Below are 115343 nucleotides of genomic sequence, written 5' to 3' on the forward strand. Positions count from 1 at the left end.
ACCTTGAACGCCTTGAGGTCCAGTAGCACCGGTAGCCCCCGTGTTACCTTGAACGCCTTGAGGTCCCGTGGCACCGGTAGCCCCCGTGTTACCTTGAACGCCTTGAGGTCCAGTAGCACCGGTAGCGCCCGTGTTACCTTGAGGTCCAGTAGCACCGGTAGCCCCTGTGTTACCTCGAGGTCCAGTAGGTCCAGTAGCACCGGTAGCGCCCGTGTTACCTTGAGGTCCAGTAGCGCCAGTGGCACCGGTAGCCCCTGTGTTACCTTGAACGCCTTGAGGTCCAGTAGCACCGGTAGCCCCTGTGTTACCTCGAGGTCCAGTAGGTCCAGTAGCGCCGGTAGCGCCCGTGTTACCTCGAGGTCCAGTAGGTCCAGTAGCGCCGGTAGCGCCCGTGTTACCTCGAGGTCCAGTAGGTCCAGTAGCGCCGGTAGCACCCGTGTTACCTCGAGGTCCAGTAGGCCCAGTAGCACCGGTAGCGCCCGTGTTACCTCGAGGTCCAGTAGGTCCAGTAGGCCCTCTGCCGAACGAAGCTGAATTAACTAGAGTAGTTTGTAACTTTGCAATTAATTTAAGGAGTTCTTGGAGTGTACAATGATCGATTCGGAATAACTTTGTAATGTAAAGTAAATAATTAATTAAAATTTGGAGTTCAACAAATACAGCACTTGCTACGAAGTTTGGATTTCTTAATATAGTTATTAAGTTTTTTATAATAGCTAATCCTTGCGCTTTCAGGGAGGAAGTAGCGTCTAGCGAACAGATGAACTTACTTAGTAGGTTTAATGTATCAATTAAATCTTCGATGTTTTTAGGGGATGGATTAGCGAAAAGTTTTGGAATTATTTTAATTAAATCGTTAATAATCGCTCGAAATGTTCTAATTTGTGCTTTAGAAATTGGGATGGATGGTGTGTTTGAGATTCGTCCGGCACTACTTGGAAAGCATGGTTTGGAGAATTTGTTTTGACTGTCGTCATAACGAGACATTAAATCGCTCCTTTCTAATGAGAATGTGAATGAAACTCATCATAGTAGATGCAAAAATTAGTTAAATGGTCATAATAAAATCGTTTGTTTAAAGAAAAAATAGAAAAAACGCCTTACAATAAGGCGTTTTTTCTATTTTCTGCGTATTTATAATATCGTTTTAGTGAAACTTTTGATTTGAATCCAGCTAGTTTTATAATTTCTGATTCCGGCGTTTCTTTTTTTATTAAGTTTAAAATATAGGTGTTACGAAAGTGTTGCCCTGAGATTCCTTTGCGTAAATTAGCTCTAGCTACTTCAAGGCGAATCATTTTTTGGATAGCGATTTCTGTTAATCCCTTCGGTGAATCATTTTCGTATACCCATCTGTATGTTCCGCGGTTAAAATCGAATGCGACAAACAGTGGGTCATTACTATGGTATTTTGGACGAACGGGTTCAGGGATGCTTTTGTAGTATGTGTATAATTGCTTTTTGTCTTCTTTTGTTAATGTAATCGTTCTTTCTACTCCTGCGGTTGCTGGGATAGATAATGTATTAGTTTCAAAGTGAACATGATACATAGTTAATGCTGTAAGCTCTTGTAGGGATAAACCATAGTCAATTAATAGGTTTAAAATAGTGATATTACGATCCATCAATAAAGGTCGTACAGGACGTTGTTTTTCTGATAGTCCTTCCAATGAAGTGACGATACGCTTTAATTTTTTTTCTTCATTAGATGAAATAAAATCTTCATTTCGTAGTGCGCGATCTGGTTGAATGGAAATTTCCATATTCTTTAATGGATTAGGGATGTTTAGGAAATGATTCATTCTATTTAGTACAATAAATACACGATGCATCGTCTTTTCTGAGTAGTTTCGATTCGTTTTTAACTCAGAAAAGTAATCTTCGTAGTCTTTTGTACAAAGTGTAGCCCATATATTACTGGAAGGGAGCTTTTTGTTTTTTTCTAACCAATGTCCGAAATCTTCAATGTCATAAACATAACGTTTAATGGTTGAGGTTTTTCGGCCTTTATTCAATAAAAAAATAGAAAAGGCTTGTATTGTATCATGGAATTCCGTTGTCTCCATAGTCCCACCACCTTAATTATTTCTTATATTATAGCAAACTTTTCTGAAAATAGGCATTTGTAAGAAGGACGGGAATAATAATATGTGTTGAGTGGATAAAGTGAAACTTTAATCAGTGGGGGGGGTGTTCATCCTCCGCTGATTATCAGCCCACACCAATCGGGCATTTACGGGCAGTTATCCCCCGCCTAACTTCCTCGCATTCGCTGAATTTTGAGGTGGGAGTCTTACTGCCTGCAAATTGCGGGATAAAATGAGGTGATTGTATGGAACAATCGATGCGAAAGAAAAATAATAATCAAATTAATATTGTGTTAAACCATCGAAAGAAAATTTCTTTACCAGCATCAGAAAATAAAACGGAAATTTCAAATGAAACTACAATTAAACATGAGATGCTGCAAAGAATTGAAGAAGAGATGGGGAAACTCGTTGGGATGGATGATATAAAAAAGATAATAAAAGAAATATATGCTTGGATTTATGTAAATAAAAAAAGACAAGAAATGGGATTGAAATCTGAGAAGCAAGTACTCCATATGTTGTTTAAAGGGAATCCGGGTACAGGAAAGACAACTGTTGCTAGAATGATAGGGAAATTGTTGTTTGAGATGAATATTCTATCAAAAGGGCATTTAGTTGAAGCGGAACGTGCTGATCTTGTAGGAGAATACATTGGCCATACGGCTCAAAAAACAAGAGATTTAATAAAAAAAGCAATGGGAGGTATTTTGTTTATTGATGAGGCGTATTCTTTAGCTCGAGGTGGAGAGAAGGATTTTGGAAAGGAAGCAATTGATACGCTCGTAAAGCATATGGAGGATAAACAACATGGTTTTGTATTGATTTTGGCTGGGTATTCAAGAGAGATGAATCACTTCCTTTCATTAAATCCAGGACTGCAATCTCGTTTTCCGTTTATTATTGAGTTTGCGGATTATTCGGTAAATCAGTTGTTGGAAATTGGGAAGAGAATGTATGAAGAGCGTGAATACCAGTTATCAAAGGAAGCGGAATGGAAATTTAGAGATCATTTACATGCTGTAAAGTATTCGTCGCAAATTACATCGTTTAGTAATGGCCGATACGTACGGAATATTGTTGAAAAATCGATTCGTACACAGGCTATGCGGTTGTTGCAAGAAGATACGTATGATAAGTATGATTTAATTGGAATATCAAGTGTTGATTTAATGTTGGAAGAGGAGACGCACAGTACATAAACTGTGCGTCTGTTTTTTGTGCATATGTTCGTTTATTCTTTTTTTTCTTTTTCTTGGTGAGATTTATGGAAGCGTTCCATTTTAGCGCTCTTTTCGTGTGCTGAATTAGAATCGTGCCCAAATTGGTTTACTGAGCTTTTTTGAGCTCCTTTATTAACGTGGTTTGTCATTTGTATTCACCTCACTTTAAAAATTAGTATAAACATTAAGTAAAGAAAAAATCGTTAGAAAAGAAAAACCTCTTTACGATATGTAAAGAGGTTAGAGTTGCTATTTATGCATTGAACGTTCGTTTGTGTCGATACGTCGATGCGGTAAATGCCATTTGTAATGAATAGAAAGCATGCGGAAGCAAACAATTAAAATGAATAAGGTGTAAAGAGCCCAATCACTAACAATAATTTGAGCCCCAATTAAGAAGCCTGCTAGAATCGTCCAAAAAGCATATACTTCAGCTCGAAGGACGAGAGGTTTTCTACGGGCTAAAAGATCGCGAATAATCCCGCCGCCAATACCGGTTAAAACAGCTGCTACTATTGTAGCGCTAATGGGTAAATTTAGTTTTTGAGCATATAATGCCCCTTGTACGGCGAATGCTGATAAGCCGATAGCGTCAGTAATGTTTTCCCATTTTTTCCAATGTTTAATTAATTTATTTGGAAAAAGAAAAATAATTGTCATTGATAAAAGTGCGATTTGGAATAACATGTCTTGTTGCCAAAACGCGACAATCGGATAACCAATTAGTAAATTACGAAGGGCACCTCCCCCAAATGCGGTTGCCATTCCTAAAATATACACCCCGAAAATGTCATAATCCTCTTCCATTGCAACAATGGCTCCGCTTAGTGCGAATGCGATTGTGCCTATGATGCTAAAAATCTCCCATGCCATGAATTTTCTCCCCCGCTAACTAGATGAAATGTGCTTCCTCTGCTATTATATTAGAAGGTTTAAATTTCGAAAAGGATGAGTGAACATATTTGATGGAAGAAAAAGAAAAAGTCATATTAGTAGGCTGTCAATTACAGCAAGATGACGATGAACAGTTTATGCATTCCATGAAAGAACTTGCATCGTTAGCAAAGACTGCGCGAGCGAAAGTGTTAGTGTCAACAACGCAAAAACGACCGAAGTTTCATCCAGTGACTTATATAGGTAAAGGTAAATTAGAAGAGCTTACAATGTTAACAGAAGAATTAGAGCCGGATGTTATTATATTTAATAACGAGTTAACGCCGAGTCAAATTCGGAATTTATCCTCAGTATTAGATGCAAGAGTAATCGATCGAACGCAACTCATATTAGATATTTTTGCGCAACGTGCGAAGTCGAGAGAGGGTAAGCTTCAAGTGGAGTTAGCCCAGTTGCAATATACAATGCCGCGTCTAATGGGGCAAGGTTTGTCTTTATCACGTCTTGGTGGTGGTATTGGAACAAGAGGGCCGGGTGAGACGAAACTTGAGACGGATCGTCGTCATATTCGATCGCGTATTGATGAAATAAAGAAACAACTTGCGGTTGTTGTGGAACATCGAAAAAGATACCGTGAGAGAAGAAAAGACAATAAAGTATTTCAAGTTTCATTAATAGGATATACAAATGCAGGGAAATCAACGCTATTTAATAGATTAACGGAAGCGGATACGTTTGAAGAAAACTTATTGTTTGCAACGTTAGATCCGACAACAAGGAAGATGCCGTTACCTTCTGGTTATACAGTGTTGCTAACTGATACGGTTGGTTTTATACAAGATTTACCTACGTCGTTAATTGCAGCTTTTCGTTCAACACTAGAAGAAGCTGGTGAAGCAGATGTTATTTTACATGTTGTTGATTCTGCAGATCCAAACTATGTAGGGCATGAGAAAACGGTAAAGAAGTTATTGTCAGAACTTGAAATTAATCATATTCCGATTATTACGTTATACAATAAAAAAGATGCATTACATCAAAATTTTATTCCGTTTCCGAAAAGCGACTTCTTAATGACTAGTGCTTTTGAAGAAAGCGATTTATTACATATAAAAGAAGCGATAGAAACGAAAATGAAGGAAGAAATGGATCCATATCAAGTGGAGATTCCTCCGAGTGAAGGTAAGTTGTTAACGTTATTAAAGACGGAAACTCTATTAACAAAGATGGAGTTTCTGGAAGATAAATTTGTATATAATTGTACAGGATATATATTTGCCTATTCGCCATATAATGGGCAGTTAAAGAGATTTTTAGTGGAAGAAGGAGAAAATGATAATGTTTGATCGTTTAAAAAATGGAGAAAAAATGGCTCCTATTGTAAAAGAAGTAGAAAGTCAAATTACAGAAGTGCATAAACGTGCAGATGAAGTGATTGAAAGTAATCAATTTCGTGTATTAGAAAGTTTTCGTAAACATAAAATTAGTGACTCGCATTTTATTCCAACGACTGGCTATGGATATGACGATATTGGTCGTGACACATTAGAAAAAGTGTATGCTGATGTATTTGGAGCGGAAGCGGGTCTTGTTCGTCCGCAAATTATTTCGGGGACTCATGCGATTTCAACAGCTTTATTTGGTATTTTACGTCCGGGAGATGAGCTACTATACATAACGGGGAAACCGTATGATACGTTAGAGGAAATCGTTGGTGTACGCGGAAAAGGTGTAGGGTCATTTAAAGAATATAATATCGGTTATAACGCAGTTTCGTTAACGGAAGAGGGGCTTGTGGACTTTGAAGCTGTTGCGGCTGCGATTCATAGTAATACGAAGATGATTGGTATTCAGCGCTCAAAGGGATATGCTACTCGTCCGTCGTTTGCTATTTCTCAAATTAAAGAGATGATTTCGTTTGTTAAGGAAATTAAACCTGATGTAGTTGTATTTGTTGACAACTGTTATGGCGAGTTTATTGAAGAACAAGAGCCGTGCCATGTAGGTGCAGATTTAATGGCGGGCTCGCTTATTAAAAACCCAGGCGGTGGAATCGTTAAAACTGGTGGTTACATTGTTGGGAAAGAACAATATGTTGAAGCATGTGCATATCGTTTAACATCTCCAGGGATTGGTGCTGAAGCAGGGGCATCTTTATACAGTTTACAAGAAATGTACCAAGGGTTCTTCTTAGCGCCGCATGTAGCGGGACAAGCACTAAAAGGTGCAATCTTTACAGCGGCATTTTTAGAAAAGTTAGGAATGAACACGTCACCAGCGTGGAATGCGCCAAGAACGGACTTAATTCAATCTGTTCAATTCGATGATAAAGATCGTATGATTGCCTTTTGTCAAGCGATTCAATATGCATCTCCGATTAATTCTCATTTCACTCCGTACGCAAACTATATGCCGGGTTATGAAGATGATGTAATTATGGCTGCGGGAACGTTTATTCAAGGTGCAAGTATTGAATTGTCGGCTGATGGCCCAATTCGTCCACCTTACGTTGCTTATGTACAGGGTGGATTAACGTATTCTCATGTGAAGATTGCAATTTGTTCTGCGATTGATGCGTTAATTGAAAAAAAATTATTAACAATTTCTTAAAGGGAAGCTGTCGATTTCGGCAGCTTTTTTCGTGTAAAAGTAATGATTTGTGCCATTAGAAAAAAGAATGAAAAAAAACCTAAAAAAATCATGTAAGAAAAGCTAACATCTATTGACACTAAACATAACATAATATAAAATGAGAAGCAGTTAAGGCGAAGGAGGAACTGAAACAATGAAAGAAGATAGACGTTCTGCCCCGCTGTTTCCTATTGGTATTGTTATGGATTTAACACAATTGTCTGCACGTCAAATTCGCTACTATGAAGAGCATAATCTTGTTTCTCCAACCCGTACAAAGGGGAATCGTAGATTATTTTCATTTAACGATGTAGATAAGTTGTTAGAGATTAAAGATTTATTAGATCAAGGCTTAAATATGGCTGGTATTAAGCAAGTGTTACTAATGAAAGAAAATCAAACAGAAGCAGTGAAAGTAAAAGAAGAAACGAAAGAAATTTCCAAAACGGAGCTTCGCAAAATACTTCGAGATGAACTACAACATACAGGTAGATTTAATCGAACTTCATTGCGACAAGGTGACATTTCAAGGTTTTTTCACTAAAGATAACTGATTCTGAAGGTGTTTAGAGGGACTAAGGAGGAATTTATAATGGCTAGGTACACAAAAGAAGATATTTTCCGTTTGGCGAAAGAAGAGAATGTAAAGTATATCCGTCTGCAATTTACGGACCTTTTAGGAGTAATTAAAAACGTAGAAATTCCAGTGAGCCAATTAACAAAAGCTCTTGATAACAAAATGATGTTTGATGGATCTTCTATTGAAGGTTTCGTACGTATTGAAGAATCTGATATGTATTTATATCCGGATTTAGATACTTGGGTAATTTTCCCTTGGACAGCTGAAAAAGGTAAAGTAGCTCGTTTAATCTGTGATATTTATACTGCAGATGGTGCTCCATTTGACGGAGATCCACGTAACAATTTAAAACGTGTATTAAAAGAAATGGAAGCTTTAGGATTCTCAGATTTCAATCTTGGACCAGAGCCAGAATTCTTCCTATTCAAAGTTGATGAAAAAGGAAATCCAACATTAGAATTAAACGATAACGGTGGATACTTCGACCTTGCGCCGATGGATCTAGGGGAAAACTGTCGTCGTGATATCGTTCTTGAGCTTGAAGAAATGGGCTTTGAAATTGAAGCGTCTCACCATGAAGTTGCACCAGGTCAACACGAAATTGACTTTAAATATGCAAATGCAATTCGCTCATGTGATGACATTCAAACATTCAAACTTGTTGTAAAAACAATTGCTCGTAAACATGGTTTACATGCAACATTTATGCCAAAACCATTATACGGTGTGAACGGTTCAGGTATGCACTGTAACTTATCATTATTTAAAAATGGTGAGAACGTATTCTTCGATCAAAACGGTGATTTACAATTAAGTGATGATGCTCGTCACTTTATCGCAGGTATTTTAAAACATGCACCAGCATTTACAGCGGTAGCAAACCCAACTGTAAACTCTTACAAACGTTTAGTACCTGGATATGAAGCTCCTTGTTACGTAGCATGGTCTGCACAAAACCGTAGCCCATTAGTACGTATCCCTGCATCTCGTGGTATTAGTACACGCGTAGAAGTACGTAGTGTTGACCCAGCTGCAAACCCATATTTAGTAATGGCTACATTATTAGCTGCAGGTCTTGACGGAATTAAAAATAAATTAACTCCACCAGCTGCAGTAGACCGTAACATCTATGTAATGACAAAAGAAGAGCGCGAAGAAGCAGGTATCGTTGACTTACCAGCAACATTAGCGCAAGCGTTAGTTACATTGCAATCTAATGAAGTAGTATGCAGTGCACTAGGAGAACATTTACTTGAGCACTTCATCGAAGCAAAAGAGATTGAGTGGGATATATTCCGCACACAAGTTCACCAATGGGAACGCGATCAATATATGTCTCTATACTAAGAAAAAAGGCCCTGATACTACGGTATCAGGGTTTTTTCGTCATTTATCTACAATGAATTACAGTGAATATTGTCGTAATTTATGAGGTGTAATTAAGAAGTCATTTAACAAGAATAATTTATGTTGACTCGTTCTGTATAAAGAACTAAAATGGCATTAATTAGAAATGTTTGTATATTTAAAAAATAAAACATATTACTTTTATTTCTGTTTTTTTATGGGAATGTCAACTGGAATCTCATTGGTATTAAATGAGGGGGAGAAGTAATGAATAAGGAAATAAATTTAAAAAATCTATTTACTGTTATATGGAAAAGGGTATGGATACTACTGTTGTTTACGACTCTCACAACCGTAGGAGGAGCGATGTATAGTATGTATATGAAAACACCTTTGTATGCCTCCTCAGCAAGGGTTATTGTTCAAGCTAATGCTGAAACGATGAATACATTAAAAGCGATGGTAAATGAGCCTGTAATATTAGAAAAAGTAGCGGCTGAATTAAATATTAACAGATCTGCAGGTGCATTAAGTGGACAAATAAGTACAGAAAGTGTACAAGGCTCTCAGATTATGAGAATAAATGTAGTGGATATTGATCCTGTACTTGCACATAAAATTGCGAATACGACAGCGGCTGTTTATAAGAAAGAAGTAGCAAATATACTAAATTTTAATAATGTGAGTATATTACCAGAAGACCCAGTTCAAAAACATTCGATGCCTATAAATATAAATCACTTTAAGACGATACTAATTGCGTTCTCTGTAGGTATGGTGCTCAGTATCGGTTTTATTTTTTTATTGGATTCATTTGATGATAGAATCAAATCGGAACGACGAATTGAGCAATTGTTAGATGTCCCTGTTTTGGGCGGGATTTCTAAAATGAATAGGAAAAATACGGAAGACAAATTCAGTGAAAAAAATACAGTGGTACTGGGGGATGGAACGGAGTGGCCTACAAAAATAGACGAAAAACAAATAAAGTTAAAGGAGAAAGTATAATTGCTTATACAGCTCCAAGATCGAAAATTTCGGAGCAGTATCGTTCGCTTCGAACAAACCTTCAATTATCTTCGTCTATTCATAAAAGCAGAACTATAGTTATTACTTCTCCAAGGTATGGTGAAGGAAAATCAACGATTACAGTTAATTTAGCAGTCTCAATAGCACAAAAAGGTGAAAAAGTATTGATAATTGATGCAAATTTACGAACACCCACGATTCAGGAAATGTTTGGAGTAGAAAATACAGTTGGATTAACTGATATATTGAACGGAAAAACAAATTTAGAAGGCGCTGTAAAAAAAACAGAGATGGAACGTCTTGATGTATTAACTAGCGGTCCAGTACCATTCAATCCATCTGAAGTACTTGGTTCAGATGAGATGGATATGTTAATTCAAAAGGCAATGGAACGGTATGACATCATATTATTTGATTCTTCCCCTGTATTAGAAGTAACAGATACGAGTGTATTAGTTGATAAGTGTGAAGGAGTACTTTTGGTGATCCGATATAATCGTACTGTGAGCGAAGATGCGCTTGAAACGAAAAGAGCGCTAAGTTTTACGAAAAGCAGAATATTGGGTGCAATTTTGAATGGGAAAGTATAAAGGGGATTAGAATAATAGATTTAACCTTCTTACATAAAAATGTTCGTTATAAAGAAAGAATAATAGAACTGTGATGTGGTGATGTCTCCTGACCGCTATCAATGGAGGCACTCGATTATGCTGTGGGTTGTGAAAGCAACCTTAGATGCGAGTCATCAAAAGTGTAATGTGAGGGAGGGTTAGATGCCCATATTTTATTAAAGTTTCTAGCTATGTACTTTTAATAAAGAGTATATAGTTAGAAACTTTAACTTTGAAAGAGTTCAGTAAGGAATTGATTAAAGGAGGAAGTTATATGACGTATCGCCGGAGGATATCGTTATTGCTTTTAATGGATTCACTGATTGTATTAAGTGCAGTTTTTTTTAGCTATTTTTTTGTAAATGCTAGCTTTAGTGTTATCACTTTATCATCAGTTATTAGCTCTATCACTCTATTAGTTAGTCATCATTTATTTGCTTTTGTTTATAAATTGTATAAAAAAGCTTTGGAATATGCAAGTATAGGAGAGTTGCTAATTATATGCAAGGTCGTTACATTTTCAATACTTACTACAGCGGTTGTACAGCAAATCATTATGCAAAAAATGTACTTTCGATTGTTAGTTGTAACTTGGATGATTCATATTTTATTAATTGGTGGTTCCCGCTTTATTTGGAGAATGTACAGAGATATTTATTATGTAAAGAAGGGTGATAAAAAAAGAACGTTAATTGTTGGTGCTGGATCAGCTGGGACGATGGTTGCAAGGCAGTTGTTGAAGAATAATACTGCTGAATTAATGCCAGTCGCGTTTATTGATGATAATGTCAAAAAGCATAATCTTGATATTTGGGGGATTCCAGTAATAGGTGGTATGAATCAAATTGATTATGTTATTAAAAAACTGAATATTGAGATAATTATTTTAGCAATTCCTTCGTTAAACAAGAGAGAGAGAAATGTTATTTTAAAAGATTGTTTAAAAACAAAAGTAAAAACTCAAATCCTTCCCATGTTAGAAGACTTAGTAACAGGTAAGGTTTCAGTAAATGAATTTAGAGATGTTCAAGTAGAAGATTTATTAGGGCGAGATCCTGTAGAGTTAGATGTGGAAATTATTTCAGATTATATAACGGATAAAGTCATTTTAGTTACTGGTGCAGGTGGATCAATTGGTTCGGAAATTTGTAGACAAGTTGCGAAATTTAAACCGAAAAAATTGATTTTATTAGGGCATGGAGAAAACAGTATTTATTCCATAGAAATGGAATTAAATGAAAAATATAACGATATGAGAGGCGTGTTTATTCCAGAAATCGCGGATATACAAGATGAAAAGAAGATGCATTTAATAATGAATAAACATCTTCCAAATGTTGTATATCATGCAGCCGCACATAAACATGTACCATTAATGGAGAACAATCCTGAAGAGGCTGTTAAAAATAATTTGATTGGAACTATGAATATAGCAGAGGCAGCGAGAACACATGGAGTAGGAACGTTTGTTATGATTTCTTCCGATAAAGCGGTGAATCCGACGAGTGTTATGGGAGCAACAAAGAAATTAGCTGAGATGGTCATTCAGCACAAAGATAAAATAAGTCATACAAAGTTTGTTACAGTACGTTTTGGAAATGTATTAGGTAGCCGTGGGAGCGTCATACCTTTATTTAAGAAACAAATTCAAAATGGTGGACCAATTACAGTTACTCACCCTGATATGGTTCGTTATTTTATGACAATTCCGGAGGCATCAAGACTCGTAGTGCAAGCGGGGGCGTTAGCTAAAGGAGGAGAAATTTTTGTGCTGGATATGGGAGAACCAGTGAAAATAGTTGATCTTGCTAAAAATCTCATTCGATTATCAGGAAACTCTTTGGATGAAATAGGAATAGAATTTACCGGTATACGCCCAGGAGAGAAGCTTTTTGAAGAATTACTAAAAGAAGATGAAATGAATGAGAAGCAAGTTCACCCGAGAATTTATGTAGGGCAAGAAATGAATGTTCGTATAGAAGAAATAGAAAAGTTAATTTTGGAATATACAGAGTTAGATGAGATGGAATTAAGAAAGCGATTGTTAAATTTAGTGAATCAGCGTAAAACTTTAAAACTATTAATACCAGTATCAGGTTAATAGCAAAAAATTATTATAAGACGGGTGCGTGGGATGGTGTCTAAAAAAATTCTGTTTTGTGCAACTGTGGATTATCATTTTAAAGCTTTTCATTTACCGTATTTGAAATGGTTTGCAGACCAAGGATGGGAAGTGCATGTTGCAGCGAATGGGAATATACATCTTCCGTACGTAACTCAAAAATATAATATTCCTCTTCAAAGATCACCGATTAGCGTACAAAACTTTCATGCATATAAAAAACTTACATCAATTATTCATCAAAATAAATATAATATCATTCATTGTCATACGCCTATGGGAGGAGCAATTGCTCGTCTAGCTGCTAGAAAAGTGCGGAGAGAAGGCACAAAGGTTATATATACAGCGCATGGATTTCATTTTTGTAAAGGATCATCATTCATAAATTGGCTCTTATACTATCCAATCGAAAGAATTTTAGCTACTACTACGGATTGTCTTCTAACAATTAATCAAGAAGATTACAGTTTAGCAGTAAAGCATCGATTTCAGGCGGGAAGTATTAAACTCGTTCATGGTGTAGGAGTAGATATAGAACGATATATTCCTGTTAATGAAAGTGAAAAGGAGCAATTAAGACATAAAAATGGTTATAATTCTGAAGATTTTTTAATGTTTTATGCAGCTGAATTTAATAAGAACAAAAACCAAAGCTTCTTAATTCAATCATTGGCACAATTAAAAAATGAAATTCCGCATGCGAAGCTACTACTTGCTGGTGAAGGGCCTTTAATGAAGGAGTGCAAAAATATAGCGGCTCAACTAGGTGTGAGTAGTATGGTGCGTTTTCTTGGTTATAGAAATGATATAGCCCCTTTGCTGCAGATGTGTGACCTAGCTGTTGCATCGAGTTACCGGGAAGGTTTACCAGTTAATATTATGGAAGCTATGGCTTGTGGACTTCCAGTTATCGCCACTGACAATCGGGGACATAGGGAGTTAATTATTCATAATAAAAATGGTTGGATTATAGATCGTGATGATATAAAGACGATGTCTGAAAGAATAAATTCTATTTCTAAAAGTATTAAATTACAAGCTCAGTTTGGACGGTGTGGGCGTACTATTATTACAAGTAAATATTCAGTTAATGAAGTGTTAAAAGAGAAAAAAGAAATTTATACAACATATATGGATGAAATGGAGGATTTAAATTGGGCACTCCATTGAGAGTACTACATGTAGTCGTAAATATGAATAGAGGCGGAGCCGAAACTTTAATTATGAATTTGTATCGTAATATAGACCGCTCAAAAGTACAATTTGATTTTTTAACTTGTAAGGAAGGAGTGTTTGATGAAGAAGTAGTAAAGTTAGGCGGGGAAATTCATAGAATTCCATATGTTACAGATGTTGGTCATAGGGGCTATATAAAGGCGCTAGATAATTTCTTTAGTGCCCATACGCAATATAAAATCGTTCATTCACATATGGATAAAATGAGCGGATTTGTACTTCGTTCAGCTAAAAAAGCAAGGGTGCCAGTTAGGATTGCGCATAGTCATAATACTAGTAGTGAGGGGGGTATTGCTGCAAAAATCTATAAATGGTATGCGGGAAAATCAATAGCCATATGTGCAACACATTTGTTAGCATGTTCAAATGCTGCTGCCAGATGGCTATTTGCGGATAAAGCCAATGTAGCTAGAATCTTAAAAAATGGAATTGATTGTGATAGATTTTTGTTCTGTCCAGACATACGAGAACAAGTAAGAGAAGAATTACAAATTGAGAAAGATGCTCTTGTTATAGGTCATGTTGGAAGATTTGCACATCAAAAAAATCATGCTTATCTTATAGAATTATTCACGCAGTTAACTCGATTTAAGCCGGATTCAATTCTTTTATTAGTTGGCGAAGGGTCGCTTCGCGTGGGAATTGAAAATAAAGTAAGGGAATTGAATATGGAGAAGCATATACGGTTTCTCGGGATACGAGACGATATAGAAAGGATACTTCAAGCATTTGATGTATTTGTTTTTCCATCCATACATGAGGGATTGCCACTCACTCTCATAGAGGCGCAAGGAGTTGGTTTACCTTGTATTATATCGGATGCTATTACGAAAGAAGTGGACCTGGGAATGAATTTAGTTGAACATGTTCCTCTAACAGATAAATTTGCTTGGATAGAAAAAATGAAAAATATAGAAACTAGTAATTTTTCGAGGAAAACACTAGCTCAAGTAGTATTCGCAAAAGGATATGATATAAAACATACGGCTAAATTGACTCAAGACTATTATTCTGTACTTTCGAGGTGAGTAATTTGAAGAATTTAACGATTTTCACCCCTACTTATAATAGAGCGTATTGTCTTGCAAATTGTTATGAGAGTTTAAAACGTCAAACATGTAAGGATTTTGTATGGTTAATAATAGATGATGGATCTAGTGATAACACAAAAGAATTGGTCGATAGCTGGATTGCTGAAAAATATATCAAAATTAAGTATCATTGGCAACAAAATCAAGGGATGCATGGTGCTCATAATACAGCATATGAAATGATTGATACGGAGTTAAATGTTTGTATTGATTCTGATGATTATATGCCCGATGAAGCGGTAGAAAAAATCCTATCTTTTTGGAGTAGCTATGGAAATGAAGAAGTTAGCGGGATAATTGGATTGGATTTGTATACAAATGGACAAATAATTGGTTCAAAGTTACCAGAGAACCTTAAACACTCCACGCTTTTTGATCTTTACAATAAACATGGTGTCACAGGTGATAAAAAATTGGTCTATCGCACAGAATTGACTAAGAAATATCCATACCCAATTTTTAAAAATGAAAAATATGTAGGGTTAGCATACAAATATTACATGTTAGATCAACAGTATGAGATGTTACTAATGAACGAAGCGCTTTGTTATGTGGAATACATGGCTGATGGATCATCAATGAATATGCTAAACCAATATCGTAGAAACCCAAAAGGTTTTGCTTTTTATCGCAAGGAACTTATGAAATTACCATTTACTAATCGACTATTTAAGTATAGGCAAGCTATACATTATGTATCTAGTAGTTTCATATCGAGAAATAGAAAGTTTATACAAGAATCGCCATGTAAAGGACTGACACTTTGTGCACTACCATTTGGGGCTATCCTTTATAGTTATATTACAATGAAAACAAAAATGAAAGTAAACATGTAGAGACTTATTTAGTAATTAAATGAGAGGACAGAATAATGACCATACTTTGGATGAATCTTGCTATAGTATTCATGCTCGCATTTTTTGCAAGGTATTTTGCTATACCAGTGACTAATAGTCTTACATTGATAAAGCCCAATAGGCTGTTGATTATAATGGCGGCTTTATCTCTTGTGTTGGTGGCGGGGCTTCGAAATAATATTGGGGATACTTATTTTTATATGCATGCATATAAAATAACGGAGTTTAATTGGGAATATGTTCAAACTAATAAAGACATGGGCTTTAATATTTTTCAAATGGTTTTGAAAAAATATACGGATAATCCTCAAGTAATGGTTTTTACTACAGCATTGATAACAAATGTACTCATTGTAGCAACACTATATAAATATTCAAGACTAATTGAATTGAGTTTATATGTTTATATTACGTCGGGTATGTATTTAACATCAATGAATGGGATTAGGCAATATTTAGCCGCTGCAATTATTTTTGCTGCTACAAAATATATTTTTGAAGGAAAATGGAAAAAATATACATTAATTGTATTATGTGCATCAACATTTCATGCAAGTGCATTAGTTTTAATGCCAATATACTTTTTTGTAAGAAAAAAAGCCTGGTCAGGAACGACATATTTGCTCCTTTTTTTAGCGGTATGTGTAGTAATAGGTTTTAATCAGTTTTCGGAAATTTTATTTTCGGCTATTGGAAATACTCAATATGGTCAATATAAGGAATTTCATGAAGGTGGTGCCAATATACTTAGGGTTGCTGTGAATATAGTGCCAATTATACTGGCTTACCTTGGGAAAGATAAAATGAGGGCGTTATTCCCTGAAAGTGATTATATTGTAAATATGTCTATATTAGGTCTTGTTTTTATGATTATTTCAACACAGAATTGGATATTTGCTAGATTCTCCATATATTTTGGATTGTATCAGTTAATATTAATTTCTTGGGTTGTGAAGTCATTTACAGATAAAGATCAAAAGTTGATGTATTATGCAGTTCTAGTGTGCTATTTTATTTATTTTGTATATGAACATGTAATTACTTTGGGAATTATCTATAAGAGTAATCTACTTTGATAATAAAGTGCAAAATGCTAGGAGAGGATTGTTGAATGGGGATAGATTCTAAGCCTGAACCTATAAATAAAAAGAAGGTTTTACACATTGTCAGCGCTCTGAATCGCGGGGGAGCTGAAACATTATTAATGAATATATATAGGAAAATAGATAGGGAGCAGCTTCAGTTTGATTTTGTATCCCATCGAAATGAGAAAAATGATTACGAAGATGAAATAATGGCCTTAGGTGGGAGAATATATAAGGTACCTAGTTTAGGACAAATAGGACCTTTTGCCTATGTTAAAGAACTTGTGAAAATTATGTCGGATAATCAATATGAAGTTGTACATGCACATACGGATTATCAAGGTGGTTTCGTTGCTGTAGCGGCAAAAATAGCTGGTATAAAAAAGAGGATTTGTCATTCCCATAGTAATAATTGGCCACAAGACTCTGGAATAAAAGCAAGAGTTATCCTAAAGGTTTTGCAATCTATTATTAAATATGCTGGAACTAATTATTGTGCGTGTAGCGTTGAAGCAGCACGTTTTTTATTTGGTGAAAGGATGCTTCAAAGTCAGAGGATAGAACTGATTAAAAACGGTATAGATATTAATCAATTTACTGATATAGATGCTGGAAGTAGTGTCAGCGTAAGAAGGGAACTTAATATACCGAATACAGCAAAATTAATAGGACATATAGGAAGTTTTTCAGAGTCAAAGAATCATGTTTTTATCCTAAAAGTTTTAAAGCAAATTTTAAAAAGAGATTCAAATTTTGTTGCTATTCTAGTAGGAGATGGTCCGTTAAGGATTTCTATTGAATTAAAAGCAAAGCAATTAGGGATTTTTGAAAACATTAGATTTTTGGGCGTTAGGAAGGATATTCCACGACTCATGAAGAGCTTTGATGTTTTTATTTTTCCTTCTTTGTTTGAGGGGTTTGGTATTGTAACTTTAGAAGCGCAATCTGCAGGGGTACCATGTGTTGTAGCAGATACACTACCTAATAATACTGATATGGGGTTAGGGATAATGTCATTTGTTGACTTAGATGAAGAAATTGAAATATGGTGTAAAGAAATTTATAAAGCCTTGTTAAAAGAAAGACCAGACAGGGAATTCATAATTAACAATATATCGAAATTAGGCTTTGATATTAACGATAACATTTACGAGTGGCTATCGTTATATGGAATTGTGTGCAAGGAAGAAGTAGGGTAATCTAATTTGTTTTCATTTTATATGTCTGATGTATAAGGAAAATTGGTAAGCGTAACAGCAAAATACTAATATAAAATGAAGAAGAGAAATCAATAATAGATTTTGTGAGGTATCCTATTATGAAAAAGAAAAGAATATTAATTACATCTTTTGATATGGAAATTGGTGGAGTAGAAAGAAGTTTGATTGGTTTATTAAATACAATTGATTACAGTAAGTATGATATAGATTTAATGTTATTTAAACATGAAGGAGGATTTTTCTCTTTACTACCCAAAGAGCCGAATTTATTAGAAGAATTGCAACAATATACTACTTTTAGAAAATCAATTAAACAGATATTACAAGAAGGGCATTTCTCAATTGGAATTACTAGGATGATAGGAAAAGTTATGGGTGTTATGCATGGAAGGTTTGTAAATAGTAAAGAACCTGGATACTTTGTCATTCAATATGGATGGAGAATATCTCTTCCATTTCTTCCAAAATTGAGAGAAGAGTACGATGTTGCGATAAGTTTTTTATGGCCGCATTATTTTATAGGGGATAAAGTTCGAGCGAAAAGAAAAATTGGGTGGATTCATACTGATTATTCGAACATACAACTTAACAAAGAAATGGAATGTAAAATGTGGAGGGAAATGGATGATATCGTGGCGGTTTCTGAAAGTTGTAGAGATACATTCCTGAATAGTCTACCTTATATTAATAAAGAGGTGCAAGTGATAGAAAATATAATAGATTCTGAATTTGTTTGTGAACAATCCAATGAAGGAGATATTACTCAGGAAATATCAATAAATAGCGCGCGAATCAAGTTAATTACTGTTGCTAGACTTTCGCATGCTAAAGGAATTGATGACGCTATATATGCGCTTAGAGAGTTATTAGATCAAGGGTATGATATCGAGTGGTACATAGTTGGATATGGGCCGCAAGAAGCGGAACTTAAATTGTTGATAGATAAACTAGGACTTCAAGATAAATTTGTTTTACTAGGTAAGAAGATTAATCCGTACCCGTACATAAAAGCATGTGATATTTATGTACAACCTTCTAGATACGAAGGGAAGGCAGTAACAGTTCGGGAAGCGCAAATTCTTAAGAAACCAGTATTAATAACTAATTTTTCAACTGCCAAAAGTCAGTTGGAGAACGGCGTAGATGGATATATTTGTCCAATGGGTATAAAGGGAATTGTCGAAGGAATAAAACAAATGATTGATGATGTTGAATTCAGAAATGAAATTGTTAATAATGTAAGCCAAAAAAATTATGGTAATGAAATAGAAGTGGAAAAGATATATAGGTTAATTGAATTAGAATAGATTAAGCTATAAAACTAAAAAATCTTTTACTATTTATAAAAGATACTTGGGGGAATTATTTTTATGGATAATGTTTTAGTATTAGATACATCAGTAGGTTCTCTTAACAAGGGTGACGATATAATAATGAAGTGTGTAAAGCATCATCTTTCTGATATAACTAAAAATGCATATGTTTTAACATTACCTACTCATGTTTCACCTTTTCATTGGTACCAAGTAGCGAGAAAATCAAATAGGGTAAAGATTTATAGTGATGCGAAATATAAGTTTGTAGGTGGTTCGAATTTGCTAGCAATGGATATGTTTACTCATTTTCCACAGTGGAATATAAATATATTTAATTATGGTCCTTTAAAGGGGAGTATTCTGGTTGGAGTGGGTGCAGGCAAAGGGAATAAAATAAATCCCTATACAAAAATGTTATATAGAAAAGTTTTATCGCATGAATATATACATAGCGTTAGAGATGAAAGAACAAAAAAATTTTTAGAAGAAATGGGGTTTAAAGCTCTAAATACTGGTTGTGCAACTTTGTGGTCTTTTACGCCTGATTTTTGTAGGGGAATTCCGAGTGGAAAATCGGAATCGGTTGTTTTTACATTAACTCATCATTCTAAAGATCGTGAAAAAGATCAATTACTGATAGATATACTTAACAAAAGTTATGAAAATGTCTACTTTTGGATACAAGACGCTGATGATTTTGAATATTTAAAATCTTTAGAGGGTATACAAGGTATAAAAATTATATCTCCTACTATAGAGGCATATGAAAAAATCCTAAATACAGCCGTTGATTATATTGGAACACGTTTACATGGCGGTATATTTGCTATGCGTCATAAAAAACGTGCAATAATTATCTCTATAGATGAAAGAGCTAAGGGGATGGGGGAAACGTATAATTTAAATCTGATTGATAGAGAAGATTTAAATAATCTCGAAAAAATGATAAATGCAGAGTTTATCACGGATGTTCAAGTGAATTTTGATGTAGTAAATCAATGGTTAAAACAGTTCTCTAATTAACAAATGTATTGTGATAAAAATGGCGATTTATTAGGAGGCTCAAATGAATAGTATAATTCTCGATAAAATTGTCGTAAGAAATAATAGAGTTGATTATTATTTTAGTATTAAGGGGGATTTACAAAAGTATTTTAAGACAAGTAATCATATGTTTCTTGAATATAACTATGATGTATCTGACATCCCTTTAAGTATTTTGGCTATTCCGTTTGTTGCGAATGTAGTTTCTCTTGTATGGATTACTAATTCAACAATAGTAATAAATGAATTAGATAAATCTTTTTATATTTGTTTAAATAATATAAAAAATGCATATCAAAACATGTTTCCTGGTGTGAAATTTAAAGGATCCATGGTTGTAGGAGAAATTATTGATAATGTTTACATTCCGGAACTTGAAGCGGCATCTTTATTTAGTGGTGGATTGGATGCACTTACTACATTTATAAGAATAAAAGATAAACACCCTTTGTTAGTTACTGAATATGGATGGCATGAAAATGAAATAGAGGGTAGTAAAGTATGGGAGGCAGATAAAGAAAATGCCGTAAATTTTGTAAAGGATAATGGACTAGAAAATATTTTTATACAATCTAACTATGGGACCTTTATAATTGCAGGGAACATTGACCATGATTTTAGAGAAAAGTTAAACGATACATGGTGGCATGGATTGCATCATGGTCTAGCAATAATATCTGCAGCTATTCCAATAGCTTTTAAACTTAAGATAAAATGTATATACATTGCAAGTTCTAATTCCCCATTATATCAAGTTACTTGTGCATCTGATCCAACTGTGGATAATGAAATAAAATATGCATCTGGAACAGTCTTTCATGATGGATACGAACTTACTAGGCAAGAAAAGATTAAAGTTGTTGTGGACCATTATTCAGCTAGTAAAGAACCTGTTAATATCAGGGTATGTTTTAAAAATGAAGAAAATTGTTGTAAATGTGAAAAATGTTTAAGAACAATTATGGGAATTATTGCTGAAGGGAGAGACCCTCGTGAATATGGTTTTAATATTCCAAGTAATCTTTATCAGTACGTTAAAACTTCTTTAAATAATGAGGTGAAGTTTTTTACTAATACATTCATTGAAATGTATTGGAATTTAATCCAAGTGCGAATGAAACAAAATTGTGATTGTATTACAGATAAAAATTTACTAAATTGGTTTCTAGATTATGATTTCAAGGCGCAACGAAGAAAAGCGTTATTAAAATACAGGATAACAAAGTTTTTCCCGATTTTAAAGAGGAAGATTAGTGCTAAATTTAGTAGAGTGGGTACGCAAAACAACTAAAATATAGAAGGTATTACGATGAGAATACAAAACTCCTTAAAAAATATTTTATTCGGTTTGTCTGGACAAATAATTAGTATTGGTATGGGATTTGTTGTTCGAACTGTTTTTATTTTTACACTCGGTATAGAATATTTAGGTGTGGATGGGCTTTTTACAAGTATACTATTGATGTTTTCCCTAGCTAATTTAGGATTTGATACAGCTATAATATATAGTTTATATAGGCCATTAGCTGAGAAGGATATTTATAAAATACAGGCATTAATGAATTTATATCAAAAAGCATACAGATTAATAGGAGTAGTAGTTTTATTAATTGGGTTATCTCTATTGCCATTTCTTGATCATTTAGTGAATGCAGATACTACGATTAAAGACATTAACATTATCTATCTTTTATTTTTAATAAGTTCAGTGTCATCATATTATTTTGTATATAAGCAATCTATTATTATTGCTGATCAAAGTAGCTATATTATTTCTAAAATACACACTTTGTTCATAATTATATCTAATGCATTACAAATTGTTTTATTAATAATTATTAGTGATTACATTGTAGTACTGGTAGCTCAATTAACATTAAAAGTAATTGAGAATGTATATATTGCAAATAAGGCAAATAAATTATATCCATTTTTAAAAGAAAAAAATAATGCGAAATTATCTAAGACAGACAGACGTGAGTTTTTTGAGAATTTGTATTCCTTGTTGCTATATAAAATTAGTGGTGTAGTAATTAATGCAACAGATAATATAGTTATATCGAAATTTATTGGGGTTATTTGGGTTGGGGTTTATTCAAATTATTTGTTGATCTTAAATACATTAAATACCTTATTAGGCTATTTGTTTTATTCTATCACTGCTAGTGTTGGAAATTTGAATGTGAAAGAAAATGCAGACAAAAAATATTTTATTTTTCGTGTAATTAACTTTTTTAATTTTTGGATATATGGATTTTGTACAGTTTGCCTTTGGAATTTGATAAATCCTTTTATAACAATCTGGTTAGGTGAGGAATATGTGTTTAATAAGTATGTATTATTTTTCATATTACTTAATTTTTTCACTTCAGGAATGCAAAATACAACTACAATGTTTAGAGAAACCACAGGTTTATTTAAAAAAGGGAAGTACAGGCCTATTATAGCGGCAATTATAAATATTGTAGTTTCTATAATTCTTGCGAAACAAATAGGAATAGCAGGAGTGCTTTTAGGGACTGTTATTAGTAGATTATGTACTTACTTTTGGTATGACCCTTATATTATATTTAAAATGATTTTTAAAAAATCTGTAAAAGTATATTTTATTAGATATATTTTGTTTGTAGTGCTTGTATTATTTTCTATTATAGCAACGGATTTTATTGGTTATATTTTTCACATAAATATATTTATGGACATGGCAATACGTAGTATTTTGTGTCTGATTATTCCGAATCTGATCTTTTGGATGGTATTTAAAGAGGCGGAAGAGTATAGATATTTCCTTAATTTAACCCGGATATTAATAAAAAAAATAAAGCCGAAAATATTAACTCGGAAATTTCCGAATGATAATTATCCATAAATTATAATTTTATTTTTTCCATATCACAGTAAAAAATGCTTTATTTACGGAAGAGATTTTAGGTTGTTCTGAAAATAATAGTAGGTAATAATAGGGGCGTTAGGTATAAAGAGTATAGTGTCTTTTTAATAATATTGTAAGTTTAAATAGTTATAAATAAAAGAGTATTGAAATGAAAACAGCTAGTAAGAATAGACCTTTTTAGAAAGGAATTGTAAAAAGGCTTTCTAAATAATGGATCTCTAAAAACAATAAAAAGTGATATTACTTCTCTTATATCCAATCAATTTACCTTATGAAACATAAGATGTAGAAAAGCAAAAAAGAGGTGTGAATTGATGTGGAGAAGAAGGGATAATCTTGGGAATTTGAATGATTTAGATTTGGTGTCCAAGCCTCCTTTTCATAATGACATTTTAACTTATGATAGTACGCAATTAAAATGGATTCCAAAATCATTTGAAGCTACAAATTCTACAAGTATATATGTATTAGAATTAGATAGATGGGATGTTAAGAATGATGGGACTGATGCTATCAATACTTCCCAAGGTATTAATAATGCTCTAGTATGGGCGGCTCAACAAGGTTATACGGAAGTTGTGTTACCTAGAGGAATATATTTGATTGATAAACAAACACCCATCGAACCACCAAGTCATTTAACTTTGAATCTAAACGGTTCGACATTAAAAATGGAAACAAATAATTTGACTGGATATGCAATTATAAGTTTTCGTAGAAATCAAGTATATTCTAGGATAACAAATGGTATTATCCAAGGAGATAGATATACACATGATTACTCTAGTGGGGGAACACATGAGGCAGGGTACGGCATTGAATTGGGGAGTTTTACTCCACCTGCTGATGGGGGGAACAATACACGGTTTGTATCTTTAGATAATCTAGATATTTTAGATTGTACAGGAGATGCCATTACACTGAACAGTACTTTTGGGCAGATTTCACCTTTTCCTACAGCATTAGCAAGTTCATTTGAACAGGGAGCAATTAATACAACAGATGGTTCATTGGTAAGTAGTACAACAAAGATACGTTCCAATTTGCAAATTGATATGAACCAAGTGGCTATTGTAAAGTATGGTTACTTTGGATTATATGGAAATGGATTTGGAGCATTGGGTTCTGAAATAAAATGCGATTATTATGATGTCATTTTTTACACTTCAAACAATATATTTTTATCTTCAAAAACCAATGTACAATTCTTTGATGAAGTAGAAGTCCCTAATGGAGCAAGTTATGCTAAAGTTGTTTTGCATCAAGGGAATATTCCTGCTCCTGCAAATTGTTTAATAAATGTTCGGGTGCCTTCTTTTTCGCAATATACTTATATAGAAAAATGTAATTTACATGATTGCCGTAGACAAGGGATTAGTGTATGTGGGGCAAAGAATGTATATATTCGAGATAATGATATTCATCACATCGCAGGTACCAATCCACAAAGTGGACTAGATATTGAAGATGGATATGATTTAAATCAATATATATATATTGAAAGAAATAATTTTCATGATAATAAAAATTATAATATTATTGTTGTAAATGGGAAATTTATCTATATATCGAATAATTCTATTATGAATACCATTACAAATGCTTATGTTGGGTTGTCTATTAATGGTGGTGCAGATAGGGTAATCGTAACAGGGAATAGCATCCGATTAACCAAGGTATCTTTGTTAGGAGATGTTATTTTTTCCAATAATTATGTATACGGAGCGCAAGTAAATGTTCAAGGTGTATATGTAAATCGATCTATTAATATATTGGATAATGTTTTTTCTAATAGTAAAATGATTATTGATAATCCCTTTCCATATGCGGTTAAAGTTGATTCCTGTCGTTTTATAAACGATGCAGATAAACTTAATTCCTTGTCATCATTGTATCAGTGGACATTAGAGCTGAAAAATGAACCGCAAACTATCTCAAATTGTATATTTGAAGGACAAGACGTTTTGTATTTAAATTATGTACCAGTAGTAACAGTTAAATCAGGATGGATATTTGAAAATATTATATTTAATAATGTTAAAACCCCAACCTTAGTTGCAGGGACGTATACAAATTGCTTTTTTAAGGATGTAACCTTTTTGGGGATAGCAAGTACAGGAAGCACTTTAGAATTAAAAGGTTGCAAGTTCTTTAGTATAGATAGAAATAACACGTTATTTACAGTGAATAACCTCAAAGCATTCAAGATGATGGATTGTCATATAGAAAAACCAAATGGTACGGTCTTGAATATTCAAAATGTATCTGATGAAATAGTGTTAAGGGGAAATACTATAAAAATTACAAATGATACTCTTCAGAGAGCTATTATTGTTTTGGATGCAGCGTTTACTGGTAAGCAAGTGATAATTCAAAATAATATTATAAATTCCACAAATTTGATGCAAGTTGGGATAGATAATAGAACAACGAGTAGTACACCTCAAGTAGTAATTCAAAATAACGTTTTAAATAATGCGAAAATTACAATTACAGGGAGGGAATTTTTACAAGGAAATATTGTTAATGGTGTAATCGATTCAAATTAATGCATGGTGATAATTAAATTTGAATAGTTTCAAAAAATTATGAGAAATGAAGTAGAGTGGCTCTTAATAAATATGTCTATAAAGTATTATATAATGGTACATGGAAGGGTTTTGTCCAATGTAATCATTCGAAATAGTCTAATTCCTAATAGATAATATGCTTATTGACTTTTAGTTACTACTATATAAAAGAGAAAAGCTATTATGTTTTTTATAAACATAATAGCTTTTTGTTATTACGTTAACTGCATACTAAAAAATAGTGAGTAGGAGAATGTTTTAATAATAAATGTTTTTTAATACTGTTAAGCGTTGTTTATAAAATTGTTTTTGTGAATATATTTTTTGAGATTTTTACAGTGTGTAATAGTCTCTTGGATAAGCATTTGGAAAATATATTTTGCACCTATGTGTATTGCTTTCTTCTACTTATTAAGTTTTAAAGTTGTGTACTAAAGAAAATGTTTGCAGGTGATAAGTAAAGAAAAATTGAATACAATTCTTTAATTACAACTTGAAAATACTTGATTTCAACCCGTAATGAATACTTTATATATTATTTCACTTTGGAAAAGCATTTGTAATAATTTAAGATGGGGGAATGATTGGTAATGAAGAGACTGTTGGATATCTTTATTTCTTTATTATTATTAATTTGCTTTTTTTTCATTATTCTTTTAGTAGCAATTATAGTTAAAACCCAGATAGGATCACCTATTTTATTTAGACAACAACGTCCAGGGTTACATGGAAAACCCTTTTATCTTTATAAATTTCGTACGATGACCAATGAGCGAGATAATAGCGGGGAGCTCTTACCAGATTACGCTAGATTAACTAAAGTTGGAAAAATTCTGAGGAAATATAGTTTGGACGAATTACCACAATTAATAAATGTGCTAAAAGGTCAATTAAGTTTGGTGGGCCCTCGACCATTATTAATGGAATATATGCCTTTATATTCGCAAGAGCAAGCTAAAAGGCATAATGTTAAACCCGGAATCACTGGATGGGCTCAAATTAATGGAAGAAATAGTATCTCATGGGATGAGAAATTTAAATTAGATGTATGGTATGTTGAGAATCAAAGTTTTCTTTTAGATTTGAAAATTTTATATCTAACTTTTAGTAAGGTTTTAAAATCGGAAGGGATAACAAATAATAAGCATGTGACTATGCCAGTTTTTAAGGGGGGAATCGAGCATGGGGGGGAATAAAATGAATATTTTGTTTACTAGCTCTGGTAGGAGGGTCACTTTAATTAAAAAATTTAAGGAGGTATTTGAACAAGTAGGAATCAAAGGGAAAATCTTTACTGCAGACTTAAAAGAAACTGCTCCTACCATTTACTTTAGCGATAAGCATTTTATTGTTCCGCGTGTAAATGAAGAAGGGTATATAAATGAATTGTTAAAAATATGTAGATCTGAAATGATAAATCTAATAATTCCGTTAATTGATACGGAATTAATCCTTATGGCTAATAATGCGGAGGTTTTTGAAGGTATTGGTGTAAAAGTACTAGTTTCTAGTATGGAATTAAATAAAATTGCTAATAACAAAAAATACACATATAACTTTTTTGTATCTAATAATATACCAACGCCTAGAGTGTATAGTGATGAAGAGATTGGAAGAAAGGAATATCAATTTCCACTATTAATTAAACCTTATGATGGCAGTTCTAGTAAAGGTGTAACAAAAATAATGAATGAAAAGGAATTGGAATTTTTTAAGGAGTATATACCTAACGCTATGATACAAGAGTACGTTTCAGGAGAGGAATACACTATAGATGTCATGGTAGATTTCTATGGGAATATAAAAACGATCGTTCCTAGATTGCGTATAGAGACACGAGCAGGTGAGGTAAGTAAAGGTATAACCAAGAAAGATTTTGACATTATCCAAGCAGCAGAAACTGTAATAAAAGCTCTTCCTAATCCTATTGGATGTATTACTTTACAATGTTTTAAAAAGAAGGATGGACAAATTACATTTATTGAAATAAATCCTCGCTTTGGTGGAGGAATTCCATTATCCATAGAAGCTGGAGCGAATTTTCCACTTTGGACAATTAAAATGTGTCAGGGAGAAATTTTTACAGATAGAGACTTTAATTGGAGAGAAAATTTAACAATGCTTAGATATGATGAAGCGGTTTTTATGGAGAGTATTTAATATGGTGATTCAAGCAATTGTTTTTGATATGGATGATACTTTATATAAAGAGAAAGATTATGTCGTAAGTGGCTTTAAAGCAGTGGATGATTGGATTAAAGATAACTATGGAAAAATTGGTTTTTATAATATCGCAATTCGATTATTCAATTCAGGTGAAAGAAAGTTTGTGTTTAATAAAACACTTAAAAAGTTAGACATTGATTATGATGAAAAATTGATTAGTAATTTGATAGAACAGTATAGGTTCCATAAACCAGATATTCAATTGTTGGATGAAGCGGATTGGGTACTAAATAATTTGGTTAATACCGTTAAAATAGGACTTATTTCAGATGGATATTTAGTTGCTCAAGAAAGAAAAATAAATGCATTAAAGTTAAAAGAGAGGGTTCATTCAATAATTCTCACTGATAAGCTAGGAAAAGAATGTTGGAAACCAAGCAAAATTCCTTATGAAAAAATAAGTAAGGAATTACAGGTGCCTCATGAGCAATGTGTCTATATAGGAGATAATTTAAGTAAGGATTTTATAACGGCCAAGAAATTGAAATGGTTAACGATCCATATTAGTAGAGAAGATGGAATTTACAATAATCTTATAGTTGAGCAAGCTTATAAAGCGCATTATACAATTAATAATTTAAGGAGATTATCTGATATATTTGTATTAAAGCATATGTTTTTAGATACATAGTATTTAAATATGTATAAAGGATGTGTTTACATGCACACAGTTCAGCATAAAAAGCGAATTTACCTTTCCTCTCCGCACATGAGTGGGAATGAACAAAAATATATCCAAAATGCATTTGATACAAACTGGGTTGCTCCTCTTGGACCAAATGTTGATAGGTTTGAACGGGAACTTGCATCTTTTGTAGGAGTTAAGGGAGGTACTGCAGTTAGTTCAGGTACTGCTGCTATTCATTTAGCTTTGCGGTTATTAGGTATTCAAAAGGGAGATACAGTATTTTGTTCCAGTTTTACTTTTGTAGCGAGTGCAAATCCGATTGTTTATTTGGGAGCTGAACCGGTATTTATTGACTCAGAACCGGAAACTTGGAATATGTCACCGAGTGCATTGGCACATGCATTATATGAAGCTAATAAAGTGGGGAATTTGCCTAAGGCTATCGTTCTTGTTCATTTATATGGTCAGAGTGCTAAACTAGATGAAATTCTTTCACTCTGTCATCAATATAATGTTCCTATAGTTGAGGATGCAGCAGAATCTCTTGGATCTACATATAAAGGAAAAGCAAGCGGTACATTCGGAAAATTTGGTGTTTATTCATTTAATGGAAATAAAATTATTACAACTTCAGGTGGTGGAATGCTAGTTTCTAATGATGTAGAAGCATTGGAAAGGGCGAGGTTTTTAGCGACACAAGCAAAGGATCCAGCTCCACATTATGAGCATAGTGAGATAGGGTATAATTATCGACTAAGTAATATTTTAGCTGGTATTGGTAGAGGACAATTAGAAGTGTTAGAAGATAGGGTGAGAGCTAGAAGATTTATATATAAACGGTATTACGAAGCGCTATCTCACATGCCAGGGTTTTATTTTATGCCTGAATTAGAACATACTCGCCCAAATCGTTGGCTTACTACATTGACAATTGATGAAAAGGAATCTGGGATTTCTATTGGGAAATTGTTGAGAATTTTAGCAGAAGAGAATATTGAAGCGCGTCCTATGTGGAAGCCACTTCATATGCAGTCGCTCTTTAAAGAGAAGAAGTATTATCCGCATAGCAAAAATGAAGATGTGTCGCAGTACCTATTTCAAAGTGGAATTTGTTTGCCTTCAGGATCTAATATGTTAGCAGAAGATCAACAAAGGGTAATTCAAAGCATTTTAAAAGCTGTAGAATGGAAGAATTAAAAGAAAAGTAAGTGAAAGTGGAATTAGATTTGTATACATACCACTAATCGTTCTTTATAATGAATTTTTTTAGAGCGCTCATTTTTAATTCACATAAAAAGGGAAGGGTTATAGATTTTAAATATCTATGTATTAGTCTGAAAGTAGATTAAAGCATGTGATTGAGAAAGTAATAAAACTAATAATTTTGTTCTTTAAAAAGAATGATAAAGGGGTATGTTTAACGAATCTAATATGTAAATAGTATTTGTAGTAACTTTTCATATATTAGGAGGAAGAAATGAGCGCTATAACTGGCATTATTCACTTTAATAATGAACCTATATCAATTGAACAGGGCACACGATTAATGAGTGACTTACAAAAGTACCCTGCTGACGATGTTCAAATATGGCACAAAGAAAATGCTTTTCTAGGATGTCATGCACAATGGATTACACCAGAGTCAGTTGGTGAACAATTACCCTTTTATAATTATGAAAAGCAATTGGCAATTACAGCAGATGCTATTATTGATAATCGTGATGAGTTATTTGAAAAATTACAAGTGGATTATTCGGATAGAAAAAACATGACAGATAGTGAGTTGATTTTACTTTCTTATCAGAAATGGGGGGAAGCGGCTCCAAAATATTTGGTAGGCGATTTTGCCTTTATGATTTGGGATGAGAAAAAACAAATTCTTTTTGGTGCCAGAGATTTTTCAGGAAGTCGGACCCTTTATTTTTATCGTGGTGAGGAAAAATTTGCTTTTTGTACGATTATAAATCCGTTATTTTCTCTACCATATGTTGAGAAGAAATTAAATAAGCAGTGGATTGCTGAATTTTTAGCTATACCTGTAAATTTCGAATCGATAGATCCACAGTTAACAGTTTACAACTATATAGAACAAGTGCCTCCATCACACACTATTTTGGTAAAGGAAGGCGAAGTGAAGTTTTCAAGATACTATATACCAGCTGTTGGGGAAATGCTTAATTTAAAATCAAATGAAGAGTATGAAGAGGCGTTTCGAGAGGTGTATAAAAATGCAGTGAAGGCACGTTTGCGAACACATCACCAAGTCGGAGCCCATTTGAGTGGAGGATTAGACTCTGGTTCTGTCGTTAGTTTTGCTGCAAGGGATTTATGGACTGAAAATAAAAAATTACATACGTATAGTTATGTTCCAGTAGAAGGATTTGAAGATTGGACACACAAAGGTAGGATAGCTGACGAAAGACCATTTATTCAATCGACTGTAGAGCATGTAGGGAATATACAGGATTATTATTTAGAATTGCCAGAGAGAAGCCCACTATCGGAAATTGATGATTGGCTGGAAACAATGGAGATGCCATATAAATTTTTTGAGAATACTTTTTGGTTGAGTGGAGTTTATGAAAAAGCATCTCAGCATGGAATAGGAGTACTTCTTAGTGGTCAAAGAGGTAATTGGACAGTATCATGGGGACCTATTTTAGATTACCAGGCAATGTTATTGAAAAAGCTACATTGGATTCGTTTCTATCGTGAACTACATTTATATAGTAGAAATATTGGAGTGAAAAAATCACGTGTTTTTGAAGTGGTAAGACGAAAAGCATTTCCATTTTTGCATCAGTTACTTTTTTCAGGAAAACAAGATGTAAATTCCGCAATAATTAATCCGGAATTTGCAAGGGAAATGAATGTTTTTGACAGACTTAGAGAACAAGAAATCGATATAACAGGCACCTCTATTTCTAATGCATATGACATGAAAAGAGAACAGTTTGAAAAACCATATTATTGGAGCATAAATGGCACGTATGAAACGAAATTATCATTACGTTATGCTTTATGGGATCGTGATCCCACAAATGACTTACGATTGATTCAATTTTGTTTGTCAGTCCCAGAAGAACAGTATGTTCAAAATGGTTTAGATCGAGCACTGATTCGGAGAGCCACAAAGAATTTCCTTCCTGATAAAGTACGATTGAATCAACGGGTTCGAGGTATTCAAGGTGCAGATGGTGTTTACCGTATGGCTCCTTTTTGGAATGAATTTATTGAGGAAGTTGAAGAACTTAGTGTAGATCCAGTAATCTCACAATTTCTAAATGTAGAGGTAATTAAGAAAGCTATCTCAAAAATTTGTAAAGAACCTCGACCAGAATATGCATTTGATTTAGATTTTAGAGTTTTAATGCGCAGCTTAATCTTCTATCGATTTATAAAAAAAGCAATATGAAAGGAGGTGATACGTATGAAAAAGGAATGGAAACAACCTGTATTAGAAGTACTTAATATTAATATGACTATGGCTGGGCCTGGGCATAAATATCCAGATGCTGTTCAACCTGACCCAGATGATCCAGTGAAGTACAGTTAATTCATTGGAAAAATAAAGCTCTTATATAGCTTTATTATATAAGAGCTTTCAAAAAATTGACAATGTGGGGGATAGGATGTTTGATTCTATGGGGAATGTGTTATATCAAGCCTTCGGGTTAAAAATAGTAAGTGAAATTCCATTACCCGAATTGTCTCAGCTGAATGAAAAAAAAGAGATGGCAGATGTTCAAGTTGAAATAACGGATTTGTCAGAACAGTGGTGTAAATATAGCGCGGAAAAGCAAAAAACAATTGTAGTGGAGGATGATGTAGTTATGTTTCATGTTCCTCAAACTGCAATATTTTCTATACAAGCCGGCGAGAAAATCACCTTTTCACCTATGGCAGACGCAGAAGAAGATAAAATTCGCTTATATATTCTAGGAACTTGTATGGGGGCGCTTTTAATGCAACGTAAAACACTCCCATTGCATGGGAGTGTAATTGCCATAGATGGAAAAGCATATGCATTAATTGGTGATTCAGGAGCTGGAAAATCAACGTTAGCCTCGGCTTTTTTGAATAAAGGATATCAGCTTTTAAGTGATGATGTAGTTGCTGTGTCTCTTTTGAATAAAAATACTGCAATAGTTCATCCTTCTTACGCACAACAAAAATTATGGCAAGAGAGCATAAATGAGTTGGGGATGGAAGTAGCGCAATTTAGCCCTTTATTTGAAAGAGAAACGAAGTATGCTGTTCCTGTGAATTCTCAATTCTTTCCAGATCCATTACCTCTTGCTGGTGTTATTGAATTAGTAAAAACACAGGGAGAAGATATTGAGATGACCCGTATAGAAGGGCTCGCACGCTTGTATAAATTATACCGTCATACTTTTAGGAGTTCTTTGATTTCTAAATTAGGATTGATGGAATGGCATTTTGAAACTTCAACTCATATTGCAAGTGGAATGGAAATGTTTCAAGTAAGTCGCCCGACTTCAAGATTTACAGCTCATGAGCTTGTGGAAGTTATTTTAAATACTATACAGAAAGGGAGTATGGTTGATGGTTGTCCACTCGAGAAAAATATCATTAAAACATAACGTTGTCCAAAGTAAAGGTAATATAGTAAGTGATATGGATGGAGAAAAAGTTATGTTAAATGTCCAAAAAGGAAAGTACTATAACTTAGGTGAAATAGGCGGAGAAATATGGGAGCTTATTGAAAAGCCAATAATAATTAATCAGCTTGTTACTATGCTAGTATCCAACTATGATATTGAACAAAAAGATTGTGAAGAGCAAGTTCTTTCCTTTTTAGAGTGTTTATTTCAAGAAGGGTTAATTCAAATAAAAGATCAGCCTAATAGATAGATTTGTAATTTCAAAAAAACTGTTAGGAAGGGATTAATGAATATTGTGAAAAGGTTAAGGGTATTTTTATTGCTGAACATGGAAACAAAGCTTTTATTTTTAGAGGCTTTTATTTTTTTAGGATGGGCGCGTGTACTAAAAAGTATTACCTTTTCCAAAGTTGCACCTTCTTTAGGGGATTACATGAACGAAACATCAGTTGCCCAAATTCAGCAACACGAGGATACACTAAAGGAGGTGTCCGAAGCAATTTCTATTATGAGTCGTTATACTTTTTGGGAAAGTCAATGTCTCGTTAAAGCGATAGCTGGGATGAAAATGCTTCAAAAACGTGACATTGAGAGTACTCTTTATTTAGGAACTGCTAAGGATAATAGTGGGGAACTAATTGCACATGCATGGTTACGTAGCGGTTCTTTTTATGTTACTGGATCGGAAGGAATGGAGAAATTCACTGTCGTTGGATCATTTGCAAAGAGGCTAAGTGAGAACACTATTAAAGGAGAGTAAAATGGAGAAAGATTTTGGTCTTAATGTAGAGTTCATGTCTAAGGAATTGAAACTTCTTTTTGCAATTTTGAAGTTAAAAGATGATGAAACAATGCAAACTTACAGCAATGAATGGTTTTCGGATATTGATTGGGAATTATTTCTTGAACAGGCTGTGCATCATCGCGTTTATCCGGTGATATATCAAAAACTTAAACAGGTAGATGAGGAAATAATTCCTTCACATATTGTACAATCCTTGAATAGAAAATATAAAAAAAATACATTTCAAATGCTTTATTTAAGTGCTGAAATGGAACGAATAAATAAAATATGTAATGAAAATGAGATTCGTATGATTTTTCTAAAAGGGCCTGTACTATCTCAGGATTTATATGGAGATATTTCTTTACGAACATCCTGTGATTTGGACGTTCTTATTCCAATTCAAAATTTAGAAAAAGTAGAAATACTACTTTTAGAGCAGGGGTATGTAAAAGATGATTATATTCAAACGATATTAAATGATTGGAAATGGAGGCATCATCATATAACATTTTTTCATCCGACAAAGCAGATTAAGCTTGAGATTCATTGGCGGTTAAATCCCGGACCTGTTAAGGAACCTGGGTTTGAAGAGCTTTGGAAGCGAAAGAGAAAAAGTACCCTTACGAGTAATTCCGTATATATGCTAGGGAAGGAAGATTTATTTTTATTTCTTGTATCTCATGGTGCTAGACATGGTTGGTCCAGATTACGCTGGTTAGTAGATATAAAAAAAATTGTCAATCAAGATCTTAATTGGAGCGAGATTCATAAACTAATGAGAACATATCAAATGCTACATTTAGGAGGACAAGCATTAATTTTGTCATCTCAATTGCTAGGTGTACGGATGGATGAAAGAATGATGGAATTAGTAGCTAAAAAACATTCAAAACAGTTAGCGCAAGAAGCCTTGTTTTATTTCAAGCAAATGATAAACTTGCATACCGATCCGGTTCCTGAAGAAGTACTTGCTTATCATAGTCGACATTTATTTTCGCTAATGTCTAATCAGCAAAAAACTTTATTTATTATGAGCCAACTATATCCTTATCCAATTGATGCGAAAACATTGCCGTTACCTAAATTTCTTCATTTTTTATATTTTCCTTTACGTCCGTTTCTATGTATTTGGAGAAAAACGAAGAAGTTTGCTTTGTTATTGGGGGAACATCGATGAATTATATTATATATTTTATGAAGAAATTATATTCTTCAGCAGGAAAAATACTGTATGTGAATTTATTTGGTATGGTGTTAATCAGTTTACTTGAAGGGATAGGTATTATTTTATTACTTCCTATGATAAGTATGACTGGAATAATTAATACAGGTGAGGAGACTTCTTTTATTGCACCTGTCTATAGAATTTTGCAGAATTTCCCTAAAACAACAAGTTTAATTTCTATTTTAGGTATATATGTATTAATAGTGTTAAGTCAAAATATACTGCAAAGAAATATAACGTTAAGAGATGCGAGAACGCAACAAGTTTTTGTACGAAAGTTAAGAGTAGAAACATATAGTATGATTTTAAAAGCAAAGTGGAGATTTTTTTTAGAAAAAAGGAAAACAAATCTAATTAATATATTAACTACAGAATTAGCTCGTGTTAGTTATGGGATTAATTTAATTTTACAATTGCTAGCTACTATTCTATTTACATTCATACAGGTAGGGCTTGCGTTTTTATTATCTCCCCAAGTCACTGTATTTGTTTTGGGCTTTGGCTTATTGTTCTTGGTAGCTTCTCGTGTTTTTATAAAAAAAGCACGGATACTAGGCGGTAAGACCTCAGAATTGGCAAAAGACTATCTTTCTGGTATAACAGATCATTTCAATGGAATTAAAGATATAAAGAGCAATACTTTGGAAGGATCACGTTTGGATTGGTTTCAATCTATAACAAAAAAGATGAGTAGCGAACAAATGGAGTATATGAGAATAAGGTCAAACTCTCAATTGTTTTATAAAATTTCAATGGCTATATTAATTGCATTTTTTATATTTTTGTCAGTAAATATGTTTCAAGCGCAAACGGCCCAGTTACTATTAATCATTCTCATTTTTTCAAGATTATGGCCAAGGTTCATGACGATTCAGTCAAATTTAGAACAACTGGCTGCAAGCATTCCTGCCTTTAAGTCATTATGGGAATTGCAACAGGAGTGTAATGAAGCGGTTGAAATGCAGGATATATACATGCAAAAACATATAAAGCCGATTTGTATAAAACAAGGTATTGAGTGTAAGGATGTTTCTTTTCGTTATAATAAGCAAGAAGCTTTATATGCACTTCAAAACATTAATGTACAAATTCCAATAAATAGTATGACGGCAATTGTAGGACATTCTGGTGCTGGGAAAAGTACATTAATTGATGTGTTAATGGGGTTAATCCAACCAGAAAAAGGTCAAGTGTTAATAGATGGTACCCCTCTTACAACTGATAATTTATTATCATTAAGACAGGCTATTAGCTATGTACCACAAGATCCGTTCTTATTTAATGCTAGTATAAGAGAGAATTTAATGATGATTGACTCGAATGTAAATGAAGAACAAATTTGGGCTGCATTAGAATTTTCGGCAGCAACTGAATTTGTACGAATGCTTCCAAATGGACTTGATACACTGATTGGAGATCGTGGGGTGAGGCTTTCAGGTGGTGAACGTCAGCGACTTGTATTGGCTCGAGCTATTTTAAGAAAACCGTCGATTTTAGTATTAGATGAGGCTACGAGTGCGTTAGATACTGAAAATGAAGTGAAAATCCAATCAGCAATAGAAAGATTGAAAGGAACAATGACTATTGTTGTTATTGCACATCGCTTATCTACTATACGCAATGCAGATCAAGTTATTGTTTTAGGAAAAGGTGAAATTGTTCAAAAAGGTGAATTTAATCAACTAGCTAAAGAAAGAAAAGGTGTATTTCGAAATTTACTAGGGTCACAAATGGAAGTTGGTTCTTAGAGGAGAAAAATTGAATGAAGCTTTGTATGAATGCAGTTCGAATCGAATAAAATCTCGAATAATGGTGAACTACAACAGAATCTTATTCGGGATTTTATTTGCGCGTTTTTAAAGTCAGTGAATACATATAAACAAGTACCTTGCAATAAATAGTACCAAGTGGTATATTATGGATATATCTAGTACCATGTATTGAACAGTACTAAACTAAGAAAGGAGGATTACATTTGAACGTTCAGTTTAAAAAAGGTGTGTTAGAGCTATGTGTTTTGGCACTTGTGAAACGTAAAGATAGTTACGGTTATGAACTTGTACAGCAAATTTCAAATAAATTTTTAATATCGGAAGGTTCAGTATATCCATTATTACGTCGTTTAACGAAAGAGGGATATTTTCAAACGTATTTAAAAGAGTCCACGGAAGGACCGCCTCGTAAATATTATCAGCTAACAGAGCAAGGAGAGACGCAACTTCATTTGTTAGTAACAGAGTGGAGTGATTTTGCGAAAGGGGTACAAGAAATTATTGAAGGGGTGAATTGGGATGAATAAAGAACAATTCCTTAGAGAATTATCGAATCAGCTTAGAAAGTTACCGGAAGAAGAGAGGAAAGATATTTTATTTGATTATGAAGAGCACTTTCAGTTTGGGATAGAAGAAGGGAAAACTGAATTAGAAATAATAAAAGGACTTGGTTCTCCTAAAGTAATTGCAAAAGAATTACTTGCGATGTATCGTTTCGATGAAATGAAAAAAGATCCATCGACTTCAAATGTTACAAGAGCTGTCATGGCGGCGATTGGACTTAGTTTATTTAATTTTATTATCGTGTTAGGCCCTTTAGTTGCAATTATCGGTTTTATATTTTCTTTTTGGGTCGGTGGGATTGCTAGTGTAGTGACACCATTTTTCGTTATCGTAAAAGTATTTATGGGCACTTTTATATGGTTGGATCTTTTCGTTAGTATAACATTTGTTGGAGTAGGTTTGTTGTTATGTATGATAGCGTATTATAGTACGAAGTGGTTTAAAAGATTGTGCGTACGTTATGTGATATGGAACTTCAAAATGATAAAAGGGGAGTAGATGATGAAAAAAATATTGTTAGTAGCTATCGCTTGTATCATTATTGGAGTAATAGGGATTTCACAAACATATGAAAAAGCAGTGCAAACTGCAGAAAAAGGCGATAAAGAAGACGTAATTAAAAACGAAACGTTAAAAAATATAGAAGTTAAGTTAGGTGCTGGGGATATTGTCGTCCAAAAATCTCCGGATGCCTCTTTTTATGTAAAGCAAACAGGAGATGTAAGTAAACAAGAAATTCGTATTACTGAAGATGGTGACACATTAAAAGTTATTGGGGAAAGAAAAAAAGATGTTTCGTTTGATTTTTCCTTTTACAATTTCGGATTTCAAACGTCTACATTGACTATATTTGTACCAGAACGTTCTTACCAAGAGATCAAAGTAAATTCAGCAGCTGGACAAATAGAAATAAGTGATGTGAAAAGTGACCGCGTAAATGTTGGAACGCTGGCAGGAGAAGTGGATTTGAAGCATGTAACAGCTAAGAACGTAGAGGGATCTACAAAAGCTGGTGAGGTGAACTTTAAAAAGGTTATAGGGAAAGTAACAGCAAAAACGACTAGTGGGGATGTATATATTATGGATCATGATCCTAAGTATGATGTAGAGGCAACCTCAACTGCTGGAGATGTAGCTATTACTTTATCGGAAAAACCAAAAGATGCAGTAATAAATGGGCAAACTCCTGCTGGAGACGTGACAATTTTTAATGAGGAAAATAAAAACGTAACAATTGGTAATGGGGGTAAAAAGATTAGCGGCAAAACGGCTGCTGGAGATGTTACTATAGAAACACGTTAATAATAGATGAGAAGATAGATTCATTCGAGTTTTTGGAATGAATCAAAATCTACCAATATATACAAAAGAAGATAATTCCCTATATAAATAAGGGAATTATCTTCTTTTATTATTTTTAATGTAAATCACGATATACGCCAATTACTTTTCCAATAACTGACACTTGTTTTAAAATGATAGGTTCTAATGAAGAGTTTTCCGGTTGTAGACGGAAGTGATCTTTTTCTTTATAGAAACGTTTAACAGTTGCTTCGTTATCCTCTGTTAAGGCAACGACAATTTCACCGTTGTATGCAGATTGTTGTTGGCGAACAACAACTAAATCTCCATCAAAGATACCAGCTTCAATCATGCTATCTCCAGAAATACGTAACATAAATACTTGATCTGATCCAGAAACGATACTAGCTGGAAGTGGGAAGTGCTCTTCTACACTTTCGACTGCTGTAATCGGTAAACCGGCAGTAACTTTTCCGACGATTGGAACTTGAATAACAGATTGTGTTTCTGTATCCATTCGGTCATCGCCTAAAATTTCGATTGCTCGTGGTTTTGTTGGATCGCGTCGAATATAGCCCTTTTCTTCTAGTCGTGATAAATGTCCGTGCACTGTAGAACTAGAAGCGAGGCCGACTGCTTGACCGATTTCACGTACGGAAGGTGGATATCCTTTTTCTTGTACTTTTAGCTTAATAAAGTCGAGAATGTCTTGCTGGCGTTTCGTTAACTTTTCCATGTTTTCTAACACCTCGTTTTCTTTCGTTTTTCTTATTAATAAGTATAACATGCGAAAAAACATTCTACAAACATAAGTTCGAACAAAAGGGAGATTTATGATACACTAGAGAGAAAATATAGCGAGAAAGAAGGGTTAAAAATGAATGCAATTGTTTATGCACGTGTGAGTACAACAAAAGAAGCACAAGAAACATCGTTATTGCGTCAAAAGGATGAATTATTGCATTTAGCTGAGCGCTATGAAATGAATGTGACAAAAGTGATTGAGGAACAGGCTAGTGGCTATACAATTGAACGTGATGGCATATTAGAAGTATTAGATACAATTCGAGATGAACAAGTTGATGTACTTCTAATACAAGATGAAACACGTCTTGGTAGAGGGAATGCGAAGATTGCATTAATGCATTGTTTACATAAAGAGGGAATAAAAGTATATACACATACGCATAATGGTGAATTACAATTGTCGGATTCTGATTCGATGGTATTAGATATAATTAGTATTGTTGAAGAATATCAAAGAAAGATTCATAACTTGAAAATTAAACGTGGTATGCAACGCGCGGTAGAAAAAGGCTATCGGCCAGAAAATAATTTAAAAAATCGTCATTTAAGCGTAGGGCGAGAGAAAAAAGAAGTGCCAATTGAGGAAATTGTACGTTTGCGCAAGAGTGAACTCACTTTCGAAGAAATTGCGGCAACGCTTCGTGGATTTGGTCATAATGTTTCAAAAGCGACTGTACATCGTAGATACGTAGAGTATACAAAGCAATTGCTTGATAAAGAAGAGTAACTATTGTATGATAATAATCAGTTTTGATTAGAAGGGGGATTCGAGATGCTTAATCACGAACTCGTTGAACGCATTAACTTCTTAGCGAAAAAAGCAAAAGCTGAAGGTTTAACTGAAGAAGAAAAACGTGAGCGTCAATCGCTACGAGAACAATATTTAAAAGGATTTCGTCAAAATATGTTAAACGAACTTAAAGGAATTAAAGTCGTTAACGAAGAAGGTACAGATGTTACACCAGCGAAATTAAAAGCTTTAAAAAAGCAAGATAATGCAAAATTAAATTAAAAGATGGGCGAAGCCCATCTTTTTTTATTTGTTATTTAATAACTTTCCAGTTGTTATTTCTCGTTGCTTCTATTCTTTTATGCTTCAATATATAGTTAGCAATAAGTTCAGACATATCTGTTGGAATATCTTTTATTACTGGTTTATTTTGAAACATGAAGAAATTCCCTCCGCCGTTTGCTCGATAATTATTCATAACAACGTCATATTCTTCATTTATATCGAGTGTAGCGCCTTTATACTGTAAAGACTCTACTCTTTCACCAATTGGTTTTGAAATGTTTAATACATACGAAATCCCTTCCCACATATCGTAATTATAATGCGCAGGTTTTGGTTCTATGAATGCAGGATTAACAATTATATCTCCAACTTTATTTAATGTGAAATAAGAAGCAGAAAGTTCGAGAGCATCTTTTATATCGGCTCCAGTCACTCGAATAACTTTTAATGTGTTTGGGTAAATATAATTGGAAACGATATCCCGCATTGTGACATGTTTCGGGAATCCTGGAGATGTATTATGAAACAAACTTGTACAAGAAATAGAAACGTTAGCTATATCCATCTGGATTTTATTTATGAATTCAATAAAAGGATGGTCTTGCAAACGAGTTTGCATAGCATCTGAAATTCGCATGTCTCCATGAATGATGCCAATAGGCTGATCAAGCCATTTTTGTGTTTTCTCTTCATAATCGGCGACCAAGGAAAGAACATCTTTGTCGGCCTCGATTCCTTGCACAGGCAATAATTGTGCGTAACTATTTTTCTTTACCCATTTTTGTTCTGTTTTTTCGAATATTACTTTTACCTTTCCAACGGAGTGTCCATTGCATCCGGTCTGTAAAATTGTTACACCATTATCTAAAGTTTGAGCAATTTCTCGGTGTTGGTGACCTGTTAGTAAAATATCTATACCATCAATTTCATCATACATTGCGTATCCTTGGTTTTCACCTGTTAAAACTTCAGTTGGTACTCCAGTTTGAAAATCGCGTTCAAATCCCCCGTGATAGGCTACGACTAGTAAATCGGGCTTCTCATGTTCACGGATGTAAGGAACCCACTTTTTTATTGTTTTTAGTGCATCTTCAAATAGTAAATCTTTAATATGATGGGCCTGTTCCCAATTCGGGATGTAATGTGTTGTTGCCCCTAAAATAGCAATTTTTATATTTGATTCAATATGTTTTATTATATAAGGTTTCCCAAAATAAGGTTCTTTTATGTTTTTATCTAGAATGTTTGCTGATAAGTACGGGAAGTTTGCAGTTTCTACAGCATGATTTAATATATCCATTCCATAATTAAATTCATGATTGCCGATAATTGCAGCATCATAATTTAAATAGTTGGCCAATAAGGACATTGGATTTTTCTTATCATTTTCGTATGTAGCGTAATGATAAGTTAATGGTGTTCCTTGTATGAAATCACCGTTATCAACTAAAAGGACGTTTGTATTTTTGGAGCGTTCTTTTTTTATAAGAGTAGAAATTTTAGCTAAACCAATTTCTGCTTTGGAGTTATCTTGGTAGTGAATTGGATACACAGTACCATGTACATCGCTTGTTAATAAAATATTTAAAGTTACAATTTGATTTTGAATCAATACCATTCACCTTTTCTATTGTTATCTTTCAATTAATCATATCAAATATATGAAAGGAATTTTAATGAGAATGTATAGAATGTGTAAAGATTCTGTAAATAAGTAATTGTTTGTAAAAATATGTGATATATTTCTTCATGTTTACGGAAGGTTATTTTATAACAACGAAAAATGGAGGCATAAACATGTTGAAAAAAGTTTTTGCAATGAGCACAACAGTTGTACTAGCAGCGGGGTTATTAAGTGGCTGTGGAACGAAGGAATCAAGTGCAAGTAAAAATGAGGATACGAAAAAAGGTTATGTACCGAAGACGTTAAATGTTCAATTTGTTCCTTCTCAAAATGCAGATACGTTAGAGGCGAAAGCGAAACCATTGGAAAAACTATTAAGTGATAAATTAAACATTCCGGTAAAAGTTAGTATTTCAACGAATTACAATACGATTGTAGAAGCGATGGCATCAAAACAAGTAGATGTAGGATTTTTACCTCCAACAGCGTATGTGTTAGCGCATGAGAAGAAGGCTGCAAACGTAATATTACAGGCGCAACGTTTTGGGGTAGATGATGAAACTGGAGCTCCCACAAAGGACTTAGTAGATTTTTATAAATCAGAGTTTGTTGTTAAGAAAGATTCTAATATTAATAGTGTGAAAGATTTAAAAGGTAAAAAAATTGGTTATCAAGATGTAACATCATCAGCAGGGTATGTATGGCCTGCAGCTGTATTGTTAAAAGAGGGAGTCGATCCGCTAAAGGATGTGAAACCTGTTACATTAAAAGGTCATGATCAGTCACTTATTGCTCTTTTAAATGGTGATATTGATGCAGCTGTTGTATTCCAAGATGCTCGTAATATTGTAAAAAAAGATTATCCGAATATATTTGATCAAACGAAAATAGTAAAATTTACGGAGAAAATTCCAAACGATACGATTTCTGTACGTTCTGATTTAGATGCGGAGTGGAGCAAGAAATTACAAGATGCTTTCATTGAAATAGGAAAGAATGAAGAAGGGCACAAAATCATTAAAGAGGTATACTCACATGAAGGATATGTGAAATCTGATGATAGTAAATTTGATATCGTTCGTGACTATGGAAAGAAAGTGAAAACACAATAATACATATGGAAATGGCGACTAACTGGAAAGTGTGTGATTTCAGTTAGTTTGCCGTTTTTCAGTTATTGATAATACATAGAAGGTAGGTAAGATGTGTGATAGAGTTTCAAAATGTCTCCAAAGTGTATCCAAATGGTACGAAAGGATTGAAAAACATAAATTTAAAAATTCAAAAAGGTGAATTTGTTGTAATGGTCGGGCTATCTGGGGCTGGAAAATCTACACTCCTCAGATCAGTAAATCGCCTTCATGAGATTACAGAAGGAGAAATTATTATTGAAGGTGAGTCTATTACTGCTGCAAAAGGCAAAGAGTTACGACGCATGCGCCGAGATATTGGTATGATTTTTCAAAGCTTTAACCTTGTAAAGCGATCCACGGTACTGAAGAATGTATTAGCCGGGCGTGTTGGATATCATTCGACATTACGTACAACGTTAGGCTTGTTTCCGAAGGAAGATTTGGAACTTGCATTTCAGGCTTTGAACAGGGTAAATATTTTAGAAAAAGCATATGAACGAGCAGATGAATTATCAGGAGGACAACAGCAACGTGTATCGATTGCTAGAGCATTGGCACAAGAAGCGAAAATTATATTGGCAGATGAGCCTGTTGCTTCGTTAGACCCACTGACAACAAAGCAAGTAATGGATGATTTGAAAAAAATTAATGAAGATTTTGGAATTACGACAATTGTAAACTTACATTCTATTGATTTAGCGAGGCAATATGCTACACGCATTATTGGATTACATGCAGGTGAAATTGTTTTTGATGGTGTAGTAGATGAGGCAACGGATGAAAAATTTGCTGAAATTTATGGGGACGTAGCTCAGAAAAGCTCACTATTAGAGGTGGCAGCTAAATGAATGACGTGACGATATATTCGAAATCAATACCGAAGCCGCCGAGTAAATTGAAACATATGTTAACGGTTATTCTAGTTATTTTACTGTTGTGGTGTAGTAGTGTACAGGTCGACGCATCATTTTCAAAACTAGTAGTTGGTTTTCCAAATATGATGGATTTATTGAAGGAAATGGTGCCACCAGATTGGAGTTATTTTCAAGTTATTACAACAGCAATGTTAGATACAATACGCATGGCGATTATTGGAACGACTTTAGGAGCGATTTTAGCCATTCCACTTGCACTATTTGCAGCAAGTAATGTATTTACTAGTGTATTTTTGTACAGTCCAGCTCGATTGATTTTAAATTTTATACGAACGATACCAGATTTATTATTAGCGGCTATTTTTGTAGCGATTTTTGGAATAGGACCACTTCCAGGTATTTTGGCTCTTACTTGTTTCTCAGTTGGGCTCGTAGCGAAATTATTGTATGAGTCAATTGAATCAATTGATCCAGGTCCATTAGAAGCGATGACAGCTGTAGGAGCGAATAAGGTGCAATGGATTGTTTATGGGGTCATTCCGCAAGTGAAAGCGCACTTTGTTTCCTACGTACTTTATACATTTGAGGTGAATGTACGTGCCGCAGCTGTTCTAGGTTTAGTAGGAGCAGGTGGCATTGGTTTATATTATGATCGTACACTTGGATTTTTACAATATCAACAAACTGCTTCCATTATTATTTATACCCTTGTTGTTGTATTGTTAATTGATTATATAAGTACATTGTTGCGGGAGAAATTATAATGAGTAAAACGACGATAATCGTACCAAAACCGAAGAAACCGAGTGTAAATCGCTGGATTATTTTTATAGCACTAACAGTTATATATGTATGGGCCTTTTCAGGTGTCCCACTCGAGGGAATAAAAAATACAGCGGGAGAAATTACAAAAGCAATTATGGCAGGCGTGTTGAACCCAGATTGGTCGTATGTATCTTTGCCTGATGGTGAAGATTTATTACATGGTTTGATTGATACGTTGGCAATTGCAATATTAGGTACATTTATTTCTGCCTTTTTATCTGTTCCATTTGCTTTTTGGGCGGCAACGAATATGAGTAGTGGAAAATTAACTTCAGGTGCTGGGAAATTTGTACTTAGTTTTGTTCGTACATTTCCTGAATTAGTTATGGCTCTTTTATTTATAAAAGCTGTTGGGCCAGGCTCTTTTGCCGGAGTTCTAGCTTTAGGGTTACACTCTATCGGAATGTTAGGGAAACTATATTCGGAAGGAATTGAAAATATAGATAAGGGACCGACCGAGGCGTTAATATCAACAGGTGCAAATCGGTTTCAAATACTTTGGTATGCGGTATTACCACAAGTGTTACCAGATTTTCTATCGTATACGTTATACAGGTTCGAAATTAATGTGCGATCCGCTGCGATTTTAGGTGTAATTGGAGCAGGTGGTATTGGTACGCCATTAATTTTTGCATTAAGTTCACGGAATTGGTCTCGTGTGGGAATTATTTTATTGGGCATCATTCTAATGGTAATTATAATCGATTTTATTTCAAGTTCGATTCGAAAACGGATTGTTTAACGGATTTTAAAAGCATCGAAGTCAGATGCTTTTTTGTCTTTTTAAGTGTTTATTAAAAGAAGTCTGTACGTTTGTATAAATATACAGATAATTCCCTTTCTTTTTAAAATAAAAACAATAAAAAAGTATGTCATATTGAATACCCATACATTCCCGAAATCATTGGTTTTTTTATAAAAAATCAAAAAAACATCAACATATTTGTCGATACATGTTGTATAATCTTGCGTGGGAAGCTATCATATAAATGTATAAAACGTTTACTAATATAAGCGAAGGGAAGAATAGCATGTCACATTCAATCGAACAACTTTCTATCAACACGATTCGCACATTATCCATCGATGCGATTGAAAAAGCAAACTCTGGTCACCCAGGAATGCCAATGGGTGCAGCACCAATGGCTTATACATTATGGACTCAATTTATGAAACATAATCCAAATAACCCAACGTGGTTTAACCGCGATCGTTTCGTATTATCTGCAGGTCATGGTTCAATGTTATTATACAGCCTACTTCACCTATCTGGTTATGATGTAACAATGGATGACTTAAAGAACTTCCGTCAATGGGGAAGTAAAACTCCAGGACATCCTGAGTACGGTCATACTGCAGGTGTAGACGCAACTACTGGTCCACTTGGACAAGGTATTGCAACTGCTGTAGGTATGGCAATGGCTGAAAGACATTTAGCGGCTAAATATAACCGTGATGCGTATAATGTAGTAGATCATCATACATACGCTATTTGTGGTGATGGAGATTTAATGGAAGGCGTTTCTGCTGAAGCATCTTCATTAGCTGCTCATTTACAATTAGGTCGTCTTGTTGTGCTTTACGATTCAAACGATATTTCATTAGATGGCGATTTAAATCGTTCATTCTCTGAAAGTGTAGAAGATCGTTACAAAGCATACGGATGGCAAGTAATCCGTGTTGAGGATGGAAACGATATTGAAGCAATCGCGAAAGCAATTGAAGAAGCGAAAGCTGACGAAAAACGCCCAACGCTAATTGAAGTAAGAACGACAATTGGTTTCGGTTCTCCAAACAAATCAGGAAAATCAGCTTCACACGGTTCTCCACTTGGTGTAGACGAAACAAAATTAACGAAAGAAGCATACGCTTGGACTGCTGAACAAGACTTCCATGTAGCAGAAGAAGTATATGACAACTTCCGTAAAACAGTACAAGATGTTGGTGAAACAGCGCAAGCAGCTTGGAACACGATGTTAGGTGAATATGCACAAGCATATCCAGAATTAGCAAACGAACTGCAAGCAGCAATGAACGGTCTTCTTCCAGAAGGTTGGGAACAAAGCTTACCAACTTATGAATTAGGATCAAAAGCAGCAACACGTAATTCTTCAGGTGCTGTAATTAATGCAATTGCAGAGTCTGTACCATCATTCTTCGGTGGATCTGCTGACCTTGCTGGTTCTAACAAAACATACATGAATAACGAAAAAGACTTTACAAGAGAAGATTACAGCGGTAAAAACATTTGGTACGGTGTACGTGAATTCGCAATGGGTGCAGCAATGAACGGTATTGCACTACATGGTGGTTTAAAAACTTACGGTGGTACGTTCTTCGTATTCTCTGACTACTTACGTCCAGCAATTCGTCTTGCAGCATTAATGCAATTGCCAGTAACGTATGTATTCACACACGACAGTATCGCTGTTGGTGAAGACGGTCCAACACATGAGCCAGTTGAGCAATTAGCAGCGCTTCGTGCAATGCCAAATGTATCTGTTATTCGTCCAGCTGACGGTAACGAATCTGTTGCGGCTTGGAGATTAGCTTTAGAATCTACAAAAACACCAACTGCTTTAGTATTAACTCGTCAAGATCTTCCAACATTAGAAGGCGCAAAAGAAGATACGTATGAAAAAGTTGCAAAAGGTGCATATGTAGTTTCTGCAAGCAAGAAAGAAACAGCTGATGTAATTTTACTTGCATCTGGATCTGAAGTAAGTCTAGCTGTTGAAGCACAAAAAGCGTTAGCAGTAGACGGCGTTGACGCAGCTGTTGTCAGCATGCCATCTATGGATCGCTTTGAAGCTCAAACTGCTGAGTACAAAGAATCTGTATTACCAAAAGCAGTAACAAAACGTTTCGCAATCGAAATGGGTGCTACATTCGGATGGCACCGTTACGTAGGTCTTGAAGGAGATGTGTTAGGTATCGATACATTCGGTGCTTCTGCTCCTGGTGAGAAGATTATGAAAGAGTATGGATTTACTGTAGAGAACGTTGTTCGTAAAGTAAAAGAAATGCTTTAATGATTTTAGAAAAATCTCTCCGGCATGGAGAGGTTTTTCTATGTAAATGAGTTTTTTCGACAGAAAAAGTTTTTTATCTCTCCGCAGTCAGACAATCATTGCAAATTTTCTTCTATATAATGAAGAGAAAAGGTTGTCCAGATTGGGAGGCTGAAAATGAAAACGTATGAATTGTATTTAATTCAAGAGGATATTGCGAAAGCTTATTTTGGTCGTGAATATTTGTTTTTTGATTTATTTGCTCGATTTTCAGAATCTGGGTCCCTTTCGGAGAAAAAAGTGTTATATAAACAAATGATGTATATAACGATGCCATTACAAGTAATGAAAATTCATCATAAATTAGAGCAAGCTTTGTGTGTTCTTGGTAAATATGATAGAACACATCATACGCATACACTTTTTACGGGAGCGGAATATGGCGAAATAATAGTGAAACCACACTATATTCGCATGGATACCTCTGGAAATGTCTCTATGGAAACGACTTTCTTTGAGGTGTTAAGAAAGTGTGAACTAACATTTTTAGCTATGGATTATGAAAATAAAAAGTACGGATGGTTGAATCCTTTAAAACAAGTACGAACATATGTGTAAAAAATGTCGAATTCTATCTTGTCTTATTGAAAAGGTTTTAGTACACTGTAAGGTAGACAACATGAAGGAGGAAAATATATGCCAATTTGGTTAGGTATTCTAGTGGGCGTAGTAGCACTAGTAGCAGGCGTGGCGTTAGGATTTTTCATTGCCCGCAAATACATGATGAACTACTTAGAAAAAAATCCACCAATTAATGAACAAATGTTAAAAATGATGATGATGCAAATGGGACAAAAACCTTCCCAAAAGAAAATCAATCAAATGATGAGCGCGATGAGCAAGCAACAAACAAAATAAGCGCTAAAGGGCACTCGATAAGAGTGCCCTTTCCTATTGGATTTTGAAAGTATTTAAAACTTTTAAAAATTCTGTATTTTTGTTAAACTGAAAACATCGCTCATTTTAAGGGAGGAGGATAAATATGAAAGTATTTTTTAATTTAGCTTGGTTTTTTAAACAAGAAAAACGAGCGTACATAATTGGGATTATTATGTTATTTGGTGTCGCGCTTCTTGAACTTGTAGCCCCGAAAGTACTAGGTATTGTAGTAGATGAAATTAATAATGGAACATTAACATCTGAAAAATTGTTGAAGTGGGTTATTCTGTTAGTTGTTGTAGGAATTACTATGTACATATTGCGTTATTTGTGGCGTATTATGATTTTTGGATCTTCTTTAAAATTAGCCCGTCAATTACGAAAGAATTTATATGAACATTTTACAAAGATGAGTCCAACTTTCTATCAATCACGTCGTACAGGCGATTTGATGGCGCATGCGACCAATGATATTCAGGCAATTCAGCAAACTGCTGGATCGGGTGTTTTAACACTTGTTGACTCATTAGCAGTTGGAGGATGTGTACTTGTGGCGATGGGGTTTACAATTAGTTGGAAGTTGACATTATTAAGTTTAATTCCGATGCCAATTGTAGCGATTTCTACAAATTATTATGGAACTTTATTGCATAGAAGATTTCATAAAGCGCAGCAATCGTTTTCTGAAATCAATGATAAAGTACAAGAAAGTATGAGTGGGATGAAGGTGATTCGCTCGCTTGGACAAGAGAAAGAGGATTTGGAAGCATTTCGGAAGAAATCAGAAGATGTCGTACATAAAAATATGTTAGTCGCGCGTATTGACTCGTTATTCGATCCAACGATTGCACTTATTGTCGGGTTTTCGTTTTTAATCGCAGTTTGTTACGGATCTTTATTAGTAGTACGGGGCGAATTAACTGTAGGAGAGCTAGTAACGTTTACAACATACTTAGGGACTCTTGTATGGCCAATGTTAGCTTTTGGATGGTTGTTTAATATTATGGAACGTGGACGCGCTTCGTATGATCGTGTGGAGAAAATACTTTCACAAACTTCAGATGTAGTAAATAAGGAAGACGCTATAAATACTATAGCAAGTGGTGATGTTTCATTTGCTATTGATTCATTTTCTTATAAGAAAAATGAACTATTAAACTTAAAAGATATTTATGTTAATTTAAGAAAAGGTGAAACGCTAGGTATTGTGGGACGTACCGGTGCAGGGAAGACGACGTTGTTAAAATGTTTAATTCGAGAATATGATCATTTTAATGGTGAATTAAAAGTTGGTGAGCGGGATATTCGAGATGTAACACTTCATGGTGTACGTTCTGCAATTTCATACGTGCCGCAAGATCATTTTTTATTTTCAGCGAGTATTGGAGAGAACATTGCATTCGGAAAGGTCGATGCTACATATAAAGAAATTGCGCGTGCTGCTGAAATTGCTTGTATTCATAATGATATCGTTCAATTTTCAGAAGGGTATGATACGGTAGTAGGTGAAAGAGGTGTTTCACTATCGGGAGGTCAAAAACAGCGGATTTCAATTGCGCGTGCTTTATTAACGAATGCTGAAATTTTAATTTTAGATGATTGTTTATCAGCTGTCGATGCAAAAACAGAAGAAACTATATTATCCGCATTGAAACGGGAAAGAGCAGAAAAAACGACGATTATTACTGCACACCGTTTAAGTGCAATTCAGCATGCAAACATTATTCTTGTGATTGATGAAGGAGCGGTAGTGCAACGAGGAACACATGAACAGTTGATGGGAGAAAATGGTTGGTATAAAGAAATGTACGAAAGCCAGCAACTAGAGGCGTTAGTAGAGAAAGGAGGCGTATGATGGCTGAGAAAAAGCGGAGTGATTTAAGAAGATTACTTTCTTATATGAGACCATATAAAAGGTTATTAGCATTAGCATTTTTATTCCTAGTTGGTGCAACTGTAACTGAAATGATGGGTCCTTTTTTAATTAAACAATTTCTTGATGAACATTTAGTACCGCGTAACTTTGATCAATCAGCACTTGTTACTCTATTTGTAGTGTATATAATTGCACATTTATTAAAAGTATTATTTACGTATTTAGATTTATTGTACTTTCAAAATATAGCTTTTAAGATTGTTCAAGATATGCGAGTTGAAGTGTATGAACACGTTCAAAAATTGTCATTAAGTTTCTTTGATCGTACGCCGATAGGTACACTCGTATCTCGCATAACAAATGATACGGAAGCGATTAAGGATTTTTATGTAAGTGTACTATCAACATTCGTAAAAAATGTAGTGTTTTTAGTAGGGATTTTAGTGGCGATGTTTTTATTAGATGTAAAATTAGCACTATTTTCTCTTATATTAATTCCAATTATGTTTGCTATTATGGTGCTATATCGCCGGAAAAGTGCAGCTTTTTATTTAGAAGTACGTAATCAATTAAGCGTATTAAATGCGAAGTTAAATGAGTCCATTCAAGGAATGAATATTGTTCAAGTATTCAGACAAGAAAAACGTATGAGAAAAGAATTTGAAGAGGTGAATAATAAACATTATAGTGCAGGACGACGCACGTTAAAGTTAGACGCATTACTCTTACGTCCAGCAACGGATTTAGTTCATATTGTAGCAATTGCATTAGTACTTGGTTTATTCGGAATTGACGCTTTAAAGAGTCCCGTTGAAGTAGGAGTTTTATATGCGTTTGTTAACTATATTCATCGTTTCTTCCAACCTGTAAATGAGATGATGATGAAATTATCATTTTTCCAACAGGCACTTGTTTCATCATCACGTGTATTTCATTTAATAGATGAGAAAGATTTAGCGCCGGTTCAAAAAGGGGATGGGAATCCTCAAGTAGTTAATGGAGATATTGAATTTAAAAATGTTACTTTTTCGTATGATGGAAAGCGTGATGTTTTAAAAAATGTATCTTTTCATGTGAAACAAGGGCAAACGGTTGCTTTTGTTGGGCATACTGGTAGCGGAAAAAGTACCATTATGAATTTACTAATGCGATTTTATAATATTAAGTCGGGAAACATTGTAATAGACGGTGTAGATTTAGAGAAATTTGAAGAACGAGAAATTAGAAAGAGAATAGGACTCGTATTGCAAGATGCATTTTTATTTGCAGGAAATGTAAAGCAAAATATTCGTATGTACAATGAAGAAATTACAGATGAAGAAGTAAAAGAAGCTGCGCAATTTGTGCAAGCCAATACGTTTATTGAAAAATTACCAAAGCAGTATGAAACAGAAGTAGTAGAAAGAGGAGCTGCATTTTCTAGTGGTCAACGACAATTAATTGCTTTTGCTAGAACGATAGCAACTAATCCGAAAGTGTTAGTATTAGATGAGGCAACAGCTAATATCGATACAGAAACAGAAGAGGCTATTCAAACAGCGTTGCAGCAAATGAGAAAAGGTAGAACGACGATAGCGATTGCTCACAGGTTATCTACAATTCAAGATGCAGATCAAATATTCGTTATGCATGATGGAGAGATAGTAGAAAGGGGAACACATCAAGAGTTACTGAGTGAGCAAGGGTTGTATTATAATATGTATTTACTACAAAATAAAGGAAGCTTGCAAAAGGCCTTGTAATATACAAGGTCTTTTTTACTTTGTATATAAAATATATTTACTCTTTGTTTTTATAGCATACATGTCGTGTCCATTTAGTAAAGTTGTACATATTGTATGTATACGGAATGAAAAAATTTGATAGGAGATTTTATATGCAAAACAGATCGAGTTCAAATGTTACGTTTATCGATGTGTCTCATTGGGAAGGGAGTATTGATTGGAATGCAGTGAAGGCATCTGGCATTCCAGCAACATATGCAAAAGCGACAGAAGGTGTAAATTATCTTGATCCTACTTTTGTTCAAAATGTACAAGCGGCACGAAATGCGAATGTATTAATCGGTGCATACCATTTTGCACATCCAGAACAAAATGATGCAATTTCAGAAGCGAAATATTTTGTGAGTATATTACAAAGCAATCAAACAGACTTAATGCCAGTTCTAGATTTAGAGTCACCAACAGATCCGAGTAATAGTAATTTAACTGGTACCGCTATATCTAATTGGGCAAGAAGTTTCATAAATTATGTGAAACAGGCTACTGGAAAAAATGTAATGTTATATACAGGAGTTTGGTATATTAATGAGTTTGGAATTAACGGGTTAAGTGATATTCCACTTTGGATTGCTAGATATTCTAGTACACCGCCTGCTGATGCTGGTGGATGGACAGAGTGGACAGCGTGGCAATACACTGATTCTGGTCAAATTTCAGGTGTAGGAAATTGTGATGTATCAGCAGCAGTTTCATTAGAAGCTTTGCAAGGGAATGGATCGAGTGGTGGAGGGAATGTTTCTCCGCCTAATAATGCAACTCCAGTTTACGGTGTTGCTGTAATTAATGGCGATAATGTAAATTTACGGACTGGACCATCTTTACAATCTAGTGTAATTCGCCAGCTAAATCGAGGTGAATCATATGAAGTTTTGAGCGAACAAGATGGTTGGCTTGCTTTGGGTGGAAATGAATGGATATACTATGATTCGAGTTATATTCAGTATAAACATTATGTGGCGACTATTACTGGTGACAATGTGAATCTACGGGATGCTCCATCATTAAGTGGAAATGTTATAAGACAGCTACATCATGGTGAGGCATATCGAGTATGGTGTAAGCAAGATGGCTGGTTCGGATTAGGTGGAAATGAATGGATATATTATGATTCGAGTTATATTCAGTATGGTGTATAATAAAGTCAACGTAAAAGGTATCTCGCCTGAGATACCTTTTATCCCGCGATTTGCAGGCAGTAAGAATCTCGGCGAATGCGAGGAAGATAGGTGGGAGTTGCCCGTAAAAGGCCGATTGGTGAGGGCTAATAATGAGTGGGTGATAGAACAAAACACTGATTAAAGTGTCACTCTATGAAAAAAGTAATTTTCACAAGTTGTATATTAAAAGCATAGTATAATACAATGGGGATATTTATAAAAAATAATCAAAAATTGAAATAAAGGAGTAAAAATATGGATTATGTGCTAATAGGTGTAATTTTAATATTATTAGCTGCAGTATTCGTACTGTTTTATAAAAATAAACAGTTGGAATCAGAGAGCCAGCAGGTGGAATTTGAAAAAAAGCAAGCGATTGAAACGTATGAAAGTGAAATTGCAGCCACGGTTACAGAACATAAAGAGCAACAAAATACGTTAAAAAATATGGAACAGAAAAAGTATAATGATTTACAAGTTAGTACAGCTAGAGAACTTGAAAATATGCGTATGATGAAAAATCAATTAGCTATGCAACATAGTAAAGAACGTAGTGAAATGCAAGATAAACATAGTAATGAAATACATATGTTTCAAAAGTTAATTGCAGATTTACGAGAGTATACTAAAAATAGCGCTGAAGTAAATACGCATGAAACATTACATTATATGAAGCAAGGATTTTTAGAACAAGAAATCATACAAGAAGATGAATTTCATATTATGCCGAATGTTTTTATTAGAGATAAACTTGGAATAAACGATATTCGAATCCATCATCTTATCTTATATAAAACTGGTATGTATTTACTTGAGACGAGAGAGTGGACAGGAAAATTAATTCATGGTGTAACGAAAGAGAATGCTAGTATATATTCATTTATGCTTGATGAAATAGGTAAGTATCAACAAGAAATTAAAAAAGAAGAGACGCTTGAATGTATTACAGGTGAAGATTCGTTAACTATACAAGTGAAAAATGAAGGGAATCCAGTATATAAAGCGAAGAAACAATCTCAAATTTTATACAATTGTTTGAAAGAATTGCAAGTTGATATTGTAAAAGAAAACGTAAAGCCAATTGTATATTTTTATAATGAGAGTGGTAAAGAAGTACTAGATCTTTCTAATGAGGACACACCTAGATTAAAAGATAGGGAGCAAATCGTAGCGTTTTTCAAAAATGAAGTTTTAACAGGGGAAGTAATATATACAGCGCAAGAGTTACAAAAGATAAGAGAAATGCTTTGCCAGGTGAATTAAAAAGGGGGAGATTTTTCTGGGTGCTCTATTACATGGGATTTTGTATGTTTATTTTTGTTTGTATATAGTCATGTACATTGCGTTTATTTTCGTTATCGATATAGTTCATATGTCATTAAGTGTAAAGAGTATTTTTGTAGTAGTTATGCCATTTATTTTATTAGTCATGATTCAAAGAGTCATCTTACGTGCTTCTACAAGTCGTAATAAAGAAAAGAAACAAATGTTACGTGTAATGATAGTAGGGATCATTCCATTAATAGTGTGTGCTGTACAATTAAGTATGAATGAGTACACTTCCAATTTTAATCGAGATCGGTGGTTAAATGACGAAGAGAAACGGGTACATATGGTAGATGATTTCATGCAAAAATATAAATTAATAGGGAAATCAAATGAAGAAATTACACAATTGTTAGGAACGCCTACTGAAACGAGAAATGAGGAAGAAGGGGTCATCACTTTGTACTATCTTGGGACAGAACGTGGCTTCATTCCAATAGATAGTGAACAGCTTATTTTCCAATTTGATAGAGATGGTAGAGTTTTGACATATAAGGTACAGAGAGGGTAAAGAAACTTAGAGAGAAGCTATATGTTATAGCTTCTTTTTATTTTTCAATATGTTATAGAAAGGGAATATGAATTTTGGATGGAATAAGGAATGAAAGTGGAGGTGATGCATATATATGGATGTATTGGGTTGTTTTTATCTCGCAAAAGCCTGGTTGATGAGGGCTAATAATCAGTGGGGGTGGCCAAAACCCCCACTGATTAAAGTGTCGCTTTATCATATTGTATAAATGAAAAGGAGGTAAGACGGTGAAGACGATACCGACTGAAGTCCTGAGTAAAGAATTGATGGAAAGAGAAGGTGTTATATCTATTACAGTAAAGGAATTTGAAAAGATAGAAGTAGCTGGAGTAGTCGTTGCTGGTCCTGCTGTTATTTTAATTAATCAAGATTGATTACATATTTTCAATATAGAAAAGTAGTGAAAGCATCCGGATAGGATGCTTTTTATTTGTATGGAAGAGGGCGTATAGTAGATAATTGGGATACTGGAGGGAGAGTATGTGGCAATTATTATAACGATGTTATTAATGGGTATTTTATTAGGATTTGTTGGAGCAGGGGGAGCTGGATTTATTATCGCGATACTCACTTTAGTATTTCATATTCCTATTCACGTTGCACTTGCAACATCTTTAACTGCTATGGTATTTACGACGTTATCTGGAGTTATAAGTCATTATCGTGAAGGAAATGTTGTACTTATGATAGGCGGGATTGTTGGTGGATTTGGAGCGCTTGGTTCTTATATCGGTTCAAAGTTTGGTTCGCTTATACCAGCACATCTTCTCCATTGGTTTACAGCTGGGATGTTATTTTTATCAGCAATTTTTATGTTTATTAAATTGATTATGTCTCTAAATAAGCAACAGCCACCCTTATGTGGACAGAAAAAACTTTCAAAAAACAACTTGATGAAATGTATATGTTTAGGATTAGTTACTGGAATGTTGGCTGGTTCATTCGGGATTGGTTCAGCCCCTTTTATACAACTTGGACTAATGGTTCTTTTAGGATTAACGATACAGCAATCTGTAGGAACGACTATGCTTGTTATATTACCGATTGCAATTGGAGGCGGGATTGGATATAGTTCGGAAGGGTATTTAGATTATATATTGTTATTGCAAGTATTAATTGGGACGATGTTAGGAGCATATATCGGTGCGAAGTTTACAAATTATGCACCACGCATGCTGTTGAGATTTTCAATGATTATGACGCCAGTTTTAGCCGGATGTATGTTATTGATGGAATAAAACTACTATAGCAAGGTATTAATATATTTTACGAATGAATTATATAAGTAATTCATATTTCCCATATAAAAGAATTTGCATTAATATTATGAGTATAAAGTTCGAGTATTCGAAGTACTACTTGAATTATATCCCTATCCCTTTTCTAAAAATGCGAACAAGTTTTGCCCTATTCTATTCAATACTTAATTGCATAGAAATATATTGTTCGATGACCATTATGGAACGTACATAATGGGAAAATCCCGATCCTTAAAGAGGATGCCCCTAATCTTCATGTGAAAATATGATCGGAAAAGAAAGCTGGCCAATTGATGGTCAGCTTTCTTTTTGTTCCAAAACTATTTCTTCTTTAATCTCTGTTTGCAATAATAACGTTTTTCCAAAGCGACGTTTACATTCAGCCCGAACTTTTTGAATAGCTAGTAGTTGAGAAGTGGCGGGAACTGTGACGGTAGCTTGGCGAGGTTTTCGATTTTCTTCACAAAAGACACATTCCACAACATATTTAGAAATCATAATTTCATCCTTCCGTTTTTAATTTCTAAGAAGGGACTGCCTATGAAGTTGATGTATTCTTTCGTCACCGTTTTATTTTTTTCCTCTTTTTTCAAGGGGAAAATAAAAAAGAAGGCGAATTTTAGTAGGGGAGGGATGTTTATGGAGAGATGGATAGGTACGGCAGCTATATGTATGAATGACAGAAATGAAATTTTAATGGTGCTGCAAGGCAAAGAAGGGGAAGAAAAAAGGTGGTCTGTACCAAGTGGAGGACTTGAAAAGGGAGAAACACTAGAAGAATGTTGTATCAGGGAAGTTTGGGAGGAAACAGGCTACAATGTGGAAGTTGTAAATAAAATATACGAAAAAGAAGGTATTACATACGGAATTCCAGTGTATGTTCATTATTACTTTGTTAAAAAAATAGGCGGTAGTATGAAAATTCAAGATCCTGATGAGTTAATACATGAAATTGACTGGAAAGGGATACAGGAAGTCGAAAAATTATCGCTAGCTTTTCCGGAGGATTACGAGTTAATATGTCAATATATAAATGAAAAAGCAAGTATGTAAATACTTGCTTTTTAATGTATCCAAGATAAGAAAAGCGGAACGATAACTAAACTAGCACCCGCTGTTAAAAGCATGGATAAACTTGCGATTGTTCCTTCAACAGGGCCGATTTCGAATGCTTTTGATGTACCAGTTCCATTTGCGCTCGTTCCTAACATAATACCTTTTGCGAGCGCGGTTTTAATGCGGCAAATACGTATAAGGGAAGGGCCGAGTAATGCTCCTGTTAAGGCAGTTAAAACGACAAATACAGCTGTTAATTGTGACATGCCACCAATCATTTCTGAAATAGCCATTGCGATTGGTGTCGTTACAATATGCGGTGCTAAACTATGTTCTAGTGACGAATCAATTTGAAAATAATTTGCTAGTAGTGCCGAAGTAATAACTGATAAAAATGAACCAACGATGACGTTAAGTAAGATGGCAATTCCGTGTTTCTTTAATAAATCAAAGTATTTATAGATTGGCCATGCAAAAGCAACTGTTGCAGGTTTTAATAATTCTGTTAGCCATTGACCACCAGATTCATATGTTTCATAAGGTGTGTCTAGTCCAAGCAATAAAGCGATTAAAATAATGGGACAGACAAGGAGAGGAGAAAGTAAGCTCCAATTCCAACGTTGATATATTTTTTTAGATATCCAATATGTCAATAGTGTTAATTGTAAACAAAGAAAGCCGATCATTGCGTTGATCCTTTCCGCTTAAGTAGCAATTCTGTTAATAGTCCTGTTACGAGAGTAACACAAAGTGTACTAATCATAATAATTAAAATGAGATCGATTCCATATTGTGATAGTGTATCTTTGTAACGAATAACAGCGACTGCAGAAGGAATAAAAAATAAAATAAGTTCTTTTAATAAAAAGTCTGCTCCGTCCTGTATCCACTCTTTTTTAACTAGGTTAAATTTTAATGAAATTAATAATAAAAAAATACCGATTATACTTCCTGGAACTGGGAGGTGTGCCTGTTTTGCGATCCATTCACCTGTCCAAGCGAAACAAAATAATAATAAAATTTGTCCACTTAACTTCCACCATTTCATACAGTAACCACCTCTTTCTTTTTTTACATAAAAATTGTAAAAAAGAATTAACAATTTCTACTATACGTTCATTCAAAATATTTGTCTAATATATAAATTATATGTTATTAATATATTAGACGTATTAATTGAAATTGAAAAGGGTGTCCAAAATGGAATTACGGCATTTGCAATATTTTGTTGTTGTGGCAGAAGAGTTACACTTTGGACGAGCGGCTGCTCGTTTACAAATGACACAACCGCCACTTAGTCAACAAATTCAGCAATTAGAAAAAGAAATGGGAGTTCTGTTATTTTCAAGAACGAAGAGAAAGGTTGAATTAACAGAAGCAGGAGAAATGTTTTTAAAAGAAGTAAAAAAAGCGTTTGAGCAAATTGAAAAAGCAGTAGAAGTTGCACAAAGTGCGCAAAGGGGAGAAGTTGGATCACTCTCAATTGGTTTTGTAGGTGCGGCGATATATGATATTTTACCGTCTATCGTCAGGGAGTATAGAAAGAAATTTCCGAGAGTGTCTGTCGCATTACATGAATTATCTACACCAGATCAAGTGCATGCACTTCATGATAATCGTATTGATATTGGATTTTTACGGCCGCCAATTTCAACACAATTATTAGAGTTAGAACCAATTCAAAGGTTATCTTGTACTTTATGTTTGCCAAAGGCACATCCACTTGCAGAGAAAGATGAAATACATATAGAAGATTTACGCGATGAACCGTTTGTATTTATTACGAGACCAGTATGGCCGGCGTTGTATGATACAATTTTATCTCTTTGTCGAGAGGTTGGCTTTAGTCCTCAAATTGTACAAGAAGCAACAGAATATCAAACAGTTATGGGGCTTGTAGCAGCAGGGATTGGGATTACAGTAATCCCTGTATCGGCAAATAAATTATATAAAACAGAAGTTGTATATAAAGAGTTATATGATTCTAATTTTGTTGCAGAAATGTCGGTAGCTTATAAAAAAATGAATAGTAATCCAGAGCTGTTAGAGTTTTTAAAAATTGCAAGAGAGAAGAAACGAATAGAAGTAGAAGATGAGTAATATTAGTAACGGTAAATAGATTTAATTCGAATATATAAAAGTACACCTTATTAAACAATAAAGCGGAAATGCAGCTTAAGTGCATTTCTGTTTTATTTTTCTTTTTTTAGCTCGATACTGAAAAGATAAACGTGTTCATTTTCTTTTAAGAGTAGATCAATACCTGTTTCTTCATCAATTGTAGGGACGCTTACAGTTTCTTTACTTGTTTGGATTACAGCAGCTAAAATTGTTTTCTGATTATATCTTAAATTTTTTGCAGATTGAATTGTAGTAGTTGCAGAACTATTTACACCTAGAGGTGCTTCTTCAGGAGCAAGCGTTGAACCACCGTCAATATTAATATACCATTGACCTTTTTCTTTTACATCTTTATCAAATTGGAAATATGGTGGTATGAAAGAGAGTTTTATTTTCTTTTCTAGAAAATGTGATGAAGCGATGTTAGTAATCTCTTTTACTTTTTTACCATTTTGATAATAATCAATCGTAGCATTTATTTCATCTTTATCATTATTAAGTGTAACGTTATAAAACATACTATTTCCTTCTTGAATAGGCGTCATTTGTAAAATAGAAGACTGTTCTTTTGTTAACTTGTAAGCTTCTACAGAAGCAACTTCATTATTTTGTATTTGGTTACAACTAGTAAAGAAAAGTAAAGATAAGATAAATAATACGTTTATACGCATAGTATAAACCCTCCTCTTTTTACAATTATAATTTAAATATGAATAAATTCCCATTTTCCTTTCTAGGACTAAAGACTTAGAAAAGATTCAGATTGTAGTGCGATGTTTGTAATGTCATATTTTTATACACTAGTAGTATAGAATGCGTATGTTATAAGGTAGGGGAAGAAATTTATGTCTTTATGTCGGTTAGCGAGAAAAAATATAAGAACATTTGCTGTCAAAAGGATGAAGCAATTCATGTGGATTGCCATGTGTACTGCAATTTTGTTTTTTATGATGTCGCTACAATTTAATGAACTAGCGACTGGGAAAGTAGGGGCAACATTTTTGTTTCAAATGTGTTTTTACACGCTGTTTATTGTATTGATTTTTATATGTATTTTTATTACGTATAAAATGACGAATTCTCTTCTGCAAGTGAGGAGAGAGGAATTTAAATCTTATGTAGTAGGGAATATGAAAAAAAATGAAATACTATGTTTATTATGTCAGGAGCAATTATTCATTTATGGAGCAGCGTCTGTTTTCGGTCTAGTTCATGGGATGTTATTTTTGAAATTATTCACGATTATCTTTATGAAAATAGCAGGGATACAAGGGATAAATAGTGCACCAATTACAATATATGCAATAGCAGTTGTTAGTATAATTATGATGGCTGTCGTCGTATTATCGATGATGCAATGTTGTCGATTTGTTCGAAGTTTAAAAGACGGAAATTTGTTTCAGTTTGAGAAAAAGGCATGAGAAATCATGCCTTTTTCTATTTTACACATGAAAATAATCGTGTTAGAGTGAAAAGACCTGACAAAGAATGGGAAGGAAAGGTTGTATAGAATGACAAATGAACAATCAATTGTAAAAGTTGAGCGGTTAACGAAGCGAATCGGTTCAAAGACACTTGTAGAAAATATTAGTTTCGAAGTTAAAAAAGGTGAAGTTGTTGGCCTGCTAGGACCAAATGGTGCTGGAAAAACGACTTTAATGAGAATGATGGTCGGTATGATCCGTATGACAGAAGGTGAAGTATGGATTGATGGTCAATCTGTAAAACAGCAATTTGAAAAAACTGCTGCGAAAATTGGTGCAGTAATTGAGACACCGGAATTTTATCCTTTTTTGAGCGGCTACGAAAATTTAACATATTTCGGCCGAATGAATGGGAATGTGACAGAAGAACGTATCGATGAAGTAGTGAAATTGTTAGGAATGGGACAAGTAATTGACCGTAAAGTAAAAGCATATTCACTCGGTATGAGACAACGTTTAGGGATTGCTCAGGCGCTTATTCATAATCCAGATGTATTGGTACTAGATGAACCAACGAATGGACTAGACCCAAGTGGAATACATGAAATGAGAATGTACATAAAGAAAATTGCACATGAACAAGGAAAAGCAGTACTTGTATCTAGTCACTTACTTTCAGAAGTTGAATTAATGTGTGACAGAGTTATTATTATTCAACACGGAGAATATGTAGCGACGCAAAATATTCAGCATAGTCATAGTGAAGAGATGGAGACGATCCGTATACGTGTAGATGATGCAAATAAAGCAGCGGAAATGTTAGAATGTGATGTTGTAATAAAAGGTAGTGATCTACTTATCAATGTAAAAGATGAAGAAATCCCAAATGTTATTCGTACTTTGCTTGAGAAAAATATTCAAGTTTATCGTGTATATGAAGAAAGAAAAACGTTAGAAGAGCAATTTTTAGAATTAACAGGGGGAAAAGATATTGTTTAATTTAGTGTATAACGAGCTGTATAAAATATTTAAGCGTAAAAGAACGATTATTCCTTTTGCGGTTATTGCAGTATTAATAATTGGATTAGGATGGGTTACGGTAAAGTATTTAGAACCAGAAACAAAGGGTTGGAAAGCAGATTATACAGAACGTACGGTAGAAATTGAGAAAAAGCTTGGTATGAAAAAAGAAGCTATTTTAGCAGAAAGGTCGGGGGACGAGCTTGTAAAGGAATATCAGCTTAAAATGAAGCATTTAGATACGGATATAGCACCAGCAAGCAGTTCTCCACTTTCTTTCATGAGAGATACAGGTTTTATCGTATTTCCAATTTTGCTTCCATTTATCCTCGTGTATGCAAGTACAATTTTTGCGAATGAATATAGCTGGGGAACATATAAATTTTTAACAATCCGTCCGGCAAGTCGATTTAAAATTTTAACAGCAAAATTTTTAGCAATCGTTATATTTGCAGCTTTATTGTTTATATTTAATATGATTTTCTCCGCTTTAAGTGGACTTGTTATTTATAAATTCCAACAGCCTGCATGGAGTGAATTTATTTTTCAAGATGGAAATATTATAAAACAAAATATTTTTGTGGAAGTAAGTAAATATAACATTTTATCGTGGTTGCCAACTCTTGTGTACGCAGCGTTTGCATTTATGATTTCTGTGTTAACAAGATCTAGTGGGGGCGCAATCGGTATTTCACTGTTTCTTGCTTTATCAGGAAATATTGCGTTACTAGCAGCAACTAGATATAATTGGGTGAAATATTTATTGCCGGCAAACACAGATTTATACGGTATTGCCAAGAATGGAAGTTTTATTGAAGGAGTAACCTTCCCATTTGCTTCATGTATGTTATTGCTGTATTTATTTGTATTTTTAAGTATTTCCTATACAGTATTTTTAAAACGCGATTTAACTTAATAAGAAAAGCCGTTAAGTACCCCTTAACGGCTTTTTTCTATGAGAATTGTTTAAGAGCTTTTTCAGCTAGCAAAGCAAAGTATTTTGCACTTATAGGGAGTGCTCGTTCATCAATTGTAAAAGAAGGATGATGCCACTCATGTGTACCGCTCGTTCCCATAAAGACGAATGAACCTGGTATTTCTTGTTGGTAAAAGGAGAAGTCTTCTCCGGCCATTGATGGGTTAGGAGAAATAATATTTAAATTCATTTTTTCGGCAACTTGAGTAGATAAGTCGGTTAGAGATGTATCGTTATGAACAGCAGGAGGACCTGAATAAAAACGGAATTCTGTTTTTACGCCTAATGCATCAGAAACTCCTTTAATAATACGTTCCATTAAAGCTGGTATCTTTTCTCGTGTTTCATTTTGGAATGTACGAACTGTTCCTTCTAATGTTGCTTTTTCAGGAATAACGTTCCACGTATTTCCTGAATGAATGTTTGTAACACTTACAACGGCATTATGTGAAGAGCTAATATTTCGACTTACAATTGTTTGTAGTGCCATAACAATTTGAGAGGATGCGACGATAGGGTCAACACCAGCATCTGGTACAGCTGCGTGCGTCCCGACACCGTGAATTTCAATTTCAAATCGATCTACTCCAGCCATTAGTGGACCATCTTTAATGCCAATTGTACCTACTGGTAAATCAGGTTTATTATGCATACCGAAAATAGCTTGTACATCATGTAAATGTCCAGCTTCAATAACTTTGCAAGCACCGTTGCTACTTTCTTCAGCTGGTTGGAATATAAAGCGAACCGTTCCATTTAGGGAAGATTCCTTTTCTTTTAATAAGAAAGCTGTACCTAAAATAGCTGCTGTATGAAAATCATGTCCGCAAGCATGCATTTTACCTTGAATTTTTGAAGTGTATGGTAAGTTTGTTTCTTCTTGAATAGGAAGGGCATCAATATCAGCACGAATTGCTATAATTGGACCATTTTGATTACCAGAAATTTCTGCGATAATTCCTGTTTCTAAATTGGAATCAATAATAGTAATATTTGCTTCTTCTAAACAAGTTTTTATCGCTTTTGTTGTTTCAAACTCTTCATATGATAGTTCTGGATACTCATGTAAATGTCGGCGAATGGAAATAAGTTTTTCTGTTAGTTGATTTGGAATAGATGCCACGTATTATGCCCTCTTTCTTAAGCGAAGTATTTACTATAAGTATACAACAATAAAAGAGAGGATTCTCAAATGAAAATCCTCTCTCGTTAATGCCCGAGTGGTGTGAGCTAATAATCAGTGGGGATGAACAAAATCCCCACTGATTAAATTTTCACTTTATGCTGCCACTTTTTTATGTGTATGATGTTTTTGATAACGTCCACGCATTGCATATGCAATTTGCGGAATTGCAATACCGATTAAAATAAGTGATACACCTATCCACTGCGAAGATAGTACAGCTTCTTTTAAAACGAATACAGACATAATTGTTGTAACTGGTAGCTCTGCTGCACCAAGAATAGTCGCTAAGCCAGAACCGATTTTTGGAATACCAATTGTAAAGGCAATAGACGGAATAACGATACTAAATATTCCTAATCCTAAGCCATATTTCCAAAGTCCTTGAGAAATGGCACCGTTCATAATAAATGTTGGTGGGAATACGATCATAACTAAAGTTAAAGCGCCAGCCATTAACAGGACACCACGTGGTAATGAAGGTACTTCAACAGCAACTTTTCCGCTCACAAAAATGTATGTTGCAAATGTAATAGCAGATAATAGCCCTAAAATGATTCCTGTTGTATCGAAAGTACCTGCCGATTTTTCCAGTAAACCACTTGATAAAAATGTACCTACAAGTAAGAAAATAACCGAAATAACTTTTTCCCTTGAAGGTAATGTTTTTGTTACAATAGCTTCAATAATAATACCGACCCAAACGAATTGGAACAAAAGAATAATTGCGATAGAAGCTGGTACAGTTTTTAATGAAGCATAATAAAAAATTCCAGTAAAACTTGCAGATGTTCCTGCAACGAATAAAATTAATGCTTGTTTTAATGGAACGCGGTGTCTAGAAAATAGAAGTGTAATAGCGAGCAAAATAATCCAACCGAACAAATATTGGCTGCCAATTACCTCTCCAAGTGAAAATCCTTCTGCATATGCAAGTTTAACAAAAATAGCTAAAATTCCATAACTACACGCTCCTAATAAAACTAAAAGAGAATAACGAAGCATGAAAAATTCCTCCCATCTATGTGAAGTTGTTCCGTAACGAAAATATATCTAGAGGGAAGTATACAAAATTAAAAATGTAGGGTCAAATAAAAGAAAAGTGCGACATTTTATAGAATAATAATAAAAGTATGATATTTATGCATAATCTTGAAATTGTTAATTATAAAAGTATTGTAAAATCAGCTTTGTATTGTATAAAGACAGCATTTGAAAAAATATTTTTTAAATCAATATGTATATAAACGTACGTATACGTGCTAATCATTTGAGAAACTATGTTACCTTTGTTATGTTAATAACAATTAAAGGAGTTTCCTAATCCAATTGAGATTTTTCTATATAATAGAAGGAAATGAAAACGTTTTATTAGAAACTGTGAAAAAGAGTGGTTTTTCTTATTACCACGTTGTAAAAGTGAGTTCACGAATTGTTCATAGTATTTTTATGTGTTTTTGCTACAATATGTAAGGAGAGGAGTGGAATTATGCAAGATATTAGTATTTTTTTAGCGTTTGGCGCTGGGTTCTTATCATTTATTTCCCCATGTTGCTTACCGCTTTATCCGGCATTTTTATCGTACATAACAGGTATGTCGGTTTCTGAATTGAAAGAAGAAAATGCAATGCTTCGCAAAAGAAGTATGATACATACAGCGTTTTTCTTACTTGGATTTTCAATTATATTTATTGCAATTGGATTTGGTACAAGTTTTATTGGAGGAATCTTTACAGATTATAAAGATTTAATTAGACAGCTAGGTGGTATATTTATCATCGTGTTCGGTCTTATTATTGTTGGGGTATTTAAGCCGAAGTTTTTAATGCAAGATCGCAAATTTACATTTAAAAATCGTCCGAGTGGCTATTTTGGATCAGTTCTAATTGGATTGGCCTTTGCTGCAGGATGGACGCCATGTACTGGACCTATTTTAGTGTCCGTAATTGGATTAGCAGCAACAAACCCAGAATCAGCAATGATTTATATGATTGCTTACATACTTGGATTTGCTATCCCATTTTTCGTGCTTTCATTCTTTATTACGAAAATGTCTTGGATTAAAAGAAATAGTATGGCCTTTATGAAAGTCGGAGGATACATTATGATTGTCATGGGTATCTTCTTATACTTTAATTGGATGACGAAAATTATCGTATATTTCTCAAGTTTATTTGGTGGTTTTACCGGTTTTTAGTATTATTCTGTGAAAATGTTGGAAATACTAACGGAAAAGCATATAATGAAAGTATATTTTGCATATAGCCACAAAAAAGGATGAGAAAATATGAACATAGTTCTTTTATCAAGTATCGTTGCTGTTTGTATGGCTGTCGGTGCGATGTTTATTCGTTTAAAAGCAGCTAAGAAACCTGCAACATTGAAAAAAATTATACTTCCGCCATTTTTTATGAGTACGGGAGCATTGATGTATGTTTTTCCTGAATTTCGATTAACTCCAGCAGAAATGTTAGAAGCAATTGGTGTTGGTTTGATTTTCTCTATTTTTCTTATTAAAACATCTAAATTTGAAATTAGAGGACAAGAGATTTACTTGAAGCGTTCAAAAGCATTTGTTTTTATATTAATTGGATTACTTGTAGTACGGATTGTATTTAAAACATACTTAAGTCAATCTCTTGATTTAGGACAACTTAGCGGCATGTTCTTCTTACTTGCGTTTGCGATGATTGTATCATGGAGAATTGCGATGTACCGTTCCTTTACGAAATTACAGAAGGAAATGGAAAAAGAAGATGGTTTTTATAATGAAAAAGATATGAAGCTAACTTAAAACTGTATATGTATAAAATAAAAAAGACAGCGTCAAAGGCGCTGTCTTTTTTATCGAAAATAATGTGAAGTTATTTTGCGAGTAAAGACTTGTAGTTTGAATAATCAATCTCTTTTTCTTGTAGTTTTTTTACTAAAAATTTATGATCACGCTTTGGTGTGGCAATAATATATCCTTTAATAATTAAGTCTTGTGTAATTTGAGAGGCATTTTCTTGTAATGCAAGTTCTCCAATTTTACCAGCGATTTTGGATTTGGCAACGTCGCGAAATAGTTCTGGAACAGGACTTACAAGTTCTTCTAGCAATTGTTTTTGTTCGTCAGCCCATAAATGTCTCGTTTTATTTATGTAGTGTTCTTCCCAATCTAAAATGGACATACCATCTTCTTTTGGTAATCGTTTTAAAAATTTTCTGAACATAAAGTATCCACCGATAGACATAAGTCCTAATAAAATGACAGTCCATAATACAATGAACCAACTGAACCATCCTTCGAGCAAGTATATCCCCCCTTAAATGATTTCGATTTTCTTTTATTCATATTATAAACATTGAGATTCATAGAAAGCAAGAACGCTTGGTCATTTTGACCAAGCGTAATCATTTAAACAAAGTATAGTTGTTCAACACATAAATTATTATTATCGTCTTCAACATACTCAATAATAAGTGTGCCAACTTTACGATCTTTATCTTCAGTTGTGAAAATAGAGTAAGAAGTAAAACGTGCTGTTGATAGGCCGCTTATATGTGTAGGTAAAGAAATGTAGTCGTTATCGCGGAAGAATTCCATTAGTTCAATATCTTCAAATTCTTTTCGGTCAACTTGTTTGTTTGTATAGCGGCGTTGAAGTTGTTTTAAAGATTCATTCCAAGAAATTGCTTTTGTGTCGTATACCATTGTTCTATCTCCTTACTGTATGTAATCGTTAAGAACATACGTTCTAATCTAGTATACTCTTTTTATTAGAAAAGGGAAAGCAAAAAATAATGTAAGCTTGGATTTCCAAGCTTACATTATTTTTGCGTTCGTCATAATCTCTATCTTTTATTATAAGTTACATAAGAATAAGAAACAAGATGATATATATTTTGTTGATAGTTTTCAAAATTATGTATATTATCAATATATTATATGGAAAGGGAATGAGTGGGATGGCATATGTAATTTCACTACAAGGACCGATGGCAAGTGGGAAAACAACAGTAGCTAAAAGGCTAGAGCAACATGGGTTATCGGTTATATATGAAAATCCATATCGAATTGTAGAAAAGCGAAAAGAATTAAATTTAGATATGAATTCAAAAGATGGTTTTATAACAAATCAAAAAATGTTCATTGGAGCAAAAATAAAAGAGTTTCAAAATATCCAGGAATCAACGGTGATTTTTGATCGTGGGCCAGAAGATATTGAGTTCTATACACTTTTTTATCCGAAATTAATAGGAAAAGAGTGGGATATAGAAACAGAATTGCAAGATGATTTATGTGAACTAAGAAAATGCCGTTCGGATGCAATTTTTTATTTAGACGTTTCGAAAGAGAATGTATATGATAGAAAAAATAATGATAGGGTAAGAAACCGAAGTACATTTGAAGAACAACTCAAATTAGTAGAAACTGAAAAAGAATGGTATAAACAATTTCCTGTAACTTATGTGGACACGAATGCATTATCAGTGGACGAATTAGAAGCATATTTTATACGATGGCTAAAGGAGAGAGGGCTATGAAGAAAATATTATTATTCGTATACCCAACATTTGCGGAGTTTGAAATAACGGTAGCAACGGCATTGCTGAGAAATAAATATGAAATCATTACAGCAGGTTTAACTAAGGAATTGGTTATAAGTGAAACGGGGTTGCAAGTGCAGCCGCATATAGAATTAAGTGAAGTGCGTGTAGATGAGTATGAAGGGATACTTATTCCAGGTGGAGAAGAAGTACAGTTGAAAGATGCAAAACCTCTTTTTTCAATCATTCATCAATTTTATGAACAAGAAAAATTAGTGGCAGCAATTTGTGCTGGACCGTATGCTTTGGCAAAGGCAGGCTTATTGAAAGGGGGATCTTATACAGCGACCATAGATTATAAAAGATTCGATTGTTTTCCAGTAGAAAATTTCGTGTATAAAGAAGTTGTGCAGCACTCAAATATAATTACAGCACAAGGGCATGCATTTGTACCATTCGGAATAGCGATTGCTTCTTATTTTGGAGTAGCAGACGAACATAATACAAATTTTTATTGTGGTAAAGGCAATGTAGTGATGGAGAAACTTTTATGAGAAAACGTGTAAAAGCTAACATTTGCTAGCTTTTTTCTTTTTTACATCGATAAATCGCTACCGTTTTCGGATCATGCCATATACCGTTATGAAGTGATAATTCATTTTCTATTTCTTTTTGTAGCCATTCCTTCATTTCGGCGTGAAGATACATATTGTCTGGTATATTCAGTGATGGGAACATGCTAGAAATATAGTTTACGATCGGAGTAGCGTGATGAAAAACGAGTGCATTATGAATAACTGTTTCTGCAACAGTTGGAAAAACAGATTGTAATATCTCCTTACCATTTTCTAAACAAAATGGAGCAACCGCTGCTGATGTTTGCGGTAAATCAAATGCGGCTAACATCTTGTTACACATTTCAACTATACGAGGTAATGAAACGTTAGAATTTGTTGTAGCTAAAAGTGTACCGCCAGGACGAATGACTTTATAAAAGTCTTGAATGGTTCTTTTTACATCTTTCACGTGGTATAACATATGTCTTGCGATTATCCAGTCATAACAATTATCTTCGAATGGAAGTTTACTAGCATCACCCTGTTTCCATTCAATTCTATTACTTTTTTTAGCGGCTTCAGAAAGCATGGCTTTCGATTGATCAAATCCGGTTAATTGGCCTTTATGACCGTTAGTTTGTAAAAGGGAAAGGGATTTTCCGCTCGCGCACCCAACTTCTAATATGTTTTCTTTTCCTTGAAGTTGTAAATGTTCAAGGACGACTTCATCTAAATTCACTTGTTTCTCTTCGAAACGTTTATGCGTATGGATACGTGTTTGTAAATGGTTGCTGACGCTGTATTGGCGTTTTACATCATTCATTTTTTCGGATTCCACCTTCGTGCAAAATTGCTGAATCGCATGTGTTAATACATCTGTCTTCTTTAAGCCTTCGTAATGGAGTGCTGCTTCAAACCTTTCAAGTAAATTTTCTTCAATTCGAAAATGAATATCTTTTCGTTTCGCCACTGAAAACTCGCCTCTTTTCATCTGTTAGTGAAAATATAGCATGCCTGGAAATTTTGTGTAAATAATTTGTGTACATAAAATTAGGGGAGGTGAAAAAATGTTTGAATATGAGTTTAAACTATTGACGATTTAACCGTTTTCATTTATTCTTAAATTAAGAAATATTCAAATAATTAAAAGAAATGAGAGAGTCACATGCTTCTTCAAGGAACACATCGAATTGGTCGTATGGCCATGCTGTTGGCACTTGCGGATGAGAATGAAAGCCCTGTATTATCTATTCCAAAAGGTTGGAAATATTGTACAGGGAAAGTGGGTTCTATGAATTCGCAAAAGGTCGTAGCGGCAATGGAAACAGCGGCTAAAAGCAACCGAGTTATTGAAACGGATGTTTACAGAGAAACACATGCACTTTATCATGCAATAATGGAAGCTTTGTACGGAGTGACGAGAGGTCAAATTCAGTTAGCAGACGTTCTTCGTACAGTAGGACTTCGTTTTGCAATTGTGCGCGGTACACCATACGACGGAAAAAAAGAAGGCGAATGGGTTGCTGTTGCACTTTATGGAACGATTGGTGCACCTGTAAAAGGATCTGAGCATGAGGCGATTGGTTTAGGAATTAATCACATATGATTTGCCCATAGTCTATTAGTTAGAAGGGGGCCTTACTTTTTAGGACAGAAGTCTGTCTTAAAAAGATAAGGTCCCCTTTTGCCTTTTTAAGGAGGAAAAAAGAATGATTACGTTAACAGGACATACATTGACAGTTGAAGAAATGAAGAAGTTATTACTTGAAGGGGAAGGTGTAACAGCTTGCCCAACTAGTATGCAAAAGGTGGCGGAGTGTCGCGAAGTAGTTGAGAAAATCGTAGAAGACGGAAAAGTTGTTTACGGTATTACAACTGGATTTGGAAAGTTTAGTGATGTGCTTATTCAAAAAGAGGATGTAAAGGCACTTCAACATAATTTAATTCAGTCACATGCATGCGGGATAGGTGATCCATTCCCGGAAGAAGTATCTCGCGGTATGTTAATTTTACGAGCGAACACGATGCTTAAAGGAGTATCTGGCGTTAGACCGCTTGTTGTAAATATGCTTCTTGAGTTTGTAAATCGCAAAATTCACCCAGTCGTTCCGCAACAAGGTTCACTTGGTGCGAGTGGAGACTTAGCACCTTTATCTCATCTTGCGCTTGTATTATTAGGCGAAGGTGAAGTGTTCTATAAGGGGAAACGAGTTCATGCGATGGTTGCTCTTACAGAAGAAGGTCTTGAACCGATTGAACTTGAAGCGAAAGAAGGGCTTGCATTAATCAATGGTACGCAGGCGATGACAGCGCAAGGAGTTCTTTCTTATATAGAAGCAGAAGCAACTGCATATCAAGCGGAATTAATTGCTTCGATGACAATTGAAGGATTACAAGGCATTATTGATGCATTTGATGAAAATGTTCATAAAGCACGTGGTTATAAAGAGCAAGTGGAAGTCGCGAGCAGAATTCGTGACATCCTTCAAGATAGTAAGTTAACAACAAAACAAGGAGAACTACGTGTACAGGATGCATATTCACTTCGCTGTATCCCGCAAGTACACGGTGCTTCTTGGCAAGTTTTAAATTATGTGAAAGAAAAATTAGAAATTGAAATGAATGCAGCAACAGATAATCCACTTATCTTTGATGGCGGAGAAAAAGTAATTTCGGGTGGTAATTTCCATGGTCAACCGATTGCGTTTGCGATGGACTTCTTAAAAGTAGGAATGGCGGAACTTGCAAATATTTCAGAGCGTCGTATTGAGCGTTTAGTAAATCCGCAATTAAATGATTTACCTCCATTTTTAAGTCCAGAACCAGGACTGCAGTCTGGTGCAATGATTATGCAATACGCAGCTGCTTCACTTGTTTCTGAAAATAAAACGTTAGCACATCCGGCGAGTGTTGATTCAATACCGTCATCAGCTAACCAAGAAGATCACGTAAGTATGGGAACAATCGCTTCACGCCATGCACATCAAATTATTCAAAATGTAAGACGTGTTCTTTCAATTGAGATGATTTGTGCGATGCAAGCAGCGGAATATCGCGGAATTGAAAACATGAGTACAGTGACGAAGAGCTTCTACCATCAAGGCCGTCAGCAAGTACCTTCTATTACAAATGACCGTATATTCTCAACAGATATTGAAAATATTACGCATTGGTTAAAAACGAATGATTCGATAAAAGAAAGATTAGATGTAAACGCAGCACTATAAAATGAGAAAAGGGAGAGATTGAAATGGAAAAAGTAAAACAAACAATTCGCGCGCCAAGAGGTACGGAGTTACAAACGAAAGGGTGGGTTCAAGAAGCTGCACTTCGTATGTTAATGAACAATTTAGATCCTGAAGTTGCTGAAAAGCCAGAAGAATTAGTTGTATATGGCGGAATTGGCCGTGCGGCTCGTAACTGGGAAAGCTATCAGGCGATTGTAGATTCATTAAAAACGTTAGAAAGCGATGAAACGTTACTTGTTCAATCAGGGAAACCAGTAGCAATCTTCAAATCACATGAAGATGCACCTCGCGTTCTGTTAGCGAACTCAAACTTAGTACCAAAATGGGCGAACTGGGATCACTTCCGTGAACTAGAGAAAAAAGGTCTTATGATGTACGGACAAATGACAGCAGGTAGCTGGATTTACATTGGGACACAAGGTATTTTACAAGGAACATATGAAACGTTTGGTGAAGCGGCTCGTCAACATTTCGGTGGTTCATTAAAAGGTACATTAACACTTACTGCCGGCTTAGGTGGTATGGGTGGTGCACAACCTCTTGCTGTAACGATGAACGGCGGTGTTGTAATTGCTATTGATGTTGATAAGCGCAGCATCGATCGTCGTATTGAAAAGAGATATTGTGACATGTATACAGAATCATTAGAAGAAGCATTAACTGTTGCGAACGAGTATAAAGAGAAGAAAGAACCAATTTCAATTGGCTTATTAGGAAATGCAGCGGAGATTTTACCAGAACTAGTGAAGCGTAATATTACGCCAGATTTAGTTACGGATCAAACATCTGCTCATGATCCATTAAACGGTTATATTCCAGTAGGCTACACATTAGAAGAAGCAGCAAAACTTCGTGAAGAAGATCCAGAACGTTACGTACAATTATCAAAAGAAAGCATGACAAAACATGTGGAAGCAATGCTTGCGATGCAAGAAAAAGGCGCAATTACATTTGATTATGGAAATAACATTCGCCAAGTTGCTTTTGATGAAGGTTTGAAGAATGCTTTCGATTTCCCAGGATTCGTTCCAGCATTTATTCGTCCATTATTCTGTGAAGGAAAGGGACCATTCCGCTGGGTAGCACTTTCTGGTGATCCAGAAGATATTTATAAAACAGACGAAGTAATTTTACGTGAGTTCGCTGATAATGAACATTTATGTAACTGGATTCGTATGGCACGTCAACAAGTTGAGTTCCAAGGACTTCCATCGCGTATTTGTTGGTTAGGTTACGGTGAGCGTGCGAAGTTTGGCCGAATTATTAATGAAATGGTGGCGAATGGTGAATTATCAGCACCGATCGTTATCGGCCGTGACCATTTAGATTGCGGATCAGTAGCATCTCCAAACCGTGAAACGGAATCTATGAAAGACGGTAGTGATGCAGTAGCAGATTGGCCAATTTTAAATGCATTAATTAATAGTGTAAACGGTGCAAGCTGGGTATCTGTTCACCACGGTGGTGGCGTTGGCATGGGGTATTCACTTCACGCTGGAATGGTTATCGTTGCAGATGGAACAGAAGCGGCAGCAAAACGTATTGAGCGCGTATTAACTTCTGACCCTGGAATGGGTGTTGTTCGTCACGTAGATGCTGGATATGACTTAGCTGTTGAAACAGCGAAAGAAAAAGGCGTTAACATTCCAATGATGAAATAAGGAGGAGAAAACATGCTGGACACTTTACTAATAAATATCGGTCAATTACTAACAATGGATCAAGAAGATGGCTTGTTAAGACGGGAAGCGATGAACACGCTTCCTGTTATTGAAAACGGTGTGGTTGGAATTGAAAATGGCGTAATCACTTTCGTTGGAACAGCGGAAGAAGCAAAAGGAATACAAGCGAAAGAAGTTATTGATTGCGGCGGTAAAATGGTTTCTCCTGGTCTTGTTGACCCGCATACTCATCTTGTATTTGGTGGATCTCGTGAAAATGAAATCGCGCTAAAATTACAAGGAGTTCCGTACTTAGAAATTTTAGACCAAGGTGGAGGCATTCTTTCGACTGTAAACGCAACGAAACAAGCATCGAAAGAAGAACTTGTTCAAAAAGCGAAATTTCATTTAGACCGTATGCTATCTTTCGGTGTGACAACTGTAGAAGCGAAGAGTGGTTACGGATTAGATGATGAGACGGAATGGAAACAATTAGAGGCAACTGCACAATTACAAAAAGAGCACCCAATCGATTTAGTTTCAACATTTTTAGGTGCCCATGCAGTTCCGAAAGAGTATAAAGGAAGATCAAAAGAATTTTTAAAATGGATGCTAGACCTACTGCCAGAAATGAAAGAGAAGCAATTAGCGGAATTCGTTGATATTTTCTGCGAAACAGGTGTGTTCTCTGTAGAAGAATCAAAAGAGTTTTTATTAAAAGCGAAAGAACTTGGCTTTGACGTGAAAATTCATGCAGATGAAATCGACCCTCTTGGTGGTGCGGAAGCAGCAGCTGAAATTGGTGCAGCATCAGCGGACCATTTAGTTGGCGCTTCTGATAAAGGAATTGAAATGCTTGCAAACTCTAATACAGTAGCAACGCTATTACCAGGAACAACTTTCTATTTAAATAAAGAAAGCTTTGCTCGCGGTCGTAAAATGATTGATGAAGGTGTTGCAGTTGCGTTAGCTACAGACTTTAACCCAGGCAGCTGTCCAACTGAAAACATTCAGCTTATTATGAGCATCGCAATGCTCAAACTGAAAATGACACCAGAAGAAGTTTGGAACGCGGTAACAGTTAACTCTTCGTATGCTATTAATCGAGGTGATGTAGCTGGGAAAATTAGAGTTGGTCGCAAGGCAGATTTAGTTTTATGGGATGCTTACAATTTTGCTTACGTACCGTATCATTACGGCGTAAGTCATGTGAATACAGTATGGAAGAATGGTAATATCGCATATACAAGAGGTGAACGATCGTGGAGCACGGCCACTATTTAAAGAAAAATGCAAAGTTTATTGATCGTGAAGTGACGAAATGGAGTGAGATGATTAAAGATTGGGAGGAAGGCGTGGAAATATTCGGTGCTGCCTTAATTGGAGCACCTCTTTCTAAACCATCTATTAGTCATTCAGGAGCAAGTTTTGCTCCAAAAACAATTCGTGCGATGTTAGATGCATATAGCACGTATGCAATTACAGAAGAACACGATATGAAAGAAAGTGTTTTATATGATTGCGGTGATATTACGATGCATGTGACAAATATAAAAGAAAGTCATGACCGAATTGCGAAAACGGTTGGGCATCTAACGAAAGTAAATCCAAACATGATACCAATCGTTCTTGGCGGGGACCATTCGATTAGTTTTCCGAGTATAACAGGATTTGCAAATAGTAAAGGAAAGATCGGTATTATTCAATTTGATGCTCATCATGATTTGCGTAATTTAGATGATGGTGGTCCATCAAATGGTACACCGTTCCGTAGTTTACTAGAAAATGGTGTCATTACAGGAAAACAACTCGTTCAAATTGGAATTCGTAATTTTTCTAATGCACGTGCGTACCATGAATATGCAAAAGAGCACGGTGTGACAGTGTATACAATGAAAGATGTACGAGAGCGAGAAATAAAAGATATTATGACAGAAAGCATTGAAGTATTAAGAAAACAAGGTGTGACTTCTATTTACATTTCTCTTGATATGGATGTACTAGATCAAGCATTCGCGCCAGGTTGTCCAGCAATTGGCCCTGGAGGAATGGATAGCTCAACTTTACTTGATGCGATTGAATTTATTGGCAAAGAACCCCTCGTGCAAGGGATGGATATAGTAGAAATTGATCCAACTCTTGATTTCAGGGATATGACGAGCAGAGTAGCTGCGCAAGTAATTATGAGTTTTCTTTTAGCGCGAGAAACGATTCGTAAGCAAGTTAGTATATAGGTTGGAAATTAAAAGTGAATCTTTAGCTATGTCTTATAAAAACACATTACTACTTATATTGTAGTAATGTGTTTTTGTATTGTAAGAGGTTTGTAAAATTAAAATGGGTGCTTATGAAAAAGTTGGAGGAATTGCGGTTTTGTAGTGTTATTTTGTGGATTAATTAAATTGTTTTGAATGAATTGACACAGGAAATAATTTTATGATAAAATATAAATTTTGCTAAAAAAATGAATATATGTTAAGCTTGAGAAGGTTACCATATATGGAGGTGGATTATTTGTTTCAAATTGGCGATAACATTGTGTATCCAATGCAGGGAGCAGGTATAATTAAAGCCATAGAAGAGAAAGAAATCGCAGGAAAAAAACAACAATATTATGTTATAAAAATGTCGGCTAATAATATGGAAATAATGATTCCTGAAGGGAAAATATTGAATTCAAATATACGACCAGTTACGGATATCACGGCATTAATACACATAATAGATATTTTTCAGCATGGGGAATCAGATAGATTACTTACGTGGAAACAAAGGTATAAAGTGAACACTGATAAAATAAAAACGGGTAAAATGCAAGAAGGTGCTGAAGTTGTGCGTGATTTAATGCGTATACAAAAAGAAAAAGCACTTAATGCAAGCGAAAAGAAAATGTTAGATAACGCACATGAATTTTTGATTAGTGAACTTGGATTAATTGAAGGTATCACAGAAAATCAAATAAAAAGCTTTTGTTAAGGTTCATTACAAATAATGTATTGCATCCCAAAAAAGGTCTTGAATTTTTTGGGAACATAATTATAGGCAATTAATCATTTCAAAGACATTCAACTCTTTCAAACCACTTTTAAAGCATTAACCTCTTTTGTTATTACTACAATCAAATCCATTTTTATTTTAAATTTCTTTTACGAATGTTCGAAGTTTAATTCAATACTTCGATAAAATAGTTACTTGATTTTTGCAATCCTGATTCACACTGGCACGGACGAGGAGCCGTAAGGATGAAAGAGAGGTAGGGCTTTCATTGTTTTAGGTATATAAGTTATTATTTTTAGAAGAATACGGAACCATTTTCACTTCTATTGATAAGGGATTCTTTATGCTAAAGAGATAGACGAATTGACAGCCATATATGGTCAACTAAAAAGGTTTCCTACTAAGGAAACTTTTTTAATTTTATTTAGAGTATTCTATTTTTTTGATATTCGAATGTTTTATGGTAAAGTCGTATAAATTGACGCTACTATTTAAAAGTAAGTATGATGCAATTATAGTAAGAATTTTTTAGGGGGAAGAAAAATGACAAGTTCAAATAATAAAACGGCAAGTATTTATGAAGGAACGAATATAAACGCTGGTGGAACTTTTGAAAACGTTGAAGAAACGAAGTTATTTAATCCGATACAAATTGGGTCTTGGTCTCTTCGTAATCGCATAGCGATGGCACCGATGACGAGATGCTTTGCAGACAGTGAAACGGGTGTAGTTGGTGCTGACGTAGTTGAGTATTATCGCAAGCGTGCTGCTGATGGTATCGGGTTAATTATTACCGAAGGAATTGTCATTAGCCCAAGAGCAAAAGGGAACCCAGGGGTACCAGGTATGTATACACAAGCACAAATAGATTCTTGGAAACCTGTTACGGAAGCAGTACATAAAGAAGGCGGGACTATTATTGCTCAAATATGGCATGTTGGACGTATGAGTCATCACGAAATAATTGGTGGTCAATTACCACAAGCACCGTCAGCAATCGCTGCAGAGGGAAATGTTCCGCGTTTCCGTAAACCGTTTGATACACCAGAAGCAATGACAATAGAAGAAATAAAAGAGGTTATTGGTCAATACGCACAAGCAGCGAAAAATGCGATTGAAGCAGGATTCGATGGTGTAGAGATTCACGGTGCGCACGGATATTTAATAGATCAATTTACTTATGAATTTGCGAATAAGCGAACAGATAAATATGGCGGCGATTTAAAGCAAAGGTTAACATTTATGAAAGAAGTAACTGAGGCTATAATAGAAGCAGTTGGAGCTGATAGAACACTTCTGCGCTTCTCTGCTTTCAAAGGTGATAATCCTACTTATATGTGGGAAAATCCAGAACTTGCAATTGAAACGTTTGTAAATATGTTCAAAGAAGTTGGATTAACGATGATTCACCCTTCAACGATGAATTATACGCAAGTGATTGCTGGCGGCAAAAATTTCCATCAATTAGTAAGAAAATATTGGGATGGCACGATTGTTGGGGTTGGTAATTTAAATCCGAAAGAGGCTGAAGAAGCGTTGCAAGAAGGAACGATTGATGTAGCGGCATTCGGAAGACCATTAATCGCTAATCCAGATTTTGTTCATCGAATTAAACATGCTGAAAGTTTAGTTGAATATGACGCGAAAGAGCATCTTGCTACATTAGTGTGAATAAAGATAAAAGGAGAACATATAAAGTGTTCTCCTTTTATTATGGAATTTCATAGGGGGAAGCGGGATGAGTGAAACGCTACTCGTTATTATTAGTATATTGCTTTTTTTGATGTTGCTTTTAATCGTATTTTTTATTATTACATTTTTTATAAAAAAAAGAACGCATCACTCAATATTAAAACTTCATCCATACTTAGGGAGAATGCGCTATTTACTTGAAAAAATAGGGCCGGAATTTCGGCAATATTGGTTTGATCATGATACGGATGGAAAACCTTTTTCACGTTACGATTTTCAAAGTGTTATGTTTTTAGCGAAATATCGTTCTGAAATACTTGGTTTTGGATCGAAACGAGATTTTGGTGCATCGGGCTATTATATTGCGAATACATTGTTTCCAATTTTAACAGATGAATTAAGTGTGAATCTTAGGCAAGAACGTGAGGGGAAAAAATATGTGATTCATAAAGAAGGGTTATTTTCAAGAAGAGAGAAATTGACAGCGGATACAACAAATCTTTGGTTATATGAAGATGACGATGCAATTATAGTCGGTGAAAATCGCAAATACCAATGGGAATTACATGGAATGTTTGGAGCATCAGCGACATCTTACGGTGCGATTGGAGAGAATTATATTTTAGCGAGCGGTTTTGGTGCGAAAATGGCAGGCGGATCGTGGATTAATACTGGAGAAGGTGGCGTAATTCCAGAACATTTACATACAGGTGCGAATATCGTTGCACAAATTGGCCCTGGATTATTTGGATACCGTGATGAGAATGGCAATTTTTCAATGGAGAAATTTATGGAGAAAGCGAAAGAAAATAATATCAAGGCATTCGAATTAAAATTTGGGCAAGGTGCGAAAATACGTGGTGGTCATCTAGAGGGACAAAAAGTAAATGAGAAAATTGCCTCTGTTAGGAATGTACGAGAAGGAGAGACAATTAATTCGCCGAATCGATTTTCATTTTTAAATAATGCAGTGGATACACTTTCTTTTATTCAGCAGTTGCAAGAAAGTGGTGGTAAACCAGTCGGGATGAAAATTGTAATTGGTCAGCAGGAGCCTTTGGAAGATTTAATAAAAACAATGAAAGAATTAAACATTTACCCAGATTTTATTACAATAGACGGTTCAGAAGGCGGATCAGGGGCAACGTATAAATCGATGGCAGATAGTATGGGACTGCCGCTTATTCCAGCATTACTTACATTTATTGATACAGCGAATCATTATAGTGTCCGTGATAAATTCAAAGTGTTTGCTTCTGGGAAGTTAATAACACCGGATAAGGTGGCAATTGCATTAGCAATTGGAGCGGATGCTGTAAATTCAGCCCGCGGATTTATGATGGCGAGCGGCTGTATTATGGCGCTTCAATGTAATTCCGGACAGTGTCCATCTGGGGTTGCAACGACGAATCCGCACTACCAAAAAGCGTTAGATCCGTATGAGAAGAAATGGCGAGTGATGAATTACATTATTAGTATGAGATATAGTCTGTTTTCATTAGCGGCAGCAGCGGGGGTGAAAAGCCCGCGCCATTTAACGAGGGAGCATATTATATTTAAGGATGAAAGAGGAGGAATTGTACCGCTGTCAGAATTGTTCCCTATAGTAAATAGGAGATAAAATATATGTGTTAAAAGTCATACATTTGTATGACTTTTTTATTCGATAATAAAGTTAATCAAGAGAACAATAATTTAAATAAGGAACTGATTGACAATGAAAAATAAGTAACTTATAATAAATCTTGAGTTCGAGATAAATCGTATTCTAAATAAAGACTTATTATGATTATAAATCGAACAAATATTTTTTTGTGAATTATCTCGAATTCGAGATAATTCTGGTGGATCGAATGTTAATGTGTAATTTTAAAGTGTTTATCTCGAATTCGAGATAAAATTATAATAGCGGATTTTACTTTGCAGTATGGACAAAATGAATAATGAATTTGAATGTAAAATAAATTTTTATAATGAAATAAAAAAGGGGTGGCAGAAATGGAAAAGAAAACGATGGGGATTCATCATATTACAGCAATTGTAGGGCATCCACAAGAAAATGTAGACTTTTATGCTGGTGTATTAGGATTACGTTTAGTGAAACAAACAGTGAATTTTGATGATCCAGGTACGTACCATCTTTATTTTGGTAATGAAGGAGGAAAACCTGGAACAATTATTACGTTTTTCCCATGGGCAGGTGCTCGCCAAGGAATTATTGGAGACGGTCAAGTAGGCATTACTTCATATGTCGTACCAAAAGGTGCAATGGAGTTTTGGGAAAATAGACTAGAAAAGTTTGATGTTTCATATACAAAGATAACTCGATTTGGGGAGCAATATTTAGAATTTGATGATCCACATGGTTTGCATATAGAATTAGTCGAAAGAGAAGAAGGCGAATTAAATAATTGGACTTTTGGAGAAGTTACGCCAGAAGTAGCAATTAAAGGATTTGGCGGTGCTGTTCTTTTATCTGCACAACCTCAAAAAACAGCTGAATTGTTAGAACACGTTATGGGTCTTGAGAAAATTGGAGAAGAGGGTGAATTTGTCCGATTCCGTTCTTCTGCTGATATTGGAAATATTATTGATTTAAAATTATCAACAATTGGACGCGGTCAGATGGGCGTTGGTACAGTTCATCATATTGCTTGGAGAGCGAGCGACGATGCTGATCAACTAGATTGGAGAGAACATGTATCTCGCTTTGGGTACGGTGTAACTCCTGTACAAGATCGAAATTATTTTAATGCAATTTATTTTAGAGAACACGGGGAAATTTTATTTGAAATTGCAACAGATCCTCCTGGTTTTGCTCATGACGAATCGTTAGAGACGATGGGTGAGGAATTAAAGTTACCGGAGCGATATGAACCAAATAGAAAACAGATTGAACAAACACTTTTACCATTTGAAGTGAGAAATTTAGATTAAAGTGATTGAAAGGGGAAAAGGATTATGATGAAACATGTTTTTCAAAAAGGAAAAGATACTTCAAAACCAGTGTTGTTATTACTTCATGGTACGGGCGGTAATGAACTAGATTTATTACCACTTGCAGAAATAATTGATCCGGGGGCTTCGGTATTAAGTGTTCGTGGAAATGTATTAGAGAATGGGATGCCACGTTTCTTCCGTAGATTAGCAGAAGGTATTTTTGATAAAGAAGATTTAATTTTCCGTACGAAGGAGTTAAATGAATTTTTAAACGAAGCGGCGAAAACATATGAATTTGATAGAAATAACATTATAGCTATCGGTTATTCAAATGGAGCGAACATTGCAGCGAGCTTATTATTCCATTATGAAGATGCGTTAAAAGCTGCTGTTCTTCATCATCCAATGGTGCCTAGAAGAGGAATCCAATTGCCTAATTTAGCAGAAACAGCGGTATTTATCGCAGCTGGGACAAATGATCCAATTTGTGCGCCTTCTGAGTCAGAAGAATTGAAGACGTTATTAGAAAATGCAAACGCTAATGTAACAATGCATTGGGAAAATAGAGGGCATCAATTAACAATGGGTGAAGTAGAAAAAGCAAAAGAATGGTATGACAATACAGTATTATAGAAGGAAATAAAAAAGAAGCATTTGCTAATCGTTAGCAAATGCTTCTTTTTTATTTAAGACTGGATTGCAAGATGGGATGAAGAAAGTGGTAATTGAATATCAACGATGGTACCTTTGTTTAGTTCACTTGAAATGTGTAATTTACCATGGTGCTCTTCAATTATTTTGTAACACATCATGAGTCCTAGGCCGGTACCTTTTTCTTTTAAACTATAAAACGGTTCACCTAAACGTGATATACGATCTTCTGGAATGCCACAGCCTTCGTCAATTATACGAATTACGATGAAATTATTGTCTAACGATTTGATTTGAATGAAAATATTACCGCCATTTGGCATCGCTTCTATTGCGTTTTTTAATATGTTAATAAAAACTTGCTTTAATTGATTACCGTCGCATTGAATGTCATGTTTATGGTTAAAATGATCCATAATAATATGGACGCTATGCATGATGGCAGTCGGTAAAAGAAATGTGACTACCTCTTCAATTAAAGTTTGTATGTTGTAAGTTTGGACGGATAAAACTTGAGGTTTAGACATCGCCATAAATTGACTCGTAATGGATTCCATTTGTGATATTTCACTTAGCATAACATCTACATACCATTTATTCTCCTCATTTATTTCAGGAAGTAGCAATGTTAAAAAACCTTTTAGAGAAGTGAGTGGATTTCGAATTTCATGGGCAATTCCAGCTGTTAGTTGTCCAACTACGGCGAGCTTTTCTGATTTCCGTAATAATTTTTCAGTCTCTTTTAGCTCGGTAACATCCCTTCCCATCACGATAAGGCCTTTACGGGAACCGTCAGGATGATAAAGAGGGACTTTTGATATACTTAAGATGAGGTCGAAGTCATCTCTATGTATAATAAATTCCTCTCCGTGAAGAATTTGTCTTTGTTGCCATGCTAGTTCATCTACTTCTTCACAATGTAAAAAAGCTTCTCGGTACGCTGCATTATATTGAATGAGTTCACTGTCCTTTTTCCCGTGATAAGGTACATGATGGAAATTAAAGCAGGAAAGTGCATAGTCATTTGCTTCAAGCCAGCGACCTTCATGATCTTTAAATATAACAAACGCAGGCATTGCATTCATTAATGTACGTAATCTCTTCTCGCTTTCTTGTAACATTTTTTCGATTCTTTCTGATTTTTCAAGAGGTTTCATAATCGCATAGACACCTGTTAGACGATGTTGGACAAAAATAGGAACTAGTTTTGTTACGACGTCTAATAAATAGCCCTCTTTATGATAAATAGATAGGATATACTCTTGCTGATTGTCTGCTTCGGTATTCTTTATATACTGTAATACTTGCTCAGAAATATGAGCTTCTAAAATAGAGATAATGTTTTTCCGTTCTAATTCTAAAGAAGTGTAGCCTAGTATTCTTTCTGCAGAAGGATTGATATGTAGAATAATTCCCTCTAAATTCAATGAAATAATACTATCAGGATTATGTTCGAACAGAGATGCGTACATTTCTGCTAAAGAACGATCTTGTATATGGTTTCGCAAACGTCCAGAAATGTTCGGATGACGTTTTCTTAGAGTTGATGAATATTTTTTACGACTCATAATATTTCCTCCGTACAACTAGCATCTAAAAGATTTGTCTAATAATAACTATAATATAGATGTAATGTGTATTTCTATAAAAAATGGAAGTTATAGAAAAAAATTTGTTTTCTTTATTTTTTGCAAAAGGAATATAAGGTGGTAATAAGGGAAGCTTATATTGTTTTATAAAGTTTTTGTAAGTTACAGGGGTGTGTTTTCTTTATAATATTAGAATAGAAGAGGGGGAGAGAAAATGAAAAGTTATATTCAAGGAATCGATCATGTACAAGTAGCTGCACCTGTAGGGTGTGAAGAAGAGGCACGTGCATTCTATGGTAAAAAAATTGGTATGGAAGAAATTCCAAAGCCAGAAGAGTTAAAAAAACGAGGTGGATGTTGGTTTAAGTGTGGGAATCAAGAAATCCATATTGGTGTGGAACAGAATTTTACACCAGCTAAAAAGGCACATCCAGCTTTTTATGTGACTCAAATTAATGAATTTAAGCAAATGCTTATAGAACAAGGGATTGAAGTGATTGATGATCATGCCCGGCCAGATGTGATTAGATTTTATGTGTCTGATCCATTTGGAAATCGAATTGAATTTATGCAAAATAAAGACTAGGTGGCTTCCCACCTAGTCTTTAACCTCTTCTGAAAAGCCCTAATACTTCTACAGTTTCTGTAATATTAACGAACGCATGCGGATCAATTTCAGAAATTGTTAGTTTCATACTTGCTAATTCTTCACGAGAAACGACTGTCATAAGTACACGTTTTTTCTCGCTTGAATAAGCACCTTCTCCATCAAGTAATGTAATACCACGTACAACAGTTGAAAGAAGCTGTTTTTTCATTTTTTCCGCTTCATTTGTTACAATCATAAGTGTAACTTTACGATGTTTCGTATGAACAGCATCAATTACTTTACCAGTTACATAAATTGAAAGTAAACTTGTAAGTGCAACATCCCAAGTGAAGAAGAATCCTGCAATTACTACAACGACTGCATTTAAAACAATAAGGAATCCACCAAGTTTAATGTCACGCTTACGAGATAACAACATACCGATAATATCAAATCCACCAGTGGATCCATTACAATTAAAAACAAGACCAATACCAGCTCCGGCAATAACACCTCCGAAGATAGATGATAAAAGTGGATCTGTTGCTACGATTTTTACTGGAACGTAGTATAATGCAACAGATAATACAATTACAGAGATAACTGTGTTAAAAATTACTTTTTTTCCAAGACCTATGTATCCTAAAATAAGGATAGGTAAGTTTAATACGAAGTTAATAATACCTGTGTTTACAGGAGTTACAATCCCTAAAATAATAGCAATTCCGCCAATTCCACTACTTAAAATTTTGTGGGGGATAAGGAAAAGATTAAAGGCAATCGCAATAATAAAAGAACCAATAATAACACCGAGAAATCTGATCATCTTTTTCCCGTCCTTCACTAAAAAATTCATATTATTTCAAGATTATATATGATATTGAAAGTTTTGGGTAAAAACAGTTTATTTTGGAAAATTAGATTAATCGAAACAATTTGATTGTTTTGTAATTTGAAAGGGGATACAGAAATGAGGATAACGACTTATCAACAAAAAAGCCCGTTGAAGCAAGAGTGTGAGGATTCTTATTTTTGTAATGAAGACAAAAATATTTATGGTGTATGTGATGGTGCAACACCGCTCGTGCCGTTTCGTGACGAAAAGGAACATAATGGAGCATACATCGCTTCACATTTATTTGCAAGTCATTTTACTTCATTATGTGAAAATCTTAGTTTACAAGTCGCGGTTGCAAGAGCAAATGAGTTATTGCAGAACAAGATGCTAGAATATAAGGTTGATACGAGAAAAAAAGAGCATTTGTGGTGTACATGTATTGCAGTAGTTCAAATAAATGGTGAGAAAATTGAATATGCGCAGTTAGGGGACTGTATGATCGTTGCAATTCTTCAAAATGGAACGATGCAAGTAGTAACGAAAGACACAGTTAAAGGAATTAGTAAACGAGCTAAAAAGAAGAGAGAAGAAGATCGTAAAAAAGGTTTATTTGTGCCAGAAGAACATGTTTTTCAAGATGTTCGAGAACAGTTAAAATACAATCGTTATCTTGCAAATATGGAGGGCGGGTATTCCGTTGCAAACGGAATGAAAGAAGCCATCCATTATTTACAACACGGTGAATTACATATAGATGAAGTGAGTGGGATTTTTATTTGTTCAGATGGGTTATTTCATCCAGATTGGTCACTCGAACAAACTGTTGCATATATAAGAAAGAATAGTATAAACGAATACGTAGCAATCATTGAAGAGTTAGAAGGGGAAAAGAGAATAAGGCCAGATGATAAGACAAGTATTATGATCGATTTTTAAGAGGAGGAAGTTCATATGGAAATTAAATGTGTAAATTTAATATTTCAAGATGAGTTAGTTCCTTTAGGGAAAGTAAATAAACTTATTATTCACCATACGTCAGAAGATGGATGGGATGTGTATAAAACACATGAATTTCATCAAACTGTAAGAGGGTGGAGCGGGATTGGTTACAATTATTTTATTGAAGAGGACGGAACGGTAATTGAAGGAAGAGGGTTACATATTGGGGCACATGCGAAAGACAATAATCGAGATACAATTGGAATATGTATGACGGGTAATTTTGATAAGTATGATCCAACTACTACACAAATGAATGCATTATATTCTTTATGTAAAATGTTTATGAAACAGTTTGCTATAAAGAAGGAAAATATACTAGGTCATAGGGAGCTAGTAGGAGTAACAAAAAGTTGTCCTGGAAATCGTTTTTCTATGGTAGAGTTAAGAAAAATAGTATCTTAAATATAGAGGAGTAACAACGATGATGAATATAAAAATACCAAATGATAAAAAAGAAGAGCTTGTAGCACAAATTCAGCAATTTTTCATGGAAGAGGATTTAGATGAAATTGGACGTTTTCAAGCAGAGCGTTTAATAGAAGAAATGATTAAATTAGTTGGACCATTTGCATACAATCAAGCAATTGGAGATGCAAGAAAGCTTGTAAGTGAGAAATTAACGAATATTGAAGAAGATTTGTATGTGTTAGAGAAGAATGAAGGGAAATAAAAAAGAGCCGAATGGCTCTTTTTTTATTTGTCTTCTTTATATTCTTTATATTCGTTTGCTTTTTCTTTTACATTACCGACAGTGCTTTTTGCATTGCCTTTTATTTTATCCCATTTTCCTTCGACTTGTAATTTTTTGTTATCCGTTACTTTTCCGACAACTTCTTTTACTTCACCTTTTACCTTATCAATGGCACCTTCTACTTTTTCTTTTAAACCATGATCATGCTTTGTCATACATTTCTCCTCCTTGTAGTTTGATTAGAATTCTCTTTTCATATTGCAAGTTGAATGATGTATCTAGTAATAGCGTAACAAAATTAGTTTTAATATTCAAATGATTAATAGGATAGAAAAGGAATTGTCAAACAATGTATAAAATTGTAATGGAAAGAGAAAGAATGTTAATTACATGTCTTTTGCAGTCCATATTGATTTTGTATAAGCGATTTTCAAATGAGCGCGTTCCATATTATTTTGACTACTACTACCGAACCTTGCTTGTCCAACTATTAAATTACAATTGGATTTAATAGCTGCCTCAATTCGTTTTTGAATTAATGTAGTGTGACAGCCTATACGCTGAAATTCTGGCAAAGTAGCAGAAGCAGCTAATGATGCAATTCCCTTATTTATATATAGGACACCAATGCCCGCAGGAATATTTTGAACTTCTGCTATGAAAAAATACCAGCCTGGTTCATTGTGAAGAATTTCGTTATTTTGACGTACACCATCCTTTGTAAAGGGTGGCATATTAAATCCGCGTACATATATGTCTGCAAAAATATCAAATTCATTTTCTTTTAGTTGGCGCACTGAAATGTTAGAAGGAATAAGGGATGGATCTTCTTTCGGTATACTATATAAAGCGGTATGGAAGCTAGATTGATAAAAACCTTTTTTAGATAAGTATTGAAATAGTTTAGCTGTACCTTGCGCTGGTGTAATTTCAAAACGGCAAGGGATTTGTAGTGATTCATAATAAGCGATGATTTCATCTATCGCATCTGTATTTGTATATGTAATGCCTTTTACTGTATTAAAAGCAGGACCAGTAATTACTTTTGATGAAAAGGCAGTGGCACTCCCGAAATTTTTCATTTGTATTTGCATTGGATTTCCGCTTATTGCTTGTAGTAGCGCTAATCTAGAAGAGAGCATATCTATTTCTGCGTTTTCAATTTCTTGTGCTGCATTGAATGTCATAATCATACTCATAAGATTCCTCCGTCAATTAATATAGTTCATAGTACATATACGATTTTTATTCTGAGATTCCTGTTGAAATGTAAGAGTATAAGAGGTTTTTTGGAAGGGAAATGGAAGTGAACTGTCGAAGGAAAGTGGAAACAGATTAAAGGTGGTGCTCTCATGAAACAGAAAGACGTGCAGACATGCCCTAATTGCGGTTCTCAAAACATAGGAGAAGGTGAGTTTATCGGTTATGCACAAATACGGAAAAAGGAAACGATGTTCACATCTTCACCAGTAGATGCTTATATTTGTACAGATTGCGGGAATATCCTTGCATTGAAGGTACGGAATTATGAAAAGTTTAAGCAGAAGCCGTTATGATTGTTGAGAGGTGGTCATATCCAGCGTTGTATACGAAACATCTTATATTACGGGGAATTAATATGAGTGATATTTTACATATATATGAGTATGCCTCAGATAAAGAAATGTCAACGTATACTGTATGGGATGCTCATCAATCGTTACATGACACACAAAAATATATAGAAGAAATTGTGAGTCAATATGAAGAAGAAAAAGTAGCTCCCCTTGGAATTGTATTAAGAGAGGAACAAAAACTCATAGGGACTTGTGGATTTATAAAATATGATGTAATTGAACATAAAGCGGAAATTGCATACGCTTTATCACGAAAATATGGGGGTAGAGGATTAGCTACTGAGGCGGCGTCAGCTTTTTTTAGCTATGGTTTTAATGAGTTACGTCTTAATAGTATTGAAGCAGGATGTAATTCAGAAAATGAAGCATCTGAAAAATTAATGAAACGTTTGAATATGGAATACGAATGTACAATTCAAAAGGATTTGTTCATTAAAGGTAAGTATCGTGATACGAAAAGATATTGTATATCTAGGGAAAGATATATGAATCAATGAAATATTTTAAATTGAAAACTCCTTTAATTTAATAAGGGGGTTTTTATTTTTTTATACAATAATTACCTTTAATTGTTATGATTGGTTATTGAGAGGTATTGTGTTTCTTAATATCACAATTATAGAAGAAAACTAGCTAAATCGTATAGAAAACCTCTATATAACATGATCGCAACCGTAAGTTGACAAAGTGCAACCGCAGGAAGATAGAGATAAAGACAATGTTTACATACAATTTAGTTAAGAAAATAAAGGGGGACACACATATGGGATTTGGTGAAAAGCTTTTTAAATTAAGAAAGGAAAAGGGCCTTTCTCAAGAAGCGTTAGCTGAGAAACTAAACACGACAAGGCAAGCAGTTAGTAAATGGGAAAACGGTCAAGGTTTTCCTGAAACTGAAAAGTTAATAATGATTGGAAATGTATTTGAAGTCTCTCTTGATTACTTATTAAAAGAAACTGCTGAGCAAAGTAATGAAAAGGAAGATGGTTATTATGTAAGTAAGGAAATGGCGGAAGGGTATGTAGTGTATGGACAAAAAATTTCTAAATATATCGCATTAGGATTTAGCTTGCTTATTTTATCTACAATACCGTATTTATTATTTAAAGAAAATGCAACAATGTCTACTTTCCTTGTCATTATCATTGCGGTCCTTGGAATTGGAGCAATGATGGTACCTGTAACACTAGAAGAGAGTCGATACAATGTATTAAAAAAGGAAGAATTACTGTTTGATCAAAACTTTCTAAAAGAATTGACAAAAAGATATGCGACTATTAAGAAGAAGTATGCAGCAGTAGTGATCGTTGGATTTTGTTTTATTGCAGCAGGAGCGATACCATTTTTATTTGAGAAAAAACATATCACTTCAGGAGAATTAGTGCAGTATTATCCGTACTGTGTTGTACTTATTGCTATTGGAGTTTATCTTTTTGTTCGTGTGTTAGGCGTGTTAGAGACGTATCGAATTTTAGTAGAAAATAAAGAATATAGTAATCGTTTTATCTTTAAACTCAAAAAGAAAGTAAGAAAAAAGGTAGATAGTTTATAAGCAAGAGAAAAACATGTTTTGGATCATTGTATTCAAAACATGTTTTTTATTGTTCTGAATTATTTCCAAAGAAATAATTCAGAAAATACAGAAAAATATCGTAATTATTTGTAGAAGTCTGTTATAATATACGAAAATGAAAACGCTTTAAAGGGAGGCTGTAAACAATATGATGATGAATGTACCGCTAACAATTAGTTCTATGATGGAAAGAGCAGAGAAACTGTTTTCGAAGAAAGAAATTGTTTCACGGACACATGATACAGTTACAACGTTAACGTATAAGCAGTTAGGGGAAAGGACGAGAAGACTTTCAAGTGCGCTAAAAAAATTAGGAATAAAAGAAGGCGAGCGTATAGGAACGTTAGCGTGGAATCATCATCGACATGTGGAGGCGTATTTTGCTATTCCAGGTATTGCTTCCGTTTTACACACAATTAATATTCGTTTATCTCCTCAACATATTTCATACATTATTCAGCACGCAGAAGATCGCATTCTACTTATAGATGAAGATCTCGTACCACTCGTTGAAAATATTCAATCACAATTATCAACTGTACAAGCCTACATTATTATGACTGATAAAGATGAACTTCCAAATACTACGCTAGAACCTGTATATCATTATGAAAAGTTATTAGAAGAAGGCGATCCAAATTTCCAATTTGTAAAAGATATTGATGAAAATACACCTGCTGGTATGTGTTATACGTCAGCGACTACAGGAAACCCAAAAGGTGTTGTATATACGCATCGTAGTACTGTATTGCATTGTATGGCACTTGGTTTAGCGGATACAGCTGCTTTATCGGAAAGTGATGCGGCGATGGCAATTGTACCGATGTTCCATGTGAACGCTTGGGGACTTCCTTTCGCTGCTACTTGGTTTGGAACAAAACAAGTTCTTCCAGGACCGATGTTTACGCCAAAAATTTTATTAGAAATGATTCAAGCTGAAAAAGTAACGATAGCAGCAGGTGTGCCGACAATTTGGCTCGGTGTATTACAAGAGTTAGAAAATAATAGTTACGATTTATCTAGTATAACGAGAATATTATGCGGTGGTGCAGCTGCACCGAAAAGCGTTATTAAAGCATTTGAGCAAAAATATAATGTTCCTTTCGTACATGCATATGGTATGACTGAAACGAGTCCACTCGTAACGCTTGCACGTTTAAAAAGTTATGAAACAGAATTATCATATGAAGAGCAATTAGAAATCCGCTCCAAACAAGGATATCTTGTACCTGGTGTAGAGATGAAAGTAGTCGGTACAAATGGTGAAGTGAAGTGGGATGGTACGGAGATGGGAGAATTATGTTTACGAGCACCTTGGATCGCTGAAAGCTATTATAACGATGATCGTACTGTCGAAGGATTCCGTGACGGTTGGTTATATACTGGCGATGTCGTTACAGTTGATGAGGAAGGCTGCGTGAAAATTGTTGATCGTACGAAGGATGTTATTAAAAGCGGGGGCGAGTGGATTTCTTCAGTCGATCTTGAAAATGCTTTAATGGCACATGATGCTATATTTGAAGCGGCTGTCGTTGCAATTCCTCATCCGCAGTGGCAAGAACGCCCAGTTGCCTGCGTTGTTCAAAAGAAAAATAGTACGGTTACAAAAGAAGAAATATATGAGTTTTTAAAACCGCAGTTTGCGAAGTGGTGGTTACCAGATGATATTGTATTTATGGAAGAAATACCGAAAACATCTGTTGGAAAGTTTTTAAAACAGGCACTTCGAAAAGAACTTGAGCATTTGCATAAAGAGAAATAACAGAATTGTCATTTGTAAACTTATATTAATTTATGGTTGACAAAAGAAAAATAGGAAGATAATATAACTCCTATAATATGTTATCTAAAAACGATTTTAAGTTTACAAATAGGAGAAGCAAATATGAATACAAAAAATTTAGTTTTCGTCGCTTTATTTAGTTCTATTATGGGAGTGTTAGGGTTAATACCTCCAATTGCTCTTTCTATCACACCAGTTCCGATTACATTACAATCACTTGGTGTTATGCTTGCAGGTGGCCTGTTAGGATCACGTCTTGGGGCATTAAGTCAGCTCGTTTTCTTACTTATAGTTGGAGTTGGAGCACCATTACTTGCGGGTGGACGTGGGGGTCCAGGTGTATTTGTTGGACCAAGTGCAGGATATTTACTTGGTTATATCGTTGGAGCGTTTGTAATTGGATATTTAATTGAGCGTTTACGTGAAGTTTCTATTATAAAAGTATTATGTATTAATATAATTGGTGGTATTTTCGTAGTTTACGTATTTGGCATTACTGTACAAGCTTTCTTAATGGATGTTTCTGTATGGGAGACAATGAAAGTGAGTGCTGTGTTTTTACCAGGGGATTGCATAAAAGCAATTATTGCAGCAATTCTCGTGACAAAATTACATCGTTCATTGAAACACATTATTACGCCCGCTTTAAAGAATGGAAAATATACAAATGCGGGATGATAAAGAGAAGAAACACGTTCATTACGTGTTTCTTTTTGTTATTTTGTAAAGAAAGGACGTCTCAAATGGGGATTATAAAAGAATATAAAAAGCATGCCTCTTTACAACCGAATAAAATAGCGATAAAGGAAAATGATAGAGCTTTAACATATAAAGAGTGGTTTGAATCAGTTTGTAAAGTAGCAAACTGGTTGCGCGTAACAGAATCGAAGAATAAAACAATAGCAATTGTATTAGAAAATCGTATGGAGTTTTTACAACTATTTGCGGGTGCTGCTATGGCTGGGTGGGTTTGTGTACCATTAGATGTGAAATGGAAAAAGGATGAGCTAAAAGAAAGACTAGCAATTAGTAATCCGGATATGGTTGTGACGGAACGGTATAAGTTAAATGATATTTCAGATGAAGAAGGAAGAGTACTTGCAATTGATGAATGGAAACAAAGAATAGAGAACTACCTTCCTACAGATTATCCTGGAGAAAATGTACAAAATGCCCCTTTTTATATGGGATTTACATCAGGATCGACTGGAAAAGCAAAAGCATTTTTGCGTGCACAACAATCGTGGGTTCATAGTTTTGATTGTAATGTACATGACTTTCATATGAGAAAGGAGGATTCTATTTTAATAGCTGGAACGCTCGTTCACTCTCTTTTCTTATACGGTGCAATAAGTGCATTATATGAAGGACAAACGGTGCACGTTATGAGAAAGTTTATTCCAGATCAAGTGTTGGATAAGTTAGAGACTGAAAATATTTCGGTCATGTATACAGTACCAACAATGCTGGAGTCTTTATATAAAGAAAATAGAATAATAGAAAATAAGATGAAAATTATTTCGTCAGGAGCAAAATGGGAAGCTGAAGCGAAAGAAAAAATAAAGAGTATATTTCCTTATGCAAAAAAATACGAATTTTACGGTGCATCGGAACTAAGTTTTGTAACAGCATTAGTCGATGATGAGAGTGAAAAAAAGCCAAATTCAGTAGGGAAACCCTGTCATAATGTGCAAGTTCGAATATGTAATGAAGCAGGAGAAGAAGTACAGCTAGGTGAGATAGGAACAGTTTATGTGAAAAGTGATCAGTTTTTTATGGGATACATATTAGATGGTGTTTTAGTTCCAGAGCTAACTGAAGAGGGCTGGATGACAGTACATGATGTAGGCTATAAAGATGAGGAAGGGTTTATATATATAGTTGGTAGAGAGAAAAATATGATTCTATTTGGTGGAATTAATATTTATCCAGAAGAGATAGAAAGTGTGTTATATACGCATCAAGCTGTTGAAGAAATTGTTGTTGTTAGTGTAAAAGATAGTTATTGGGGTGAAAAGCCTGTCGCTATCGTAAAAGGAAGTGCTACGAAGCAACAATTAAAGAGCTTTTGCTTACAAAGATTATCCTCTTTTAAAATACCGAAAGAATGGTATTTTGTAGATGAAATACCTTATACAAATAGCGGGAAAGTAGCCCGCATTGCAGCCGAAAGTATAGTTAGAAATCAGGAGAAGATACATGAATAGAGCAGTTATTGTAGAGGCGAAAAGAACGCCCATTGGTAAGAAGAATGGGATATTGAAAGACTATGAAGTTCAGCAATTAGTAGCACCACTTCTTTCATTTCTAGGTAAAGGAATTGAGAGGGAAATAGACGATGTTATATTAGGGAATGTTGTTGGACCAGGGGGGAATATTGCAAGATTATCTGTTTTAGAAGCAGGACTTAGTTATCATATTCCTGGTGTAACGATTGATCGGCAATGTGGTGCTGGTTTAGAAGCGATTCGTACCGCGTGTCATCTCATTCAAGGTGGGGCAGGTAAGTGCTATATCGCCGGGGGAGTAGAGAGTACAAGTACGTCACCTTTTCAAAATAGAGCGCGATTTTCACCTGAAACAATTGGTGATCCTGATATGGGAGTAGCGGCTGAATTTGTTGCAGAGCGTTATAACATAACGAAAGAAATGCAAGATGAGTACGCTTGCTTAAGTTATAAGCGGACGCTACAAGCATTAGAAAATGGATATATACAAGATGAAGTATTGTTACTTAATGGATTACTAGATGAAGTAATAAAGCGAGAAATGCAGTATGAAAGAATGATTAAGAGAACAAAACCTGCATTTTTACAAAATGGAACGGTGACGGCAGGGAATTCGTGTGGTGTAAATGATGGGGCGTGTGCTGTACTTGTAATGGAAGAGGGGCAAGCTCGAAAATTAGGATATAAGCCAGTTCTTCGTTTCGTTCGCAGTGCTGTAGTTGGAGTGGATCCAAACCTTCCGGGAACTGGTCCGATATTTGCCGTGCAAAAACTACTTAGAGAAATGAATTTAGCAATAGAAGATATTGATTGTATTGAGATGAATGAAGCGTTCGCTTCGAAAATTGTTGCTTGTGCAAAAGAATTACAAATTCCATATGAGAAGCTCAATGTGAATGGTGGTGCAATTGCGCTCGGGCATCCGTACGGTGCATCTGGCGCTATGCTTGTGACACGTTTGTTTTATCAGGCAAAAAGAGATTCTATGAAATATGGAATGGCGACATTAGGAATTGGGGGCGGAATAGGACTTGCTCTATTATTTGAGAAAGTAGAAGACTAGCAAGATAACTAGTTTTCTACTTTTTGAGGAATATAAGCATTGCTACCAGGTTTTACTTTTATTTCGTTCCAAGCAGCGATAACGTCAGCTTTTGATTTTCCTTTGTTATTTGGATCTTCAAAAAAATCGCGAGTAAAACGATTGTATTCAAACTGTGTACCAATAGTTGTTTTATACGTAGGGTCTTTTTTACGTTCGTTTTCCTCATACCAAAACGTTATAGCGTCTTCATATGTTTTTCCGATATTTTCTTTAAAAAACTTTTGAAGAGCTACTGTAAAGCGGAAGTTTTCTCCAATTTTTTCTTTAAAAAAAGCACGTACATCTTCGCTACATCGATGATTTTCAGTGATAATCGTTTGCAGGGAAAGATCTTTATTGGATAGGGAAGCTTTACTCACCTTTTGATGAGAACTGTTTTTTAATACTTTACCTGTAGTTAAATAATGTGAGATACGACCGCTTATTTCGATTTTAGAGCCACTAGCTGGTAAATCATGCTCACGACAAAATGCTTGCAGTTCTGCTTTTAACCAATAATAGCTTTTGAAATCTTCAAGTGATATAGATTTTGTTAAAGGTGGACGCATGAATGTAACAACTTCTTTCTTCCATAATTTTCTTTAATTATAAAACGTACGTTCTTTTGATGGAAGGATTAATTTGTAAATGTAATAGGAAGAGGAGATTGTATATGGAAAATGTAATGCAAGTTCGTGTTACTGGAATTTTAATTGAAGATGAAAAGGTATTGCTAGTAAAGCAAAAAGTTGCTAATCGGGATTGGTCTTTACCTGGGGGAAGGGTAGAGAATGGTGAAACGTTAGAAGAAGCGATGATTCGAGAAATGAAAGAAGAAACGGGATTAGATGTTAAGGTTAAGAATTTATTGTATGTTTGTGATAAACCAGATGCCCTCCCGTCTTTATTACATATTACATTTTTGCTTGAAAGGATTGAAGGTGAAATCACTTTACCTTCTAACGAGTTTGATCATAATCCAATTCAGGATGTACAAATGGTGCGAATAGAAGAATTAAGTAGTTATGGTTTCTCTGAGAAATTTACTAAACTTGCATCTGAAAAATTTCTGAATGCAGGAAGTTACCAAGGTTTAAAACAAAATATTGGCTTGTAAATATAAACTACTTTGAATATTGCTTTTTTAGGTAAATCGATATTTCTTATCGAATCGTCGATATATGGTAAGTAATGATTGATAAAGTCAAAATGTCGTTCCTGAAATTTCATTTACCGTATTACTATGTATGAAGCAAAAAATAAGGAGATGTCCCTAGTTTGAAATTTCGCTAGACGACATCTCCTTAAGAAATGTTTTACACTGCAGATTGTAAAGAAGAAATAAGCTGATGTAAAAACTCATCTCCGCTCATAATCGCTTTCCCACCACCGCGAGCGCTCTTTTTATTTCCGCCACCTTTTCCTTCAATTGCAGGAAGTGCATCTTTTAAAAGAGCATTCATATCGAGCGTTACTGTTTTTCCACAAGCGAGGATGCATTGTAGTTTGTCATCATTTTCAATGATGAAATATGTAATTGCATGCTCTTGTTGTTCTGTAATGATAGCAGATAGTTTGGCAACTTCTTGCATAGAACGATTTGTAAATACTTTAGAAATAAGGAATCCAGCATGTATTTCTGCAGGCTGTTGTAATAGTTCATTTGCCTCTGCAAATAATAATTTTTCATTCATTGTCTGTATCGCTTTTTCGTTTTCTTTTTGAGAGATAAGAAGTTGTGCTACTTTTGCTGGGATATCAGTTTCGCTACTATTTAATTGTTTAGAAACATCTTTCATAATTTGTTGCTGTTGTCCCATTAATTTCAGTGTGCGCCAGCCAGCGATAAACGTTAATCGAATACCACCTTTATTGCGCTCCCAATTAAGTACTTGAATAAGACCTACTTCACCTGTACGTCTCGGATGAGTTCCACCACAGCCGTTATAATCAAAGTTTTCGATAATAACAACGCGTATATTTTCGGTTAAAGTCGGTTCTTTACGAAGAGGTAACGTTTTCGCTTCCTCTAAGTTCATCCACTGAATACGGATTGGGTGGTTTTCAAAAACAATATTGTTGGCAATTTGCACTGCTTTTTCAATCGTTTCTGCAGGAAGATTTTCTGTTTCTAAATCAATTGTCACCGTTTCTTTTCCAAGGTGGAATCCGATAGTGGGTATGTTAAAATGATCCCAAAAAGCAGCAGATAAAATGTGCTGAGCTGCATGTTGCTGCATATGATCAAAACGGCGCTCCCAATTAATTTTACCTTCTACTTCTGCTGTTTCTAATTGTTCTGCAATGAAGTGGCGGATTTCTCCATTTACTTCTTCAACATTAGTGACTAAGGTACCATTTAGTGTGCCAGTATCATATGGTTGTCCACCGCCTGTTGGGTAAAATGCCGTTTCATTTAAAACAACATATAAGTTATCTTCTTTATCATAATCTTGCTTTATAATTTTCGTAGTAAAGTCTTTCGTATAAGCGTCGATGTAATATAATTTTTGCTCCAATTTTCTTTCCCCTTTCGTATTCACTAGTTTCATTGTAAAACAATTGAAATAAGTTTCCTAATATTTCAGAAGAAAGAAACTATTTTTAGAATTTTCTTGCTATAATAAGAAAAAGAAAATGCGGGGGTGGAATGAAATGCTATATGAAAACGGCGTAGATAAACTGCTTAGTTTAAACAGAAATATTTCTGAATTATACCGAGAATTAAATGAAATGACCCGGATTTTAACGGAGTGTAATCGAGAAAGCGTGAAATTTGATCGGTTATATGTAAAAGAGTTACTGTGGAAAAAAGAAGATGTGATAGAGAAGTATGATCAATTACTTGTGCAGCTTTGTATGAATGAATGCTTTGATTTAAAAAGTGTAATTACTGGCGAATATAAGTATACATATGAAGAAGTAGAAAGTATTGTTTTACAATTTAATGAAAAGTATAACGTAGCAATTTTAATTAAAGATATTTGTAAAGAATTACAGTTTACATATGGCATTGATATGGACATATCGAGAGCGGCTCGGGTGCAAACATCTCAAGTATAAAAAGGAAAAAGAAAGCAGATCCTTTGCTTTCTTTTTTTATGTAAGAAAAGGGAGAGTAGGTTTAAAGATGAAGGGGAAGTTACAAAATATTCATCCACTTGGCATGACAATTATAATAGGGACATTATTTGCGAGGTTTGCAACTTCAATGAGTATTCCTTTTTTAGCAATTTATTTAACAACTGTTAAAGACGTTTCAGCTGGAATGACGGGTGCTATTATTGGAACGAGTGCGCTTGTTGGAGTGTTTGCTAGTTTTATTGGGGGCAATTTATCGGATCGATTTGGTCGGAAGATGATTATAATATGGTCCATGATTGTTTGGGTGTTTGTATTTATCGGATTTTCAGTTGCAGATCATGTTTTGAGTTTCTTTTTATTAAACGCTTTGAATGGATTATGTCGTTCTTTTTTTGAACCGACATCAAGAGCGTTATTATCAGATTTAACAAAGCCAGAGTATCGGTTACTCGTCTATAACTTACGATATGGTGCAATAAATGTTGGGGTTGCGATTGGACCAATTGTTGGATTACAGCTCGGAAGTGCAAAATCAACAATTCCTTTTTTAGTAGCCGCTGGAGTTTACATTCTATATACAGCTATATTAGCACTGCAATTTAAGAAATATCCACTTAATAAAAAGAAAATGAATACAGAAAATCCTGTTACAATGCTAAATGCAATTCGTATATTGCGAAAGGATGTAGTATTTTTAGTTGCGTTAGTCGGTATTATTTTGAGTAATAGTGGTTTTTCACATTTAACGACGACAGTATCTCAATATTTTGCTAATGCGCATATATTTCAGGATGGGGTAAAGTTATTCTCATATATGCTAGCTTTAAATGCAATTGTAGTAGTGGTTATTCAATACCCTGTCATTCAAATGTGTAAAAAGTATACACCGTTAGCATCAATTATGGTTGGAACGTTATTTGTGAGTGGGGGATTATTTGGATTTGGACTAGTAGAATCTATGTTAGGAGCAGCTATTTGTACCATTATTTTCACATTTGGAGAAGTTTTAATGTTTTCAATGACAGATGTATTTATTGATGAGATCGCTGATTCCAACCTGAAAGGAACATACTTCGGAGCGATGGGCTTTTCAGGAATTGGAGGAGTAATTGGTCCTTGGTTTGGGGGAGTACTACTCGATTATTACGGGTATCAAAATGGGTTTGTAGTATTTTTAGCGCTAGCCCTATTTTCAACTGTAGCATTTCCTGTACTTTTAGTTACAAAAGGCTTATTGAAAAAAAGGTACGATAGAAATTATAAGATAGAAATACAAGTGAAATAAAATAAGCCCCAGCAACTTGCTGGGGCTTATTTTTGTATTTACGTTAACTCTCAATTTGAAAAAAGAACCTTCTTTTCATGCTTATTGGCAACTTCATTTTTGGAAATATGAATGGCTAAAAATCCATTCTCTAAGCAGGCTAGCATCTTCTTATAAATGATAGTAGTAGGTAAAGAGATTGTTCGCTGTAAAGTAGTATTTTTATGAAGTATGCATATATTTAGGCCTGTCTCCATCTTTTTAATGCGTACATTTTGTTCAGTCACATTTGGTACATCTGTTTCCAAAATGTATTCTTCCTCTGTTTCACAAAGATCGATATGAATTTCATTTGGAAAACTAAAGTTGCTACAAGAATCAGAACAAAATTGATCCATCCATTCTTCGAAACCATCAACATGAAAAAGACAATCCTTCTTTTTCTTGCCCATGTAAGACACCCTCCGTAAAATATCAATTCATATCATGTTATGCATGAATGAAATAGAGGTGAAGAATAAATGGCAAAATATAAACATTTTATGTCGAATATACACAGTATGTGAATATTTTCTTATTACATATCATGATGCGCATGGTTTTTTTGGCGTGAATGGTTACGATTTTTTACTTTATGAGATCCGCTTAATGGTTCAGGTTGTCCTTTTTTTTCTTTCGATTCACGATTGTTTTTTCCCATTGTATGTGACACCTCCTCTTTCTATTTAGAATGAGAGAAGTTTGTAAATTTATACGAGAATGTTTTTAGAAAAAAGGGTAAAGATAAATGGGACTAACTATTATGGAAAGGGGATTGTATAATGCCATATCATAAAGATAAGCAACAAGCTTTTCAAGCAGCGCAGCAAGGGGTTACACAAGCAGAAAATTCATTTAACAATATCGTGAAAAATGATCCGAACTACGGTCATGATTTAAAAGAGTTACGTCAAGAGGTTCAGGAAGCGTATGAACAAATTCAAAATGCACTAGAAGTAGCTTCGGAAACACAACGTCCACAACTTGAGCAATACGAAAATAATCTTCAAAATATTATGCGAAATGTAGATCAACTAGAAAAGTAAAAGAGGTTGTTGCGTATTCGACAACCTTATTACTTTAACGAACGCTATGTTAAAACAGAAGGTTTTTCTATTAGTTTTTTCTTTACTATGTGCAGTACATATATTTCAAGTGGAAAAAGTGGAAGCGAAAATGTTGCTTAGAAAAGAGCTAGAACCAACTGGCTATGTAACGTGGGAAGTACCTAATAGTGAAAAAATTATCGCAATTACATTTGACGATGGACCTGATCCAACTTATACACCACAAATATTAAATTTATTACGTCAATATAAAGCAGAAGCGACTTTTTTTATGATTGGATTCCGTGTGCAGCGTAATCCATATTTAGTAAAGCAAGTGTTAAAAGAGGGGCATGAAATTGGAAATCATACGATGAATCATTTGTATGCGAGTAATTCATCTGATGAAAAATTAGAAAATGATATTTTAGATGGAAAAAAATACTTTAAAAAATGGGTGAAAGAACCTTTGTTGTTCCGTCCTCCAGGCGGATATATTAACGATGCTGTATTTAAAACAGCTAAAGAAGCTGGTTATCAAACTGTTCTATGGTCGTGGCATCAAGACCCTCGTGATTGGGCGAATCCAGGTACTGAGTCCATTGTAAATCATGTTGTGAAACATGCTAAAAGTGGAGATATTGTACTGTTGCACGATGGAGGAAGTGATCGTAGTCAAACAGTGGCAGCGTTATCGAAAATTTTACCTGAGCTTAAAAAGCAAGGATATCGATTTGTAACGGTTTCGGAGTTATTACGTTATAAACATTAGAAAAAAACCAAAAGGCAGACATACCTTTTGGTTTTTTTGTTACTGATTCTTTTTACGTTTCTTATTATTTTGTCGCTCTGCTGGAGTTAACGCCTCATTTGAAAACTCTTCGTTATAACCAGCACCTTGTCCTTGTGCGGATGCAACATTCATTCCTGAAATAGTATGATTTGCTTTTCGTTTACTCATTTTCTCACCTCTATAATGTCTTTTTATAGATAAAACATGAGCTGTTCATAACATATATGAACGTAAAGTAAAGCGCTGAAAGAGTACTTTACTTTATGGTAATAGTATTCATAAGGAGCATGAACACTATTCAAATTTAGAAATATAAAGAAAACTTATGATAATCCATAAGTTTCTTATTATTTACTTATTTAGAAAGTTGTAATAAGATATTATCGTAAGGTATTGAAAAGTTTGTCTACATTTTATATTCAGACAACTTAGTCACGTTTAACAGGGGGGAAACATAATGGTCAAACATAATCCATTTCAATCACGCGCAACTTTCGAAGTAGATGGAAAAACGTATCATTATTATCAATTGAAAGCGCTTGAAAACGCAGGGGTTGGCAACGTATCTCAATTACCATATTCCGTGAAAGTTTTACTTGAATCTGTACTGCGTCAAGTAGACGGACGCGTAATTACAGAAGAACATGTTACAAATTTAGCGAAATGGGGAACGAAAGATGTTCAAGATATCGATGTTCCATTTAAACCATCTCGTGTAATTTTACAAGACTTCACAGGTGTTCCAGCTGTTGTAGATTTGGCTTCGCTTCGTAAAGCAATGGCAGACATGGGCGGAGATCCTGATAAAATTAATCCAGAAATTACAGTAGACCTTGTAATTGATCACTCTGTACAGGTTGATAGAGCGGGTACGGCAGATGCGCTTGCATTCAACATGGACTTAGAGTTTAAACGTAATGAAGAACGTTATAAATTTTTAAGTTGGGCACAAAAATCATTTGATAACTATCGTGCAGTTCCACCAGCAACAGGTATCGTACACCAAGTAAACCTTGAATATTTAGCACCAGTTGTTCACGCGGTGAAAAATGCTGAAGGCGATTTAGTTGCATACCCAGATTCATTAGTTGGAACAGACTCACATACAACGATGATTAACGGTATCGGCGTTCTTGGATGGGGCGTTGGTGGTATTGAAGCAGAAGCAGGAATGCTTGGACAGCCTTCATACTTCCCAGTACCTGAAGTAATCGGTGTGAAATTAACTGGTACACTTCCAAGTGGTACTACAGCAACTGACGTTGCATTAAAAGTAACACAAGTATTACGTCAAAAAGGTGTAGTTGGTAAATTCGTTGAGTTCTTCGGTGATGGACTAAAGAGCATGCCTTTAGCTGACCGTGCAACAATTTCAAACATGGCACCAGAATACGGTGCAACTTGTGGATTCTTCCCAATTGACGATATTTCATTAGAATACTTACGTTTAACAGGTAGAGATGAAGAACAAATTCGCGTTGTTGAAGAATATTGTAAAGCGAACGGCTTATTCTATACAGCAGGCAGCAAAGATCCAATTTACACTGATCTTGTTGAAATTGATTTAAATACAATTGAATCTAACCTTTCTGGACCGAAACGCCCACAAGATTTAATTCCACTTTCAGATATGAAAGATGCGTTCCACAAAGCTGTTGTAGCACCAGTTGGAACACAAGGACTTGGATTTAATGCGCAAGAGTTCGATAAAGAAGTGAAGGTTACATTAGAAGATAAAGAAGTAACGATGAAAACAGGTGCAATTGCAATCGCTGCAATTACAAGCTGTACAAATACATCAAACCCATACGTATTAATTGGGGCAGGTCTAGTTGCGAAGAAAGCAATTGAAAAAGGGCTTGTAGTACCTGAGTACGTAAAAACATCATTAGCACCAGGATCTAAAGTTGTTACTGAGTACTTAGATAAATCAGGTTTAACAACATATTTAGATCAATTAGGTTTCCAAACAGTTGGTTACGGCTGTACGACTTGTATCGGTAACTCTGGTCCACTAGCAGAGGAATTAGAAGAAGCAATCGCAGCAAACGATTTATTAGTAACATCTGTTTTATCTGGTAACCGTAACTTTGAAGGTCGTATTCACCCGCTTGTAAAAGCAAACTATTTAGCATCACCACCACTTGTTGTGGCATATGCACTTGCAGGTACTGTTGATATTGACCTGAAAAATGATGAAATTGGTAAAGATGCAAATGGCAATGCTGTTTACTTCAAGGATATTTGGCCATCAGCTAAAGAAATTGAAGATGTAGTTCAAAGTGTTGTTACATCTGAATTGTTCAAAAAAGAATATGCACAAGTATTTAACAGCAATGAGCGTTGGAATGAAATCCAAACTTCAAATGAAGCTTTATATACTTGGGATAATGATTCAACATACATTCAAAACCCACCATTCTTTGAAGGATTATCTAAAGAACCAGGTGAAGTTGAAACATTATCAGGTTTACGCATTGTTGGTAAATTTGGAGATTCTGTAACGACAGACCATATTTCACCAGCAGGTTCAATTGGTAAGCACACACCAGCTGGACGCTACTTATTAGAAAACGGCGTACAACCAGTTGACTTTAACTCTTATGGTTCTCGTCGTGGTAACCATGAAGTTATGATGCGTGGTACATTCGCGAACATCCGTATTAAAAACCAAATCGCACCAGGAACAGAAGGCGGATATACAACATATTGGCCAACTGGGGAAGTAACATCTATCTATGATGCTGCTATGAAATATAAAGAAGATGGCACAGGCCTTCTAGTTGTTGCTGGTAAAGATTACGGTATGGGAAGTTCTCGTGACTGGGCTGCGAAAGGTACAAACTTATTAGGTATTAAAGCAGTAATCGCAGAAAGCTTCGAGCGTATTCACCGTAGTAACTTAGTATTAATGGGTGTGTTACCACTTCAATTTAAAGATGGCGAAAGCGCTGAAACGTTAGGTCTTGTTGGTAACGAGTCATTTGAAATTCAAATTGACAAAACAGTTAGACCACGCGATCTTGTAAAAGTAGTTGCAACTGATGTAGATGGCAACGAAAAACAATTTGAAGTAGTAGCTCGTTTCGATAGTGAAGTTGAAATTGACTACTACCGTCACGGTGGTATCTTACAAATGGTTCTTCGTGAGAAAATTGAAGAATCTAAAGTGTCGAACTAAATAATTGAAATGAACGAGAAGGAAGCTAACAACTGTTAGCTTCCTTATTTTATGGAAAGGGATGAAACCATTTGGTTTCATCCCTTTCTTTTTACTATAAAAAATGGAGGAAACGTCATGAAAGAATATAAAAGAATATTGTTACCGTTACAGAAAGAAAAATTATTAGTAATAGCAGCTGTATGTAGTGGATGCTTTGCTGCTATTTTAAACTTATCCCGTCCACTATTCATGGGGCTAATTGTAGATAACCTGATTCAGCGGGAGTTAAAAGCTACGTATGTATATATTGCATTGTTTGCGGGGAGCCGCTTGTTGATGTGGGTGAACAATCTTTCATTTGATTATGTAAGCTCAAAAGCGAGTCAACGAATATTGCGAAAGAAGCGTATAGATGTATTGCGTCATTTTTTCTTATTACCATTTGAAGAGAGTGAGAAGATTAAGCAAGGAGAGTTAGAGACGCTAGTTGTGTCTGATATTCCGAATTGGGTCAGATTATATGGTTCTATATTAATAGAATATATACACGCCATTGCGCAATTTATAGGTGCGTTCATAGCACTACAACATATAGATATGAAGTTTATATTGTGGGTAACTCCGTTTTTATTTTTTAGTGCAATGGTTCCAATGCTTTTGGGGAAAAAGGTAAGAAATATCGCAAGCATTGCTCAAAACAATCAATCAAGTGTTGTAGAGATGGTGTCGCAGTTTGTAAAAGGCGTACAAGATTTACGTAGTTTGCAAAAAGAAAAGTGGGCCATTCGCTTATTTAAAGGAGTAACAGCACAATCCTATAAAACAGAAGTAAAGAAGACGATGATGCAACACTGTATTGGAGTAGTTGGAACAGTGATTGAAACAGGGGCATATATCGTTGTTCTCATTATAGGCGCGCAGAAAATAATGAAGGGGGAAATGGAAGTTGGTGCACTTGTTGCCGTGTTAGCTACAATTGAAATGCTCTTTTTTCCAGTTCGTTACGTTGGCGATTTATTAATGATGACACAAGTTGCAGCTGCTTCGGCAAATAGAGTTTTTTCTTTTTTAGATAAACGAGGGGCAGATAGTAAGGTAGAAAGAGCGATGGGGATGACGATAACAAATGTTTCATTTCAGGAAAGTGATGGAGAGAAATGCAGAATTCATAATATTGATTTGCAAATTCACCCTGGTGAACTCGTTATTATTGTAGGAGAAAGTGGCGCAGGAAAAACAACGCTTTTAAAATTAATGACAGGGTTGTATAAACCATCTAATGGTAACATTGTTTATTATGGTGATGAGGCTCGTATGACTACAGTGTGGCAAGAACCTCGTTTTTTTCGGACGACAGTAAAAGAGAATATGTATTTCGGTGAAGAGTATATAGAACACCAGTTAGAAAAAAATATTGAACTTGTAAATGGAACATCAATTATTAGGGACTTACCTGAAGGGATTCAAAATGTACTACATAAAAGCGGTGTAGAATTTTCTGGAGGGGAAAGAAAACGTCTTGCATTATTACGTGCCATTGTTTCAACTCCTAATCTTATTATTTTAGATGAACCAACTGCGGGATTAGATCCGAGCAACCAAGAAACTGTTTGGAATATGATAGAAGGATTAGGAAGAGAGGTCACGAGAATTGTGGCAACACATGATGTAGAGAAAGCGATATTAGCAGATCGTGTTGTCATAATGAAAGAAGGACGTATTGTTGCATGTGGAAGTCCTGAAAAATTAATAAATAGTCATTCGTTTTTACAAAGATATGAATAAAGATAAGAGCAATGCCCTTATCTTTATTCAGCGTCATTTATTTGATACTCGATAGATTCGGAGTGATTTAGATCAACGTTAAAAGTAGCAGTCATAAGGAAAGTTGTAATTCCAAGGATTACGAAAAGGACGAATGAGACTAGAGAGATGTAGAGACAAATACGCCCTACTTTCTTTTTTTTAAGATCTTTACTAAAGAGTGAAATGATCCATGTAATAATGCCGATTGGGTATAAAAGAAAACTAAGAATATATAATGTTATTTTTTCGAATGAATTCATAAACAATCCCCCTTTTGTTGAAGGTTATATAACTACGAGAGTAAATAGGTAAGTGGGTCAATAAGAAGATAAAATACCTCATCTGTTTTTCTAATTATATGATAAAAAGGAAAAAAACTCACTTTAAATGAGAATATTCTAATTATTTTGACTGTGAATATTTCCAAGCTCGTCCGTATAAGCTAAAATAAGGTATATAGTATTTTGATGAATTTGTTAAAAGTACATAAACACGTTAGGGTGATATAAAATGTGGCGGAAGCTTACGATTATTGTAGTGTTACTTTGTTTAGCGGGATATGCAGCTTATGAACAGTTCGGTAATAAAGATCAGGCGGTACAAGGGAAGCAAGAAAAAAGTGAAGCTGCTATGAAAGAGATGATTGCAAGTAATGGTATTGAAGTAGGAAAGAGTGCACCAAACTTTGAATTAACTAAGTTAGATGGAACGAATGTAAAGCTAGCGGATTTAAAAGGAAAGAAAGTTATTTTAAATTTTTGGGCAACGTGGTGTGGACCTTGTCAGCAAGAAATGCCTGATATGGAGGCTTTCTATAAAGAGCATAAAGAAAACGTAGAAATTTTAGCAATAAATTATACGCCTTCAGAAAAAGGTGGGGGAGAAGAAAAAGTAAGCAATTTTGCTAAGGAAAAAGGGATTACTTTTCCTATTTTATTGGACAAGAACATTGATGTGACAACAGCTTATAAAGTAATTACGATCCCAACTTCGTATTTTATAGATACGAAAGGCGTCATTCAGGATAAGTTCATTGGACCGATGACGCAAAAAGAGATGGAAAAACGAATTGCTAAATTAAAATAACGGTGAAAAGGTAGAGGTGGAGAGTTCCCATTTCTGCCTTTTCTTTTTCAAGTAGTAATAACTTCATGATATGATGTAAGAAATATAAACGTTTAGAGATAAAGGAGTGTATGGAGTGGGGAATGTATCCTTACCGTTAGATTATGTTGTAATTGATTTTGAAACAACAGGATTTAACCCTTATAATGATAAAATTATTCAAGTTGCAGCTGTGAAATATCGTAATCATGAACTGGTAGATCAATTTGTTTCATACGTGAATCCAGAGCGTCCGATTCCGAGCCGAATTACGAGTTTAACAGGTATTACAAATTATCGTGTTTCAGATGCACCCACGATTGAAGAAGTTTTACCTTTATTTTTAGCATTTTTACATACAAATGTTATTGTGGCTCATAATGCTTCTTTTGACATGCGCTTTTTGAAAAGTAATGTAAATATGCTTGGGTTTCCTGAACCTAAAAATAAGGTAATTGACACTGTGTTTTTAGCAAAAAAATATATGAAGCACGCACCTAATCATAAACTTGAGACGTTAAAGCGAATGCTTGGAATTCGTCTAAGCTCTCATAATGCATTTGACGACTGTATTACGTGTGCAGCTGTTTATCAAAAATGTACATCTATTGAAGAAAAAGGGAAACGAAAAGTAAATAAGGCTGTGCTTGATGAAACTGCGGTATACGAAGCGGTGAAAGAAATACTTGTCCGCAATAAACGCAATGTAGAATGGCTGCGTTGTATGAACGTAGGAAGTTATTTAGATATAAAAGCTTTTTATCCAGTTATGAGATTAAAAGTAAAAGGACGAAAGAAATACGTATTAACAGAAATAGTAGAAGATGATATGAAAGAAATATGTACGAGCTTAATATGTGAACCAGCTCTAAAAAGTGAAGTTGGTAATACAAGAGTTATGCTTAATAGCTTAGCGGATGTCTTGAAATTAGAAAGTTATATTTTAGAACAGTATGATTTTGTATTACAAGCACTTGATACGTATAGAGAAAATGAAACGAATGCAGATGAGAAGCTCAAAGAGTATTTAAATGTTATGGTATAAAAAACGCTATGTACAAATTATTGTACATAGCGTTTTTTATAGGAGTACTAAAACATAAAATTTTCTTGCAAATCTGATTAAAGAGTTTTTTGTTTGCTCATACTATGTAGTAAGAATGAGAAAGAGAGAGGGTGAACAGCATGAGAAGAAGTCGCCGCAAATCGTTTGAAGAACTTGTAAATGAAAATAAACAACAATTATTAAGCGATCGTGATGCAATTGATCGCATTGAAGAGCGTATTGAGAAACGTTATGAAATGAAACTTTTTAAGCAAGCTGAATAATTCTTAACACTAGTACGATACTAGTGTTAAGGAGGCGATAGTAATGGGTAATCCGAAAAAGAATTCAAAAGATTTTGCACCGAATCATATTGGAACGCAATCGAAAAAAGCTGGTGGCAATAAAGGAAAACAAATGCAAGACCAAACTGGTAAACAACCGATTGTTGATAACGGTTAAAAGGAGAATGTTATCATTCTTCTTTTTTATGAGGGAATGAAAGACGTTTTGTAACAGTAATATGAAAAAAGGGCTGACAAAAGTCAGCCCTTTTTTGTAATCGTAAAGTTTTCAACGAGTAAACGCCAATTTTGCGGGAATGGTAAACCAATCTTCCAATAACTAATACCACCGATGCCCTGTTCTTTCATTAAATTAAATTTACTTTGTACGGACCGTGAATCTTCAAACCAAACTTCGTGTTGTACGCCGTTTTCGTCAAAGTAATTGAAATGAGGAGCTTGAGCCGTGAAATCATAGCGGATAGGAACATTATATTTACGAGCTAGTGCAACAGCTGCAACAGAGCTGATTGCTTTTGCGGGTGGATTTCCTTGTTTGAACGGAAGTTTCCAATCGAAACCGTATAAATTTTGCCCCATCATAATTTTTTGTGGTGGCATTTGAGATTTCGCATATTGAAGTACTTCTTTCACAGGACCAATAGGAGAAATCGCCATCGGTGGCCCGCCTTGCCAACCCCAGTCGTATGTCATAATGACGACGAAATCAACAATTTGTCCTTGTGCTTTATAATCGTGAGCCTCAAAAAATTTCCCTTTTTGATTGGAACTTGTTTTCGGTACAAGCGTTGTACTTAATGTGTACCCGCTAGGTAAGCGTGTTTTCACATTTCGTAAAAAGCGATTGTATGCCTCGCGGTCTTCGGGTGCCACACTCTCGAAATCGAAATGAATGTCTCGCATGCCATATTTTTCAGCTGTTTGCAAAATGTTAGTAATAAACTTGTTTTGGATTGTTGCATCGCGTAAAATAACCGATGTCAGATCGGCACTGAAATTTCCATTTTCAATATTTGTAATAACGAGCATAGGGATGGTTTTACCTTGCGTTGCAATATTAGCGATTTTCGCTGTTTCCGTTGGTTCTTTTAAAGTGCCGTCTCTTTTTGCTTCAAAGCTGAAGTAGGCTAAATATGTTAAAAATGGATTAATAGCACGTGTAGCATTTACTAAACTTTCTTTTATCGGTATTGTTGAAGGTTGTAAATAAGCGATGGATTCTACTGCTCGTTTTGTACCTTTTGGTATATATAATTGTTGTCCGACATGGAGAATAGATTTTAATGAAAGATTATTAACTTTAGCTAAGCTAGCGAGAGGAACGTTATACGTTTGAGAAATTCGATATAAGCTGTCACCAGGCTGTACATAATAATTATTTCCTTTTGTATTAACGATAAGTGCCTGACCAACAACGAGTGTTTCAGCAGGATTTAGTCCATTGTCTTTTACAATTTCTTCAGGTGTAGATCCGTACTTTGATGCTAAACCATAAACACTATCACCGCTACGAACAGTTACAATTTGGATCATGTGTTTGCCCCTTTCGGTAAAAGATTCACTGTTTTTATTTTATTTTTGATTCCACTGTATTATGATTAAATGTATGCAAGGTAGCAGAAGTGAAAGAAGGCGAATAGAAATGTTTGTAGCAGAATATGAAGTTGAAATCCGCTATGCGGAAACAGACCAGATGGGTGTTGTTTACCATTCAAACTATTTAGTGTGGCTGGAACTTGGGCGCACGAAACTTATACAAGAATTAGGATTTTCATATGTTGAAATGGAGAAAGAGGGAATTATTTCTCCTGTATTAGATTTGCAAATTTCATATCGTAAAGCGATGCGTTACGGAGAAAAAGCAATTGTGAAAACGTGGATTGATACTGTGAGCCCGCTTCGTGTTGTATATGGTTATGAAATATATAACGGTGATGGTGAGCTTTGCATTACTGCAAGTACGACGAATATTTGTGCGAAAAAAGAAGGGTTCCGCCCTGTATCATTTAAAAAATTATATCCTGAGTGGTATGCGAAATATGAGGAAATTAAAAAGAAATAAAAAAAGCGTGGCAGAAGCCACGCTTTTTTTATTTCTCATAATTAAATTGAGGGAAATCATCACCGTCGTTAAGTGTAACAGATAAATTATGTCCATCGAAGAACCACTCATCATCGCCTTCAATAAAGAAGTTAATACCTTCTTCTTGAGTTTGAACAGCAGGATGTGCAGGGTCATCTTTACGAATACCTAAAGAAAGTCCTTTTTGCACAGTACTGCAACCGCCGTATTGTACGAAAAGGCGTAGTGTTTCACCTGATTGTAAGTTTAATTCGTTTTTATACCATTGTGCTGCTTCTTTTGTTACGGAAAGATTCATGTATAGTTCCTCCAAATTATGTTGCTTTTTCTTTAGTATAAAAAATAACGCAAAAAGACGCTATTAATATGCTTCACGTTTTCTTTTTGCGTTATGTGGGTTACAACCTTATTTTTGCTTTTTTGAGAAGTTTGCTTTCGGTTCAGTTTTATTTATAATTCGTCCGATATTTGCACGGTGTTTATAAATAACCATACCTGCTAATAAACACATCGCAATAATGAAGATTTTATCCCCGCTAACAATGGATGCAATAACAGCAACGACAGCTGTTACCATAGAAGAAAGTGATACGTATCTTGTTGTAAATAAAAGGGTGAAAAATACAACAGCTAATATTGCAAAAACAACTGGTGAGTAGCATAATAGCACCCCGGCAGAAGTTGCAACTGCTTTACCACCACGGAATTTTGCAAAAATCGGATATACATGTCCAAGAACAGCTGCTAATCCGAACCATAGTGGGTGAATATCTAATCCGAAAATTATCGGTAGACCTGTTGCTAATGTCCCTTTTAAAATGTCAGCAATTGTAACGGTAAAACCTGCTTTTTTCCCTAATGTGCGGAATGTATTTGTTCCGCCTAAATTACCGCTTCCGTGCTCACGAATGTCGATTCCATAGCCGATTTTTCCAACGACTAATGCAAATGGAATCGAGCCAAGTAAGTAGGCAACGATAAATAAAAGATATGTAGTAACCATAAGTTCAGTCTCCTTTATTCAAATGTGTTGATAAAGGGTAAAAAGAGTTTTTCCCGTTTATTGTACCATACATTTGTAAAGAGCACATTTCTTTTTTGTAAATGAAAAATTCATTATTTCGTGAAAAAAAATTCACAGGAATGTTACATTTCTCACAGAAACAACAAGACTATATGTTGTAACATTTTAATCAAAAGATAACAACATATTGATGGAGGGTTATAAATGTTACAACGAAATACACGTGGAGAAGAATTAATGAAAGTGTTTGGGACAATTGTCCACGGCAATGAACAAGATTTAATGCAAGAGAATGCAAATGTAGATGGGCGCTCTCCGATGGGAGTAATGGGAACGTTCGCATCTGAGAGTGCAAAATATTATGCAGTTGAAAATTTATTGTCAGACCAAGTGAAAAAAGCGATAAATGAAAATATATTATATCCACATGATTTAGATTTTTATGCGACAGGAACGACGACTTGTTCGCAAATTCCGTTAGCACAAATGCTTGCTAACGGTTTTCATACTGGACATGGACATATGAGACAACCGCAAGACATTAAAAGTGCGTTGGCACTTTCGTCTATTATTTTTCAAGCGAATCAAAATATGCAGCACGGTGGTCAATCGTTTGCACTCTTTGATATTGATTTAGCTCCCTATGTGAGAAAAACCGTACTGAGACATAAAAAGCGACTACAATCATATCCGCTTACGAAAGAACAAATTGAGGAATTCGCATGGAAAGAAACAGAAAGCGATACGTATCAGGCGTGTGAAGCTTTCGTTCATAATTCAAATAGTATGCATAGTAGGGGCGGGGGACAAGTACCGTTTATTTCTATTAATTACGGAACAGACACATCGAGAGAGGGAAGGCTTTTAATTAAACAACTGTTAAAAGCAACGCAAGCTGGACTTGGAAAAGGAGAAACACCGATTTTCCCTATTCAAATTTTTAAAATGAAAAAAGGTGTAAACTTTGAAGAATGTGATCCGAACTATGATTTGTTTGAATTAGCACTAGAGACGACAGCAGAGCGATTATTCCCTAATTTTTCATTTTTAGATGCGTCGTTTAATGCAGTGCACTATGATGGACGACCTGAAAGTGAAGTATGTTACATGGGATGTCGCACTCGTGTTATGTCTAATATACATGGAGAAGAAACGGCAATAGGAAGAGGTAATTTGTCGTTTACTTCTATTAATTTAGTGAAATTAGGGCTAATTAGTGGATCGAAAGAAGCGTTTTTTGAAGCGCTAAATTATTACTTGGATTTAGGAATTAAGCAATTATTAGAGAGATTCGCGTATCAATGTACGAAGCGAGCGAGAGATTTTCGATTTTTATATTCACAAGGTGTATGGCGTGGCGGAGAAACATTACAGCCTGAAGATTCTGTAGCACCTATTTTAAAGCAAGGGACGTTAAGTATTGGTTTTATCGGTCTTGCGGAATGTTTAGTAGCTTTAACAGGAAAGCATCATGGGGAAGATGAAGAGTCATGGAAACTTGGATATGAAATTATTTCCTTTATGAGGGAGAGAATGGATAAGGCGACGGAAGAACATCAACTGAATTTCTCAATAATTGCAACTCCTGCAGAAGGTTTATCAGGGAAGTTTGTGAAAAAAGATAGAGAGGAATTTGGTGAGATTAGCGGTATAACGAACCATAATTACTATACGAATTCATTCCATATTCCAGTTTATTATAACATTCAAGCGATAAATAAAATCCGTTTAGAAGGACCTTTTCATGCTCTATGTAATGGGGGGCATATTACGTATATTGAATTAGACGGAGCAGCGATGCATAATCAAAAGGCGTTAAAACAAATTGTACAAGCGATGGCAGAGCATGGCGTTGGGTACGGTTCAATTAATCATCCTGTTGATCGTTGTACATGCTGCAGCTATCACGGAGTTATTGGAAATGAATGTCCAAGCTGCGGAAATGAAGACGAGACCAATATAGAAAGAATTCGCCGTATAACTGGCTATCTTGTGGGAGATATGTCGAAGTGGAATAGTGCGAAACGTAGCGAAGAGATGGATCGGGTGAAGCATAAATGAAAGTGATGAATATCATTCATGATAGTGTAGTAGATGGAGAAGGGTTGCGGACAGTCGTGTTTTTTGCGGGCTGTCCGCATCGTTGTTTCGGGTGTCATAACCCGAAATCTTGGAATATTTGCAATGGAACTGAAATGACGGTAGAAGAAGTTGTGAAAGAGATTGCAAGTAATCCATTAACTGATGTAACATTTTCAGGTGGAGATCCGTTTTTTCAAGCTGTTGAAGTGAAAAAAGTAGCAAAAGCCGTGAAAGATTTGAAAAAAAATCTATGGATGTATACAGGTTATACGTTAGAAGAGATACAGAGTTCTCAAAATAATGATATGATAGAGTTGTTACACTA

Annotated in this window: 121 protein-coding genes (1 of these 121 running past the window's edge); 93 read left to right on the top strand and 28 right to left on the bottom strand. The window is 34.8% G+C overall.

Translation table 11 applies throughout. From position 1 onward, the window contains the following. Positions 1 to 987: collagen-like repeat preface domain-containing protein (locus tag ACS2MN_RS25580; protein WP_438894796.1), on the bottom strand; the 987-nt coding region annotated here is incomplete at its 3' end. Positions 988 to 1100: 113 nt separating this feature from the next. After that, the gene (locus tag ACS2MN_RS25585; protein WP_000450336.1) at positions 1101 to 2066 is read right to left on the bottom strand and encodes a tyrosine-type recombinase/integrase; all 966 of its coding nucleotides are present in this window, start codon (positions 2064 to 2066) and stop codon (positions 1101 to 1103) included. A gap of 266 nt (positions 2067 to 2332) precedes the next feature. On the opposite strand from ACS2MN_RS25585, the gene spoVK reads away from it, so the two are divergent. Then, complete coding sequence (spoVK, locus tag ACS2MN_RS25590; RefSeq protein ID WP_000438193.1) at positions 2333 to 3289, top strand: stage V sporulation protein K; 957 nt, start codon at positions 2333 to 2335, stop codon at positions 3287 to 3289. Positions 3290 to 3321: 32 nt separating this feature from the next. On the opposite strand, the gene ACS2MN_RS25595 is transcribed toward spoVK, so the two are convergent. Continuing rightward, positions 3322 to 3459, bottom strand: a complete 138-nt coding sequence (locus ACS2MN_RS25595; RefSeq protein ID WP_000181509.1) for a hypothetical protein — start codon at positions 3457 to 3459, stop codon at positions 3322 to 3324. A 100-nt stretch (positions 3460 to 3559) separates the two neighbouring features. Next, on the bottom strand, positions 3560 to 4183 hold the full coding sequence (locus tag ACS2MN_RS25600; protein WP_000312263.1) for a trimeric intracellular cation channel family protein: 624 nt from the start codon (positions 4181 to 4183) through the stop codon (positions 3560 to 3562). A gap of 92 nt (positions 4184 to 4275) precedes the next feature. Between ACS2MN_RS25600 and hflX the strand changes: the two genes are divergently transcribed. From hflX to ACS2MN_RS25755, 31 genes are all read left to right on the top strand, one after another. Then, complete coding sequence (gene hflX / locus ACS2MN_RS25605; RefSeq protein WP_000391424.1) at positions 4276 to 5550, top strand: GTPase HflX; 1275 nt, start codon at positions 4276 to 4278, stop codon at positions 5548 to 5550. Then, the gene (locus ACS2MN_RS25610; protein WP_346994869.1) at positions 5543 to 6814 is read left to right on the top strand and encodes an aminotransferase class I/II-fold pyridoxal phosphate-dependent enzyme; all 1272 of its coding nucleotides are present in this window, start codon (positions 5543 to 5545) and stop codon (positions 6812 to 6814) included. Before hflX ends, ACS2MN_RS25610 begins: the two co-directional genes overlap by 8 nt. 175 nt (positions 6815 to 6989) lie before the next feature. Then, positions 6990 to 7379, top strand: coding sequence for a transcriptional repressor GlnR (gene glnR / locus ACS2MN_RS25615; RefSeq protein WP_000656783.1), 390 nt, complete (start codon positions 6990 to 6992; stop codon positions 7377 to 7379). Positions 7380 to 7427: 48 nt separating this feature from the next. Then, a complete protein-coding gene (glnA, locus tag ACS2MN_RS25620) occupies positions 7428 to 8762 on the top strand; it encodes a type I glutamate--ammonia ligase (RefSeq protein WP_000135333.1) in 1335 nt (444 codons plus the stop codon). 267 nt (positions 8763 to 9029) lie between these two features. Then, positions 9030 to 9770, top strand: coding sequence for a YveK family protein (locus tag ACS2MN_RS25625; protein ID WP_001031074.1), 741 nt, complete (start codon positions 9030 to 9032; stop codon positions 9768 to 9770). Further along, the gene (locus tag ACS2MN_RS25630; protein WP_000323601.1) at positions 9719 to 10381 is read left to right on the top strand and encodes a CpsD/CapB family tyrosine-protein kinase; all 663 of its coding nucleotides are present in this window, start codon (positions 9719 to 9721) and stop codon (positions 10379 to 10381) included. Before ACS2MN_RS25625 ends, ACS2MN_RS25630 begins: the two co-directional genes overlap by 52 nt. 295 nt (positions 10382 to 10676) lie before the next feature. Then, positions 10677 to 12503: a polysaccharide biosynthesis protein gene (locus tag ACS2MN_RS25635; protein ID WP_000222376.1), complete on the top strand. Its 1827-nt coding sequence runs from the start codon at positions 10677 to 10679 to the stop codon at positions 12501 to 12503. A 33-nt stretch (positions 12504 to 12536) separates the two neighbouring features. Next, positions 12537 to 13694, top strand: coding sequence for a glycosyltransferase family 4 protein (locus ACS2MN_RS25640; protein ID WP_346994870.1), 1158 nt, complete (start codon positions 12537 to 12539; stop codon positions 13692 to 13694). Next, positions 13679 to 14788: a glycosyltransferase family 1 protein gene (locus ACS2MN_RS25645; protein ID WP_346994871.1), complete on the top strand. Its 1110-nt coding sequence runs from the start codon at positions 13679 to 13681 to the stop codon at positions 14786 to 14788. The genes ACS2MN_RS25640 and ACS2MN_RS25645 overlap by 16 nt, the downstream gene beginning before the upstream one ends. Before the next feature lie 5 nt (positions 14789 to 14793). Beyond that, entirely contained in the window at positions 14794 to 15687 is an 894-nt protein-coding gene (locus ACS2MN_RS25650) for a glycosyltransferase family 2 protein (RefSeq protein ID WP_000793796.1), read from the top strand. A 35-nt stretch (positions 15688 to 15722) separates the two neighbouring features. Further along, entirely contained in the window at positions 15723 to 16784 is a 1062-nt protein-coding gene (locus ACS2MN_RS25655) for an EpsG family protein (RefSeq protein WP_000154273.1), read from the top strand. Between the two features lie 35 nt (positions 16785 to 16819). Further along, the gene (locus ACS2MN_RS25660) at positions 16820 to 17992 is read left to right on the top strand and encodes a glycosyltransferase family 1 protein (protein WP_000510527.1); all 1173 of its coding nucleotides are present in this window, start codon (positions 16820 to 16822) and stop codon (positions 17990 to 17992) included. A 119-nt stretch (positions 17993 to 18111) separates the two neighbouring features. Further along, a complete protein-coding gene (locus ACS2MN_RS25665; RefSeq protein ID WP_000730210.1) occupies positions 18112 to 19320 on the top strand; it encodes a glycosyltransferase in 1209 nt (402 codons plus the stop codon). A gap of 63 nt (positions 19321 to 19383) precedes the next feature. Then, on the top strand, positions 19384 to 20352 hold the full coding sequence (locus tag ACS2MN_RS25670; protein ID WP_000370972.1) for a polysaccharide pyruvyl transferase family protein: 969 nt from the start codon (positions 19384 to 19386) through the stop codon (positions 20350 to 20352). 43 nt (positions 20353 to 20395) lie between these two features. Continuing rightward, entirely contained in the window at positions 20396 to 21664 is a 1269-nt protein-coding gene (locus ACS2MN_RS25675) for a peptidase (RefSeq protein ID WP_346994872.1), read from the top strand. An 18-nt stretch (positions 21665 to 21682) separates the two neighbouring features. Further along, positions 21683 to 23242: a lipopolysaccharide biosynthesis protein gene (locus ACS2MN_RS25680; RefSeq protein WP_098805226.1), complete on the top strand. Its 1560-nt coding sequence runs from the start codon at positions 21683 to 21685 to the stop codon at positions 23240 to 23242. A gap of 338 nt (positions 23243 to 23580) precedes the next feature. Continuing rightward, a complete protein-coding gene (locus ACS2MN_RS25685; RefSeq protein ID WP_088055914.1) occupies positions 23581 to 25815 on the top strand; it encodes a right-handed parallel beta-helix repeat-containing protein in 2235 nt (744 codons plus the stop codon). Between the two features lie 611 nt (positions 25816 to 26426). Beyond that, entirely contained in the window at positions 26427 to 27032 is a 606-nt protein-coding gene (locus ACS2MN_RS25690) for a sugar transferase (protein WP_000825902.1), read from the top strand. Then, positions 27019 to 27996 carry an ATP-grasp domain-containing protein gene (locus tag ACS2MN_RS25695; RefSeq protein ID WP_000509380.1) on the top strand — a complete coding sequence of 326 codons (978 nt, stop codon included), beginning with the start codon at positions 27019 to 27021 and terminating at the stop codon, positions 27994 to 27996. The genes ACS2MN_RS25690 and ACS2MN_RS25695 overlap by 14 nt, the downstream gene beginning before the upstream one ends. 1 nt (position 27997) lies before the next feature. Next, on the top strand, positions 27998 to 28693 hold the full coding sequence (locus ACS2MN_RS25700) for an HAD family hydrolase (RefSeq protein ID WP_000236581.1): 696 nt from the start codon (positions 27998 to 28000) through the stop codon (positions 28691 to 28693). A 30-nt stretch (positions 28694 to 28723) separates the two neighbouring features. Beyond that, on the top strand, positions 28724 to 29887 hold the full coding sequence (locus ACS2MN_RS25705) for an aminotransferase class I/II-fold pyridoxal phosphate-dependent enzyme (RefSeq protein ID WP_098805224.1): 1164 nt from the start codon (positions 28724 to 28726) through the stop codon (positions 29885 to 29887). A 280-nt stretch (positions 29888 to 30167) separates the two neighbouring features. After that, the gene (locus ACS2MN_RS25710) at positions 30168 to 32105 is read left to right on the top strand and encodes a lasso peptide isopeptide bond-forming cyclase (RefSeq protein ID WP_088055910.1); all 1938 of its coding nucleotides are present in this window, start codon (positions 30168 to 30170) and stop codon (positions 32103 to 32105) included. 15 nt (positions 32106 to 32120) lie between these two features. Further along, complete coding sequence (locus ACS2MN_RS25715) at positions 32121 to 32246, top strand: paeninodin family lasso peptide (RefSeq protein ID WP_000712621.1); 126 nt, start codon at positions 32121 to 32123, stop codon at positions 32244 to 32246. Positions 32247 to 32322: 76 nt separating this feature from the next. Further along, positions 32323 to 33294, top strand: coding sequence for an aldolase (locus ACS2MN_RS25720; RefSeq protein ID WP_000460440.1), 972 nt, complete (start codon positions 32323 to 32325; stop codon positions 33292 to 33294). Further along, positions 33257 to 33565, top strand: a complete 309-nt coding sequence (locus ACS2MN_RS25725) for a lasso peptide biosynthesis PqqD family chaperone (RefSeq protein WP_000260274.1) — start codon at positions 33257 to 33259, stop codon at positions 33563 to 33565. Before ACS2MN_RS25720 ends, ACS2MN_RS25725 begins: the two co-directional genes overlap by 38 nt. A 36-nt stretch (positions 33566 to 33601) precedes the next feature. Beyond that, on the top strand, positions 33602 to 34075 hold the full coding sequence (locus ACS2MN_RS25730) for a lasso peptide biosynthesis B2 protein (protein ID WP_001028389.1): 474 nt from the start codon (positions 33602 to 33604) through the stop codon (positions 34073 to 34075). 1 nt (position 34076) lies between these two features. Continuing rightward, the gene (locus ACS2MN_RS25735) at positions 34077 to 35279 is read left to right on the top strand and encodes a nucleotidyltransferase domain-containing protein (RefSeq protein WP_346994873.1); all 1203 of its coding nucleotides are present in this window, start codon (positions 34077 to 34079) and stop codon (positions 35277 to 35279) included. Next, positions 35276 to 37075, top strand: a complete 1800-nt coding sequence (locus ACS2MN_RS25740) for an ABC transporter ATP-binding protein (protein WP_001106589.1) — start codon at positions 35276 to 35278, stop codon at positions 37073 to 37075. Before ACS2MN_RS25735 ends, ACS2MN_RS25740 begins: the two co-directional genes overlap by 4 nt. Before the next feature lie 227 nt (positions 37076 to 37302). Next, positions 37303 to 37626 carry a PadR family transcriptional regulator gene (locus ACS2MN_RS25745; RefSeq protein ID WP_001102631.1) on the top strand — a complete coding sequence of 108 codons (324 nt, stop codon included), beginning with the start codon at positions 37303 to 37305 and terminating at the stop codon, positions 37624 to 37626. Next, on the top strand, positions 37619 to 38161 hold the full coding sequence (locus ACS2MN_RS25750) for a DUF1700 domain-containing protein (protein ID WP_001031393.1): 543 nt from the start codon (positions 37619 to 37621) through the stop codon (positions 38159 to 38161). Before ACS2MN_RS25745 ends, ACS2MN_RS25750 begins: the two co-directional genes overlap by 8 nt. Continuing rightward, positions 38162 to 38965: a DUF4097 family beta strand repeat-containing protein gene (locus ACS2MN_RS25755; protein ID WP_088055909.1), complete on the top strand. Its 804-nt coding sequence runs from the start codon at positions 38162 to 38164 to the stop codon at positions 38963 to 38965. It abuts the gene before it with no gap. Positions 38966 to 39080: 115 nt separating this feature from the next. Here ACS2MN_RS25755 and lexA read toward each other — a convergent pair whose 3' ends face one another. Next, positions 39081 to 39701 (bottom strand): transcriptional repressor LexA, encoded by a 621-nt coding sequence (gene lexA / locus ACS2MN_RS25760; protein ID WP_000413736.1) that lies wholly within the window; start codon positions 39699 to 39701, stop codon positions 39081 to 39083. A gap of 141 nt (positions 39702 to 39842) precedes the next feature. Between lexA and ACS2MN_RS25765 the strand changes: the two genes are divergently transcribed. Both ACS2MN_RS25765 and ACS2MN_RS25770 read left to right on the top strand, forming a co-directional pair. Beyond that, positions 39843 to 40499, top strand: a complete 657-nt coding sequence (locus tag ACS2MN_RS25765) for a YneB family resolvase-like protein (protein ID WP_000991794.1) — start codon at positions 39843 to 39845, stop codon at positions 40497 to 40499. A 45-nt stretch (positions 40500 to 40544) separates the two neighbouring features. Next, positions 40545 to 40784, top strand: a complete 240-nt coding sequence (locus ACS2MN_RS25770) for a DUF896 domain-containing protein (RefSeq protein ID WP_098710011.1) — start codon at positions 40545 to 40547, stop codon at positions 40782 to 40784. Positions 40785 to 40815: 31 nt separating this feature from the next. Here the strand turns inward: ACS2MN_RS25770 and ACS2MN_RS25775 are convergent, their stop codons facing one another. Then, on the bottom strand, positions 40816 to 42399 hold the full coding sequence (locus ACS2MN_RS25775; protein ID WP_098805222.1) for a bifunctional metallophosphatase/5'-nucleotidase: 1584 nt from the start codon (positions 42397 to 42399) through the stop codon (positions 40816 to 40818). A 185-nt stretch (positions 42400 to 42584) separates the two neighbouring features. Here ACS2MN_RS25775 and ACS2MN_RS25780 point away from each other — a divergent pair, with 185 nt between their 5' ends. From ACS2MN_RS25780 to ACS2MN_RS25845, 14 genes are all read left to right on the top strand, one after another. Next, positions 42585 to 43523 (top strand): phosphate/phosphite/phosphonate ABC transporter substrate-binding protein, encoded by a 939-nt coding sequence (locus ACS2MN_RS25780; protein WP_087948879.1) that lies wholly within the window; start codon positions 42585 to 42587, stop codon positions 43521 to 43523. A gap of 95 nt (positions 43524 to 43618) precedes the next feature. Then, positions 43619 to 44392: a phosphonate ABC transporter ATP-binding protein gene (phnC, locus tag ACS2MN_RS25785; RefSeq protein WP_070173636.1), complete on the top strand. Its 774-nt coding sequence runs from the start codon at positions 43619 to 43621 to the stop codon at positions 44390 to 44392. Then, on the top strand, positions 44389 to 45183 hold the full coding sequence (gene phnE, locus ACS2MN_RS25790; RefSeq protein ID WP_001000769.1) for a phosphonate ABC transporter, permease protein PhnE: 795 nt from the start codon (positions 44389 to 44391) through the stop codon (positions 45181 to 45183). The genes phnC and phnE (ACS2MN_RS25790) overlap by 4 nt, the downstream gene beginning before the upstream one ends. Beyond that, positions 45183 to 45986, top strand: coding sequence for a phosphonate ABC transporter, permease protein PhnE (gene phnE, locus ACS2MN_RS25795; RefSeq protein ID WP_087948878.1), 804 nt, complete (start codon positions 45183 to 45185; stop codon positions 45984 to 45986). The genes phnE (ACS2MN_RS25790) and phnE (ACS2MN_RS25795) overlap by 1 nt, the downstream gene beginning before the upstream one ends. Positions 45987 to 46275: 289 nt before the next feature. Further along, positions 46276 to 48276, top strand: coding sequence for a transketolase (gene tkt, locus ACS2MN_RS25800; protein ID WP_098710008.1), 2001 nt, complete (start codon positions 46276 to 46278; stop codon positions 48274 to 48276). A 156-nt stretch (positions 48277 to 48432) separates the two neighbouring features. Continuing rightward, on the top strand, positions 48433 to 48873 hold the full coding sequence (sirA, locus tag ACS2MN_RS25805) for a sporulation inhibitor of replication protein SirA (protein WP_346994874.1): 441 nt from the start codon (positions 48433 to 48435) through the stop codon (positions 48871 to 48873). A gap of 78 nt (positions 48874 to 48951) precedes the next feature. Continuing rightward, positions 48952 to 49173 (top strand): YneF family protein, encoded by a 222-nt coding sequence (locus tag ACS2MN_RS25810; protein WP_001123316.1) that lies wholly within the window; start codon positions 48952 to 48954, stop codon positions 49171 to 49173. A 124-nt stretch (positions 49174 to 49297) separates the two neighbouring features. Then, positions 49298 to 51049, top strand: a complete 1752-nt coding sequence (locus ACS2MN_RS25815; RefSeq protein WP_000862304.1) for an ABC transporter transmembrane domain-containing protein — start codon at positions 49298 to 49300, stop codon at positions 51047 to 51049. Beyond that, positions 51049 to 52812, top strand: coding sequence for an ABC transporter ATP-binding protein (locus ACS2MN_RS25820; protein ID WP_000818434.1), 1764 nt, complete (start codon positions 51049 to 51051; stop codon positions 52810 to 52812). Before ACS2MN_RS25815 ends, ACS2MN_RS25820 begins: the two co-directional genes overlap by 1 nt. Before the next feature lie 134 nt (positions 52813 to 52946). Then, on the top strand, positions 52947 to 53990 hold the full coding sequence (locus ACS2MN_RS25825; RefSeq protein ID WP_098710007.1) for a GH25 family lysozyme: 1044 nt from the start codon (positions 52947 to 52949) through the stop codon (positions 53988 to 53990). A gap of 276 nt (positions 53991 to 54266) precedes the next feature. Further along, positions 54267 to 55274 carry a nuclease-related domain-containing protein gene (locus ACS2MN_RS25830; protein ID WP_000386795.1) on the top strand — a complete coding sequence of 336 codons (1008 nt, stop codon included), beginning with the start codon at positions 54267 to 54269 and terminating at the stop codon, positions 55272 to 55274. A 70-nt stretch (positions 55275 to 55344) separates the two neighbouring features. Beyond that, the gene (locus ACS2MN_RS25835; protein ID WP_002109353.1) at positions 55345 to 55848 is read left to right on the top strand and encodes a hypothetical protein; all 504 of its coding nucleotides are present in this window, start codon (positions 55345 to 55347) and stop codon (positions 55846 to 55848) included. A 248-nt stretch (positions 55849 to 56096) separates the two neighbouring features. Then, positions 56097 to 56243: a BC1881 family protein gene (locus ACS2MN_RS25840; RefSeq protein WP_000849372.1), complete on the top strand. Its 147-nt coding sequence runs from the start codon at positions 56097 to 56099 to the stop codon at positions 56241 to 56243. A 108-nt stretch (positions 56244 to 56351) separates the two neighbouring features. Beyond that, positions 56352 to 57107 carry a sulfite exporter TauE/SafE family protein gene (locus ACS2MN_RS25845; RefSeq protein ID WP_088055906.1) on the top strand — a complete coding sequence of 252 codons (756 nt, stop codon included), beginning with the start codon at positions 56352 to 56354 and terminating at the stop codon, positions 57105 to 57107. A 318-nt stretch (positions 57108 to 57425) separates the two neighbouring features. Here the strand turns inward: ACS2MN_RS25845 and ACS2MN_RS25850 are convergent, their stop codons facing one another. Next, positions 57426 to 57626, bottom strand: coding sequence for a DUF3903 domain-containing protein (locus ACS2MN_RS25850; protein WP_000624209.1), 201 nt, complete (start codon positions 57624 to 57626; stop codon positions 57426 to 57428). Positions 57627 to 57767: 141 nt separating this feature from the next. Here ACS2MN_RS25850 and ACS2MN_RS25855 point away from each other — a divergent pair, with 141 nt between their 5' ends. Further along, positions 57768 to 58181 (top strand): NUDIX hydrolase, encoded by a 414-nt coding sequence (locus ACS2MN_RS25855; protein WP_000442987.1) that lies wholly within the window; start codon positions 57768 to 57770, stop codon positions 58179 to 58181. A gap of 11 nt (positions 58182 to 58192) precedes the next feature. On the opposite strand, the gene ACS2MN_RS25860 is transcribed toward ACS2MN_RS25855, so the two are convergent. Both ACS2MN_RS25860 and ACS2MN_RS25865 read right to left on the bottom strand, forming a co-directional pair. Beyond that, complete coding sequence (locus tag ACS2MN_RS25860; protein WP_000578973.1) at positions 58193 to 58870, bottom strand: LrgB family protein; 678 nt, start codon at positions 58868 to 58870, stop codon at positions 58193 to 58195. Then, positions 58867 to 59232 carry a CidA/LrgA family holin-like protein gene (locus ACS2MN_RS25865; RefSeq protein WP_000872363.1) on the bottom strand — a complete coding sequence of 122 codons (366 nt, stop codon included), beginning with the start codon at positions 59230 to 59232 and terminating at the stop codon, positions 58867 to 58869. Before ACS2MN_RS25865 ends, ACS2MN_RS25860 begins: the two co-directional genes overlap by 4 nt. 152 nt (positions 59233 to 59384) lie before the next feature. On the opposite strand from ACS2MN_RS25865, the gene alsR reads away from it, so the two are divergent. Continuing rightward, on the top strand, positions 59385 to 60284 hold the full coding sequence (gene alsR, locus ACS2MN_RS25870; protein WP_000423218.1) for an acetoin biosynthesis transcriptional regulator AlsR: 900 nt from the start codon (positions 59385 to 59387) through the stop codon (positions 60282 to 60284). Positions 60285 to 60376: 92 nt separating this feature from the next. Here alsR and ACS2MN_RS25875 read toward each other — a convergent pair whose 3' ends face one another. Then, positions 60377 to 60976, bottom strand: a complete 600-nt coding sequence (locus tag ACS2MN_RS25875) for a histidine kinase (protein ID WP_098805217.1) — start codon at positions 60974 to 60976, stop codon at positions 60377 to 60379. Positions 60977 to 61150: 174 nt separating this feature from the next. On the opposite strand from ACS2MN_RS25875, the gene ACS2MN_RS25880 reads away from it, so the two are divergent. The 3 genes from ACS2MN_RS25880 (at position 61151) to ACS2MN_RS25890 (ending at position 63665) form a co-directional block, all read left to right on the top strand. Continuing rightward, entirely contained in the window at positions 61151 to 61726 is a 576-nt protein-coding gene (locus ACS2MN_RS25880; RefSeq protein WP_000050642.1) for an FtsX-like permease family protein, read from the top strand. 90 nt (positions 61727 to 61816) lie between these two features. Next, positions 61817 to 62728: an ABC transporter ATP-binding protein gene (locus ACS2MN_RS25885; RefSeq protein WP_000180634.1), complete on the top strand. Its 912-nt coding sequence runs from the start codon at positions 61817 to 61819 to the stop codon at positions 62726 to 62728. After that, positions 62721 to 63665 (top strand): ABC transporter permease, encoded by a 945-nt coding sequence (locus ACS2MN_RS25890; RefSeq protein ID WP_098805216.1) that lies wholly within the window; start codon positions 62721 to 62723, stop codon positions 63663 to 63665. The genes ACS2MN_RS25885 and ACS2MN_RS25890 overlap by 8 nt, the downstream gene beginning before the upstream one ends. 37 nt (positions 63666 to 63702) lie before the next feature. On the opposite strand, the gene ACS2MN_RS25895 is transcribed toward ACS2MN_RS25890, so the two are convergent. After that, positions 63703 to 64848, bottom strand: coding sequence for a M20 peptidase aminoacylase family protein (locus ACS2MN_RS25895; protein WP_000146708.1), 1146 nt, complete (start codon positions 64846 to 64848; stop codon positions 63703 to 63705). Positions 64849 to 65004: 156 nt separating this feature from the next. Then, complete coding sequence (locus ACS2MN_RS25900) at positions 65005 to 65913, bottom strand: EamA family transporter (protein ID WP_000947021.1); 909 nt, start codon at positions 65911 to 65913, stop codon at positions 65005 to 65007. A gap of 318 nt (positions 65914 to 66231) precedes the next feature. On the opposite strand from ACS2MN_RS25900, the gene ACS2MN_RS25905 reads away from it, so the two are divergent. From ACS2MN_RS25905 to ACS2MN_RS25915, 3 genes are all read left to right on the top strand, one after another. Then, positions 66232 to 66381: a peptidase T gene (locus ACS2MN_RS25905; RefSeq protein ID WP_088055905.1), complete on the top strand. Its 150-nt coding sequence runs from the start codon at positions 66232 to 66234 to the stop codon at positions 66379 to 66381. A gap of 16 nt (positions 66382 to 66397) precedes the next feature. After that, a complete protein-coding gene (ccdA, locus tag ACS2MN_RS25910) occupies positions 66398 to 67105 on the top strand; it encodes a cytochrome c-type biogenesis protein CcdA (protein WP_001152675.1) in 708 nt (235 codons plus the stop codon). 90 nt (positions 67106 to 67195) lie between these two features. Beyond that, complete coding sequence (locus tag ACS2MN_RS25915; protein WP_001028440.1) at positions 67196 to 67702, top strand: CcdC family protein; 507 nt, start codon at positions 67196 to 67198, stop codon at positions 67700 to 67702. 70 nt (positions 67703 to 67772) lie between these two features. Here the strand turns inward: ACS2MN_RS25915 and ACS2MN_RS25920 are convergent, their stop codons facing one another. After that, the gene (locus ACS2MN_RS25920; RefSeq protein WP_000889376.1) at positions 67773 to 68204 is read right to left on the bottom strand and encodes a DUF2621 domain-containing protein; all 432 of its coding nucleotides are present in this window, start codon (positions 68202 to 68204) and stop codon (positions 67773 to 67775) included. A gap of 104 nt (positions 68205 to 68308) precedes the next feature. After that, entirely contained in the window at positions 68309 to 68605 is a 297-nt protein-coding gene (locus ACS2MN_RS25925; RefSeq protein ID WP_000262403.1) for a hypothetical protein, read from the bottom strand. Positions 68606 to 68850: 245 nt separating this feature from the next. Here ACS2MN_RS25925 and ACS2MN_RS25930 point away from each other — a divergent pair, with 245 nt between their 5' ends. Together ACS2MN_RS25930 and ACS2MN_RS25935 are read left to right on the top strand one after the other, a co-directional pair. Then, positions 68851 to 69438: an AAA family ATPase gene (locus tag ACS2MN_RS25930; protein WP_070173654.1), complete on the top strand. Its 588-nt coding sequence runs from the start codon at positions 68851 to 68853 to the stop codon at positions 69436 to 69438. Continuing rightward, positions 69435 to 69995, top strand: coding sequence for a DJ-1/PfpI family protein (locus tag ACS2MN_RS25935; RefSeq protein WP_000722219.1), 561 nt, complete (start codon positions 69435 to 69437; stop codon positions 69993 to 69995). The genes ACS2MN_RS25930 and ACS2MN_RS25935 overlap by 4 nt, the downstream gene beginning before the upstream one ends. Before the next feature lie 25 nt (positions 69996 to 70020). Here ACS2MN_RS25935 and ACS2MN_RS25940 read toward each other — a convergent pair whose 3' ends face one another. Beyond that, the gene (locus tag ACS2MN_RS25940) at positions 70021 to 70968 is read right to left on the bottom strand and encodes a class I SAM-dependent methyltransferase (RefSeq protein WP_142336567.1); all 948 of its coding nucleotides are present in this window, start codon (positions 70966 to 70968) and stop codon (positions 70021 to 70023) included. A 195-nt stretch (positions 70969 to 71163) separates the two neighbouring features. Between ACS2MN_RS25940 and hutP the strand changes: the two genes are divergently transcribed. From hutP to ACS2MN_RS25990, 10 genes are all read left to right on the top strand, one after another. Continuing rightward, complete coding sequence (hutP, locus tag ACS2MN_RS25945; RefSeq protein ID WP_000926519.1) at positions 71164 to 71604, top strand: hut operon transcriptional regulator HutP; 441 nt, start codon at positions 71164 to 71166, stop codon at positions 71602 to 71604. Positions 71605 to 71707: 103 nt separating this feature from the next. Beyond that, positions 71708 to 73225: a histidine ammonia-lyase gene (hutH, locus tag ACS2MN_RS25950; RefSeq protein WP_000631858.1), complete on the top strand. Its 1518-nt coding sequence runs from the start codon at positions 71708 to 71710 to the stop codon at positions 73223 to 73225. Positions 73226 to 73248: 23 nt separating this feature from the next. Beyond that, positions 73249 to 74907 carry a urocanate hydratase gene (gene hutU / locus ACS2MN_RS25955; protein ID WP_000416716.1) on the top strand — a complete coding sequence of 553 codons (1659 nt, stop codon included), beginning with the start codon at positions 73249 to 73251 and terminating at the stop codon, positions 74905 to 74907. Between the two features lie 12 nt (positions 74908 to 74919). After that, positions 74920 to 76191, top strand: a complete 1272-nt coding sequence (gene hutI, locus ACS2MN_RS25960; protein ID WP_098805215.1) for an imidazolonepropionase — start codon at positions 74920 to 74922, stop codon at positions 76189 to 76191. Further along, entirely contained in the window at positions 76170 to 77141 is a 972-nt protein-coding gene (hutG, locus tag ACS2MN_RS25965; RefSeq protein ID WP_000399847.1) for a formimidoylglutamase, read from the top strand. Before hutI ends, hutG begins: the two co-directional genes overlap by 22 nt. A gap of 280 nt (positions 77142 to 77421) precedes the next feature. After that, positions 77422 to 77883, top strand: coding sequence for a CarD family transcriptional regulator (locus tag ACS2MN_RS25970; protein WP_000486323.1), 462 nt, complete (start codon positions 77422 to 77424; stop codon positions 77881 to 77883). Positions 77884 to 78447: 564 nt separating this feature from the next. After that, the gene (locus tag ACS2MN_RS25975; protein WP_000204423.1) at positions 78448 to 79575 is read left to right on the top strand and encodes an alkene reductase; all 1128 of its coding nucleotides are present in this window, start codon (positions 78448 to 78450) and stop codon (positions 79573 to 79575) included. 67 nt (positions 79576 to 79642) lie between these two features. Next, positions 79643 to 81217, top strand: coding sequence for an FMN-binding glutamate synthase family protein (locus ACS2MN_RS25980; RefSeq protein ID WP_000005175.1), 1575 nt, complete (start codon positions 79643 to 79645; stop codon positions 81215 to 81217). Between the two features lie 377 nt (positions 81218 to 81594). After that, the gene (locus ACS2MN_RS25985; RefSeq protein ID WP_098805214.1) at positions 81595 to 82533 is read left to right on the top strand and encodes a ring-cleaving dioxygenase; all 939 of its coding nucleotides are present in this window, start codon (positions 81595 to 81597) and stop codon (positions 82531 to 82533) included. A 24-nt stretch (positions 82534 to 82557) separates the two neighbouring features. After that, entirely contained in the window at positions 82558 to 83169 is a 612-nt protein-coding gene (locus ACS2MN_RS25990; protein ID WP_438894797.1) for an alpha/beta hydrolase, read from the top strand. Positions 83170 to 83222: 53 nt separating this feature from the next. On the opposite strand, the gene ACS2MN_RS25995 is transcribed toward ACS2MN_RS25990, so the two are convergent. Next, positions 83223 to 84755, bottom strand: coding sequence for a BA3702 family sensor histidine kinase (locus ACS2MN_RS25995; protein ID WP_000087664.1), 1533 nt, complete (start codon positions 84753 to 84755; stop codon positions 83223 to 83225). Positions 84756 to 84990: 235 nt separating this feature from the next. Between ACS2MN_RS25995 and ACS2MN_RS26000 the strand changes: the two genes are divergently transcribed. Further along, complete coding sequence (locus ACS2MN_RS26000; protein WP_000844356.1) at positions 84991 to 85362, top strand: VOC family protein; 372 nt, start codon at positions 84991 to 84993, stop codon at positions 85360 to 85362. Positions 85363 to 85381: 19 nt separating this feature from the next. On the opposite strand, the gene ACS2MN_RS26005 is transcribed toward ACS2MN_RS26000, so the two are convergent. Continuing rightward, entirely contained in the window at positions 85382 to 86191 is an 810-nt protein-coding gene (locus ACS2MN_RS26005) for a YitT family protein (RefSeq protein ID WP_000617799.1), read from the bottom strand. Between the two features lie 144 nt (positions 86192 to 86335). On the opposite strand from ACS2MN_RS26005, the gene ACS2MN_RS26010 reads away from it, so the two are divergent. From ACS2MN_RS26010 to ACS2MN_RS26020, 3 genes are read left to right on the top strand one after another with little or no spacing between them, the layout of a single operon-like run. After that, positions 86336 to 87139 carry a protein phosphatase 2C domain-containing protein gene (locus ACS2MN_RS26010; RefSeq protein ID WP_001223367.1) on the top strand — a complete coding sequence of 268 codons (804 nt, stop codon included), beginning with the start codon at positions 86336 to 86338 and terminating at the stop codon, positions 87137 to 87139. A gap of 15 nt (positions 87140 to 87154) precedes the next feature. Then, positions 87155 to 87607 (top strand): peptidoglycan recognition protein family protein, encoded by a 453-nt coding sequence (locus ACS2MN_RS26015; RefSeq protein ID WP_000402961.1) that lies wholly within the window; start codon positions 87155 to 87157, stop codon positions 87605 to 87607. Positions 87608 to 87626: 19 nt separating this feature from the next. Next, positions 87627 to 87875: a DUF2164 domain-containing protein gene (locus ACS2MN_RS26020; protein ID WP_000981064.1), complete on the top strand. Its 249-nt coding sequence runs from the start codon at positions 87627 to 87629 to the stop codon at positions 87873 to 87875. Positions 87876 to 87898: 23 nt separating this feature from the next. On the opposite strand, the gene ACS2MN_RS26025 is transcribed toward ACS2MN_RS26020, so the two are convergent. Both ACS2MN_RS26025 and ACS2MN_RS26030 read right to left on the bottom strand, forming a co-directional pair. Further along, positions 87899 to 88111 (bottom strand): CsbD family protein, encoded by a 213-nt coding sequence (locus tag ACS2MN_RS26025; RefSeq protein WP_000160418.1) that lies wholly within the window; start codon positions 88109 to 88111, stop codon positions 87899 to 87901. A gap of 171 nt (positions 88112 to 88282) precedes the next feature. Continuing rightward, entirely contained in the window at positions 88283 to 89095 is an 813-nt protein-coding gene (locus tag ACS2MN_RS26030) for a GNAT family N-acetyltransferase (RefSeq protein ID WP_098805212.1), read from the bottom strand. A gap of 153 nt (positions 89096 to 89248) precedes the next feature. Here ACS2MN_RS26030 and ACS2MN_RS26035 point away from each other — a divergent pair, with 153 nt between their 5' ends. The 7 genes from ACS2MN_RS26035 (at position 89249) to ACS2MN_RS26065 (ending at position 96159) form a co-directional block, all read left to right on the top strand. Continuing rightward, the gene (locus ACS2MN_RS26035; protein WP_088055902.1) at positions 89249 to 89452 is read left to right on the top strand and encodes a hypothetical protein; all 204 of its coding nucleotides are present in this window, start codon (positions 89249 to 89251) and stop codon (positions 89450 to 89452) included. Then, positions 89449 to 90009 (top strand): GNAT family N-acetyltransferase, encoded by a 561-nt coding sequence (locus ACS2MN_RS26040; protein ID WP_043322181.1) that lies wholly within the window; start codon positions 89449 to 89451, stop codon positions 90007 to 90009. Before ACS2MN_RS26035 ends, ACS2MN_RS26040 begins: the two co-directional genes overlap by 4 nt. 266 nt (positions 90010 to 90275) lie before the next feature. Further along, positions 90276 to 91064 carry a helix-turn-helix domain-containing protein gene (locus tag ACS2MN_RS26045; RefSeq protein WP_000505603.1) on the top strand — a complete coding sequence of 263 codons (789 nt, stop codon included), beginning with the start codon at positions 90276 to 90278 and terminating at the stop codon, positions 91062 to 91064. Positions 91065 to 91233: 169 nt separating this feature from the next. Then, positions 91234 to 92847: a long-chain fatty acid--CoA ligase gene (locus ACS2MN_RS26050; protein ID WP_000980193.1), complete on the top strand. Its 1614-nt coding sequence runs from the start codon at positions 91234 to 91236 to the stop codon at positions 92845 to 92847. A 123-nt stretch (positions 92848 to 92970) separates the two neighbouring features. After that, entirely contained in the window at positions 92971 to 93546 is a 576-nt protein-coding gene (locus ACS2MN_RS26055) for a biotin transporter BioY (protein ID WP_001093347.1), read from the top strand. A 65-nt stretch (positions 93547 to 93611) separates the two neighbouring features. Then, complete coding sequence (locus ACS2MN_RS26060) at positions 93612 to 95075, top strand: acyl-CoA synthetase (protein ID WP_087950607.1); 1464 nt, start codon at positions 93612 to 93614, stop codon at positions 95073 to 95075. After that, positions 95068 to 96159, top strand: coding sequence for an acetyl-CoA C-acyltransferase (locus tag ACS2MN_RS26065; protein WP_001077969.1), 1092 nt, complete (start codon positions 95068 to 95070; stop codon positions 96157 to 96159). The genes ACS2MN_RS26060 and ACS2MN_RS26065 overlap by 8 nt, the downstream gene beginning before the upstream one ends. Positions 96160 to 96167: 8 nt before the next feature. On the opposite strand, the gene ACS2MN_RS26070 is transcribed toward ACS2MN_RS26065, so the two are convergent. Further along, positions 96168 to 96749: a DUF6434 domain-containing protein gene (locus tag ACS2MN_RS26070; protein ID WP_001247731.1), complete on the bottom strand. Its 582-nt coding sequence runs from the start codon at positions 96747 to 96749 to the stop codon at positions 96168 to 96170. A 104-nt stretch (positions 96750 to 96853) separates the two neighbouring features. On the opposite strand from ACS2MN_RS26070, the gene ACS2MN_RS26075 reads away from it, so the two are divergent. Next, positions 96854 to 97297, top strand: coding sequence for an NUDIX domain-containing protein (locus ACS2MN_RS26075; RefSeq protein WP_087950604.1), 444 nt, complete (start codon positions 96854 to 96856; stop codon positions 97295 to 97297). Between the two features lie 199 nt (positions 97298 to 97496). Here ACS2MN_RS26075 and ACS2MN_RS26080 read toward each other — a convergent pair whose 3' ends face one another. Beyond that, positions 97497 to 98699 (bottom strand): alanyl-tRNA editing protein, encoded by a 1203-nt coding sequence (locus tag ACS2MN_RS26080; RefSeq protein WP_180232206.1) that lies wholly within the window; start codon positions 98697 to 98699, stop codon positions 97497 to 97499. A 136-nt stretch (positions 98700 to 98835) separates the two neighbouring features. Between ACS2MN_RS26080 and ACS2MN_RS26085 the strand changes: the two genes are divergently transcribed. Both ACS2MN_RS26085 and ACS2MN_RS26090 read left to right on the top strand, forming a co-directional pair. Then, entirely contained in the window at positions 98836 to 99243 is a 408-nt protein-coding gene (locus ACS2MN_RS26085) for a hypothetical protein (RefSeq protein ID WP_000965132.1), read from the top strand. A gap of 67 nt (positions 99244 to 99310) precedes the next feature. After that, positions 99311 to 100549 (top strand): MDR family MFS transporter, encoded by a 1239-nt coding sequence (locus tag ACS2MN_RS26090; protein ID WP_000676817.1) that lies wholly within the window; start codon positions 99311 to 99313, stop codon positions 100547 to 100549. Positions 100550 to 100599: 50 nt separating this feature from the next. Here the strand turns inward: ACS2MN_RS26090 and ACS2MN_RS26095 are convergent, their stop codons facing one another. Together ACS2MN_RS26095 and ACS2MN_RS26100 are read right to left on the bottom strand one after the other, a co-directional pair. After that, the gene (locus ACS2MN_RS26095; RefSeq protein WP_000516728.1) at positions 100600 to 100980 is read right to left on the bottom strand and encodes an Hsp20 family protein; all 381 of its coding nucleotides are present in this window, start codon (positions 100978 to 100980) and stop codon (positions 100600 to 100602) included. A 125-nt stretch (positions 100981 to 101105) separates the two neighbouring features. Beyond that, positions 101106 to 101228, bottom strand: coding sequence for a small acid-soluble spore protein P (locus tag ACS2MN_RS26100; protein WP_000517651.1), 123 nt, complete (start codon positions 101226 to 101228; stop codon positions 101106 to 101108). 121 nt (positions 101229 to 101349) lie between these two features. Here ACS2MN_RS26100 and ACS2MN_RS26105 point away from each other — a divergent pair, with 121 nt between their 5' ends. Together ACS2MN_RS26105 and pdaB are read left to right on the top strand one after the other, a co-directional pair. Beyond that, positions 101350 to 101613, top strand: coding sequence for a hypothetical protein (locus ACS2MN_RS26105; protein ID WP_001146300.1), 264 nt, complete (start codon positions 101350 to 101352; stop codon positions 101611 to 101613). A 46-nt stretch (positions 101614 to 101659) separates the two neighbouring features. Beyond that, a complete protein-coding gene (gene pdaB / locus ACS2MN_RS26110; protein WP_002039311.1) occupies positions 101660 to 102385 on the top strand; it encodes a polysaccharide deacetylase family sporulation protein PdaB in 726 nt (241 codons plus the stop codon). A 39-nt stretch (positions 102386 to 102424) separates the two neighbouring features. Here pdaB and sspO read toward each other — a convergent pair whose 3' ends face one another. Then, positions 102425 to 102574 (bottom strand): small acid-soluble spore protein O, encoded by a 150-nt coding sequence (gene sspO, locus ACS2MN_RS26115; protein WP_000044267.1) that lies wholly within the window; start codon positions 102572 to 102574, stop codon positions 102425 to 102427. A 289-nt stretch (positions 102575 to 102863) separates the two neighbouring features. Here sspO and acnA point away from each other — a divergent pair, with 289 nt between their 5' ends. Together acnA and ACS2MN_RS26125 are read left to right on the top strand one after the other, a co-directional pair. Further along, positions 102864 to 105587, top strand: a complete 2724-nt coding sequence (gene acnA, locus ACS2MN_RS26120) for an aconitate hydratase AcnA (protein ID WP_000238587.1) — start codon at positions 102864 to 102866, stop codon at positions 105585 to 105587. Positions 105588 to 105704: 117 nt separating this feature from the next. Beyond that, on the top strand, positions 105705 to 107354 hold the full coding sequence (locus ACS2MN_RS26125) for an ABC transporter ATP-binding protein (RefSeq protein WP_087950600.1): 1650 nt from the start codon (positions 105705 to 105707) through the stop codon (positions 107352 to 107354). Positions 107355 to 107377: 23 nt separating this feature from the next. On the opposite strand, the gene ACS2MN_RS26130 is transcribed toward ACS2MN_RS26125, so the two are convergent. Continuing rightward, on the bottom strand, positions 107378 to 107635 hold the full coding sequence (locus tag ACS2MN_RS26130) for a hypothetical protein (protein WP_001083873.1): 258 nt from the start codon (positions 107633 to 107635) through the stop codon (positions 107378 to 107380). A gap of 250 nt (positions 107636 to 107885) precedes the next feature. On the opposite strand from ACS2MN_RS26130, the gene ACS2MN_RS26135 reads away from it, so the two are divergent. From ACS2MN_RS26135 to sspN, 4 genes are all read left to right on the top strand, one after another. Beyond that, the gene (locus ACS2MN_RS26135) at positions 107886 to 108461 is read left to right on the top strand and encodes a TlpA family protein disulfide reductase (RefSeq protein ID WP_000269079.1); all 576 of its coding nucleotides are present in this window, start codon (positions 107886 to 107888) and stop codon (positions 108459 to 108461) included. Positions 108462 to 108576: 115 nt separating this feature from the next. Continuing rightward, positions 108577 to 109524, top strand: a complete 948-nt coding sequence (locus tag ACS2MN_RS26140; RefSeq protein WP_098805210.1) for a 3'-5' exonuclease — start codon at positions 108577 to 108579, stop codon at positions 109522 to 109524. 140 nt (positions 109525 to 109664) lie between these two features. Further along, positions 109665 to 109808 carry an FbpB family small basic protein gene (locus ACS2MN_RS26145; protein ID WP_001254699.1) on the top strand — a complete coding sequence of 48 codons (144 nt, stop codon included), beginning with the start codon at positions 109665 to 109667 and terminating at the stop codon, positions 109806 to 109808. 43 nt (positions 109809 to 109851) lie between these two features. Next, positions 109852 to 109986 (top strand): acid-soluble spore protein SspN, encoded by a 135-nt coding sequence (gene sspN / locus ACS2MN_RS26150; RefSeq protein WP_000527987.1) that lies wholly within the window; start codon positions 109852 to 109854, stop codon positions 109984 to 109986. An 83-nt stretch (positions 109987 to 110069) separates the two neighbouring features. On the opposite strand, the gene ACS2MN_RS26155 is transcribed toward sspN, so the two are convergent. Further along, positions 110070 to 111362 (bottom strand): glycosyl hydrolase family 18 protein, encoded by a 1293-nt coding sequence (locus ACS2MN_RS26155; RefSeq protein ID WP_000614830.1) that lies wholly within the window; start codon positions 111360 to 111362, stop codon positions 110070 to 110072. A gap of 109 nt (positions 111363 to 111471) precedes the next feature. Between ACS2MN_RS26155 and ACS2MN_RS26160 the strand changes: the two genes are divergently transcribed. Continuing rightward, the gene (locus tag ACS2MN_RS26160; RefSeq protein WP_000495823.1) at positions 111472 to 111891 is read left to right on the top strand and encodes an acyl-CoA thioesterase; all 420 of its coding nucleotides are present in this window, start codon (positions 111472 to 111474) and stop codon (positions 111889 to 111891) included. 28 nt (positions 111892 to 111919) lie between these two features. On the opposite strand, the gene ACS2MN_RS26165 is transcribed toward ACS2MN_RS26160, so the two are convergent. Both ACS2MN_RS26165 and plsY read right to left on the bottom strand, forming a co-directional pair. After that, the gene (locus ACS2MN_RS26165) at positions 111920 to 112210 is read right to left on the bottom strand and encodes a HesB/YadR/YfhF family protein (protein ID WP_001054451.1); all 291 of its coding nucleotides are present in this window, start codon (positions 112208 to 112210) and stop codon (positions 111920 to 111922) included. A 108-nt stretch (positions 112211 to 112318) separates the two neighbouring features. Then, positions 112319 to 112915 carry a glycerol-3-phosphate 1-O-acyltransferase PlsY gene (gene plsY / locus ACS2MN_RS26170; RefSeq protein WP_000258971.1) on the bottom strand — a complete coding sequence of 199 codons (597 nt, stop codon included), beginning with the start codon at positions 112913 to 112915 and terminating at the stop codon, positions 112319 to 112321. 225 nt (positions 112916 to 113140) lie between these two features. Here plsY and ACS2MN_RS26175 point away from each other — a divergent pair, with 225 nt between their 5' ends. Next, positions 113141 to 114997: an anaerobic ribonucleoside triphosphate reductase gene (locus tag ACS2MN_RS26175; RefSeq protein ID WP_000941745.1), complete on the top strand. Its 1857-nt coding sequence runs from the start codon at positions 113141 to 113143 to the stop codon at positions 114995 to 114997. After that, positions 114994 to 115343, top strand: the 5' portion of a protein-coding gene (gene nrdG, locus ACS2MN_RS26180) for an anaerobic ribonucleoside-triphosphate reductase activating protein (protein WP_000867069.1). 103 nt of this gene lie beyond the right edge of the window; only the first 350 of its 453 coding nucleotides appear in the window; its start codon is at positions 114994 to 114996; its stop codon lies beyond the right edge, outside the window. Before ACS2MN_RS26175 ends, nrdG begins: the two co-directional genes overlap by 4 nt.

Origin of the sequence: Bacillus cereus group sp. BceL062, assembly GCF_051780025.1 — a bacterium.
Lineage (GTDB): Bacteria > Bacillota > Bacilli > Bacillales > Bacillaceae_G > Bacillus_A > Bacillus_A toyonensis.

What these genes read in the sequence shown, in the direction of transcription:
- ACS2MN_RS25585 (WP_000450336.1), bottom strand. Translation starts at nt 2,066, where the DNA reads ATGGAGACAACGGAATTCCATGATACAATACAAGCCTTTTCTATTTTT.
- spoVK (WP_000438193.1), top strand. Translation starts at nt 2,333, where the DNA reads ATGGAACAATCGATGCGAAAGAAAAATAATAATCAAATTAATATTGTG.
- ACS2MN_RS25595 (WP_000181509.1), bottom strand. Translation starts at nt 3,459, where the DNA reads ATGACAAACCACGTTAATAAAGGAGCTCAAAAAAGCTCAGTAAACCAA.
- ACS2MN_RS25600 (WP_000312263.1), bottom strand. Translation starts at nt 4,183, where the DNA reads ATGGCATGGGAGATTTTTAGCATCATAGGCACAATCGCATTCGCACTA.
- hflX (WP_000391424.1), top strand. Translation starts at nt 4,276, where the DNA reads ATGGAAGAAAAAGAAAAAGTCATATTAGTAGGCTGTCAATTACAGCAA.
- ACS2MN_RS25610 (WP_346994869.1), top strand. Translation starts at nt 5,543, where the DNA reads ATGTTTGATCGTTTAAAAAATGGAGAAAAAATGGCTCCTATTGTAAAA.
- glnR (WP_000656783.1), top strand. Translation starts at nt 6,990, where the DNA reads ATGAAAGAAGATAGACGTTCTGCCCCGCTGTTTCCTATTGGTATTGTT.
- glnA (WP_000135333.1), top strand. Translation starts at nt 7,428, where the DNA reads ATGGCTAGGTACACAAAAGAAGATATTTTCCGTTTGGCGAAAGAAGAG.
- ACS2MN_RS25625 (WP_001031074.1), top strand. Translation starts at nt 9,030, where the DNA reads ATGAATAAGGAAATAAATTTAAAAAATCTATTTACTGTTATATGGAAA.
- ACS2MN_RS25635 (WP_000222376.1), top strand. Translation starts at nt 10,677, where the DNA reads ATGACGTATCGCCGGAGGATATCGTTATTGCTTTTAATGGATTCACTG.
- ACS2MN_RS25640 (WP_346994870.1), top strand. Translation starts at nt 12,537, where the DNA reads ATGGTGTCTAAAAAAATTCTGTTTTGTGCAACTGTGGATTATCATTTT.
- ACS2MN_RS25655 (WP_000154273.1), top strand. Translation starts at nt 15,723, where the DNA reads ATGACCATACTTTGGATGAATCTTGCTATAGTATTCATGCTCGCATTT.
- ACS2MN_RS25660 (WP_000510527.1), top strand. Translation starts at nt 16,820, where the DNA reads ATGGGGATAGATTCTAAGCCTGAACCTATAAATAAAAAGAAGGTTTTA.
- ACS2MN_RS25665 (WP_000730210.1), top strand. Translation starts at nt 18,112, where the DNA reads ATGAAAAAGAAAAGAATATTAATTACATCTTTTGATATGGAAATTGGT.
- ACS2MN_RS25670 (WP_000370972.1), top strand. Translation starts at nt 19,384, where the DNA reads ATGGATAATGTTTTAGTATTAGATACATCAGTAGGTTCTCTTAACAAG.
- ACS2MN_RS25675 (WP_346994872.1), top strand. Translation starts at nt 20,396, where the DNA reads ATGAATAGTATAATTCTCGATAAAATTGTCGTAAGAAATAATAGAGTT.
- ACS2MN_RS25680 (WP_098805226.1), top strand. Translation starts at nt 21,683, where the DNA reads ATGAGAATACAAAACTCCTTAAAAAATATTTTATTCGGTTTGTCTGGA.
- ACS2MN_RS25685 (WP_088055914.1), top strand. Translation starts at nt 23,581, where the DNA reads ATGTGGAGAAGAAGGGATAATCTTGGGAATTTGAATGATTTAGATTTG.
- ACS2MN_RS25690 (WP_000825902.1), top strand. Translation starts at nt 26,427, where the DNA reads ATGAAGAGACTGTTGGATATCTTTATTTCTTTATTATTATTAATTTGC.
- ACS2MN_RS25695 (WP_000509380.1), top strand. Translation starts at nt 27,019, where the DNA reads ATGGGGGGGAATAAAATGAATATTTTGTTTACTAGCTCTGGTAGGAGG.
- ACS2MN_RS25700 (WP_000236581.1), top strand. Translation starts at nt 27,998, where the DNA reads ATGGTGATTCAAGCAATTGTTTTTGATATGGATGATACTTTATATAAA.
- ACS2MN_RS25705 (WP_098805224.1), top strand. Translation starts at nt 28,724, where the DNA reads ATGCACACAGTTCAGCATAAAAAGCGAATTTACCTTTCCTCTCCGCAC.
- ACS2MN_RS25710 (WP_088055910.1), top strand. Translation starts at nt 30,168, where the DNA reads ATGAGCGCTATAACTGGCATTATTCACTTTAATAATGAACCTATATCA.
- ACS2MN_RS25715 (WP_000712621.1), top strand. Translation starts at nt 32,121, where the DNA reads ATGAAAAAGGAATGGAAACAACCTGTATTAGAAGTACTTAATATTAAT.
- ACS2MN_RS25720 (WP_000460440.1), top strand. Translation starts at nt 32,323, where the DNA reads ATGTTTGATTCTATGGGGAATGTGTTATATCAAGCCTTCGGGTTAAAA.
- ACS2MN_RS25725 (WP_000260274.1), top strand. Translation starts at nt 33,257, where the DNA reads ATGGTTGTCCACTCGAGAAAAATATCATTAAAACATAACGTTGTCCAA.
- ACS2MN_RS25730 (WP_001028389.1), top strand. Translation starts at nt 33,602, where the DNA reads ATGAATATTGTGAAAAGGTTAAGGGTATTTTTATTGCTGAACATGGAA.
- ACS2MN_RS25735 (WP_346994873.1), top strand. Translation starts at nt 34,077, where the DNA reads ATGGAGAAAGATTTTGGTCTTAATGTAGAGTTCATGTCTAAGGAATTG.
- ACS2MN_RS25740 (WP_001106589.1), top strand. Translation starts at nt 35,276, where the DNA reads ATGAATTATATTATATATTTTATGAAGAAATTATATTCTTCAGCAGGA.
- ACS2MN_RS25750 (WP_001031393.1), top strand. Translation starts at nt 37,619, where the DNA reads ATGAATAAAGAACAATTCCTTAGAGAATTATCGAATCAGCTTAGAAAG.
- ACS2MN_RS25755 (WP_088055909.1), top strand. Translation starts at nt 38,162, where the DNA reads ATGATGAAAAAAATATTGTTAGTAGCTATCGCTTGTATCATTATTGGA.
- lexA (WP_000413736.1), bottom strand. Translation starts at nt 39,701, where the DNA reads ATGGAAAAGTTAACGAAACGCCAGCAAGACATTCTCGACTTTATTAAG.
- ACS2MN_RS25765 (WP_000991794.1), top strand. Translation starts at nt 39,843, where the DNA reads ATGAATGCAATTGTTTATGCACGTGTGAGTACAACAAAAGAAGCACAA.
- ACS2MN_RS25770 (WP_098710011.1), top strand. Translation starts at nt 40,545, where the DNA reads ATGCTTAATCACGAACTCGTTGAACGCATTAACTTCTTAGCGAAAAAA.
- ACS2MN_RS25780 (WP_087948879.1), top strand. Translation starts at nt 42,585, where the DNA reads ATGTTGAAAAAAGTTTTTGCAATGAGCACAACAGTTGTACTAGCAGCG.
- phnE (WP_001000769.1), top strand. Translation starts at nt 44,389, where the DNA reads ATGAATGACGTGACGATATATTCGAAATCAATACCGAAGCCGCCGAGT.
- phnE (WP_087948878.1), top strand. Translation starts at nt 45,183, where the DNA reads ATGAGTAAAACGACGATAATCGTACCAAAACCGAAGAAACCGAGTGTA.
- tkt (WP_098710008.1), top strand. Translation starts at nt 46,276, where the DNA reads ATGTCACATTCAATCGAACAACTTTCTATCAACACGATTCGCACATTA.
- sirA (WP_346994874.1), top strand. Translation starts at nt 48,433, where the DNA reads ATGAAAACGTATGAATTGTATTTAATTCAAGAGGATATTGCGAAAGCT.
- ACS2MN_RS25810 (WP_001123316.1), top strand. Translation starts at nt 48,952, where the DNA reads ATGCCAATTTGGTTAGGTATTCTAGTGGGCGTAGTAGCACTAGTAGCA.
- ACS2MN_RS25815 (WP_000862304.1), top strand. Translation starts at nt 49,298, where the DNA reads ATGAAAGTATTTTTTAATTTAGCTTGGTTTTTTAAACAAGAAAAACGA.
- ACS2MN_RS25820 (WP_000818434.1), top strand. Translation starts at nt 51,049, where the DNA reads ATGGCTGAGAAAAAGCGGAGTGATTTAAGAAGATTACTTTCTTATATG.
- ACS2MN_RS25825 (WP_098710007.1), top strand. Translation starts at nt 52,947, where the DNA reads ATGCAAAACAGATCGAGTTCAAATGTTACGTTTATCGATGTGTCTCAT.
- ACS2MN_RS25830 (WP_000386795.1), top strand. Translation starts at nt 54,267, where the DNA reads ATGGATTATGTGCTAATAGGTGTAATTTTAATATTATTAGCTGCAGTA.
- ACS2MN_RS25835 (WP_002109353.1), top strand. Translation starts at nt 55,345, where the DNA reads ATGTACATTGCGTTTATTTTCGTTATCGATATAGTTCATATGTCATTA.
- ACS2MN_RS25850 (WP_000624209.1), bottom strand. Translation starts at nt 57,626, where the DNA reads ATGATTTCTAAATATGTTGTGGAATGTGTCTTTTGTGAAGAAAATCGA.
- ACS2MN_RS25855 (WP_000442987.1), top strand. Translation starts at nt 57,768, where the DNA reads ATGGAGAGATGGATAGGTACGGCAGCTATATGTATGAATGACAGAAAT.
- ACS2MN_RS25860 (WP_000578973.1), bottom strand. Translation starts at nt 58,870, where the DNA reads ATGATCGGCTTTCTTTGTTTACAATTAACACTATTGACATATTGGATA.
- ACS2MN_RS25865 (WP_000872363.1), bottom strand. Translation starts at nt 59,232, where the DNA reads ATGAAATGGTGGAAGTTAAGTGGACAAATTTTATTATTATTTTGTTTC.
- alsR (WP_000423218.1), top strand. Translation starts at nt 59,385, where the DNA reads ATGGAATTACGGCATTTGCAATATTTTGTTGTTGTGGCAGAAGAGTTA.
- ACS2MN_RS25875 (WP_098805217.1), bottom strand. Translation starts at nt 60,976, where the DNA reads ATGCGTATAAACGTATTATTTATCTTATCTTTACTTTTCTTTACTAGT.
- ACS2MN_RS25880 (WP_000050642.1), top strand. Translation starts at nt 61,151, where the DNA reads ATGTCTTTATGTCGGTTAGCGAGAAAAAATATAAGAACATTTGCTGTC.
- ACS2MN_RS25885 (WP_000180634.1), top strand. Translation starts at nt 61,817, where the DNA reads ATGACAAATGAACAATCAATTGTAAAAGTTGAGCGGTTAACGAAGCGA.
- ACS2MN_RS25900 (WP_000947021.1), bottom strand. Translation starts at nt 65,913, where the DNA reads ATGCTTCGTTATTCTCTTTTAGTTTTATTAGGAGCGTGTAGTTATGGA.
- ccdA (WP_001152675.1), top strand. Translation starts at nt 66,398, where the DNA reads ATGCAAGATATTAGTATTTTTTTAGCGTTTGGCGCTGGGTTCTTATCA.
- ACS2MN_RS25915 (WP_001028440.1), top strand. Translation starts at nt 67,196, where the DNA reads ATGAACATAGTTCTTTTATCAAGTATCGTTGCTGTTTGTATGGCTGTC.
- ACS2MN_RS25925 (WP_000262403.1), bottom strand. Translation starts at nt 68,605, where the DNA reads ATGGTATACGACACAAAAGCAATTTCTTGGAATGAATCTTTAAAACAA.
- ACS2MN_RS25930 (WP_070173654.1), top strand. Translation starts at nt 68,851, where the DNA reads ATGAGTGGGATGGCATATGTAATTTCACTACAAGGACCGATGGCAAGT.
- ACS2MN_RS25935 (WP_000722219.1), top strand. Translation starts at nt 69,435, where the DNA reads ATGAAGAAAATATTATTATTCGTATACCCAACATTTGCGGAGTTTGAA.
- hutP (WP_000926519.1), top strand. Translation starts at nt 71,164, where the DNA reads ATGCTTCTTCAAGGAACACATCGAATTGGTCGTATGGCCATGCTGTTG.
- hutH (WP_000631858.1), top strand. Translation starts at nt 71,708, where the DNA reads ATGATTACGTTAACAGGACATACATTGACAGTTGAAGAAATGAAGAAG.
- hutU (WP_000416716.1), top strand. Translation starts at nt 73,249, where the DNA reads ATGGAAAAAGTAAAACAAACAATTCGCGCGCCAAGAGGTACGGAGTTA.
- hutI (WP_098805215.1), top strand. Translation starts at nt 74,920, where the DNA reads ATGCTGGACACTTTACTAATAAATATCGGTCAATTACTAACAATGGAT.
- ACS2MN_RS25975 (WP_000204423.1), top strand. Translation starts at nt 78,448, where the DNA reads ATGACAAGTTCAAATAATAAAACGGCAAGTATTTATGAAGGAACGAAT.
- ACS2MN_RS25980 (WP_000005175.1), top strand. Translation starts at nt 79,643, where the DNA reads ATGAGTGAAACGCTACTCGTTATTATTAGTATATTGCTTTTTTTGATG.
- ACS2MN_RS25985 (WP_098805214.1), top strand. Translation starts at nt 81,595, where the DNA reads ATGGAAAAGAAAACGATGGGGATTCATCATATTACAGCAATTGTAGGG.
- ACS2MN_RS25990 (WP_438894797.1), top strand. Translation starts at nt 82,558, where the DNA reads ATGATGAAACATGTTTTTCAAAAAGGAAAAGATACTTCAAAACCAGTG.
- ACS2MN_RS25995 (WP_000087664.1), bottom strand. Translation starts at nt 84,755, where the DNA reads ATGAGTCGTAAAAAATATTCATCAACTCTAAGAAAACGTCATCCGAAC.
- ACS2MN_RS26000 (WP_000844356.1), top strand. Translation starts at nt 84,991, where the DNA reads ATGAAAAGTTATATTCAAGGAATCGATCATGTACAAGTAGCTGCACCT.
- ACS2MN_RS26005 (WP_000617799.1), bottom strand. Translation starts at nt 86,191, where the DNA reads ATGATCAGATTTCTCGGTGTTATTATTGGTTCTTTTATTATTGCGATT.
- ACS2MN_RS26010 (WP_001223367.1), top strand. Translation starts at nt 86,336, where the DNA reads ATGAGGATAACGACTTATCAACAAAAAAGCCCGTTGAAGCAAGAGTGT.
- ACS2MN_RS26015 (WP_000402961.1), top strand. Translation starts at nt 87,155, where the DNA reads ATGGAAATTAAATGTGTAAATTTAATATTTCAAGATGAGTTAGTTCCT.
- ACS2MN_RS26020 (WP_000981064.1), top strand. Translation starts at nt 87,627, where the DNA reads ATGATGAATATAAAAATACCAAATGATAAAAAAGAAGAGCTTGTAGCA.
- ACS2MN_RS26025 (WP_000160418.1), bottom strand. Translation starts at nt 88,111, where the DNA reads ATGACAAAGCATGATCATGGTTTAAAAGAAAAAGTAGAAGGTGCCATT.
- ACS2MN_RS26030 (WP_098805212.1), bottom strand. Translation starts at nt 89,095, where the DNA reads ATGAGTATGATTATGACATTCAATGCAGCACAAGAAATTGAAAACGCA.
- ACS2MN_RS26035 (WP_088055902.1), top strand. Translation starts at nt 89,249, where the DNA reads ATGAAACAGAAAGACGTGCAGACATGCCCTAATTGCGGTTCTCAAAAC.
- ACS2MN_RS26040 (WP_043322181.1), top strand. Translation starts at nt 89,449, where the DNA reads ATGATTGTTGAGAGGTGGTCATATCCAGCGTTGTATACGAAACATCTT.
- ACS2MN_RS26045 (WP_000505603.1), top strand. Translation starts at nt 90,276, where the DNA reads ATGGGATTTGGTGAAAAGCTTTTTAAATTAAGAAAGGAAAAGGGCCTT.
- ACS2MN_RS26050 (WP_000980193.1), top strand. Translation starts at nt 91,234, where the DNA reads ATGATGATGAATGTACCGCTAACAATTAGTTCTATGATGGAAAGAGCA.
- ACS2MN_RS26055 (WP_001093347.1), top strand. Translation starts at nt 92,971, where the DNA reads ATGAATACAAAAAATTTAGTTTTCGTCGCTTTATTTAGTTCTATTATG.
- ACS2MN_RS26060 (WP_087950607.1), top strand. Translation starts at nt 93,612, where the DNA reads ATGGGGATTATAAAAGAATATAAAAAGCATGCCTCTTTACAACCGAAT.
- ACS2MN_RS26065 (WP_001077969.1), top strand. Translation starts at nt 95,068, where the DNA reads ATGAATAGAGCAGTTATTGTAGAGGCGAAAAGAACGCCCATTGGTAAG.
- ACS2MN_RS26070 (WP_001247731.1), bottom strand. Translation starts at nt 96,749, where the DNA reads ATGCGTCCACCTTTAACAAAATCTATATCACTTGAAGATTTCAAAAGC.
- ACS2MN_RS26075 (WP_087950604.1), top strand. Translation starts at nt 96,854, where the DNA reads ATGGAAAATGTAATGCAAGTTCGTGTTACTGGAATTTTAATTGAAGAT.
- ACS2MN_RS26085 (WP_000965132.1), top strand. Translation starts at nt 98,836, where the DNA reads ATGCTATATGAAAACGGCGTAGATAAACTGCTTAGTTTAAACAGAAAT.
- ACS2MN_RS26090 (WP_000676817.1), top strand. Translation starts at nt 99,311, where the DNA reads ATGAAGGGGAAGTTACAAAATATTCATCCACTTGGCATGACAATTATA.
- ACS2MN_RS26095 (WP_000516728.1), bottom strand. Translation starts at nt 100,980, where the DNA reads ATGGGCAAGAAAAAGAAGGATTGTCTTTTTCATGTTGATGGTTTCGAA.
- ACS2MN_RS26100 (WP_000517651.1), bottom strand. Translation starts at nt 101,228, where the DNA reads ATGGGAAAAAACAATCGTGAATCGAAAGAAAAAAAAGGACAACCTGAA.
- ACS2MN_RS26105 (WP_001146300.1), top strand. Translation starts at nt 101,350, where the DNA reads ATGCCATATCATAAAGATAAGCAACAAGCTTTTCAAGCAGCGCAGCAA.
- pdaB (WP_002039311.1), top strand. Translation starts at nt 101,660, where the DNA reads ATGTTAAAACAGAAGGTTTTTCTATTAGTTTTTTCTTTACTATGTGCA.
- sspO (WP_000044267.1), bottom strand. Translation starts at nt 102,574, where the DNA reads ATGAGTAAACGAAAAGCAAATCATACTATTTCAGGAATGAATGTTGCA.
- acnA (WP_000238587.1), top strand. Translation starts at nt 102,864, where the DNA reads ATGGTCAAACATAATCCATTTCAATCACGCGCAACTTTCGAAGTAGAT.
- ACS2MN_RS26125 (WP_087950600.1), top strand. Translation starts at nt 105,705, where the DNA reads ATGAAAGAATATAAAAGAATATTGTTACCGTTACAGAAAGAAAAATTA.
- ACS2MN_RS26130 (WP_001083873.1), bottom strand. Translation starts at nt 107,635, where the DNA reads ATGAATTCATTCGAAAAAATAACATTATATATTCTTAGTTTTCTTTTA.
- ACS2MN_RS26135 (WP_000269079.1), top strand. Translation starts at nt 107,886, where the DNA reads ATGTGGCGGAAGCTTACGATTATTGTAGTGTTACTTTGTTTAGCGGGA.
- ACS2MN_RS26145 (WP_001254699.1), top strand. Translation starts at nt 109,665, where the DNA reads ATGAGAAGAAGTCGCCGCAAATCGTTTGAAGAACTTGTAAATGAAAAT.
- sspN (WP_000527987.1), top strand. Translation starts at nt 109,852, where the DNA reads ATGGGTAATCCGAAAAAGAATTCAAAAGATTTTGCACCGAATCATATT.
- ACS2MN_RS26155 (WP_000614830.1), bottom strand. Translation starts at nt 111,362, where the DNA reads ATGATCCAAATTGTAACTGTTCGTAGCGGTGATAGTGTTTATGGTTTA.
- ACS2MN_RS26160 (WP_000495823.1), top strand. Translation starts at nt 111,472, where the DNA reads ATGTTTGTAGCAGAATATGAAGTTGAAATCCGCTATGCGGAAACAGAC.
- ACS2MN_RS26165 (WP_001054451.1), bottom strand. Translation starts at nt 112,210, where the DNA reads ATGAATCTTTCCGTAACAAAAGAAGCAGCACAATGGTATAAAAACGAA.
- plsY (WP_000258971.1), bottom strand. Translation starts at nt 112,915, where the DNA reads ATGGTTACTACATATCTTTTATTTATCGTTGCCTACTTACTTGGCTCG.
- ACS2MN_RS26175 (WP_000941745.1), top strand. Translation starts at nt 113,141, where the DNA reads ATGTTACAACGAAATACACGTGGAGAAGAATTAATGAAAGTGTTTGGG.